Origin of the sequence: Streptomyces sp. NPDC001410 (assembly GCF_042895235.1) — a bacterium.
In the GTDB taxonomy this organism is placed as follows: Bacteria; Actinomycetota; Actinomycetes; order Streptomycetales; family Streptomycetaceae; genus Streptomyces.
Window position 1 is genome coordinate 103635 of sequence record NZ_JBIAWE010000023.1, and the last position, 89186, is coordinate 192820.

General features: G+C 72.1%; 66 protein-coding genes and 5 pseudogenes. 40 read left to right on the forward strand and 31 right to left on the reverse strand.

Going from position 1 to position 89186, the window contains the following annotated elements; all coding sequences use genetic code 11:
• Window positions 1-573 precede the first annotated feature (573 nt).
• The 3 genes from ACFY3C_RS38635 to ACFY3C_RS38645 are packed head-to-tail and all read right to left on the reverse strand — an operon-like array spanning window position 574 to window position 3754.
• Complete coding sequence (locus ACFY3C_RS38635) at window positions 574-1302, reverse strand: hypothetical protein (protein WP_390774164.1); 729 nt, start codon at window positions 1300-1302, stop codon at window positions 574-576.
• A gap of 33 nt (window positions 1303-1335) precedes the next feature.
• Complete coding sequence (locus ACFY3C_RS38640; protein WP_004003113.1) at window positions 1336-1860, reverse strand: phage tail protein; 525 nt, start codon at window positions 1858-1860, stop codon at window positions 1336-1338.
• A 34-nt stretch (window positions 1861-1894) separates the two neighbouring features.
• Complete coding sequence (locus tag ACFY3C_RS38645; RefSeq protein WP_390774165.1) at window positions 1895-3754, reverse strand: phage tail sheath family protein; 1860 nt, start codon at window positions 3752-3754, stop codon at window positions 1895-1897.
• Between the two features lie 586 nt (window positions 3755-4340).
• On the opposite strand from ACFY3C_RS38645, the gene ACFY3C_RS38650 reads away from it, so the two are divergent.
• The 7 genes from ACFY3C_RS38650 to ACFY3C_RS38680 all read left to right on the forward strand — a co-directional run bounded on the left by ACFY3C_RS38650 (window position 4341) and on the right by ACFY3C_RS38680 (window position 19701).
• Window positions 4341-5195, forward strand: coding sequence for a DUF4132 domain-containing protein (locus ACFY3C_RS38650; protein WP_389178182.1), 855 nt, complete (start codon window positions 4341-4343; stop codon window positions 5193-5195).
• A complete protein-coding gene (locus ACFY3C_RS38655) occupies window positions 5192-10192 on the forward strand; it encodes a hypothetical protein (protein WP_390774166.1) in 5001 nt (1666 codons plus the stop codon). The genes ACFY3C_RS38650 and ACFY3C_RS38655 overlap by 4 nt, the downstream gene beginning before the upstream one ends.
• Before the next feature lie 49 nt (window positions 10193-10241).
• On the forward strand, window positions 10242-11411 hold the full coding sequence (locus ACFY3C_RS38660; protein ID WP_390774167.1) for an AAA family ATPase: 1170 nt from the start codon (window positions 10242-10244) through the stop codon (window positions 11409-11411).
• A 5-nt stretch (window positions 11412-11416) separates the two neighbouring features.
• On the forward strand, window positions 11417-14932 hold the full coding sequence (locus ACFY3C_RS38665; RefSeq protein ID WP_390774168.1) for a DUF5682 family protein: 3516 nt from the start codon (window positions 11417-11419) through the stop codon (window positions 14930-14932).
• Window positions 14929-16770 carry a hypothetical protein gene (locus ACFY3C_RS38670; protein WP_390774169.1) on the forward strand — a complete coding sequence of 614 codons (1842 nt, stop codon included), beginning with the start codon at window positions 14929-14931 and terminating at the stop codon, window positions 16768-16770. Before ACFY3C_RS38665 ends, ACFY3C_RS38670 begins: the two co-directional genes overlap by 4 nt.
• Before the next feature lie 241 nt (window positions 16771-17011).
• Window positions 17012-17794 carry a response regulator transcription factor gene (locus ACFY3C_RS38675; RefSeq protein ID WP_390774210.1) on the forward strand — a complete coding sequence of 261 codons (783 nt, stop codon included), beginning with the start codon at window positions 17012-17014 and terminating at the stop codon, window positions 17792-17794.
• Window positions 17795-17982: 188 nt separating this feature from the next.
• Window positions 17983-19701, forward strand: a complete 1719-nt coding sequence (locus tag ACFY3C_RS38680; protein WP_390774170.1) for a hypothetical protein — start codon at window positions 17983-17985, stop codon at window positions 19699-19701.
• Here ACFY3C_RS38680 and ACFY3C_RS38685 read toward each other — a convergent pair.
• On the reverse strand, window positions 19694-22111 hold the full coding sequence (locus tag ACFY3C_RS38685; protein ID WP_390774171.1) for an ATP-binding protein: 2418 nt from the start codon (window positions 22109-22111) through the stop codon (window positions 19694-19696). The genes ACFY3C_RS38680 and ACFY3C_RS38685 overlap by 8 nt on opposite strands.
• A 212-nt stretch (window positions 22112-22323) precedes the next feature.
• Complete coding sequence (locus tag ACFY3C_RS38690; RefSeq protein ID WP_390774172.1) at window positions 22324-24699, reverse strand: hypothetical protein; 2376 nt, start codon at window positions 24697-24699, stop codon at window positions 22324-22326.
• 231 nt (window positions 24700-24930) lie between these two features.
• Between ACFY3C_RS38690 and ACFY3C_RS38695 the strand changes: the two genes are divergently transcribed.
• From ACFY3C_RS38695 to ACFY3C_RS38710, 4 genes and pseudogenes are all read left to right on the forward strand, one after another.
• Window positions 24931-25491 carry a hypothetical protein gene (locus tag ACFY3C_RS38695; protein WP_390774173.1) on the forward strand — a complete coding sequence of 187 codons (561 nt, stop codon included), beginning with the start codon at window positions 24931-24933 and terminating at the stop codon, window positions 25489-25491.
• Window positions 25492-25717: 226 nt separating this feature from the next.
• Window positions 25718-26875, forward strand: a complete 1158-nt coding sequence (locus ACFY3C_RS38700; RefSeq protein ID WP_390774174.1) for a hypothetical protein — start codon at window positions 25718-25720, stop codon at window positions 26873-26875.
• Window positions 26848-27059, forward strand: a pseudogene (locus tag ACFY3C_RS38705) (hypothetical protein); the annotation flags it as partial. The gene ACFY3C_RS38700 and the pseudogene ACFY3C_RS38705, both read left to right, overlap by 28 nt.
• A gap of 275 nt (window positions 27060-27334) precedes the next feature.
• Window positions 27335-27571 (forward strand): protein-L-isoaspartate O-methyltransferase, encoded by a 237-nt coding sequence (locus tag ACFY3C_RS38710; protein WP_390774175.1) that lies wholly within the window; start codon window positions 27335-27337, stop codon window positions 27569-27571.
• A gap of 5 nt (window positions 27572-27576) precedes the next feature.
• Here ACFY3C_RS38710 and ACFY3C_RS38715 read toward each other — a convergent pair whose 3' ends face one another.
• Window positions 27577-28029 (reverse strand): YbhB/YbcL family Raf kinase inhibitor-like protein, encoded by a 453-nt coding sequence (locus ACFY3C_RS38715; RefSeq protein ID WP_386575030.1) that lies wholly within the window; start codon window positions 28027-28029, stop codon window positions 27577-27579.
• 110 nt (window positions 28030-28139) lie between these two features.
• On the opposite strand from ACFY3C_RS38715, the gene ACFY3C_RS38720 reads away from it, so the two are divergent.
• Complete coding sequence (locus ACFY3C_RS38720) at window positions 28140-28700, forward strand: nucleoside-triphosphatase (protein WP_390774176.1); 561 nt, start codon at window positions 28140-28142, stop codon at window positions 28698-28700.
• A 323-nt stretch (window positions 28701-29023) separates the two neighbouring features.
• On the opposite strand, the gene ACFY3C_RS38725 is transcribed toward ACFY3C_RS38720, so the two are convergent.
• Entirely contained in the window at window positions 29024-29446 is a 423-nt protein-coding gene (locus ACFY3C_RS38725) for a secondary thiamine-phosphate synthase enzyme YjbQ (protein ID WP_390774177.1), read from the reverse strand.
• Window positions 29447-29784: 338 nt separating this feature from the next.
• Between ACFY3C_RS38725 and ACFY3C_RS38730 the strand changes: the two are divergent.
• Window positions 29785-29931: pseudogene (locus tag ACFY3C_RS38730) on the forward strand (ABC transporter permease); the annotation flags it as partial.
• A 2-nt stretch (window positions 29932-29933) separates the two neighbouring features.
• Window positions 29934-30400: pseudogene (locus tag ACFY3C_RS38735) on the forward strand (ATP-binding cassette domain-containing protein); the annotation flags it as partial.
• A gap of 124 nt (window positions 30401-30524) precedes the next feature.
• On the opposite strand, the pseudogene ACFY3C_RS38740 reads toward ACFY3C_RS38735, so the two are convergent.
• Window positions 30525-31223 (reverse strand): annotated as a pseudogene (locus tag ACFY3C_RS38740) (protein kinase); the annotation flags it as partial.
• Here ACFY3C_RS38740 and ACFY3C_RS38745 point away from each other — a divergent pair.
• Window positions 31152-32255, forward strand: a complete 1104-nt coding sequence (locus tag ACFY3C_RS38745; protein WP_390774178.1) for an NAD(P)-binding domain-containing protein — start codon at window positions 31152-31154, stop codon at window positions 32253-32255. The pseudogene ACFY3C_RS38740 and the gene ACFY3C_RS38745 sit on opposite strands and share 72 nt — an antisense overlap.
• 12 nt (window positions 32256-32267) lie before the next feature.
• On the opposite strand, the gene mltG is transcribed toward ACFY3C_RS38745, so the two are convergent.
• Both mltG and ACFY3C_RS38755 read right to left on the reverse strand, forming a co-directional pair.
• Window positions 32268-33170 (reverse strand): endolytic transglycosylase MltG, encoded by a 903-nt coding sequence (gene mltG / locus ACFY3C_RS38750; protein WP_386581372.1) that lies wholly within the window; start codon window positions 33168-33170, stop codon window positions 32268-32270.
• 68 nt (window positions 33171-33238) lie between these two features.
• Entirely contained in the window at window positions 33239-35041 is a 1803-nt protein-coding gene (locus tag ACFY3C_RS38755; protein ID WP_390774179.1) for an ABC transporter ATP-binding protein, read from the reverse strand.
• 115 nt (window positions 35042-35156) lie between these two features.
• Here ACFY3C_RS38755 and ACFY3C_RS38760 point away from each other — a divergent pair, with 115 nt between their 5' ends.
• On the forward strand, window positions 35157-35606 hold the full coding sequence (locus tag ACFY3C_RS38760) for a MarR family winged helix-turn-helix transcriptional regulator (RefSeq protein ID WP_386581369.1): 450 nt from the start codon (window positions 35157-35159) through the stop codon (window positions 35604-35606).
• A gap of 176 nt (window positions 35607-35782) precedes the next feature.
• Here ACFY3C_RS38760 and ACFY3C_RS38765 read toward each other — a convergent pair whose 3' ends face one another.
• On the reverse strand, window positions 35783-37408 hold the full coding sequence (locus tag ACFY3C_RS38765) for a peptide-N4-asparagine amidase (RefSeq protein WP_390774180.1): 1626 nt from the start codon (window positions 37406-37408) through the stop codon (window positions 35783-35785).
• Window positions 37409-37466: 58 nt separating this feature from the next.
• Entirely contained in the window at window positions 37467-38201 is a 735-nt protein-coding gene (locus ACFY3C_RS38770) for a L,D-transpeptidase family protein (protein WP_390774181.1), read from the reverse strand.
• Between the two features lie 232 nt (window positions 38202-38433).
• Here ACFY3C_RS38770 and ACFY3C_RS38775 point away from each other — a divergent pair, with 232 nt between their 5' ends.
• The 4 genes from ACFY3C_RS38775 (at window position 38434) to ACFY3C_RS38790 (ending at window position 43193) form a co-directional block, all read left to right on the forward strand.
• Window positions 38434-40260, forward strand: a complete 1827-nt coding sequence (locus ACFY3C_RS38775; RefSeq protein ID WP_390774182.1) for an ABC transporter transmembrane domain-containing protein — start codon at window positions 38434-38436, stop codon at window positions 40258-40260.
• Window positions 40257-42074, forward strand: a complete 1818-nt coding sequence (locus tag ACFY3C_RS38780) for an ABC transporter ATP-binding protein (protein ID WP_386581364.1) — start codon at window positions 40257-40259, stop codon at window positions 42072-42074. The genes ACFY3C_RS38775 and ACFY3C_RS38780 overlap by 4 nt, the downstream gene beginning before the upstream one ends.
• Before the next feature lie 345 nt (window positions 42075-42419).
• Window positions 42420-42887 (forward strand): DUF5709 domain-containing protein, encoded by a 468-nt coding sequence (locus ACFY3C_RS38785; RefSeq protein WP_386581363.1) that lies wholly within the window; start codon window positions 42420-42422, stop codon window positions 42885-42887.
• A gap of 42 nt (window positions 42888-42929) precedes the next feature.
• Window positions 42930-43193, forward strand: coding sequence for a type B 50S ribosomal protein L31 (locus ACFY3C_RS38790; protein WP_390774183.1), 264 nt, complete (start codon window positions 42930-42932; stop codon window positions 43191-43193).
• A 14-nt stretch (window positions 43194-43207) separates the two neighbouring features.
• Here the strand turns inward: ACFY3C_RS38790 and ACFY3C_RS38795 are convergent, their stop codons facing one another.
• Window positions 43208-44002, reverse strand: coding sequence for a metal-dependent hydrolase (locus ACFY3C_RS38795; protein WP_390774184.1), 795 nt, complete (start codon window positions 44000-44002; stop codon window positions 43208-43210).
• A 145-nt stretch (window positions 44003-44147) separates the two neighbouring features.
• Between ACFY3C_RS38795 and ACFY3C_RS38800 the strand changes: the two genes are divergently transcribed.
• Complete coding sequence (locus tag ACFY3C_RS38800) at window positions 44148-46661, forward strand: DEAD/DEAH box helicase (protein WP_390774185.1); 2514 nt, start codon at window positions 44148-44150, stop codon at window positions 46659-46661.
• 19 nt (window positions 46662-46680) lie between these two features.
• Window positions 46681-47547, forward strand: a complete 867-nt coding sequence (locus ACFY3C_RS38805; RefSeq protein ID WP_386581356.1) for an acyl-CoA thioesterase — start codon at window positions 46681-46683, stop codon at window positions 47545-47547.
• Window positions 47548-47555: 8 nt separating this feature from the next.
• On the opposite strand, the gene ACFY3C_RS38810 is transcribed toward ACFY3C_RS38805, so the two are convergent.
• Complete coding sequence (locus tag ACFY3C_RS38810; RefSeq protein ID WP_390774186.1) at window positions 47556-48485, reverse strand: DUF6397 family protein; 930 nt, start codon at window positions 48483-48485, stop codon at window positions 47556-47558.
• A gap of 126 nt (window positions 48486-48611) precedes the next feature.
• Entirely contained in the window at window positions 48612-49025 is a 414-nt protein-coding gene (locus ACFY3C_RS38815; protein WP_386581352.1) for a roadblock/LC7 domain-containing protein, read from the reverse strand.
• A 92-nt stretch (window positions 49026-49117) separates the two neighbouring features.
• Between ACFY3C_RS38815 and ACFY3C_RS38820 the strand changes: the two genes are divergently transcribed.
• Window positions 49118-49546: a PPOX class F420-dependent oxidoreductase gene (locus ACFY3C_RS38820; RefSeq protein ID WP_386581351.1), complete on the forward strand. Its 429-nt coding sequence runs from the start codon at window positions 49118-49120 to the stop codon at window positions 49544-49546.
• A gap of 3 nt (window positions 49547-49549) precedes the next feature.
• Here ACFY3C_RS38820 and ACFY3C_RS38825 read toward each other — a convergent pair whose 3' ends face one another.
• The 5 genes from ACFY3C_RS38825 to ACFY3C_RS38845 form a co-directional block, all read right to left on the reverse strand.
• Window positions 49550-50152 carry an ATP/GTP-binding protein gene (locus tag ACFY3C_RS38825; RefSeq protein WP_386581350.1) on the reverse strand — a complete coding sequence of 201 codons (603 nt, stop codon included), beginning with the start codon at window positions 50150-50152 and terminating at the stop codon, window positions 49550-49552.
• A 197-nt stretch (window positions 50153-50349) separates the two neighbouring features.
• Window positions 50350-50763 (reverse strand): DUF742 domain-containing protein, encoded by a 414-nt coding sequence (locus tag ACFY3C_RS38830; protein ID WP_386581348.1) that lies wholly within the window; start codon window positions 50761-50763, stop codon window positions 50350-50352.
• 15 nt (window positions 50764-50778) lie between these two features.
• Window positions 50779-51216: a roadblock/LC7 domain-containing protein gene (locus tag ACFY3C_RS38835; RefSeq protein ID WP_386581346.1), complete on the reverse strand. Its 438-nt coding sequence runs from the start codon at window positions 51214-51216 to the stop codon at window positions 50779-50781.
• Entirely contained in the window at window positions 51213-53735 is a 2523-nt protein-coding gene (locus ACFY3C_RS38840; protein WP_390774187.1) for a nitrate- and nitrite sensing domain-containing protein, read from the reverse strand. The genes ACFY3C_RS38835 and ACFY3C_RS38840 overlap by 4 nt, the downstream gene beginning before the upstream one ends.
• Window positions 53736-53783: 48 nt before the next feature.
• On the reverse strand, window positions 53784-54557 hold the full coding sequence (locus ACFY3C_RS38845; protein ID WP_386581342.1) for an MHYT domain-containing protein: 774 nt from the start codon (window positions 54555-54557) through the stop codon (window positions 53784-53786).
• 152 nt (window positions 54558-54709) lie between these two features.
• Between ACFY3C_RS38845 and ACFY3C_RS38850 the strand changes: the two genes are divergently transcribed.
• Window positions 54710-55309 (forward strand): class I SAM-dependent methyltransferase, encoded by a 600-nt coding sequence (locus tag ACFY3C_RS38850; protein WP_390774188.1) that lies wholly within the window; start codon window positions 54710-54712, stop codon window positions 55307-55309.
• A gap of 13 nt (window positions 55310-55322) precedes the next feature.
• Here the strand turns inward: ACFY3C_RS38850 and ACFY3C_RS38855 are convergent, their stop codons facing one another.
• Window positions 55323-56078 (reverse strand): alpha/beta fold hydrolase, encoded by a 756-nt coding sequence (locus ACFY3C_RS38855; protein ID WP_390774189.1) that lies wholly within the window; start codon window positions 56076-56078, stop codon window positions 55323-55325.
• Window positions 56079-56192: 114 nt separating this feature from the next.
• Here ACFY3C_RS38855 and ACFY3C_RS38860 point away from each other — a divergent pair, with 114 nt between their 5' ends.
• On the forward strand, window positions 56193-56726 hold the full coding sequence (locus ACFY3C_RS38860; RefSeq protein WP_390774190.1) for a PadR family transcriptional regulator: 534 nt from the start codon (window positions 56193-56195) through the stop codon (window positions 56724-56726).
• Here ACFY3C_RS38860 and ACFY3C_RS38865 read toward each other — a convergent pair.
• Window positions 56703-57608 (reverse strand): oxygenase MpaB family protein, encoded by a 906-nt coding sequence (locus ACFY3C_RS38865; RefSeq protein WP_386581335.1) that lies wholly within the window; start codon window positions 57606-57608, stop codon window positions 56703-56705. The two genes, ACFY3C_RS38860 and ACFY3C_RS38865, sit on opposite strands and share 24 nt — an antisense overlap.
• Before the next feature lie 98 nt (window positions 57609-57706).
• Between ACFY3C_RS38865 and ACFY3C_RS38870 the strand changes: the two genes are divergently transcribed.
• Window positions 57707-58003, forward strand: coding sequence for a hypothetical protein (locus tag ACFY3C_RS38870; protein WP_390774191.1), 297 nt, complete (start codon window positions 57707-57709; stop codon window positions 58001-58003).
• Window positions 58004-58141: 138 nt separating this feature from the next.
• Window positions 58142-58984 carry a hypothetical protein gene (locus tag ACFY3C_RS38875; protein WP_390774192.1) on the forward strand — a complete coding sequence of 281 codons (843 nt, stop codon included), beginning with the start codon at window positions 58142-58144 and terminating at the stop codon, window positions 58982-58984.
• A gap of 100 nt (window positions 58985-59084) precedes the next feature.
• On the opposite strand, the gene ACFY3C_RS38880 is transcribed toward ACFY3C_RS38875, so the two are convergent.
• A complete protein-coding gene (locus tag ACFY3C_RS38880) occupies window positions 59085-59267 on the reverse strand; it encodes a hypothetical protein (protein WP_381662715.1) in 183 nt (60 codons plus the stop codon).
• A gap of 209 nt (window positions 59268-59476) precedes the next feature.
• Between ACFY3C_RS38880 and ACFY3C_RS38885 the strand changes: the two genes are divergently transcribed.
• The 3 genes from ACFY3C_RS38885 to ACFY3C_RS38895 all read left to right on the forward strand — a co-directional run bounded on the left by ACFY3C_RS38885 (window position 59477) and on the right by ACFY3C_RS38895 (window position 65080).
• Complete coding sequence (locus tag ACFY3C_RS38885) at window positions 59477-62329, forward strand: DEAD/DEAH box helicase (RefSeq protein ID WP_390774193.1); 2853 nt, start codon at window positions 59477-59479, stop codon at window positions 62327-62329.
• The gene (locus tag ACFY3C_RS38890; RefSeq protein WP_390774194.1) at window positions 62326-63609 is read left to right on the forward strand and encodes an SWF or SNF family helicase; all 1284 of its coding nucleotides are present in this window, start codon (window positions 62326-62328) and stop codon (window positions 63607-63609) included. Before ACFY3C_RS38885 ends, ACFY3C_RS38890 begins: the two co-directional genes overlap by 4 nt.
• Before the next feature lie 130 nt (window positions 63610-63739).
• Window positions 63740-65080, forward strand: coding sequence for an esterase-like activity of phytase family protein (locus tag ACFY3C_RS38895; protein WP_390774195.1), 1341 nt, complete (start codon window positions 63740-63742; stop codon window positions 65078-65080).
• A gap of 9 nt (window positions 65081-65089) precedes the next feature.
• Here ACFY3C_RS38895 and ACFY3C_RS38900 read toward each other — a convergent pair whose 3' ends face one another.
• Both ACFY3C_RS38900 and xylA read right to left on the reverse strand, forming a co-directional pair.
• Window positions 65090-65362, reverse strand: a complete 273-nt coding sequence (locus tag ACFY3C_RS38900; RefSeq protein WP_390774196.1) for a hypothetical protein — start codon at window positions 65360-65362, stop codon at window positions 65090-65092.
• 319 nt (window positions 65363-65681) lie between these two features.
• Entirely contained in the window at window positions 65682-66848 is a 1167-nt protein-coding gene (xylA, locus tag ACFY3C_RS38905; protein WP_390774197.1) for a xylose isomerase, read from the reverse strand.
• A gap of 207 nt (window positions 66849-67055) precedes the next feature.
• Here xylA and xylB point away from each other — a divergent pair, with 207 nt between their 5' ends.
• The 8 genes from xylB (at window position 67056) to ACFY3C_RS38945 (ending at window position 75560) form a co-directional block, all read left to right on the forward strand.
• Window positions 67056-68501: a xylulokinase gene (gene xylB, locus ACFY3C_RS38910; RefSeq protein ID WP_390774198.1), complete on the forward strand. Its 1446-nt coding sequence runs from the start codon at window positions 67056-67058 to the stop codon at window positions 68499-68501.
• A 57-nt stretch (window positions 68502-68558) separates the two neighbouring features.
• Window positions 68559-69767, forward strand: coding sequence for an ROK family protein (locus ACFY3C_RS38915; RefSeq protein ID WP_390774199.1), 1209 nt, complete (start codon window positions 68559-68561; stop codon window positions 69765-69767).
• A gap of 245 nt (window positions 69768-70012) precedes the next feature.
• The gene (locus ACFY3C_RS38920; protein ID WP_390774200.1) at window positions 70013-70240 is read left to right on the forward strand and encodes a hypothetical protein; all 228 of its coding nucleotides are present in this window, start codon (window positions 70013-70015) and stop codon (window positions 70238-70240) included.
• Window positions 70241-70325: 85 nt separating this feature from the next.
• On the forward strand, window positions 70326-71339 hold the full coding sequence (locus ACFY3C_RS38925; RefSeq protein WP_390774201.1) for an acetamidase/formamidase family protein: 1014 nt from the start codon (window positions 70326-70328) through the stop codon (window positions 71337-71339).
• Between the two features lie 59 nt (window positions 71340-71398).
• Window positions 71399-72001, forward strand: coding sequence for an N-acetylmuramoyl-L-alanine amidase (locus tag ACFY3C_RS38930; protein ID WP_386581312.1), 603 nt, complete (start codon window positions 71399-71401; stop codon window positions 71999-72001).
• Window positions 72002-72080: 79 nt separating this feature from the next.
• A complete protein-coding gene (locus ACFY3C_RS38935; protein WP_390774202.1) occupies window positions 72081-73388 on the forward strand; it encodes a GAF domain-containing protein in 1308 nt (435 codons plus the stop codon).
• Between the two features lie 56 nt (window positions 73389-73444).
• Window positions 73445-74968 (forward strand): aldehyde dehydrogenase, encoded by a 1524-nt coding sequence (gene adh, locus ACFY3C_RS38940; RefSeq protein ID WP_390774203.1) that lies wholly within the window; start codon window positions 73445-73447, stop codon window positions 74966-74968.
• A gap of 298 nt (window positions 74969-75266) precedes the next feature.
• Window positions 75267-75560, forward strand: coding sequence for a hypothetical protein (locus ACFY3C_RS38945; RefSeq protein WP_390774204.1), 294 nt, complete (start codon window positions 75267-75269; stop codon window positions 75558-75560).
• 84 nt (window positions 75561-75644) lie between these two features.
• Here ACFY3C_RS38945 and ACFY3C_RS38950 read toward each other — a convergent pair whose 3' ends face one another.
• The 4 genes and pseudogenes from ACFY3C_RS38950 to ACFY3C_RS38965 form a co-directional block, all read right to left on the reverse strand.
• Entirely contained in the window at window positions 75645-75995 is a 351-nt protein-coding gene (locus ACFY3C_RS38950; protein ID WP_386580673.1) for a hypothetical protein, read from the reverse strand.
• 10 nt (window positions 75996-76005) lie between these two features.
• Window positions 76006-77721 carry a cytochrome c oxidase subunit I gene (gene ctaD / locus ACFY3C_RS38955; RefSeq protein WP_390774205.1) on the reverse strand — a complete coding sequence of 572 codons (1716 nt, stop codon included), beginning with the start codon at window positions 77719-77721 and terminating at the stop codon, window positions 76006-76008.
• Window positions 77722-78018: 297 nt separating this feature from the next.
• Complete coding sequence (locus tag ACFY3C_RS38960) at window positions 78019-78675, reverse strand: vitamin K epoxide reductase family protein (protein ID WP_386580670.1); 657 nt, start codon at window positions 78673-78675, stop codon at window positions 78019-78021.
• Between the two features lie 107 nt (window positions 78676-78782).
• Window positions 78783-79262, reverse strand: a pseudogene (locus ACFY3C_RS38965) (hypothetical protein); the annotation flags it as partial.
• A 294-nt stretch (window positions 79263-79556) separates the two neighbouring features.
• Here ACFY3C_RS38965 and ACFY3C_RS38970 point away from each other — a divergent pair.
• Window positions 79557-79991: a pyridoxamine 5'-phosphate oxidase family protein gene (locus ACFY3C_RS38970; RefSeq protein ID WP_386580668.1), complete on the forward strand. Its 435-nt coding sequence runs from the start codon at window positions 79557-79559 to the stop codon at window positions 79989-79991.
• Window positions 79992-80356: 365 nt separating this feature from the next.
• Complete coding sequence (locus tag ACFY3C_RS38975) at window positions 80357-82036, forward strand: FAD-dependent oxidoreductase (protein ID WP_390774206.1); 1680 nt, start codon at window positions 80357-80359, stop codon at window positions 82034-82036.
• A 42-nt stretch (window positions 82037-82078) separates the two neighbouring features.
• On the opposite strand, the gene ACFY3C_RS38980 is transcribed toward ACFY3C_RS38975, so the two are convergent.
• Entirely contained in the window at window positions 82079-83071 is a 993-nt protein-coding gene (locus tag ACFY3C_RS38980) for a class I SAM-dependent methyltransferase (RefSeq protein WP_386580665.1), read from the reverse strand.
• A 64-nt stretch (window positions 83072-83135) separates the two neighbouring features.
• On the reverse strand, window positions 83136-89135 hold the full coding sequence (locus ACFY3C_RS38985) for an amino acid adenylation domain-containing protein (RefSeq protein ID WP_390774207.1): 6000 nt from the start codon (window positions 89133-89135) through the stop codon (window positions 83136-83138).
• Between the last annotated feature and the right edge of the window lie 51 nt (window positions 89136-89186).

Here is an 89186-nt window from a genome sequence, read left to right on the forward strand (position 1 = left end):
GGCCGGGGGGCGGGGTTGGGTGGGGGGGCGGGGGGGGGGGGGGGGGGGCGGGGGGGGGGGGGGGGGGGGGCCGCGCCCCGGGGGGGGGGGGGGGCGCCCCCCCCCCGGGGGGGGGGGGGGGGGGCCCCCGCGACCTGGTCCGCGCCCTGTTCCGGGCCTCCCCGCCCGGAGGTGCGCGGACCGGTCCTGGGCACCGGCAGCAGCCCGGGCGCCAGGGGCGCGGCGGGGCGCAGCAGTGGTGCTTCGGGCAGGGCGGTCGGTGCGGGGCGTGATGTCTGCTCCGCGGGGGCCCGTTGGGTGCGTACGACCGTCTGCTCCCGTTCCGTGTGGAGCCGGAGCTGCGCGGCGGGTCGTGGCACGTCCCGGTCCGGTGCGGGTGTGGGCGTGGCGGAGAGCCACGGCACGGAGTCCGTGGCGTCCGGGTCCGGGGTGCGGGCCCGTACCGCCTCGACGCGTTCGAAAGGGCCGGGCAGCCGCGGCCGTACCCGGACGGTGTCCGGCCCGGGGGCTGCGTGCCGGGCGATCAGCCGGTCGAGGAAGTCGGGCTCCGCCTCGGGCGCCCGGGAGGAGGTGTCAGACATCCGCACACAGCTCCAGGTAGTAGCGGCGCCGCAGCGGGCTGAGCGCCAGGATCTCCGGCTCGCTCCAGCCGTAGGCGGTGGCGAGCAGATGGACGTCGAGGAGCAGGTCCCTGGCCCAGGCGTCCAGTTCGGTCCACAGGTAGGAGGCGATGTCGAGGTCGGCCCGGCCGGCCGCACCGCACTCGGGGCAGCCGATGCTGAGCGTGACGTCGGCGCCCGGGTCGGCGGCCTCGACGGCCTCGGCGATCCGCCGCTGCACCGGCGCCGGAAGGGCGTCGGCGGTCCTGGGCGTCCCGTCGTGCTCCGCCGAGACCAGGCAGCGGGCGAGCAGCGCGGCGCGCGGGTCGGCGGCCCGGGCCGCGGTCGTCAGGTCGGCGGCGGAGGGCAGCCGGAACATGATGTCCCAGCCGCCCTCCGTCAGCCGTACGACCGTGTCCTCGGGCGCGCCGAGGGAACGGGCGAACTCCCCGGCGTCCAGCTCGAACTCCATGTCCGCGCCGCACGCCCGGCACTCCAGCCGCACCTGCATCCGCTCCCCGAACAGGGCGCGGCGCAGGGCGAACAGGTCGGACTCGCGTTCGCCGACCGGCACCGCGGGCAGCGTCGCGGCGTCGAGGTCCGGGCGCGCCGTGCCGTGCAGCAGCAGGGCGCGTCCGGTGGCCGTCTCGGCGAGCCCCGCCTCCCAGGTGGCCAGCAGCCCGGCCGCCCCGGTGATCGCCATGTGTTCCCCCCGGCTTCCTCACCTCGCTTCTGATCAGGCCGGGTTGAGGAAGGAGGGCTCCTCGGGTTCGGGCACCTCGTAGTCCCGCTCCCAGCCCTCGCACTCGAGCTTCAGCGACTGGATGGCCACCGCGTTGGCGTTGGCGTCCAGTTCGCCGAGGACCTGGTACTCGCTGGGCCAGGTCCGGTAGAGCTTGTGCGAGACGGCGACCTGGCCGGCCTCGTTCAAGACCTGTATGACGATGTCCTTGCGGAAGTCGGCGAGGGACACCTCGGAGCCGAGGCCCGCGCCGACCTGCCAGACCTTGTTGGCCCAGCGGTCGAACTCGGGGTCGTGGGTGACGCCGCGCTCCAGCGTGATGCCCTCGAACTCGGAGCGGCCCGGCGACTTGCGCGGGGAGGACGGGTCGCCGCCGTGGCGGTGCTTGACGACCTCGGTGGTGCGCTTCAGCGGACTGATCTTGCTGATGCCGGCGACCGTACGACCGTCCCACAGGACCAGGAACTTGAAGTTCTTGTAGGGGTCGAAGCGATGGGCGTTGACGGTGAACTCTGCCATCGGATTCCTTCAGCTCTCCAAGATTCCCGTGGGCCTACAGCTCGAACTGCCCGGACGTCTGCTGGATTTTGACGATCACGAACTCCGCCGGGCGGACCGGTGCGATGCCGACCAGGACGTTCACGATCCCGTTCGCGATGTCCTCGTCGGTGGTGGTGTCGCCGTCGCACTTGACGAAGTAGGCCTCGCGCGGGGTGCCGCCCTTGAAGGCGCCCTGCCGGAAGAGCGTGTGCAGGTACGAGGAGGCGGCGAGGCGGATCTGCTGCCACAGGTTCTCGTCGTTGGGTTCGAACACCACCCACTGCAGGCCGCGCTGGAGGCTCTCCTCGACATGCAGGGCGAGGCGCCGTACGGGCACGTACTTCCACTCGCTGTCGAGCGCGTCGGTGCCCTCCAGGGTGCGGGCGCCCCAGACCGTCGGGCCGGTCAGCGGGAAGCTGCGCAGGCAGTTGACGCCGAGCGGGTTGAGCAGTCCGGTCTCGCGGTCGGTCAGGTTGACGGTGAGCGAGTGGACGCCCGCGAGCCGCGCCTCGGTGCCTGCCGGTGCCTTCCAGACGCCGCGCTCGGAGTCGGTGCGCGCGATGACTCCCGCGATCGCGCCGGAGGGCGGGAAGGAGCGCAGCCGCCCGGTGAGCGGGTCGGTGAGCTGCAGGTGCGGGAAGTACAGGGCCGCGTGGTTGCCGCGTACGGCGTCGAAGGCGGCGACGCCGGCCCGGGCGGAGTCCACGCCGACCCAGGTGCCGGGCGCGTCGACGAGCAGGAAGATCCGCCGCTCCTGGCACAGGCGCTGGGCGGCCGATACGACCGTGATGGCGTCCTCGGTCTTCTCGTACGCGGCCAGCTCGGGCAGGACGAGCAGGTTGACGTCGGCCACGCCGCGCAGCGCCTGGATGCCGGTCTTGTCGGCCTCCGAGCCGATGAGGTCGCGCGGGCCCGGGGCTTCCCCGTCCTCGCCGCCGGCCAGCGGGAAGACGGGCGGGTTGACGGAGGCCTCCAGGCCGAGGTCGTTGGCGCACTCGCCGAGGAAGCGGACGACGTCCTCGGGGTCGGTGGAGCCCGCGACCACCTGGATGCGGCGGCCGAAGGCGGTCACCTCGGCGCCCGCGAAGGCGTGCTTGCCCGGGGCGTCGGGCAGCGCGCGCAGCTTGCGTTCGAGCAGCAGGGCCAGTTCGGCCACGTTGCACGGGGCCTCGCCGTCGCATTCGGGGTCGTAGAGCGTGAACTCGCGCTCCACGTCGCCGATCTTGACGGTGAGGTCGACGGCCAGGCCGGGCAGCTCGTGCCCGAAGGGCTTGGAGACGGTGCCGGACGGGTCGGGGCGGCCCTCGCCGAGCACCTCGACGCGGATCAGCCGGGAGCCGGCGTTGATCACGGTCTGTGCGTAGCGGCCGCCGGCCGGGTCCATGGACAGGCCGGTGAAGCTCTCGCGGGCCTCGCCCCTGGCGTCGTGGACACGCAGGTTGAAGGTTTCGTCGGGGCAGGGCGTGTCCTGGTCGACGGCCACGCGCAGGCCGTTGCCCCACACGCCGGGCTCCTTGGCGTGCACCTGAAGGACCGGGCTGTCGCTGTGGCCCTCGGTGGACTTGAGGGTGACGCAGGCGGCCTTGCCGCTGCCGGCCTTGGTGACGCGGACGACGACGGCGACGGTGCCGCCGTTGCCGAAGAACTGGTGGACCGCGTAGCCGACGGCGCTGCGCGCGCTCAGGCCGCCGAAGCGGCGCTCGAACTCCGCGAAGCTGGTGACGCGTACCGGCTCGTTGAGCGGACCCCGCCGGGTGTGACCCACGAAAGCGGTCACCGACGTGGTCAGGGTCGAGATGGTGCGGGTGCTGCTGGGAAGCTCTTCGACGTAGACGCCGGGATACGTCGGCCTGGCGGCGTTCACCGCGCTCATCGGCTTTCCCCCTCCTGTCCCTGTCTCTCGGGCACCGGACGAAGGCACCAAGAGAGTGACAGCGGAGGGACACGTTCCGGATCGGTGCGGCAGTCGGCCCCGCGCGACTGGACGACGGTGGCCGAGCGCACACCGCATCAGTTCCCCCGTCGACGCCCGGACGGTCGGTGCCCGGGTCAAGCAGTGTGCTTGCGACTCCTGATGCTCAAGTGCTCAACCCACCTTGTTGTGTTGCGAGTTGAGCCAGCAAGGCGTCTTCCGGCCAGGCGGGGAGAAGGTTTCGTGAAGGCCGACTCCCCGCCTTCGCACATCCTGTGCGCGCGCCCCCGACAGATGGTGCACAGCTTCCCCACAGGGTGTGACGGGCCGTCGGACGGGCCGGGCCCGGGCGACCGCGGTCACCTGGGAGGCAGCGCTCCGCCCGGCCCGCGCGCGGATCCGGGGTCCCCGAGTCCTCCTCGACTCGTACACAATCCACGGTGGCCGGTTCCGCCGGGGTGCGTGTCTCCCGGGAGGCGGACGGCGTTGTCAGTGGCCTCCCCTAGAGTTCCCGTCACTTGATCACTGCGCATGCGGGGAGGCATGTATGGGGTGGGTTGCGGCCGGTGACTACGAGGTCGCCCTCGACGGCGGGAAGGTGGTGTGCCGCAATGCGGCCGGGCGCCGGCTGAAGTCCGTGCCCGCCAAGCTCGGTGACGATCCGGCGGTCGTGGGGCTGAGGCAGCTCGCCGAGTGGCTGGAGCGGCACGAGCGGCAGTGCCTGGCCGACGTGGAGCGGTGGATGGTCCGCTCGCTTCCGGTGCCGTTCGCCGTCGTCGCCCGGGTGTGGCCGGACCCCGCCTGGCAGGCCGCGCTGCGCGACGTCGTCGTGACCGGCGACGACGGACAGGTCGCCGGCTTCCTGCGGGACGCCGGCCCCGAGCGCGGCCTGGGTCTCGTCGACCTGGACGGCGACACCGTCCGTATCTCCCCCGACCTCGTCCGCATCCCGCACCCGGTCCTCCTGGACGACCTGGAGGAACTGCGCGAGTTCGCCGTCGAGCTGGGCGTCGAGCAGCGGGCCCAGCAGCTGTTCCGCGAGGTCTGGCACCGCCCGGCCGGCCTCGACACCGAAGGCACCCAGGTGGCGGAGTACGCGGGCGGCTCGTACAAGGAACTGCGCTTCCTGCACGGCAGGGCCACCCAGCTCGGCTACCGGGTGCGCGGCGGACACGCCGTGTGCTCCGTCCTGGAGGACGGCCGCGGCATCGAGGCCCGCGTCTGGGTCGGCGACTACGACGGCTACGAGGAGACCGAGACCGGGCCGCTGGTGTGGTCCGACCCGGCCGGACGCGTACTGAAGCTCGGTCAGGTCGGGCCGGTCGCCTGGTCGGAGGGCATGCGCATGGCGGCGGCGCTGTACGCCGGGCGGGACATCCAGGACGAGGAGCAGGCGGCATGACGGTCATCACCGGGTACGACGAGACCACCGCGGCCACGCTGCTGGACGCCGGCGCCGTACTGCCCCCGGGCAGCACCGCGCGCGAGGACGCCGACAGCCTCACCGTCCGCACCTACACGCACCCCGCCCTGGACGGCCGTCAGGTGGTCCGCCTGGTGCCGGGCACCCTCGGCGAGGCCGAGGACCTGGCGCTGGAGTTCCTGGGCCTCGCCCGCGAGCCGGAGGTGCCCGAGGTCGGGCAGGTGCGCAAGGAGACGCTGGGCTTCCCGGCCTGGGCGCTGGTGAACGACCCGGCCAACGGGCACCATGCGCTGGCCCTGGTCAAGGACGTCGAGCGGCTCGCCCGGCAGGCCAAGTCCCGCCCCGGCACCGCCAAGGAGGGCTTCGAGGCGCTCGGCGAACGGCTCGGCCGGGCCGTGCCGCACTTCCTGCCGACCTTCTACGAGCAGGCCGCACGGGTCTTCCTGCAGCACGAGAACACCACGTACGCGGCCGCCTTCTTCGGCAAGGCCCGCGAGGCCGAGCGCGTGCACGCGCTCGCCGTGGACGAGGAGCGGCAGCGGGCGGTCTTCCTGGAGTTCGCCTTCGCCGGAGCGCTGACCGTCAAGGCCCTCAAGGAACACGTGAAGGACCTCGCCCGGCGGCTCGACCCGGCCGCCGCGTGGGCGCAGTTCCGGCAGCTGACGGTCGAGCGCTGCGCGGCCGGCATGCCGCCGTACGCCTCGCTGCCGCAGGACGCGCGCGGGCTGATCAAGGCGTCGGGCCTGGACCGGGACACCGAGGAGTGCGCCCTGGTCGCGGACCTGCTCGCCTCCCCCGCCGCCCTCCGGGCGCCCGCGTCCTTCTGGAACTCCTACCGCGCGGTCCTGCCGGTCCTCGCGGAGCGGCAGCCGGCCGTGCGGACGCGTCTGCTGGAGATCATGCCGGCGGGGCTGGGCCGGGAGGTCCAGGACGACGAGTTCTGGCTGGCGCTGCTCGCCGAGTGCGGAGCCGAGCAGCTGCTGACCGAGCAGGCGGCGGCCGAGGAGTACGAGGTCGATCCCGCGGACTGGCTGAGCCGCTGGGCCCTCTTCCGCAAGCACGGCGGGTCCTGGTCGCGCCGCTCGCCGGGCACGCTGGCGCTCGTCGAGCGGATGGCTCCGGGGCTGCGCGCCGCCGGGCGGGCGGTCGACCTGTTCACCGGCCGCTGGCACGCGGGCGCCGACCTCGACCTGCTCGACCTGTGCGTGGCCGAGGACGTCCCGCTGGCCGTGCCCGGCGCCGACGTGAACGTGTACGTGCCGCTCGCCGACTGGCTGAAGGACACCCGGGCCGGCCGCCGGGACCTGGTGGCCGTCGCGGCCGACCCGCGGTTCCGGCGCCTGCTGCACCAGGCCGTCGAGCCGGTGGGCAACGACTCCCACAGTTCCGCCCTGCTGAAGACGGTCGCCGCCCATCCCGTGCTCTCCGTGGTGCTGCGCGAGTGGCTGGACGAGGCCGCCGGGGAGTTCACGCGCGCGGTGGGCCTGCCCCGCGCCCGTGCCGCGCTCGACCGGCTCCGCCCCTTCCGCACGGTCGCCTCCGAGGCCGGTCCCGACGCCGTCGCCCGCGTCGCCGGACACGAGGTGGCGCCGCTGCTCGGCCGCACCCTGCGGGCCGGGATCCTGGACGAACTGGGCTGGGCCGCCCTGGACGAGGCGCTGGAGCTGCTCGACGCCGAGACCAGGAAGGGCGAGGACAACACGCTGACGCTGCACGAGGCGTGGCCCGCGCTGATCCTGGTGCGCCGGCACAAGGCGGTCGTGGTCGGCCCGGACGGGATCCTCCTCGAACACGACCTGCGCCTGCCCCAGGAGCTGGACCGCTGGCAGCGCCCCCGGTTCCGCTTCGTGGACGGTGAGCTGCTGGTGATGTGGCGGCAGGGCAGCAAGCAGCACGGCTACTGGTCGGCCCGCCCCACCGAGGTGGTGGAGCTGGGCGGTGAGCAGCTCTCGTCCTGGTGGTCCGGCAACGAGACGGACACCGCCTCCGTCCCGCTGCCGGGCGGCGGCCGCGCGACCGGCGGCCGCACCCTGCACGCGGGCGACACGGTCCTGCCCCCGAGCCGCGCCGTCATCGGCGACGGCACCACGTACTGGCGGCAGGGCAGGCAGGGCCTGGAGACGGTCTGGCTCGAGTACGACCCGGCCACCGGCACCCACGGCCGTGCCTCCCTGCCCGCACTGCTGCGGGCAGGGATCCGGGAGGAGACGTCCCTGCTGTCCGGTTTCTGTGAGGTGCTGCCGCTCCAACCGGGTCTGGAGGGCAGCCCGTTCGGCACCGACGGGACGGTGCTCGGCCGGTGGGTGCGCGTGGAGGGCGAGGGCGCCGAGGCCCGCAGGGCCGCCGGTACGCCCGACGGGCGCACGGTCTCCATGCCCACGTCCTACGGCGGCCGGGCCGGCTCGGCGCCGCTCGGTGCCCTGCGGCTGCCCGGCGGGGCCGAGCCCGTGGCCGCGCAGATGATCCGCCAGGTCGGCCTCTTCGCCTCCGACGACACCTCCGCGGACGGCGAACTGGGCCGGGTGACGCCGAACGAGCGCGGCAGCGAGTTCGCCGCCGGAACCCGGCTGGTGCCGCCGCTGCCCTTCTGGCATGCGCTGCGCCCCCGCGACGAGCAGGGCTCGGCCGTGCTGCGCGCCCTGACCGACGACCAGGCGGCCGAGCTGCTGCGGGTCACGGCGCTGGCGCTGGACGGGCGGCGGCAGGCGCTGGAGCGGGCCGGCTCGGACGAGGCCGCCAAGGCCGCCGTACCGTCCGCGGACCACGTCGCACTCGGAGCCGTCGCCCTCGCCCTGCCCCGCTGCACCGACGGCCGCCTGCTCACGGGTGTCACCTCCCTGGTCCGGGTGACGCTGCGCCTCGCCGAGTCGGCCACCACGTTCGCGAATCCGCCCCAGGAGCGGCCGCGGAAGGCCGCCGAGGACGAGGAGATGTTCGCCGACTACCGGCCCCGGCACGGCGACGACCGCACCCTGCACGACGCGCTGTCCGGGGTGGTCGGCCTGCACGGCTGGTCGTACGGGGAGCGGTGGACTGTGCTGCGCCAGATCCGGGCGGTGAACCACGTGCTGTCCGGCGAGCCCGCCGAGGGCAAACGACTGCCCGACCGGGAGCAGCTCGCCGCGCTGGGCGACGGCTGGCTCAGCGACGAGCGCACGATCCCCGGGATCGGCATGGTGTGGCCGTCCGCGCTGGGCGTCCTGCGGGCGCTCGCCCACCGGGCCGCCTCGCCCGCCCTGTCCGACGCCCGACGGGAGCCGCTGCTCCTGCTGTTGGAGGCGGTCGCCGAAGGGCCGCTGGCGGCGGCCGGCGGCGACCTGCGCGAGATCGTTCTGTACGAGCCGCACGACAAGCAGCAGCGGGCCGGCCAGGTGCTGCGCCGTGACGGCCGTACCGTCGTGATCCTCGGCTGCCAGAGCATCGACAGCGAGCGGGACCGCGTGCGCTGGCTGGCCCTGGACCACGACCCGTCCGGGTCGTTCGGCGCGATCGCCCACTTCGTGCTGGAGAGCGAGGTCCGGCACGATGCGGCGATCTCCGCCGAAGACCTCGCCACCGTCACCCGGCTGATCCGGGACAAGGGTGCCGCTCACTGGCGGTCCGAGGCGCCCGAGGCGCTGGCGGCGGCGACGGACGGCGGGCTCGGTCCGCTGCAGGCGGCCGTGCTGCTGGCCGGCCTGCCGCAGTCGCCCGGAGCGGAGGGACTGGCCGTGCTCGGACTCAAGCCCCGGCAGTGCGAGTTCGCCGTCTCCCGGGTCAACGCCCTCAAGCCGGAGGAGCGCAACGCCCTCCTCGGCGCCCTGCTGCCCGCGGACCCCGCCGACCTGTGGACCACCGGACCGGACACGGCGGCCGCCGGCCGGGTCTGGGCCGAACGTCTCGGCTCGCTCGTCCGCGTACCGGAGGAACTCGCCGCCGACCTGGCCGGGACGGGCGCCGGATATGCCGAGGAGGTGCTCAACCCGTCCCGCACCGCCTGGCTCGCCCGCACCACGGTCCTGCGGCCGGACAGGGACGGCAACCTCGCCTGGGCGGACCCCGGCGCGATCCCCGGCCGGCACGAGCTGGCGGCCGCCGTGAACGCCCTGGCCGCGCTGGCCTACGTCCTGCCGTACGGCCACCCGCTGCGCGCGTCCCTGCCCGAGGGGCTCGCCGCCCTGCGCCGCCGGATGACCGATCCGGAGCTGATGCTCGACCTGGACGTCGAGTGGACGGAGAAGGGCGGCTCGACCGCCGTCGAACTGCGCAAGGCGCACGGCCTCCCGGCGACGGGGGGCGCCGACGCGCACGGCCTCACCCGGGTCGGCGAGGCGATCGTGCTGCGCCCCTGGTACCGCGACACGGAGACGGTCCTGGTGCGCCCGGCGGCGCTCACCGGCCCCGACGACACCGTGTTCGGGCTGCTGGAAGGCCTGGTCGGCGGCGCACGCGGGCACGGGCTGCGCATGCTGCGCACGCTCCTGGGCGACGACCTGACCCGGGCGGTCGAGGCCGGCGTGGGCACCGAGGCTCCCTCGGGGTACGCGCAGGACCCGACCGTCACCGCGCCGACGCTCGTCGCCGACGCCGCCGCGGCACACGGCCTGGGCGAGGACGCGGCCGCGCTCTACCTCATGCTGCTGGCCCTGCCCGACCCGACGGACCGCAACTGCGCACGCTGGACCGGCTGGAAGCCCGCCCGCATGAAGAAGGCCCGTGCGGAGCTGGCCGCGACGGACCTGGTCGTGGAGGCCAAGCGGCCGCGCGCCGGACGGAGCCTGTTCCTGCCCTGCGGCTGGCGCGAGCTGAAGTCGCCCGCGCTGCCGGTGGAGATCTGGAAGGAGGGCCTGTATCCGGTCCTCGACCACCGGCGCGCCCTGCCCCTGCTGCCGGTGCCCGAACTGTTCGCCCGCGCCTGGGACCGCGTCCGCGCCGGGGACGCCCCGGCCTACGAGGAACTGACCACGCGGGCGACGCGCAGGGGGCGGCGCCGATGATCCTCTCCTCACCGACCACCACTCGTACCACCCTGAAGGGCACCTGCCGATGACCACCGTCCTCGTTCCCGACGCGACCCGTCAGATCGTCCCGCCCGAGGACCGGTACGCCACCGAACTGGCCTTCCTCGCCGCCCACGACGCCGGTCCGCGCCCGCCCGCGTGGCGGCTCACGCCCCGGGCCGTCGTCACCTTCGTGATGGGCAGCGGCGGGCAGGCGCTGCGCCTGCCCGAGGACGCCGAGGTGCCGGAAGGGGTGCCGCGGCGCCTGGTGGTGGAGGGCAAGTTCGTCGGCGACCGGGCGCTGGTGGAGCGATGTGTCGTCACGCTCGCCGGTGAGCGGGGCCTGCTGCTCGTCGGCGAGCCCGGCACCGCCAAGTCCATGCTGTCCGAGCTGCTCTCGGCGGCCGTCTGCGGAACCAGCGGTCTGGTGGTGCAGGGTACGGCGGGGACGACCGAGGACCAGATCAAGTACGGCTGGAACTACGCCCTGTTGCTCGCGCAGGGCCCCAGCCGGCAGGCGCTGGTGCCGTCGCCGGTGCTGACCGCTATGTCCCGGGGTGCGATCGCCCGGGTCGAGGAGGTCACCCGCTGTCTGCCCGAGGTGCAGGACTCCCTGGTGTCGCTGCTGTCGGAGCGGCGGATCGCCGTACCCGAACTGGCGGGTGGCGAGGACGCGCTGGCACACGCGGCGCCCGGGTTCAACCTCATCGCCACCGCCAACCTGCGGGACAGGGGCGTCTCGGAGATGTCCGCCGCGCTCAAGCGCCGCTTCAACTTCGAGACCGTGGGCCCCATTCCCGACCTCGACGCCGAGACGGCGCTGGTGCGCAGCCAGGCCAGGGCGTCGGTGGAGCGGGCCGGGGCGCCCTTCCAGGTCGACGACGCCGTGCTGGAGGCTCTGGTCACCGCGTTCCGGGACCTGCGGGAGGGTCGGTCGACGGAGGGCTGGGAGGTGGAGCGGCCCTCCACCGTGATGAGCACCGCGGAGGCCGTGTCCGTCGCCGGGGCGCTGGGGCTGGCCGCGGCGTACTTCCCCGGTGACCGCGACGTCCTCGACCTGCTCCCGGGCCATCTCCTCGGTGTCGTACGCAAGGACGACCCGGCCGACGCGGCGCGGCTGCGCGGCTACTGGGACGGTCCCGTCCGGCGCCGTGCCGAGCAGGGTTCCGCCACCTGGCGGACCCTGTGGGACCTGCGCACGGTCCTGGAGGGCTGACGGCCGTGCTCCACCCTTCTCCCGAGGCCGCCGTCCTGGCCCTCACCGACCCGGCGGCGCCGTACCTCATCGGCGTACGGCACCACGCGCCGTCCCTGGCCGCGGCCGTACCGGCGCTGCTGGACGCGGCGAAGCCGGACGTCCTGCTCGTCGAACTCCCCGCCGAACTGCAGGACTGGCTGCCGTGGCTCGCCCACGAGGAGACCCGGGCACCGGTCGCCCTCGCCGCCGCACCCCGCGACGGAGGAGGGGGCCCGGCGTTCTATCCCTTCGCCGACTTCTCACCGGAACTGGTGGCGGTGCGGTGGGCGGCACGGCACGGCGTACCGGTCGTCGCCTGCGACCTGCCGCTCGCGGACCGGGCGTGGTGCGGGGAGGGCCGCGAGGAGCCCGCCGGCCCCGGGAACCCGACGGCGCAGGGTTCCCTCGCCGGGCTCGGTACCGCCCTGCGCTCCCGCCTCACCGGACGACCCGGTGACGACCTCTGGGACCGTCTGGTCGAGGCCACCGCCCCGGGTTCGTCGCCGGAGGCCCTGCGGCGGGCCGCGCTGCTCACGGGGTGGGCGCTGCGCGAGGATGCGGCGGGCGCGGGCGGGGTGCCAGCGCTGGATCTGCGGCGCGAGCGGTGGATGCGGTCGTGTCTCGCGCAGGCCACCGCGAACGGGGAGCGGGCCGCCGTGGTGGTGGGCGCCTTCCACACGCCGGCGCTGCTGGCACCGGCCGACAGCGACACGTCCGAGCGGCCCGCCGCCGCGGCCTCGCCCTGGACGACCTCCCTCATCCCGTACGCCTACGCCCTCCTCGATGAGCGCTCCGGCTATCCCGCCGGTATCCGCGACCCCGAGTGGCAGCACCGGGTGCTCGGCGCCGCCGGTGATCCGGCCGCGCTGGAGGAGGTGTTGACCGGTGCGGCCGTGCGGGTGTGCGTCGAGCTGCGGGCGCTCGGGCATCCTTCCGGGCCGGCCGACGCGCGGGAGATCGTGCGGCTCGCCGGTGATCTGGCCCGGCTGCGGGGGCTGCCCGCGGCGGGCCGGGGCGAGTTGGTGGAGGCCGTGCAGACGGTGCTCGCGCAGGGCGAGCCGTACGGGCGGGGGCGGGCCGTCGCCCGGGCGACGGAGAAGGTGCTCGTCGGCACGCGCGCGGGCCGGCCGGCGCCGGACGCGCCGCGCAGCGGGCTCGCTCCGGCGGTCGAGGCGGAGCTGGCCGCGCTGGGCCTGCCCGGTCCGGCGGACTCCGGCCCCGGCACCGCCCGCGATCTGCGCCTCGACCCGCTCCGTTCCGAGCTGGACCGCGGCCGCGAACTCCTGCTGCGCCGACTGACGGTGTGTGCGGTGCCGTACGCGGAGCCGAAGGAGGTCGCCGGCGCGGGCGGCGCCGAGGCGCTGACGTCCCGCTGGGAGGTGCGCTGGACGCCCGCGACGGCGGCCATGCTGACCGCGGCGGGCGTCCGTGGCGTCACCCCGGCCCAGGCCGCCGAGGGTCTGCTGCGGGAACGGCGGCGCACGGAGCAGGACGAGGGCGGGCCCACCGCGGCGCAGGCCCTGCGCGGCCTGGAGCAGGCGGCGGAGTGCGGACTGCCGGGCCTGGTGGACGAACGGCTCGACGACACGGCCGAGGTGCTGCCGGACTCCGGCACACTGCCCGAACTCCTCGCCGGACTGGCCCTGTTGGACCGGTTGCGGTCCGGTCACATCGCGGGGCTGCCGGCCGACGAGGACCGTACGGCACGGGCGGCGGCCGTGGCCGAGCTGCTCACCGCCGCCGCCGTGCGCCAGGTGGACGGCCTCACCGGTTCCGAGGACCCCGCCGACGCGCACGCCCTGCTGGAACTCGCCCACCGGGCCGACCTGTTGGGCGGTATCCGGCTCACGGACGCGCTGGCCCGGCTGGCCGCCGACGGTTCCCCGCTGATGCGCGGCGCCGCGGGTGCCGTACGCGTGCTGCTCGGGCACGAGGATCCGCGGGGCTTCGGCGACCGGGTGGCGTCCTGGGTGGACGGCGCCTGCGATCCCGGGTCCCGGTCCGCGCTGACCGCGCGGCTCGCGGGACTGCTGACCGCGGCGGGCCAGTTGCTGGAGTCGGCGGCGCCCGCGCTGGAGCCGTTGCTGGGGCGGGTGTCGGAGCTGTCCGACCGGGACTTCCTGGACCGGCTGCCCGCGCTGCGGGGCGGTTTCGACACGCTCAGCCCCGCCGCCCGCGACCGGCTCCTGTCCGCCGTCGAGGAGCGCCTGGACGAGCGCCATCTGGCCGACACCGGCGCCGTCGACCCCGGCGCGCTGGCCGCCTGGACCCGTGCCGACCTCGCGGCCCACGAGGCCCTCGGCGCCTGGGGGCTCCTGCCACCGCCCCGGAAGCCGGAGGCCGCCCCGGCCGCGGCCGACGGACCGGCCGACACCGCCTCCGGCGCGGACCACCGGCTCTCGCCGGCCGACCGCTGGCGCCTCGTGCTGGGCCGCCGTACCGACCAACTGGCCGACTCTGCCTGCCCGTTGGCGACCGCGCTCGACGAGCTGTACGGCAGCGGACGCGGGGAGGGCAGCCGGGGCGACCTCACCGGTGCGGGGCGCGGCGGCGGCCGGGAGGCGTCCTATCCCGGGGTGCGGGAGTGGTCCGAGGAGCTGGTGGCGCTCTTCGGCCCGGGCATCCGGGAGGAGGTGCTGGCGGCCGCCGCCGCGACGGGCCGGCCGGACGTGTTCACGGAACTCGACCCCGACGCCGTACGGCCCTCGGTCGACCTGCTCCGCTCGGTGCTCCGGCACGCGGGCGGGCTGCCGGAGGCCCGGCTGGCGACGCTGCGTCCACTCGTCCGCCGCCTGGTCGACGCGCTGACCCGGCAACTGGCCACGAGGCTGCGCCCGGCGCTGCACGGGACCGCGCTGCCGCGCCCCAGCCGCCGTCCGGGCGGCGGACTCGACCTGCCCCGCACCCTGCGGGCCAACCTGGCCACCGCGCGCCGCACTCCGGACGGCACGGTCCAGGTCATCCCCGAGCGTCCCGTCTTCCGCGCCCGGGCCCGAAAGGCCGCCGACTGGCGGCTGGTCCTCGTCACCGACGTGTCGGGGTCCATGGAGGCGTCCACGATCTGGGCGGCGCTCACCGCCTCCGTGCTGGCCGGGGTGCCCACCCTGTCCACGCACTTCCTGGCCTTCTCCACCGAGGTCATCGACCTGACCGACCATGTCGAGGACCCGCTGTCGCTGCTGCTGGAGGTCAGCGTGGGCGGCGGCACCCACATCGCGGCCGGGCTGCGGCACGCCCGCGAACTGGTCACCGTGCCCTCACGGACACTCGTCGTGGTCGTCAGCGACTTCGAGGAGGGCTACCCCGTCGGCGGGCTGCTCGCCGAGGTCCGCGCCCTGGTCGGCGCAGGCTGCCACGCCCTCGGGTGCGCGAGCCTGGACGACGCCGGCCGGCCTCGGTACTCCACCGGGGTCGCGAGCCAGTTGGTCGCCGCGGGGATGCCGGTGGCCGCCCTCAGTCCGCTCGAACTCGCCCGCTGGGTAGGGGAGGAGATCGCATGAGCCAGGATCTCGGGAGCGAGCAGCGGGAGCGCACGGCTCTGCCTCCGGTCGCCCCGGCCGTGACCGCCCAGCTCGTCGCGGCGCTCTCGCCCCGGCTGCGCAAGCGGCTCGACACGGGCATCGCCAAGCTGGCGGCGCGCCCAATCGCCCGGGAGGGCGACACCGTGCGGATCGCCGTCGACGACAGCACCGACGTCGAACTCCACGCCCCCGGCGGCGCGGTGACCAGCGCGGAGGCCATCCGCTGCGGCTGTCTGCTGGCCCCTGACTGTCTGCACCGCGCCGCCGCGGCGTCGGCGGCACCGATCGCGGATCCGGAAGCCGAACCGGTCGCAGCCCCACCGGCCGCACCGGAACCGGCGACAACTCCGAACGGGGAACCGGCAGCAGAACCGGGCGCGGCCGCCGACTCCGGTGCGGCACAGACCGGTGCGGCGCAGACCGGTTCGGAGGAACCGGCGAACAGAACGGAACCCGAACCCGACCGGGCCACGCCCGAGCAGTGCGCCGCCGCCCGTGCCGTCCACGCCGCCGCGACCGCCGTACTCGAAGCCGGTACGGACGGTTCCGGGGCGGTGCTCCAGGCGGAGCTGCTGCGCGCCGCGCACACGGCACGTCTCGCGGGTCTCCCGAGGGCCGCCGCCACGGCAGTCTCCGTGGTCACCGCGCTGCGCGCCGCCCGCTCCGGCGACCCGGCCTACCGCCTCGCCGACCTCGTCACCGCGCTGCGTGACGCCCTGTCGGCGGCCCACCGCATCCCGCACGCCGCCGGCCCGGAACTGACCGAGCTGCGCGGCACGGTGCGGCAGCCGTACCGCCCGGACGGCTCGCTGCGGCTGTACGGCCTGTTCTCCGAGCCGGTGCTCACGGCGAGCGGGTACGCGGGCGCCGTCACCTGGACCGCCGACGCCGAGGGCCGCCTGTACCAGGTGTCGGACGTGGCACCGGGCGGCGCCGCTCGGGCGGTGGGCGCGGCCGACCGGGCCGTACGCGTCGGTGACACGGCTCTGACCCACCGGGAACTGTCCCGGGCCGGGCTCGCGGTGTCGGGGGCGACGGTCTCCCCGAGGGGCCGGCTCGGCGCGGGCGCGGGGGTACGGGCGGTCCGCGCGTCCGGTGCCGACTGGCGCGCGCAGCCCCTGGACCGGCTCTGGGCGGTGCCGGTCGCCGACCAGGTGTCCCGTGCCCTGAGCGGTGGCCACGACCTGCTCTTCCTGGAGGTCACCCTCACGGGCACGGTCCGGGAGGCGGCGGGCGACAGTCTGCTCGCCGACTGCGGGGGCGTCCCGCTGCGGCTGACCGCCGCGCACGACCACCCGGCGCTCCCCCACCGCGACAACCTCCGCCTGCTGGCCGCCGCCCGCGGCAGCCGGCTCCGGGTCGTGGCCCGGCTCGTCCCGGCCCCGCATCCCAGGGCCCAGCTGCTGGCGACCGAGCACCCCACCATCCCCGGCACCCGCGTCGACGCCGGCCTGGACCGGCTGCTCCGAGCCGACCTGCCCGCCTCCCCGGCACCTGCGGCCGCGGCGCCCACGCCCGACGAGGCTCCGGTGCATCTGCTGCGCCGGCGCGTGCACCAGGCGGCCTCGGGCGGCCGGCTCGTGCTGTCCTTCCCCGGGAACACGGCGGCCGACGTCCGGCGGCTGAGCCGGCACGGTCTGGCGACGGCGGGAGACCTCGTGGACGAACTCCATGCGGCCGCGGCGGAGCGGTCCCGCGATGTCTTCGGCCGGCTGCTCCCGGCGGACACCGACCGGTTCGCCCGGGCCTGGCTTGCCGCGGCCCGCTACACCGACGAGGTCGACCGCGCGCTGTGCGCGGCGGCCTGGGGTGCCTGAGGCGGGCGGACGGTGCGGGGAGGCGGCCACGCCGGACGGGCCGCCGCTCCCCCGCGCCGTCCGCCCATCCGGCGTGCGTCCGAGCAGGTCGTCGCCGCCGGGTTGAAGTCTGCGCCGATTGGGGACGGCTGGGGTATGCGTACAAGTACGTACGCGGCGCCGGGCGGGAGGACGGCGAGCGGGAGACTCACGCGGAGAGAAGCACGTGGTACAGGGGCTGAACAAGGCCTACGAACGCCTGATGGCGGTCGCCGTGACGGCGCTGCACGAACGGGAGCCCGGGCGTCTGTGGCCACTGCTCGGCACCGCGCTCACGGACCTGTGCGGCGGCGAGGCGGTCGTCCACAAGCTGGACCACTGGAGCGAGAACGAGGGCACCGTCGGGGTGGCCCCCGACGCCGCCGCCACCGAACTGGGCCGGCTCCGGGACTCGGACCTGGCTCTGCTGCGCACGGGCTACCCGCTCGCCGCCCACTACACGGCCCGGCCCGACCGGACCCCGGTCACCGCGTACCGGGCGGCCGGGTCCGACTGGCCGGGCAGTCCGACGGCCCGCCTGCTCGGTGACGTCCTCGACGTCGACCACGTGCTCGGCGTACCGCTCCCCGGGAGCAGCGCCCCGATCACCGGCTGTCTCGTCTACCGCTCCGGGACGGACTTCACCGACGACCACCTCGCCATGGCCGAGCGCGCGCAGCCGTTGCTGGCCGGCGTGGAGCGGCAGCGGCAGCTGCTGGAGGAGTGGCGGCGGTCGCTGGCCCCGGTCGGAGCGCCGGACGAGCGGGCGGCGGACTGTGCGCTGACGCCCCGCGAGACGACCGTGCTGCTCCTGCTCGCCGACGCGCTGACGGCAGACGCCATCGGCCGCCGCCTCGGCATCTCGGCCCGCACGGTGCACAAGCACGTGGAGAACATCTATCGCAAGCTGGGCACCCGCGACCGGGTCGGCACGGTTCTGCACGCTCAGCGGCTCGGTCTGCTCCCGTCCCCGGGCGCCCAGGGGCCCTGTGCCGGCCCTTCCTGATTGGTTACCGTGGAGCGGTCCGCCGGGAGCGAGCAGATCTGAAGGGTTGTCAGCCAACTTGTCATCTGATAGGCCGACTGTGCCGCGAGCCGCGAGCCGCGAGCCGCGAGCCGCGAGCCGCGAGCCGCGAGCCGCTGGTCCGGTGCGATGCAGTGCGGTGCGGTGCGGGAGTCGGGGGTGCGGACGTGGTGTCCGGTAGCCCCTTCCTGCGGGTTCCGGTAGGCCCCGACGCCCCTCGCTGGCGCACCTTCCCCACCGAGCGGACCCTGGTCGTCGCCGCCCGCACCGTCACCTCCACGGTGCGCGTCCTCGAGTCGCTTCCCGCCCTGCTGCGTGACGACCCTCGGGTGAGCGTCGTCTTCGCCCACGATCCCACCTCAGCGTTCGGCTCAGGGGTGCTCGAGCTGTTGCACACGTCCGGCTGCCGGGTCATGCCCTGGGAGCAGCTGCGCCACATCAGGGCCGACCTCGTGCTCACGGCGAGCGAGAACGTGGACGTACCGGAGGGCGACTGCCCGGTCCTGGTGCTGCCCCACGGCGTGGGCTTCCAGAAACGGGTCCCGGACGCGCGCGGGCCGCACGACCGGCTGTCCGGCCTCGTACCGGACGCGCTCCTGGAGTCCGGCCGGGCCTGGCTCGCCGTCTCACACCCCGACCAGGAGCGGCAACTCCTCGCCGCCCACCCGAAGACCGCCGGCCGCACCCTTCTGCTGGGCGATCCCTGCTACGACGAACTGCTGGCCGGCCGGCGGCGCAGACACGCGTACCGGGAGGCCCTCGGTGTCGGGGAGGACCAGCTGCTCGTCGTCGTCAGCTCCACCTGGGGGACCACTTCTCTCCTGGGCCGGCACCCCGACCTGCCCGTCCGCGTCCTCGGCGCGCTCCCGCAGGACGAGTACCGGGTCGCCGCCGTCGTCCATCCCAACGTCTGGTCGGCCCACGGCGCCTGGCAGATCAGGTCCCTGCAGTCCGCGGCACTGGACGCGGGGCTGATCCTGCTGCCTCCCGTCCACGCCTGGCGCTCCGCCCTGGTCGCGGCGGACGTCGTGATCGGCGACCACGGCTCGGTGACGCTGTACGGTGCCGCGCTCGGAACTCCGGTGCTGCTCGGGGCGTTCGGCGCCGACGCGGTGCCGGGGACCGCCGTCCATGACCTGGCCGCGGCCGCCCCGCACCTCGACCCGGGCGCGGAGCTGAGGGCGCAGGTCGAGAGCGTCGTACGGGACCACACCCCTGAACGCTACGCCGAAGTGGCACGCCGGGCCTTCGCCGATCCGGGAAACGCCCTCGCACGGCTCCGCGCCGCCGTCTATGAGCTGTTGAACCTGCCGGAGCCGGCCTCCGCGCCCCCGCCGGACCTGCTGCTGCCCGCCCCGGAACCGGCCGCCCGGCCGGCCACCTCGTCGCTGGTGGTCACCGAGGTGAGCGAGGAGGGGGGCGGTCCGGTCGTCACGGTACGGCGGTTCCCTGCGGCGGCTCGTGCGCACGTCCAAGGCGACCTGGAGAGCACACAGCCTCTCTCCTTCACGCACCTCGCCTGCTCGGACGGCGAACGGGACCGACGGCTGCTGGAGAGCGCCTCCATCGTCGAGCGGACGGACCGTGCCGACAGCGCGGCCGAAGCCCTGCGGTGGATCCGTGCCACGACGGCAGAGCTGCCCGGCAGTCTGCTGGCCGCCTGTGCGGTGCGGGGCGGCAGTCATCTGGTGGGGCTGCGCGACGGCCGCGTGGTGGAGGTGGCCGTCACCGGTCCGCCGATCGTGCCCGGGCTCGCAGCGGCCGTCGTCTACGCGTGCCTGCGCCAGGGCCGTTCCCTGGCCGACGCGTTGCTGACGCTGCGGATCGGTCGGGTGCGGGACGAGGACGTGGTGCTGCGGCTGCGGCCCGTGCCACCCGTCGTCAGGTGAGGTCCCGCAGCCGTCGGCGTACCTCCTCCGCGCCCGGGTTGCCGCTCGCCTCGTAGATCTCGAGCGCCCGGGTCAGCCAGGCCCGCACGTCCTCCTGGTGGCGGCCGGTCCGCTCGACGATGCCGAGGAGTGCGAGCAGGGCTTCGGCTTCGTAGTGGGTCGCGTTCTGGTCCCGCAGGGTGCCGGCCGCCGAGCGCAACGCGTGGACGGCTTCCTCGGTGTGGCCGAGGTGGTCCTGGGCGAGGCCGATGGCCAGGTGGACGCGGGCCGCCATGCGGTGGTCGGGCTCGGGGAGGTGCAGCAGGTCCTGTCGGGCCTCGGTGAGCGTCACCAGAGCCGTCGCATGGTCCCCGCGGGCGTCCAGCGCGCAGCCGAGGAAGAAGGCGGCCAGGGCTTCGCCACGCCGGTCCCCGGCACGCCGGTTGAGGTCGAGGGAGTACCGGTACGTCTCCACCGCGCGGGGCGGGTCGAAGCGGTCCAGGTAGCGGCCGAGGAACTCCTGGACGGAGGCGCGCAGCAGCAGCCGGTCGGTCGACTCGGCGAGGGTGACCGAGCGCTCCAGCTCCGTGCGGGCGCGCTCGTACTCGCCCAGGTCCGTCAACGGGCGGGACAGCAGGCTGCGCAGGCGGGCCTCGCCCGCCACGGCCTCGGCGGCGGTATCGCCCGGGGTGTCCTGGTCCGCGGCGAGTGCGCCGGCGGCTTCAGCACCCAGTTCCAGGGACTCCTTCCAGGCACCCAGGTAGCGGTGGTGGAGGAAGAGGGCCGTGAACGCCTCGGCCAGCGGCCAGGCGACGGCATGCAGACCGTGGCGTACGGCGGCCCGAAGGACGGCCAGGATCGCGGCGCACTCGGCGTCGAGCCAGGTCAGCGGGGAGGGGCCGGCCTCAGCGGAGAAGGGGTCGCGGGCGCCCGCCAGGTGCGCGGACAGGTCGGCGATCCGCAGCCGGTCCCTGCGCAGGGCGCGGTCGGCGAGCGCGACGAGGACGAGGTAGTGGGTGGCCACCCGTTCGAGCAGCGCGGTCTCCTCGGTGGCCGGCTCCTCCTCGACCGCGCGGTCACGGGCGTACAGGCGGACGAGGTCGTGCATGCGGTAGCGGCCGTCGCGTTCGGTCTCCAGCAGGCTCGCGGCGGCGAGTTCGCGCAGCAGCCGCCTGGCGGTACGGGTGTCGACCCCGGCCGCCGCCGCGGCGACCCCGGCGTCGAAGAGCCCGGCCGGCACCCAGCCGAGCAGGCGGAACATGCGGGCAGGTCCGGGCGGCAGCAGCCGGTAGGAGGGCCCGAGGACGGCGGACACCGAGTAGGTGCTGCCGGGCAGGGACATCCCGTCCAGCCGGTCGGCCTCGTCCTCGAGTTCGTCGGCGAGGTCCGCCGGGGTCAGGGCGTCGTCGGTGAGCAGCCGGGTCGCCACGATGCGCAGGGCGACGGGCAGGCCGCCGCACAGGTCGACGAGGCGTGCGGCCGCCGCCGGGTCGGCCTCGACGGTCTCCCGTCCCGAGTGGTCGGCCAGCAGGGTCAGGCCGCTCTCCGTGTCGAGGGGTTTCAGCGCGATGAGGTCGGCTCCGTCGACCGCCACCAGTTCGGTGAGCCTGCTGTGGCTGGTGACGACGACCGTGCTGCCGAGCCCGCTGGGGATCAGGGGCCGTACCTGGGCGGGCAGGGTGACGTTGTCGATGAGGACGAGGATGCGCCGGTCGCGCGAGCAGGAGGCGTACTGCCGGGTCAGCTCGGCGAGCGTGGCCGGGACGTGCTCGTCGCTGCGCATGAGCGCCTTGAGGATCGCGGCGAGGGCCTGGGAGACGTCGGCGCCCATGGCGGCGCCGACGGCGGACTCGTCGCGCAGGGCGGCGTAGTCGATGTAGAACAGGCCGTCCGGGAACCGGTCACGCTCCTTGTCGGCCCAGCGGCAGGCGAAGGCGGTCTTGCCGACCCCGGGCAGCCCGGCCAGCACCGCGAGACCGACCCGGCCGGGCTCGCCGCACAGGGCGTCCATACGGGCCAGTTCGGCGACCCGGTTGCTGAACGTGCCGGTCAGGGCCGGGATGTGGTCGGGAGGCGCGTCGCCGGCGGCCGGTCGCGCGTCGAAGGTGATGTCGTACGACGTTCCCGGCATGAGTTCGGACAGGAGGTGCCGCAGTTCCTCGGCCGCCTCGGGGTCGCTCCGCAGGATGTCGAGCAGGCGCCGTTCCCATGCGGCGGCTACCCGGTTCGCCGCCCGTTCCTCCTCGCCCCGCTCCCGGGCCGCGTCCAACTCCTCGCGGGAGGCCTCCAGTTCCTCGTCCGCTCCGCGCCCCGAGAGCCGGCCGGTCAGCAGCCGGGCCAAGTGCTTGGTCTTTCCCCAGGAGTCCGCGACCATGAGTCCGATCAGGGCCGTGGCCCCCTGCGCGGCGAGCGTCCCCAACTCGGCGTCCACCAAGCCCCCTTCACTTCGTCCACCAGCACCGGGACAGGCGCAGCCCACGGTAGAAGGATCTCCGCCGGATTCCCAGTCGGCCGCGCCGTGCCCCCGGGGAGGTCGGCCACGCCCTGGGGGCGCCCGTGCACGAATTCGGCCCTCGTTCCCTTCCTTGCCGGAAGGGAACGAGGGCCGAATTCGTGTGCTGCCGTGGTGCGGGGGGGGATCGGTCAGTCCCGCGTGCCGCGGCGCCGCTTCACGCGGGCCAGGACGAAGCCGACGGCCACGAGGACCGCGGCGATCCCGGCGACGAGTCCGACCTGGGCGCCGGTGTCGGCGAGGCCGCCCCCGTGGTCGTCGTCGTTCTTTCCGGGCGGGGTGGTGGGCGTCGGCGTGGGGCCGCCGGAGTGGCTGCCGGACGGTTCGGGAGCCGGGCTGCCGGGCTTGTGCGTGGGCCTGCCGGTCGGGCTCGGGTCCGGTTCCGGGGTGCGGCCGTTGTCGGTGTTCCCGGAGCTGCTGCCGCCGAGGTAGGCGGTGTAGGTGTCGCGGTAACCGGTCTCCGTGCGGACGGAGTTCTTGGTGGTGACGTCCAGGCGGGGGTGTTCGGCCCGGAACCGGGCCCGGCTGATCTTCTTCTCGGGCTGCTTGGAGAAGTCGACACCGCCCATCACGCAGGTCTTGTTCTCCCCGTTGTACTCACACGGGTAGCTGTAGTCGCCCTTGGTGAAGGACGTGACGTACTCGTCGTACGTCTTCTTGGGCGTCCAGCCGGTGTTGGGGGCGCGCAGGGGCCACCGCCTGACGTCGCCGCTGCCGATGATGGCGTGGAAGTCGGTGGGGTGGTCCTTGTCCTGCCGGCGGATGTACTCGGCCGCGACACGCGACTTGTAGACGCGGCGCAGGTCGGCGTACTTCGGGTCTTCGTTGATCTTCTTCTCGATGCCCGGGAGGATGTACTGGTCGACCAGCCGCTGCGACGTCTGGACCTGCTCCTTGGTCAGGGAGCAGTCGCCGTTCGGGCTGGGGGTGGTGAAGTCGATCGGCGCGGACTTCACCTCGAGCGGCGCGTCCAGGATGTAGATGCCGTTCTCGTCCACGCGGACCTTGGCGGCCTTGGGCACGATCCAGTTGCGCAGAGAGTGCGAGCACGGGAGGCTGGCGTCGCTCATGGCGTCCCAGTACGCCTTTCCGGGCTCGACACGCGGGTCCATGGCGCGGGCGTAGTCGTGCTTCATGTCCAGGTCGGCGACCAGGAGGACGCGTCCGGCGTCGGTCTTCCCGAACGTCGGGTCCATGATCTTGTCCGGCTGGTCCGGGTTCAGGTTCACCCAGAACGAGCGCGGGTCGAGGGCGAGCCACGTGAACATGGCGTCGGAGGCGAGCTGGAGCTTGGCCTGCCCGCCGTAGCCGGGGTTGGTGTCCTCGTCGTCGACGTAGTCGGCCTTGAAGGAGTAGTCGAGGCCCTTGCCCTTGACGGGGTTGCCGACGTACTGGATCTCCAGGGTGGTGAAGTCGACACCGCCCGGGCCGCGGCCGAGCGCGCTGCGGGTGTTGGCCTGGTTGAACTCGCGCTGGATCCGCTTGGCGTCGTTCAGGTTCTTGCCCGAGCCGAACGCGATGTCGTTCATCGGTCCGGCGGTGCCCTTGGCCGGGTTGGGGTTCATCACCGGGTAGTACTTGGAGTACTTCGTGGTGGGGTAGACGCCCATGCCGGTCGCGCGGCGCTCGTAGATGCGTACCGGGTTGCCGGTGGTGCCGCGTTCACCGCGGAGCGCCTGGTTGAGCTTGCCGTACTGGTTGACGGTGCCCTTGGCGGCCTTCTCGCCGCCGTAGATGACCAGGTTCTTCTTGGTGAAGTCGTAGGTGGCGTCCTTGTGCCGCAGGACGATCCGGTCTGCGGCGTACTGCTTGGGGCGGTACTTGGACGTGGACTTGAACTCGGCGAACTGGTCCTTCTTCGCGTTGTACGCGTCGTACTTGCGGCGCGCGATCACCTTCCCGTTCTGGTCACGGACCTCGACGGTGACCTCGCACAGCCAGTCCGGACCGACCAGGTTGAAGTCACGGACCGTCTTCCGCTCGAACGCCGCGCCCTTGCGGTTGTTCTGCTGATTCTGGGTCAGGAACCGCTTCTGCCACCGCTTGAAGGGCAGGCGTGCGCCGGTTCCGCCCTTGAGGTAGCGGTTGTAGCGGGTGTAGATGCCCTGCTTCATGTCGTCGGGGTCTTTGGACCGGGCGTACTTCTTGTCCCAGGCGTCGACGTCCTCTTGTGTGCTGCCGAGCTGGGCCAGTTCCTGCGCGGTGGGGGTGGGAACGTCCTCGAACCCCTTGAACAGGTGGTCGTAGAAGTACTTCTCTTCCAGGCCGGGCCAGGACTCCTCGAACTGGGCGCCGCCGGGGGCGCCGGAGTTCGCCGGCGTTCGCGGGTACTTCTTCCCGAGGTGCATCTCGTCGCACCGCTTGCCGGTGGTGATCTGCGCGGTGTCGCCGGGCGCGGCCTGGGCCGGGGCAGCGGGCAGGCCCACCAGCATCATCCCGGCTGCCGAGATGACCGCGAGGCAGGAGGCCAGGCGGGCACGCAGGCGGGTTCGTATCGGTGTATTCAACTGCTTTTGTCCCTGGTAGGGGCACATGGGACTGGAGGCGGACGGTGCGGGCCCCCGTGACATGTCACCGTCCACCGGGGCACCCTAGGGGCTGACGCCACGTAAGTCGCAATGAATGGTTGCGTGCGGCGTGTCGCAACTCAGGCCCTGAGCAGGCTGGTTCGAGGACCTCGACCACGCCGCCTCGACCGGTCGCCTGCCGGGTTCTCCCGGGTTCTCTACAGTGCCCGCATGAGGGAGCACACTGACGACGCGCACGATCCGCAGCGGCACCCGGAGTTGCTGGTGTGGCTGGCCGAACGACAGGCCGCCTTCGAACACTGGGCCCGGACCAACGACAGTGCGGAACGGTGGGACTTCGGCCCCGCCTCGCTGGAGCCGCTGGAAGAGCTGGTCCGTGAGCGGTTCGGCACCCTGGAGGACGTGTTCGGCGCCCGGCGCGACGAGTTCGTCCAGGGCGCCGTCTGGTACCTCGGCGAGACCGTTCGCCGGGCTCGCGGGCTGGTGTGGAAGTACGAGCCCATGATCCTGGACGAGACAGCGCCGGCGCCCCGCCTGTTCGCGCCGGTGCACCAGAACGGCACCGTCGACACGCCGTGCGTCAGTCCTGCCGGCGCCGATGAGTCGGCAGGGCAGTACCCGCTGAACATGCTGTGCCGTCTGCTGATGAAACACGACGAGATCGGCACTCCAATCGAGTACCACCTGGTGGAGGCGCTGGAAGAGCCTGACGATGACTTCGAGGACATCGAAGGCGATGAGGACCACGATGACGATGAGGACTTCGTCTAGGTGGCATGCAGTCGTGGCCGCGCCGGGGCTACGGGGTTATGCCAGGAAGGACCTGCCGTCCCGGCCCGCGGCTTGGCGGTGCTGAGCGGCCTGGTCGCCGCCACCATGCTCACGACGGGCCGGCGCCTGACCGCCCCGCGTTCCGCACCGCTTTGCGCTCGTCGAACTCCATCGCCCCCAGGGCGCGCATCATCTTAGGAGGGGAGACCATCGACGAGGAGTGGCGATGAGGTTGTCGTTCCTTGAACCCCTCTACGCGGAGCCGGGTCCGTTCGCCTCCGTGTACCTGGACACCTCCCGAAACGTCGAGCATCCCGACCGGGCGATCGCGCTGCGCTGGCAACGGCTGCGCGAAAGCCTGTCCCGTCAGGGCTCGGACCGGGCGCTGCTGAACGTACTGGAGGAGGTGGTCGGCTCCGACACAGAGGTGCCGGGGGCGCACGGTCAGGCCATCTTCGCCGCCCACGGCACGCTCGTCCTGGACGGGGAGCTGCCCAGGCCGCCCGAGCACGACTCCGCGCGCTACAGCACCCTGCCGGACGCGATGCCCCTGGTCACCCAGCACCTTCCGGAGATCCCCTACATGGCCGTAGTCGTCCGCTACGGCGGCCTTCCGACCGCCGAGACCCACGGCTGGGTAACTCTGGAGGCGGAGACCGGCACCTGGCCCGCATCCACCGTCACCCCGGGTGAGCGGCTGCACCACAGGGTCGCCGTGGCGGCCTGGCACCGCACCTCCCTCCGGCTCGGTCACCGGCTGGACGAACGGGCGCGGCGCGCCCATGCCGACGCCGTCGTCGTGGGCGGGGACGAGTGGGCGTGCAACGTACTGATCCGCCGCCTGCCGCACACCCTGCGGGACAAAGTCGTACGCGTGGGCGGCCGGACCCCCACCGACACAGGTCGCGCCCTGTTGGAGCCGCAGCTCGACGGCGTCTTCCGCGGCCGCATGGCCGCGCACGACCGGGAACTCGTGGACATTTTCATCGGCCGGCGTGCCCTGGACGGACCCATGGCGGAGGGGCTTGCCGCCACCGTCGCCGCCCTCCAGCGCGGCCAGGTCGCGGCACTGCTGCTGAACCGACCGCCTGGGTCTTCGCTGCGGCTCTGGGTGGGCTCCCAGCCCACCCAGCTCGCCCTGACCGAGGCGGAGCTGATGTCCTTCGGCGTGCGGGCCCCGCGCGAGGAACGCGCCGACGAGGCCCTCGTCCGGGCCCTCGTCAGCACCGGTGCCGAGCTGGTCGTCGTACCGGAGAGCGAGCTGAGGCTGTACGAGGGCGTGGGCGCTCTGCTGCGGTACACCGACCCGGGGACCCCGTCCGGAGCAACAGCGGCGCGGAGGAGACAGACGTTTCGATCACCCCGCCCAAGACCTGGGCGGTAGGCGTGCCGGCGGTGGCCAACCCACTGCGGTACTCCCTGGAGCAGACGACGGTCCGCCGTCCGGCGCCGGCGCTGCTCAACCTCAACCGGACCTAGGGCTTCGACTGCCCGGGTTGCGCCTGGCCGGAACCGGACTCGCTCACCGGCACCGCAACGAGTACTGCGAGAACGGCACCGAGCACGTGAGAACGAGGCGACGCCGAGCGGCGAGCACGATGACGCCGTGCGGCCTGTGGAACGCACCACGAGCGGGGCCACCGGCGCCACCGCCACGGCCCCGCGCTCCGATGGCCCATGAAGGCACCCCGAGGACCTGGTCCGCGCGGCCCCCGCCGTGGGCGTGACCGACGCCCGTCTCCTGGAGGCCGTACGGAGCATCCCCCGGACGAGGCCCGCCTGCGGCTGGCCGGGCACGGCGTCGGCAATGCCGAGGTCGTACTCGACGACGGGGACCCTCGGGATGCCGACCCGTGCCCCGTACGACGCCGTCATCGTCTGTGCGGCCTTCCCGCGAGTGCCTGAGCCGCTCGTGGATCAGCTCCGCACCGGTGGCCGGCTCGTCCAGCCGATCGGGCAGGGCGGGCAGGAGCGCGTCGAGCTGTACGGGCGGCGGGCCCACAACCTGGTGCACCGCAGGACGGTCACCGCGGCCCGGTTCGTCCGGCTGTACGGCGCCCATGGCTACGGCCGGCGGTGATGCGCTCAGCGCTGATAGGTCCCGACCAGGGTGCCGGAGGCCAGCTCCCTGCCCTTCAGGGCACGGTGCACGTCCTCGACGCCCGGGTGGCCGTGCAGCGGCAGCGGCTCGGACAGGGCGTACAGGCGGAAGAAGTAGCGGTGCGGCCCGTGCCCCGGTGGAGGCATCGGCCCTCCCCAGCCCGCGCGGCCGAAGCCGTTGGGCCACGGCAGGCCACCCTGGGGCTTCTGGCCCTCCGCCGCCCCGGTGGTCCCCGGATCGATGCCGGTCACCAGCCAGTGCAGGAAGGTCGCCCCTGGCGCGTCCGGGTCCTCGCACACGAGCACCAGCTCCGTGGCCTCGTGGGGCACCCCCGACCAGGTCAGGGGCGGTGAGATGTTCTCACCCTCCCCGCTGTACCGACGAGGGATCACCGTTTTGTCGTCGAACGCGGTGCTGCTGAGTTCAATTCCGCTCATGCGCGCCGCCATACCCGCAACGGCGGCACCGGCACCGGTCCGCACCCCAAAACCCCCACTCGGCCGAGCCCACCCGGGCCACCTCAGGAAGCGGGGGTGAAGATGGCAGTGTGCCGGTAAGGATCCTGCTCGAGGGCCGCCCTGGCGCGGGCAAGACGACCGCCCTGCGTCGGCTCGCCGCGCTGCTGCCCGCCCACGCGGCCACCGGCTTCACCACGGAGGAGATCCGGCAATCCGGCGCCCGCGTCGGATTCGCCCTGGAGACCCTGGCAGGCCGACGGGAAGTGCTCGCCCATGTCGACCTGCCCGGTCCGCCACGGGTAGGGAAATACGGCGTCGACCCGGGCGTCATGGAACGACTGGCGCTGCCGTCGCTTCGCCCGGCAGCAACCGAGGAGGCAACAGGGCGGCTGGTGCTCATCGACGAGCTGGGGCGGATGGAACTGGCGTGCGCGGCGTTCCGGCACGCGGTCGACGCGCTGTTCGTCGCCGAGGTCGACATCGTCGCCACGGTCCACACGCGCCCCGATCCGTTCACCGACGCCCTCAAGCGGCGCGCCGACATCGAGGTCGTCCGGCTCACCCCGGCAAACCGGGACGTCCTGCCGGGGGAGCTCGCGGCCCGGCTGCAGCAGCCCCGGACACAGGGAAGGCCTCCCTCTCACGGATGAGAGACCGGCCTCATCGGCTCGGCGACCTCCTGGACGCGGCGGCCGAGGGGACCGCGTGGCCGGCGCCGCCGCCGGGACGATGACAGCAGCCATGTCGATCAGTCCCAGCCTCGTGGACATGAACCTAGAGCGCCTCGCTGGCCAGGGGAAGCTCCGACACTGCTGGCAAGATCGCCGCCCGCCCTCATTCGGGACGAAGAGGTCGTGGTCCAATCGCCGCTGCCCCGACCGCGCTCACACTCATGACACTCAGCGAGATGATCACGTATGGGCCAACTCATTCGGTGCGGCCTGAATTCGACGCTACAGTCCCGCCACAGACGTCAGCCGAGGAAGCTCAGCCGCACCTTGCGGTCGGGATTGTCCTTGTTGGTGTCCACGAGGCACACCGACTGCCAGGTGCCCAGCTCCAGTTGGCCGCCGATGACCGGAAGGGTCGCGTGCGGCGGGACGATCGCGGGCAGGACGTGGTCGCGGCCGTGGCCCGGGCTGCCGTGCCGGTGCTGCCAGCGGTCGTCGGCGGGGAGCAGGGTGTGCAGGGCGGTCAGGAGGTCGTTGTCGCTGCCGGCGCCCGTCTCGATGACGGCGATGCCGGCAGTTGCATGGGGCACAAAAATATTGAGCAGGCCGTCGCGGCCGGCCGCCGCCTCGCGCAGGAACTCCTCACAGTCGGAGGTCAGGTCCACGACCCGCTCCCTGGAACCGGTGGCGACGTGCAGCATCCGAGTGGTGAAGGCATCTGACATGCCCCCATCCTGGCCCATACGCCGGGGCCCCATGGCATGGCGCGACCGTTTCCTGGTACGTGAGGTCACGGGGCGAGAAACCGTTGACCATGGAGCGCGCCTGGCTACGTTCGGCCGCATGTTGCGTTCAGCCCTGCTCACCACGCGCGGTCACACCGTCCTGCTGCGGGTGGCCTCCGCCACGCGTCGCCGCGGCCGCTGACGCCCTTCTCCTCCTTCCCCGCTCCAGCGCGGTCTGCCGCCGTACCTGCACGTCACCCCTGATCCGCCGTTGACTCGGGCGTGACCAGCGGCACCAAGCCGCATCCCCCGCCCTCTGCCTCCCTCCCCCGCCGGCTGCCCCGAAGATCGCCATCATCACGCTGGGCGTGACCTTCCCGCTCTACCTCAACGTGTACGCCGACATCCGCGGTGTCGACACCCAACTCATCGAGGGGGTTGAGCCGTTGGGGTTGTCCCGCTGGGGTCTCGTACGCCATGTGGTGCAATGGCGACCGACGTTCACCGGCCGGTGAGCCCCGCGACGACGACCCGTCCCGCCAAGGCAGTGCACGTCGAGGGGCTGACCCGCTCCTTCGACCGCCGTGCTGTCATCGACGTTCTCCAACTCGACATCGATCCCGGCGAGTTCGTCGCCCTGCTCGGTCGCAGTGGCTGCGGAAGGTCCAGGCGCTGCGCCTTCTGGCCGGCCTCGACCGGGACATTGAGGGCACCGCCCTCGTCTCCCGCCGCAGGGCCGTCGCCTTCCAGGCTTCCCGGCTGATGCCCTGGAAGAAGGTGTGGTGCAGCGTGCTGCTCAGCCTGTCCGGCAAGCCCGAACGCGTAGACGTCGAACGGGCGTTGGACGAAATCGGCCTCGGCCGTCGCAGCGAGGCCCGGCCGAGGACCCTCTCAGGCGGCGAAGCACAGCGCGCCTCCCTCGCCCGTGCCCTGGTGCGCGAGCCCGATCTGCTGCAAGCCGCCCGGGAGACCGCGGGATCTCGACCGGGGTCGGCCGCTGGAGCGCGGTGAGGTCGGGTTCGGTGTGTACGACGTTGTACAGCGTCTGCGGCGTGGACGTACCGGCGAACGGGCTCCGTCCGGTGCACGCCTGGAACAGCACCGCTCCGACCGAGAACACGTCGCTGGCCGGGGTGAGTTCACGCCCTTCGGCCTGTTCCGGAGACATGAAGGCGGGAGAGCCGACCAGCCGGCCCGCGTGGGTGATCTCGGTGCCGCCCTCGCTGTCGGTGGCCCGTGCGATCCCGAAGTCGATGACCTGGGGCCCGTCGGCGGCGAGGAGCACATCGGACGGCTTGAGATCGCGGTGGATCAGCCCGACCCGGTGGATCTCGGGCAGGGCAGCAGCGAGACCTGCGGCCAGGCGCACAGCTGTCTTCGACGGCAGCGGACCGACGACACGTACGACTTGACTCAGAGGCGGGCCGGGTACTGACACCGACGCCAGCCACGGCAACGGCGCGTCCGCCGTCCGCGTCGACCACCGCAGCCGTGTACGCGCCCGACCCCCTGCGGGACGCCTCCACCTCACGGCGGGAACATGTCCGGAATCCGTCGTCCTCCACGAACTGCGAGCGCACCACCTTGACCGCGGCCAAGCGCCCGTCCGGCATGACTCCGAGAGGATCGTTGCCGAGAGTTCGCACCCGTTTCTCCGAAATGAGCGCTCGGGAAGATCCCCGACCGCCGCACTGTTAGTGGAACCGTGAACGAATTGCGCGAGGTCGAGGTAGTGGTCATAGGCGCTGGACAGGCCGGTCTGTCCAGCGCCTATCACCTGCGGCGCACCCGCTTCGAGCCGGACCGCGACTTCGTGGTCGTGGACCACTCCCCCGGCCCTGGCGGCGCCTGGCAGTTCCGCTGGCCGTCGCTGACGTACGGCAAGGCGCACGGGATGCACTCCCTGCCGGGCATGGAGCTGACGGACGCCGATCCGGCCCGCCCCTCGGCGGAGGTGATCCGCGAGTACTTCGACCGGTACGAGCGCACCTTCGACCTGCGGGTACGGCGCCCCGTCGACGTCCGTGCCGTGCGCGAGGGGGACGCCGGGCGACTGCTCGTGGAGACCTCGGACGGCAACTGGTCCACGCGGGCGCTGATCAACGCGACCGGTACATGGGACCGGCCGTTCTGGCCGCGCTACCCCGGTCAGGAGACCTTCCGCGGACGGCAGTTGCACACCGCGCGGTACGCCGGGCCGGAGGAGTTCACCGGGAAGCGGGTCGTGGTCGTCGGCGGTGGGGCGTCCGGCACCCAGCACCTGCTGGAGCTGGCCCCGTACGCGGCCGCCACCACCTGGGTCACCCGGCGGCCCCCGGTCTTCCGCGAGGGCCCGTTCGACCAGGAGGCGGGCCGCTCGGCGGTGGCCCTGGTGGAGGAGCGGGTACGGCAGGGCCTGCCGCCGAGGAGTGTGGTCTCCGTCACCGGACTTCCGCTCAACGACGCCATCCGGCAGGGACTGGCCGACGGGGTCCTGGACCGCCGGCCGATGTTCGACCGGATCACCCCGGAGGGGGTGGAGTGGAACGACGGTCGGCACGTGGACGCCGACGTCATCCTGTGGGCCACCGGCTTCCGAGCCGCACTCGATCACCTCACGCCGCTGCGGCTGCGCGAACCCGGTGGCGGGATCCGGATCGAGGGGACCCGTGCGGTCGCCGATCCGCGCATCCACCTCGTCGGCTATGGCCCCTCGGCCAGCACCATCGGCGCCAACCGGGCCGGACGCGCGGCCGTACGGGACATCACGCGACTACTGGCCGAAAAGCCGGACGAGCAGGTCGAACCGGTCGAGCCGGCCGCCGCGTGATGTCCTGCCGGCTCAGCGGGGCGGCTGCGTGGCCGGCAGCCGCTGCGGGCTTGCGCTGGGCTGCTGGGACTGCTGGGGCTGCCCCGATGCCTGGTGCGCGGCGTTGAACTCGGCCACGTTGCGCAGGTGCTCGGAGTAGTCGGCGGTGAAGCGGGTGTCGCCCGACCTGATCGTGACGAAGTACAGCCAGTCACCGGGCGGTGGGTTGATCGCGGCACGCATCGCGTCCTCGCCGGGGTTGTCGATCGGGGTGGGCGGCAGACCCATGCGCTGGTAGGAGTTGTACACACTCTCCATGCGGGTGTCGTCCAGGCTGGTGTGCACGGTGTTGCGGTTCAGTGCGTAGTTGATGGTGGAGTCCATCTGCAGCGGCATGCCCCGCTGCAGCCGGTTGAAGATGACCCGGGCCACCCTGCCCATGTCGGCCTTGGTGGCGGCCTCGGCCTGGACGATGCTGGCGATGGTGACGGCCTGGTAGACGTTCACCGCGTTGAGCTGGGCTCCGGCAGCGACCGGCGCGCCGTTGAACTTCTTGTTGGCGGTGTCGACCATGAACCGCAGCAGCGACTCGGGGGTGGCACCCTTCTCGACGGGATAGGTCGCCGGGAAGAGGTAGCCCTCCGGGTTGCCCGCGGCCTCCTTCGGCAGCTTGAGGGCGGCCTTGCCGAGCGACTTCCGGGTGCTGCCCGGGGGCAGCGCGAGGGCCCTGTCGACGGCGTCGTAGATCTGGTTCGCGCGCCAGCCCTCCGGGATGACCAGCGTGGGGGGCTTCGCCTCCACATGACCGCTCTCCCGAGTCAGCAGCGGCACCGCCACGGCGGCGGTGCCGGCCAGGGCGGCGCCGGACATGACGAGGAGGAACCTGCCCCGGCGCGTCAGTCGCATCGTGCTCCGTCGCGGAGTGTTCATCTGCATGCAGGCACGTTAATACGCATATCGCTTCAAATCCGACATATCGTCAGCTTGTCGGCTACGGTTCCGTGTCAGCCCGTCGGCTCCAGCTGGGCGTCCCGGCGCACCAGGGCCGCGTAGCGCCCGTCCAGATCCAGCAGTTCCTCGTGTGTGCCCCGCTCGGCGACCTTGCCGGAGTCCAGGACGACGATCTGGTCGGCGCCGCGGACGGTGGACAGGCGGTGGGCGATGGTGAGGGTTGTCCGGTCGGCCGACAGGGCGTCGATGGCGTCCTGCACCGCGGCTTCGGTGCGGTTGTCCAGGGCGCTGGTGGCCTCGTCGAGGATGAGGACCGGCGGGTCGCGCAGGATGGTGCGGGCTATCGCCAGGCGCTGCTTCTCGCCGCCGGAGAAGCGGTGCCCGCGTTCACCGACGACCGTGTCGTAGCCGTCGGGCAGCGCGGCTATGTGGTCGTGGATCTGGGCGGCCCGGGCCGCCGCGTGCAGTTCCTCGTCGGTGGCGTCCGGCTTGGCGAAGCGGAGGTTGTCGGCGACCGAGGCGTGGAAGAGGTACGTCTCCTGCGAGACGACGCCGACCGCGCGGGCGAGGGTGTCGAAGTCGAGGTCGCGCACATCGACGCCGTCGATCGTGACGCGGCCGCCGGTGACGTCGTAGAGCCGGGGCACCAGATAGCCGAGCGTGGACTTGCCGGCGCCGGTCGGGCCGACCACCGCCAGGCTGCCGCCGGCCGGCACGGTGACGTCGATGCCGTCGAGGACCGGGCCGCCCTTGCCGTCGTAGCGGAACTCGACCTCCTCGAAGCGGACCTCGCCCTTGATCGCGTCGAGGTGGATCGGCTCCTCGCGTTCGGTGATGTCGATGGGCAGGTCCAGGTACTCGAAGATGCGCTGGAAGAGCGCGAGGGAGGTCTGGATCTGAACACCGGTCGCCAGCAGGCTCACGGCCGGGCGGAACAGGCCCTGCTGCAGGGAGACGAAGGCGACGATGGTGCCGAGCGAGACCTGCGGGCCGCCGAGCTGGAGGGCCAGGCCCGCGGTCCAGTAGATGACGGCGGGCATCGCGGCCATGACGATCGTGATCACGGCCATGCGCCAGCGCCCGGCCATGTTCGACTTCACCTCGAGGTCGACCAGGCGCTCGGACTCCTCGGCGAAGGACGCGGTGAGGGAGTCGGAGCGGCCCATCGTGCGGCCGAGGAGGATGCCGCTGACGGAGAGCGACTCGGTGACCGTGGCGGCCATCGCGGCCATCTGCTTCTGGCGCTGGGTGGTGATCTTCTTGCGTTCGTTGCCGACGCGGCGGCTGATCCACACGAACACCGGCAGCAGGAGCAGCGAGACGACCGTCAGGCGCCAGTCGAGTGCGACCATCGCGAGGATCGTGGCGACCACGCTGGTGGCGTTGGAGACGAGGGAGGTGGCCGTGGAGGTGACGGTGGCCTGCATGCCGCCGATGTCGTTGGCGATGCGGGACTGCACCTCGCCGGTGCGGGTGCGGGTGAAGAAGGCGAGCGACATGCGCTGCAGGCGGCCGTAGACGGCGGTGCGCAGGTCGTGCATGACGCGCTGGCCGACGGTGGTCGAGATCAGCGTCTGGAGTACGCCGAAGACGCTGGACAGGACGGCGCTGAGGATCATGCCGAGCGCGAGCAGGCTCAGCAGGCCGGTGCGGCCGTCGGGGATCGCGACGTCGAGGGTCTCCTTGAGGAGGAACGGCGTGGCCACCGAGACCAGCGACGATGCGCCGACGAGCAGGCCGACGATCGCGAGCCGCCCGCGGTAGGGACGGAAGAGCTTCAGGATGCGGCGCACCTGCCGGGGCTGTTCCTTGGCGTCGGCAGGCGGGGTCCAGAAGGGTTCACGGTCGGGGTGCATGGGCTCCTACGGAGGTGAGCGGGCGCCGGCCCAGGGTGCGGCCGACGATGGCGAACGGATCGTAGCTCATTGTTACCTATACTCACAATGAACGGCATCCTGATATTGTTCCCGCATGACCACCCCCGATCCCGAGGGCCTGCTCGCCGAGCAGTTGCTGCGGCTCACCCGCCGGGTGCACCGCATCCAGAAGCGCCACCTTGAGCGGCGCGACCTGGGCGTCACGCCGGCCCAGTCCCGGCTGCTGCGCACCCTCGCGCACTACGGCTCGCCCCCGCGCATGGCCGACCTGGCCGAGCGCCTGGAGGTGGTGCCGCGTGCGGTGACGACCCTCGTCGACGGGCTGGAGACGAGCGGCAAGGTGCGGCGGGTGCCGGACCCGACGAACCGGCGGGTGACCCGCATCGAGCTGACGGACGAGGGCCGGGCGACCCTGCGCGAGCTGCGCGGCGCGCGCCGGTCGGCCGCCGCGGAGATCCTCGCTCCGCTGACGGAGAAGGAGCGCGAGGTGCTGGGCGTGCTGCTGGACACCCTGATCGACGGAGAGGCGTCCAAGCCCTGCTGAACGGCCGTGGCCCCCGCTCCACGAGGTCGGAGCGGGGGCCACGTGCATGTGCGGACGCGGGTCAGCCGGCCTCGGGGGCGGGCTCCTTGAGCAGCAGCTCCTCGCGGGTGCAGCGCACGAACTTTCACCGGCTCAGCCCGCTGACCAGCCGCAGCACGCAGCCCGCACCGCCGCCCTCAGCAACGGCTGCGGTCCTCCGTCAGCACCCCTTGGACCGTGGTCAGCGAACGGTCGTAGCAGCCGTCCGAGCCGGTGAGGCGGTAGCGCTCGCTCGACGTGCCGACCGCATGGCGCTGGTCGCGCGGGACGTTGACCGTGTACGCCGCGTCGCCGCTGTAGGTGTCGTCGAGCCGCGACCACGCGGTGCGCCGGCCGCCCTGCCGCTCCACGACCGTCGCCCGGTCGCCGAGGTCCAGCACGGTGCGCAGCCGGTCGTTCGCGCCCACGGTCGTGGCGCCGTTCATGGTGTACGTCCGGTGCGTGTGCGTCGTTCGCGCGGGCCCCTGCCCGCGCACGTTCACCGTCTCGTCGTCCGTCCAGGTCGCGTCGAGCCCGTCCGTGTTCTCGCCGTCGGTCCAGCGGTGAGCGGAGGTGTTCGCGAGCGTGCGAGTAACGGTGGTGGTCACGCGGCCGTGCGAGGTGTTCAGGTATCCGGAGACGGTGAGCCGGTGTGCGGCCTCGGTGTCGACGTGGTTCTCCGAACCGGGTGTGTAGGTCGAGGAGTTGGCGATGTCGCTCGCCCGGTCCGTGGTGACGGCACCGGTGACGTGGGCGCGGTGGGCATCCTGCCAGACCAGGACGTTCACGGGGGTGCTCCAGCCGGACTGCCCCGCAGGCACACCGACGACGGAGACCTCGACTCGGTGCGGGCGGCCGTCGTTCAGGAGTCCGGCGACGGGTGTCAGGTCGTACTCGACGGGCCTGACGTCGAAGGCACGCGGACCCGGGATGACGTACCAGAGAAAGGGGTTGGACCAGCCACCGGTCCACACGTTCGGGAACGGCGCGGCGATGCCGGCGAGTTGCCCGTCGACCTTGATCTGCACCTCGCGGTACGGCCCGTGATCCGCCTTGCAGGAGTACGACGCCGGGTCGGCCACGGTCAGGTACCAGAACTCCTCGCAGCCGCCGCCGGATCCGGTGGCGTACACCTCGGCGACGATGCGCTCGCTGTTGCGCGGGGTGGTGAGGGTCGTGCCGTCGGGCGTGTCGGCCAGGGTGAGGACACGGTCGGGCGCGGGCGTCTCGGCGCGGCCCGCGTAGAAGGTGAGCGTCACCTTGACGTCGATGACGCCGGTGTAGGTGTCGTCCACGACGTTTCCGATGAGCATCTCGACGTCCTGCGGGCCGCGGAAGGTGTCGCTGTAACGGGTGACGTCCTTCTCCACATGCCACTCGATGCCGTCCGGTGACGGCTCGGGTGTCGAGGTGCGCAGGATCTCGACCCCGCCGACGTGCAGATAGCCGAGGCGGTCGTACTGACGTCCCTTCACCTTGCCGTCGAGGCGCAGGACGACCTTGCTCCAGCGGTCGCCGCAGCCCTGGGGCGGTGTGTAGGCGCCCCGGTAGGGGGTGAAGTCACGGAACTGGGCCTCGGCCAGGGTGACCTGGCAGGACTTGGTGTGCGGACGGTCGACGGGCGGGGCGGCGGTCACCGGGTCGTGCCAGTCGGTGCCGAACTCGGCCGGAGCGTCGGTGGCGGCCTGGGGTGCGGCTTGCGCGGCAGTGACCCCGGTGCCGAAGAACGTGCCCGCCAGGAGGGTCGCTCCGGCGAGCATGGACATGACTATCCGTCTTCTCATGGCCGGTGTTCTACGGGGAGTCGGGGCCGCCCCGCAATGAGGCGTCCCGCCATCCGTACTAGCTCATCAGGTCAGCCTTGTCCCCCATGACCACCACGGGATGCTGATCCGGGTCGAGCGTGCGCAGCAGGTACTGCATGGCCGACTTGGACATGCTGACGCAGCCCGACGTACCGCTGCCGTGGTCCATGTGCAGCCAGATGCTCCCGCCCTTCTCCTCGCCCTGGGGGCGCGTCGGATCGTTCGGCGGGGTGCCCTTGACCCGGTTGTAGTCGATGGCGATGACGTAGTCGAAGTCGTGCCAGTGCGACTTGGCCCACCAGCGCGGGGCGGTGAAGGAAGCGTCCTGCGTGTAGGGCAGTTCGGCACCCGGATCCTCGAGCACGCCACCGGCGTCGGTGAGGGTGAACACGCCGACGGGGCTGCGCCGGTCACCGGAGTGATGGTCGGTGGTCCAGCCCTTCTTGCCGTTGTGTGCCGACCAACTGCGGATCCGCTGCCACGCCTCGCCTCGCTTGGCGTAGAGCACGACCGTGGAGTCCGCCGAGTCCTTGCCCTCGCCGTAGACGGCCACCACCTGCCGGGAGTCGGCCGGAATCCGCCGCTGGAGGCCGGCGCCGACGCCCGGGATGCTGCGCGGGTCACGGCCGGCCGTGCCCGACTGCCGGGCCTGGCCGCCGGGTTCCGGGTCGGCGTGGCCGCGTCCCTCCGCCCCGCACGCGGACAGGGCCGCGAGGAGGGTTCCGAAAGCCGCCACCGCCATGGTCACTCGCCGCACACCGTCTATCCGCACGCGACCATGATGACATCACGTATCGGCCGGTCGAGCGACCCTCCGGGCATGCGCCGCACCGGACCACCGGGCTCCCGGACGTGGGCCGCTCGGGGCGACGGCACCTGGCCGGAACCCGGTGGATTTCGCGGGCCGCCGGGGAAAACCGGTTGAAATTCATCACTCTGCGACGCGACCCTTTCACGGTTTGTTCCCGCCTCCCGTCCTCCCTGACACGAGCCACTGGGACGTCATGCAGATTCAAGACCTTCCGTATTCCGACCCCGGCGTGCCGGACGCACGTTCGGGTCCTCGCCTCCTGTGGTGGCTCTGGCGCAACCAGATGGGCGGCCAGCTCAAGTCGCTCGCCTGGGGCCTGCTGCACTTCGTCGCCGTCTCCGCCCTGCCCTTCTGCGTCGGTCTCGCCGTCGAGGCCGTCATCGACCACTCAGGCACCCGGCTCGCCCTGACGGGTGTTCTGATGCTGCTGTGCGGCACGGCCGTCGCCGTCGGCGACACCTTCCTGCACCGGACCGCCGTCACCAACTGGATCACCGCCGCCGCCCGGGTCCAGCAGTTGCTGGCCCGCAAGGCGGCCCAGCTCGGCTCCGCGCTGACCCGGCGGGTCGCCGCCGGCGAGGTGGTGGCCGTCTCCACCGGCGACGTGGAGAAGATCGGCTGGTTCGTCGAGGCCGTCTCCCGCTTCACCGCCGCCGCACTGACCGTCGTCGCGGTCTGTGTGGGTCTGGTCGTCTACCAACCCGCCCTCGGTGTGGTCGTCGCCGTGGGCCTGCCGATCGTCGCGCTCGCCGTGCTGCCACTGCTTCCCAGGGCCACCCGTCGCGCCGACATCCAGCGCGAGAAGGCCGGCAGGGCCACCGAACTGGCCTCGGACACCGTCGCCGGGCTGCGCGTCCTGCGCGGGATCGGCGGCGAGGAACTGTTCCTCGACCGCTACCGCCGCGCCTCGCAGGAGGTACGGCACGCGGCCGTGCGCAGCGCCCGGATGTGGTCGCTGATCTCCGCCATCCAGGTGTTGCTGCCCGGACTGCTGCTGGTCGTGGTCGTCTGGCACGGCATCCACCTGGCCCGCCAGGACCGGATCACGGTCGGCGAACTCGTCACCGTCTACAGCGCGGTCATGGTCCTCAACTACCCGCTGCGGCACTTCGAGGAGATCGCCATGGCGTACTCCTTCTCACGGCCCTCGGCCAAACGGGCAGCGCGCGTGCTCTCGCTGGAGCGGTCCACGGACGCCGACGGCTCCCGCGCGGCCGCGGTGCCGGGCGGCGACCTGTACGACCCGGCCACCGGTCTGCTCGCGGCCTCCGGCCGGTTCACCGCGGTGGTGTGCGGCGACCCGGACGCGGCCGGCCGACTCGCGGAGCGGCTGGGCGGCCACCCCGCCGAGCCCGGCCCGGCAGTGCTGCTCGGCGGGGTGCCGCTCGACGACCTCCCGCTCGACAGCGCCCGCACCGCCGTCCTCGTCCAGGACAAGGACCCGGTGCTGCTGTCCGGCTCGCTGCGCGAACTGCTCGACGTGCCCTCCTCCGGTGCGGTACGCGCCGAGGACGCGCTGGCGGCGGCGCAGTGCGAGGACGTCCTGGACGCGCTGGTCCAGGGGTCGCTGGACGCCGCCGACCCGATGGACGCCCGCATCACCGAGCGCGGCCGCTCCCTGTCGGGCGGCCAGCGGCAGCGGCTCGCGCTGGCCCGGTCCCTGATCACCGACCCCGAGGTGCTGGTCCTTGACGAGCCGACCTCCGCGGTCGACTCGCACACCGAGGCCCGGATCGGGGACGGGCTGCGACGGCTGCGCTCGGGCCGGACGACGGTGGTGTTCACCTCCTCGCCGCTGCTGCTGGACCGCGCGGACCGGGTCACCCTCGTCCACCAGGACGAGGTGGTCGCGGTCGGCCTGCACCGCGAACTGATCGACACCGAACCGCGGTACCGAGCCGTGGTGACGCGCGAGACCGACGAGGAGTTGGCCGCGGCCGACGCGGATACGGCCCTGGTCGACGGGGGCACCCTCCTGGGTGCCTTCGACGAGCTGGAAGAGATCGAGGAGAGCGCATGATCGGCGTTGCGCCACCGGCGTACGACCCGGCGGCCCCGACGACCGCCACCACCCTGCCCGTCGGCGCGGCCTCGACCGTGCGCGCGTACGTGTCCGAGCTGTTCCGCCGGCACCGCCGGGCCTTCCTGCTCCTGATCGCCGTCAACACCGTGGCCGTCGTCGCCTCCATGGTGGGCCCGTACCTGCTCGGCGACCTCGTCGAGCGCGTGTCGGACGGAGCACGGGAACTTCATCTGGGCCTGACCGCAGCGCTGTTCGTGTGCGCCCTCCTCGTGCAGGCCCTGTTCGTCCGGCAGGTGCGGCTGCGCGGTGCGGTGCTCGGCGAACGGATGCTGGCCGACCTGCGCGAGGACTTCCTCGTCCGCTCGGTGGGGCTGCCGCCGGGCGTGCTGGAGCGGGCGGGCACGGGTGACCTGCTCTCCCGCATCACCACCGACATCGACCGCCTCGCCAACGCCATGCGGGAGGCCGTACCGCAGCTGGCGATCGGTGTCGTGTGGGCGCTGCTGCTGCTCGGCGGGCTCGTCGTGACGGCCCCGCCGCTGGCGGCCGCCGTACTGCTCGCGGTACCGGTGCTGTTCGCGGGGTGCCGCTGGTACTTCAAGCGGGCGCCCTCCGGCTACCGCTCCGAGTCCGCCGGCTACGCCGCCGTCGCCGCCGCGCTCGCCGAGACCGTGGACGCAGGCCACACCATCGAGGCGCACCGCCTGGGCGAGAGGCGCATCGCCCTGTCGGAGCGGCGGATCAAGGAGTGGACCGCCTGGGAGCGGTACACCCTCTGGCTGCGGTCCGTGCTCTTCCCGGTGATCAACGCCGTCCACGTCATCGTTCTCGGCTCGGTGCTCATGGTCGGCGGTGCGTTCGTGCTGCAGGGCTGGATCGGGGTGGGCCAGCTGACGACGGGCGCGCTCATCGCGCAGATGCTCGTCGACCCGGTGAACCTGATCCTGCGCTGGTACGACGAGGTGCAGGTGGCCCAGGTGTCGCTCGCCCGGCTGGTCGGTGTCAGGGACATCGAGCCGGACGCCGGGGACGCCTCGCTGGCCCCCGGTGGACGGGACGTGCAAGCCGACCGTGTGCACTTCGGCTACCGCGAGGGCGTCGACGTGCTGCGCAAGGTCTCCCTGCAGGTCGCCCCGGGCACCCGGCTGGCCCTGGTCGGACCCTCCGGTGCGGGCAAGTCCACGCTGGGCAGGCTGCTCGCCGGCATCTACGCGCCCCGGGACGGCCGCATCACCCTCGGTGGCGCGGAACTGTCCCGGATGCCGGCCGAACGCGTCCGCTCGCACGTCGCCCTGGTCAACCAGGAGCACCACGTCTTCGTCGGCTCTCTGCGCGACAACCTCCTGCTGGCCCTCCCCCACTCTCGACTTCGCTCGAGCGGGGGGACCCCCATCGCCAGCCACGACGCCGAGCTGTGGGCGGCGCTGGGCGCGGTCGACGCGGACGGCTGGGCGCGGGCGCTGGACGACGGGCTGGACACCGAGGTCGGCTCCGGCGGACTGGCGCTCACCCCGGCGCAGGCCCAGCAGATCGCGCTGGCCCGGCTGGTGCTGGCCGACCCGCACACCCTGGTCCTGGACGAGGCGACCTCGCTGCTCGACCCCCGCGCGGCCCGACACCTGGAACGCTCCCTGGCCGGCGTCCTCGACGGCCGCACGGTGGTCGCCATCGCCCACCGCCTGCACACCGCCCACGACGCCGATGTGATCGCCGTCGTGGAGAACGGCCGCATCAGCGAACTGGGCAGCCACGAGGAGCTGGTCGCGGCGGACGGGGCGTACGCGGCGCTGTGGCGGTCGTGGCACGGCTGAGCGCTCGCGGTCAGGAGCCGAGGATCGTGTCGCCGCATTCGTGGCGACACGGACGGTGACCGCACACACGGTGTCACGGACAGTGATCGTGTGGGCCGGACGGGGGTGGGTGGGTGACCCCGGGAAGAAGCGGAGAGAAGGGGCCTGGCGGGGGTGCGCGGCCGCAGACCTCCGCCCGTGCCGTTGCGCAGTGCCGATCAGGGGTGGAAGGCTGGATAGCGGCACCGGTTCGGGGAACGGCTGGGACCCCTTACGTTCCGGCCGCGTGAAACCCGTGCCGAGCGTGCCGGCGGCGCCCTGCCCCTCGCCGGGGCACGAGGCCGTCCTCACCACCTGGAGGTACCCGTGGACAGCGCCGACGGATGGGGGGACGACGTCTACCAGCCCGATGCCTCGGAGATCCGGGACGACTCGGGCGTGCTCGACGTCGAGGACACACTGGACTTCGACGGCGTCGACGACCCGCTGGACCGCGGCTGGTCCCCTCCGGAGCGGCCGTGGGCGGTGGAGCACAGCGGAGTGACGGCGAGCGAACGCTTGTCCGGGGAGACGCTGGACCAGCGGCTCGCCGAGGAACTGCCGGACACGGCCGCACCCGACAGCGACGGCATCGGCGACTGCGAGGCCGACGGTGAACTCCTCGACAACGAGGTCGGTGCGCGCCGCTCCGGCCGCCTGGTCGCCCCCGACGAAGGCGCCCACGAGGACGAGGAGAGCGCCCTCATCGCCACCGACGTCGGCATCGACGGAGCCGCCGCCTCCGCCGAGGAGGCAGCGATGCACATCGTCGACGAGGACTCCCTCTCCGGCTGACCAGGACGCCCTCTGGCCGACCGCCCCGCGCGAGGAGCCGCCATGCAGCAGGACAAGCACCCCGAGTACCACGCCGTGGTCTTCCGCGACCGCACCGCCGGCTACGCCTTCCTCACCCGGTCCACGGCGAGCAGCGAGCAGACCATCGAGTGGGACGACGGCGAGACCTACCCGGTGATCGACGTGGAGATCTCCTCCGAGAGCCACCCCTTCTACACGGGCAAGGCCCGCACGGTGGACACCGAGGGCCGTATCGCCCGGTTCGAGCGCCGGTACGGCGGGGCGGAGCCGGGCGAGGCGGGCTGACGCGGCCGCGAGCGTCAGATCACGTTGAGGGCAGCGGCGCAGCCCACTCCCCCGAGCAGCATGAACACCGGCATCAGCACCTTCAGCTCGACCCAGCTGCCGGCCCGGAACCGCATCGCCTTCGGCGGCCCCAGCGGGTACCAGCGCTTGCGGCCCACCGGAATAGGCCACAGGATCGGGCAGCCGGACACCGTCAGCGCGTCCCCGATGTCGTGCACCAGCGCACCCAGCACGATCGGCAGCCCCAGCCACAGGTACTCCTGCCCCGGCGCGGTGAACAGCCAGTCGGAGCCGTTGCCCGGCTGGTCCAGGATCCCCGCGAGGATCCAGGCGCTCGTCGCCGCGAGCAGCCAGACCAGGACATCGCTGCTGGAGCCCCGGGCCGCCCGCCACAGCAGACCTTCGATCGCCAGGACCATGTGCACGAAGAGGATGGCCAGCACCGCCCACCGGCCACCGGCGATCGCCACCGCGGAGCTGCCGGCGCCGATGAGGACCGCCCACAGCCAGGTGTGCGTGAGCGTGCGGTGGCCGCCCGAGCGCCGCGCGTCGCCCTTCTTCCTGGTCGACTTGTAGACGGCGTACGACAGCTTGTCCACGATCTCGCAGAGCCATCGCGAGACCGGCCCGAAAGCCCGCGAGATGGTGGCGGCCTTGTGGTCGAGGTCCGGGGCGAGCGCCGCACCGGCACAGATCAGCGCACCGACGAGCAGGACCGGCCAGGGCATCGGGTGCCCGGCCGCGGCGGCCGCCGCTCCTACGCCGAGCCAGGCCGCGGCCCCCGACAGTGAGTGTGCTGGTCCCATCATGGCCGCTTCCCGCCCCATTCCTCGTGTGCCGCTGTCCAGTTGACCCGGTGCACTGACGCGCCGTCGGCGACACAGCGTAGCGGCCATGATCTTCGCACTCGCAGCCGATTCCCCTCTCGGGGAGAAGGCCAGGCAAGATGGGTGCGTGACCCTCATCGATCAGCTGCCGCCGACCGCCGACCCCGACGCCCTGTACGAAGCCTTCGAGTCGTGGGCGCAGGAGCGCGGTCTCACGCTCTACCCCCACCAGGAGGAGGCGCTGATCGAGGCGGTCTCCGGGGCGAACGTGATCGTCTCGACGCCCACCGGCTCGGGCAAGAGCATGATCGCGGCGGGCGCGCACTTCGCCGCGCTGGCCCGGGACGAGGTCACCTTCTACACGGCTCCGATCAAGGCGCTGGTGTCGGAGAAGTTCTTCGAGCTGTGCAAGCTCTTCGGCACCGAGAACGTCGGCATGCTCACCGGCGACGCCTCCGTGAACGCCGACGCGCCCGTGATCTGCTGCACCGCCGAGGTGCTGGCGTCGATCGCGCTGCGCGACGGCAAGAACGCGGACGTCGGCCAGGTCGTGATGGACGAGTTCCACTTCTACGCGGAGGGCGACCGCGGCTGGGCCTGGCAGATCCCACTGCTGGAACTCCCACAGGCACAGTTCATCCTGATGTCGGCCACTTTGGGCGATGTGTCGTTCTTCGAGAAGGACCTCGCCCGCCGCACCGGCCGCCCCACCGCTGTGGTCCGCTCGGCCACCCGCCCGGTGCCCCTTTCCTACGAGTACCAGCTCACCCCGCTCACCGAGACGCTCACCGATCTGCTGGAGAGCAAGCAGGCCCCCGTGTACATCGTCCACTTCACCCAGGCGCAGGCCGTGGAGCGGGCGCAGGCGCTGATGAGCATCAACATGTGCTCGCGCGAGGAGAAGGACCAGATCGCCGAGCTGATCGGCAACTTCCGCTTCACCACCAAGTTCGGCCGCAACCTCTCCCGTTACGTCCGGCACGGCATCGGCGTCCACCACGCCGGCATGCTGCCCAAGTACCGGCGTCTGGTGGAGAAGCTCGCCCAGGCCGGTCTGCTCAAGGTCATCTGCGGCACGGACACGCTCGGCGTGGGTGTCAACGTGCCCATCCGGACGGTGCTGTTCACCGCGCTGACCAAGTACGACGGCAGCCGGGTGCGCACGCTGCGGGCCCGAGAGTTCCACCAGATCGCGGGCCGGGCCGGCCGGGCCGGTTTCGACACGGCGGGACTGGTCGTGGCGCAGGCACCCGAGCACGTCATCGAGAACGAGAAGGCCCTCGCCAAGGCCGGCGACGATCCGAAGAAGCGCCGCAAGGTGGTGCGCAAAAAGGCACCGGAGGGCTTCGTCGGCTGGACGGAGAACACCTTCGAGAAGCTGATCGCGTCCGAACCCGAGCCGCTCACCTCGCGGTTCCGGGTGACCCACACGATGCTGCTGTCGGTGATCGCCCGTCCCGGCAACGCCTTCGAGGCGATGCGCCACCTCCTGGAGGACAACCACGAGCCGCGCAGGCAGCAACTGCGGCACATCCGGCGGGCGATCGCGATCTACCGCTCGCTGCTGGACGGCGGGATCGTGGAGAAGCTCGACAAGCCGGACGCCGAGGGCCGCATCGTGCGGCTCACGGTCGACCTCCAGCAGGACTTCGCCCTCAACCAGCCGCTGTCCACGTTCGCGCTCGCCGCTTTCGAACTGCTCGACCCCGACTCGCCGTCCTACGCCCTCGACATGGTGTCCGTGGTCGAGTCCACGCTGGACGACCCGCGGCAGATCCTCGCCGCCCAGCAGAACAAGGCGCGCGGCGAGGCCGTGGCCGCGATGAAGGCCGATGGTGTCGAGTACGAGGAGCGCATGGAGCGCCTCCAGGACATCTCGTACCCGAAGCCCCTGGAAGAGCTGCTCTTCCACGCGTACAACACCTACCGCAAGAGCCACCCGTGGGTCGGCGACCACCCGCTGTCGCCCAAGTCCGTCATCCGGGACATGTACGAACGGGCGCTGTCCTTCACCGAGCTGGTGTCCTTCTACGAGCTGGCCCGCACCGAGGGCATCGTGCTGCGCTACCTCGCCAGCGCCTACAAGACCCTCGACCACACCATCCCGGACGACCTGAAGTCCGAGGATCTCCAGGACCTGATCGAGTGGCTCGGCGAGATGGTGCGCCAGGTGGACTCCAGCCTGCTCGACGAGTGGGAGCAGCTCGCCAACCCGGAGGAGATGACCGCCGAGGAGGCCCAGGAGAAGGCCGACGAGGTCAAGCCGGTCACGGCCAATGCCCGCGCCTTCCGGGTCCTGGTCCGCAACGCCATGTTCCGCCGCGTGGAGCTGGCCGCCCTCGACCAGGTCGAGGACCTGGGCGAGATGGACGCCGAGGCCGGCTGGGACGCGGAGGCGTGGGGCGAGGCGATGGACAAGTACTGGGACGAGTACGAGGACCTCGGCACCGGCCCCGACGCACGCGGCCCCAAGCTGCTGGTCATCAAGGAGGAGCCGGAGAACGGTCTCTGGCGCGTCCGCCAGATCCTCGACGACCCGAACGGCGACCACGACTGGGGCATCAGTGCGGAGATCGACCTGGCGGCCTCCGACGCCGAGGGCCGTGCCGTCGTGCGCGTCACCGATGTCGGCCAGCTCTGACCACAGGAGAACCCCACCGATGACGAACCCGGCCGAGAGACTGGTCGACCTGCTCGACCTGGAGCAGATCGAGGTCAACATCTTCCGTGGCCGAAGCCCGCAAGAGTCCCTGCAGCGGGTCTTCGGCGGCCAGGTGGCGGGCCAGGCACTGGTCGCCGCCGGGCGCACCACGGACGGCGAACGCCCGGTGCACTCGCTGCACGCGTACTTCCTGCGCCCGGGCCGGCCGGGCGTGCCCATCGTGTACCAGGTGGAACGGGTCCGCGACGGCCGGTCGTTCACGACACGCCGGGTCACGGCCGTGCAGCAGGGCCGCACGATCTTCAATCTGACCGCCTCCTTTCACAAGCCTGAGGAAGGACCGTTCGAGCACCAACTGCCGCCGGCCCGTGAGGTGCCGGACCCGGAGTCCCTGCCGACGGTGACCGAGGAGATCCGCAAGCATCTGGGCGCGCTGCCGGAGCAGCTGGAACGGATGGCGCGCCGCCAGCCCTTCGACATCCGTTACGTCGACCGGCTGCGCTGGCACGCCGAGGAGATCGAGGGGAGCGAGCCACGCAGCGCCGTGTGGATGCGCGCGGTCGGTCCGCTCGGTGACGACCCGCTGGTGCACACGTGCGCGCTGACCTACGCCAGCGACATGACCCTCCTGGACGCGGTCCGCATCCCGGTCGAACCCCTGTGGGCCGGGCGGAACTTCGACATGGCCTCGCTGGACCACGCCATGTGGTTCCACCGGCCGTTCCGCGCGGACGAGTGGTTCCTGTACGACCAGGAGTCCCCGATCGCCACCGGCGGGCGCGGTCTGGCCCGCGGGCGCATCTACGACCTGCAGGGGCGGCTGCTCGTGTCGGTCGTCCAGGAGGGTCTGTTCCGGGCCCTGTAGCGCGGGGCTCAGAGCCCGGCGGGCCGGGGGTTTCTGCTGCGGAGCCACGCCCGCAGTCCGCGGGTCGGTCGCGGTGTCTTAGGCCGGGTGTCGTGGACCCCGGGTGTGGTCGGCGGGGCCGATCGTGGCGTGGGCACGGTGGTGTGCCGTGCGGCCGGGCGCGGGGCCGGTGCGTGGGCGCGTGCCTCCTCCACCGCGTGCGCCAGGTCGCTGCGCAGCCAGCCGATCTCGTCCGGGTCCTGCGCCGTCATCAGCTGCTCGGCAAGATGCGCGGACGGTGATCCCGGCGCTCCGTGGTCGAACGGAGCGGGCCGGAAGCGGTTCAGCTGGGCGCGCTCGTAGGGGTCCTTGACCACATCCGCGACGTCGATGGGCGGGAGGAAGGCGGCCACTACCCCGGCACGCGCCCAGGAGGCCTCGGACTGCCTTGTCAGAAATCCGAGTTGCCGTCCCCGCCAGTTGCGGGCCCGAAGGTCGACCCCGGCCGCCAGCTGGCTCCTGAGGCTCTCGGGCGTACGCCCCCTGAGCAGGTGTGCGTTCTCCGCACCGGCCGTGAACTGCCGTAGTTCCTCTGCCCGATAGAGCCAGACCACGGCTCGGTAACGGTTCAGGTAGAAACGGACCGGCACCAGCAGACCCAGTCGGGCGAGCCTGGTGAACCTGCCCGCGGGGATCTCCATGAGCGCAGCACCCTCCGCCGTACCCACGACGCGCAAGCGCTCACGGAGCATGTCGGGGAAGCCGTCCTGGGTGCGCAGCCGGTCGATCTCGGTCCGTTCGACCCGGCGGCCCCCGCCTCCGCCCTCGTCGGGCACGGTCCGGATGCGGCCGAGATGGACGGCGAGGTCGAACTCGCGGCGCTTGAGCCCCAGTTCCCGAGCCGCGCGGCTCGGGGTGCAGGTGACGGTGCGGGCGGGGACGAAGGTGCTTCCCGACATGGTCGTACTCCCCCGTGGAGTCGATGGCTCACGCCCTGCGCGTTCGCCGTGCACACACCGTAGCCGGATCGGCGCACATCGTGGCGAGCCTGTGGATAACTCCACGGCGCGAGACAAAGACGCAGGTCAGAGATCTGACAGCGGAGCGCGATCGGGCTGCCGGGCATCCACGCCGAGATGTTCGCCGACCCGGTTGACGAGCAGGGTCATCTCGTAGGCGATCTGGCCGATGTCGGCCTCCGCACCGCTGAGCACGCACAGGCAGCTGCCGGTGCCGGCGGCGGTCACGAACAGCACGGCGTCGTCGTACTCGATCATCGTCTGCCGCACCCTGCCCGCGCCGAAGTGGCGCCCCGATCCCTTCGCGAGGCTGTGCAGCCCGGACGCGACCGCGGCCAGATGCTCGGCGTCCTCGCGGCGAAGGCCGGTGCTCGCTCCCGTGACCAGGCCGTCGTTGGACAGGACCAGCGCGTGCCGCACATGGTCCACCCGCCCGGTCAGATCGTCCAGGAGCCAGCCGAGTCCCTGGTTCTGCGCCATGTTCCGTCTCCCCGTGTGACGTCTCCCCCTGGCTGGAGGAACTGTCCGCCAGCCTTCCCCACGACCGGCCTGCGGGCAAGCAGGATGGGCGTATGGCACAGAAGATGACCGATGAGGAATGGCGGGCGTTCGTCTCGTACGGCACCCGAACCGGCAAGTTGTCCACCGTCAGCGCCGATGGGAGCCCACATGTGGCCCCGGTCTGGTTCGTACTGGACGGGGACGACGTGGTCTTCAACACCGGTAAGGAAACCGTGAAAGGGCGCAATCTCGCCCGTGACGGACGGATCGCCCTGTGCGTGGACGACGACCGGCCGCCGTTCCACTTCGTCGTGCTGCACGGGCGCGCCCGACTGTCGGAGGAGCTGGACGAGTTGCGCCTTTGGGCCACCCGCATCGCCGCTCGGTACATGGGCGAGGAGCGCGCGGACGAGTTCGGCGCCCGCAACGGCGTCCCGGGCGAGCTGCTGGTCCGGGTCGCCGTGGAAAAGGTGGTGGCGCTGAAGGATCTGACCGGCTGACGTTCAGCTCACCGAGTCGAGGAGTCGGGCGGTGTGCATCCGCCCGGCGTACTCGACGAGGCGGATCAGCACCTCCTTGCCGGAGTCCCGGTCGCGCGCGTCGCACAGGACCACGGGTGTGCCCCGGTCCAGGTCGAGGGCCCGGGAGACGTCGTGGGCGCCGTAGCTGCGTGCTCCGGGGAAGCAGTTGACAGCCACCACGAACGGGATGCGCCGGTGCTCGAAGTAGTCGACGGCCGGGAAGCAGTCCTCCAGACGGCGGGTGTCGGCGAGGACCACGGCACCGAGGGCCCCCTGCGCCAGTTCGTCCCACAGGAACCAGAAGCGGTCCTGGCCGGGTGTGCCGAAGAGGTACAGGGAGAGGCCGGAGCGGATGGTGATGCGCCCGAAGTCCATGGCGACGGTCGTGGTGACCTTCTGGTCCACGCCGTCGGTGTCGTCCACGAGCTGACCGGCTTCGCTGAGCAGTTCCTCGGTGCGCAGCGGGCGGATCTCGCTGACGGCCCCGACGAGGGTCGTCTTGCCGACGCCGAAGCCGCCGGCGACCAGTATCTTCAGTGCCAGGGCGGACATGTCGCCGGCGGCGTCGGAGTGCTCGGAGACCATGATCACTTCTCTCGGGAGGGCCGGCTGTGGTCGGGGTCGGACTGCTCGGGACGGGAAGTCAGCATCATGACAACTCCGGCATCCCTCCGGGGGATCGGACCGGAACACGCCTGATGTGACCGTTTCGCGCCCGGTCGGTTCCGGAACGCGCACGGAACGGGATGCCGGGAGGCGCCCGTCGGATTCTGAACGTTCATCTACAGCGCCCGCAGCCCCTCGATGACCTCACGGAGAATGCGTTCGTCCGGCAGCTGGGCCGGGGGTACCGGGCGGCTGACGGTGACGCAGCCCAGTTCCAGGAGGTCACCGAGAAGCACCCTGACCACGCCCACCGGGAGATCCGCGTCGGCCGCGAGTTCGGCGACGGACTGTGTCTCGGTGCGGCACAGGTCGACCAGGGCGCGGTGTTCGGGGCCGAGCAAGGTGTCCTCGTCCACCGCGGGTGCGGCGGGGTCGAGGGTGACGAGGGCGATCAGGTCGAAGCGCACCCCGGTGGGGCCGGGTTGGGTGCGTCCGCCGGTCATGGCGTAGGGGCGGACGAGGGGCCCGGCCTCGCCGTCGTACCACTGGCTGCCCTGCTCGCGCAGGCCGTCGCTCGGGTTCTCGGTCATGTGCCGCCCTCCGGCTCATCCCGCGGCAGGCGGCCGGGCGGCGACGCGGGGCGCTGTGTAGAGATGCTCGCCCACGCGCTTGACCAGTCGTGCCATCTCGTAGGCGACCAGGCCGATGTCGGCGGTGACGGCGGTGAGCACCGCGAGGCAGGAGCCTTCGCCGGCCGCGGCCACGAAAAGGAAGGCGTCGTCCATCTCCACCATGGTCTGGCGCACGCCGCCCGCCCCGAAATGTCGTCCCGCGCCCTTGGCAAGGCTGTTGAAGCCGGAGGCCACGGCCGCGAGATGCTCCGCGTCCTCCCGCGCGAGGGCGGTGGAGGCGCCGACGGCCAGGCCGTCGTTGGACAGCACGACGGCGTGCCGTACTTCCCTCACCCGCATCACCAGGTCGTCCAGCAGCCAGTCCAGTTCACCGGATCGCTGGGCGGTACTCATGCTCGGGTCCTGGATCATGCCGGGTCTCCTTCAGTGCTGTCACTGCCCGTTTCGGGTGCCGGGGCCGCGCCGCGGCCGGGTTGCCTGCCGCCGCCGCGGGCCCAGCCCGCGCGGTAGGCCGCCATGCGGTCCCGTACGAGTTCGGGGGTGCGCCGGTCGTCGCCGCGCGGGTCGGGTTCCGGCGCCGTCTCTTCGGAGCGCTGATGGCGGAGTTGGGGCGCGAGGCTCGCCTGGCGCACGCGGCGTGGAAGGTTGTCGGAGGATTCGGAGTCGTTCGGAGGGCGGTGCAGCCTCAAGGTGGTGACTCCGGGGGGCGGGGGTTCGTGCGCGGGGGTCGAGGGGGCCGGGGCACTGGCTGCGAGGGCGGGCCGGTCGGTCTGCGCGGTGACCTCGGAGGGCGGCGGGGGCGCGTCGGGCACGGGCACGTACTCGCGCGGCTGTTCCGGCCGTGCCGGTGCCTCCTCCTGGGCGGGGCGTTCGGCGGCGCGGGTGTGCAGCAGGGCGGTTGGCACCAGGACGACCGCGGTGGTGCCTCCGTAGGGGGAGGTGCGCAGGTGCACCTTGATGCCGTGCCGGGCGGCCAGCCTGCTGACCACGAACAGTCCGAGGCGGTCGCTGTCGAACAGGTCCAGGGCCTCGGACTGTTCGATCCGCCGGTTGGCCTCCGCGAGGGTGTCGGCGCCCATGCCGAGGCCGCGGTCCTCGACTTCGAGGGCGTAGCCGTTGCCGACGGGTTCTCCGGTGACGCGCACGCGCGTGTGGGGCGGCGAGAACTGGGCGGCGTTCTCGACGAGTTCGGCGAGCAGGTGGGTGACGTCGGCGACCGCCGCGCCGATGACGGACGCCTCGGGGAGCTGGCGCACCTCCACGCGCGCGTAGTCCTCGATCTCGGAGACGGCGGCGCGTACGACGTTGGTGAGGGACACCGGCATGCGCCAGGCCCGGCCGGGTGCGGCTCCGGAGAGAATGATCAGGCTCTCGGCGTGGCGCCGCATCCGGGTGGTGAGGTGGTCGAGGCGGAAGAGGTCGCTCAGCTCGTCGGGGTCGTCGGAGCGCCGCTCCATGCTGTCGAGGAGGCTGAGCTGGCGGTGGACGAGCACCTGGCTGCGGCGGGCCAGGTTGACGAAGACTCCGGAGATGCCGCTGGCGAGTTCGGCGCGTTCGACCGCTGCGTGCAGGGCGGCGCGGTGCACGGTGGTCAGGGCCTCGGCGACCTGGCCGGTCTCGTCCTCGGCGGGTGGTCCGGCGGGCGCCTCGGCCTGGATGTCGATCTCCTCGCCGGTGCGCAGTTTCCGCATCGCCGCGGGGAGTTTGCGGCGGGCGATCTCCAGAGCGTCGTTGCGCAGGCTTACCAGCTCGACCACGAGGGCCCGCCCGATGCGGACGGAGATGACGAGCGAGGCGACGACGGCGGCGAGGCCGAAGAGCACCGCGGCGCCGGCGGGGCTCAGGAAGCCGCGCGTGAACGGGTCGGCGCGGCCCGCGACGGCGCGGCCGGTGTCCGTCGCGATGGTCCGCATCGCGTCCTGCACGCGCGCGTGGGCGGTGTTCCAGGCGCTCGCCGGTGCTGTGTCCACCGCCTTGGCACCGGCGCCGGAGGCGATGATCTTGTCTTCCGTGGCGGTGAGGCCGGTATAGGCGCTGCTGCCGGCCAGCTCGCGCCAGGCTGCGCGCTGGGTGCCGGGCAGGTCGGCCACGGCCGCCTCGGAGAGGGTGCGGCGCGTGGCGACGGCCGCGCCGAACAGCCGCAGCCGTTCGCCCTGCAGGCCGGCGGCCGGGCGCGCGCTGCCGAGGATCGCGTCCTCCTGGGCCAGCGCCTCGGCGGCGCGGGAGAATTCGAGCAGCACGCGCGCGTCGGAGCCGACGTCGGCCTGCTGGACACCGGTGAGAGCGCCGTCCACCGTGAAGGCCGTACCGATGGTGCTCGTGTACTGCGCGTACACCTGGCTCCAGCCGGCCTTGTGGTCGAGTACGGCGGTCCGCAGCGCGCGCAGGTGCTCGGCGCCGGCGACGAAGTCCTCCAGGCGTCCGCCGACTCCGGCGGGCAGTTCCTGGCTGTCGGCGACGGTGTGGCCGTGGCCGAGCCGCAGTTTGGCCACCGCGCGATCGGTCCGGGCGGCGAGGCCTTCGAGGTCGTCGCCGCGTCCCGCGCCCGGGTCGGCGGCATAGCGCACGGCCGCGGCCCGCTCGGTCTGCAGTGCGGCGACGGCTGCGGCCACGGGGGTGCGCAGTTCGGCGTCGACCCGCTGGGACTGCCGCAGCCGGGCGACGTCCTGGACGGTGCTGACGGTGGCGTACGCCCACAGGGCGAGCAGGGAGATGACGGGCACCATCAGCAGGCAGACCACCTTGGCACGCACCGTGCGGGCGCGCATGCGCCAACGGCCCGCGCGCGGGGGCGCGTACTCCGGCAGCGTGTCGAGGGGCCCGCCCGGCACCTCGTCGGCCGGTGGTCCGGCGTGCGCGCGTCGGCCGCGGGGCGGGGGCGTGGACTGCGCAGGGGTGCCGACTCTGGGGGTGTTACGGGGTGGGCGCATGGCCTCCTCGCTCGGGACGTGGGTCGGGGCTCCGGGGCCGGGCTCCCGCTAGCGGGCGACGCTCTGGACGGGCCGCTGGGCCGAGGCGGACGCCTCGCGCTCGTCGGCCGTGGGCGAGAGGGCGACGAAGGCCGAGGTGAGGAACAGATAGGACCCGAGGCCGACGGCGAGGGGGAAGATGAACTGCATCGCCGTGGCCCCGGGCAGAACCTCGCCGGAGGGGGTGACGCGCACACTCACCGCGAACATCCCGGTGTAGTGCATGCTGCTGACGGCCGCCCCCATGACGAGGGAGGCGAGGGTGACCGCGAGGGGTGACTTGATGTTGAGCCCCGCCCACAGGGCCGCGGTCGCCGCCACGACGGCGATCAGGACCGAGAGTCCGACGAGGACGGGGTCGTAGTGCACTTGACCGTGCAGCCGTACCGCGGCCATGCCCAGGTAGTGCATGCTCGCGACGCCCAGCCCGGTGGTGAGCCCTCCCAGGAGGAGCGCCCGGTTGCGGTCCTTGCTGTATCCGACGGCGAAGACGCCGGCACAGACGACGACCATGGCGACGACGAGGCTCAGGATGGTCAGCGGCACGTCGTACCGGATGTCGGTGCCGCTGACGCGGAAGCCGAGCATGGCCACGAAGTGCATGGTCCAGATGCCCGTCCCGATCGCGGAGGCGGCGGTGACGAGCCAGTTGCGGCGCGACCGGCCGGTGGTGGCGAGCGCGCGCACGGTGCAGCGCAGTCCCAGTGCGGCGCCTATGCAGGCCATCACGTACGACAGCGCGGGGGTCAGCCAGCCGAAGGCGGCGTGGTCCAGGTGTCCCATGGCCCCGGGACGCTAGTCGGGGCAGGGGCGCACGAAGGGGGCGCATTTCGAAAGGTGTTGGAATATGACACAGTCAGGCGATGGAACGATCGCGTCCAGCTCGAACATGCGCGCAGGTACGTCCCCCGTGTCGGTGAGGGATCATGCGGAGCATGAGCGACGACCACACACACGTCCAGGAGTTCTTCACCGCCCGCGCCGCCGACTGGGACAGCAGGTTCCCCGACGACGGTCCCGCCTACACGGCCGCCGTCGCGAACCTCGGCCTGCGCCAGGGTGACCGCGTGCTCGACGCCGGTTGCGGCACCGGACGCGCCCTTGCGCCCTTGCGTGCCGCCGTGGGGCCGTCCGGAGTGGTGGCCGGGGTCGATCTGACTCCGGCGATGCTCCAGGCCGCCGTGCGGGCCGGGCGACACCAGGTCGGGCGGCTGCTGCTCGCGGACGTGGCCGCCCTGCCGCTGCGGTCGGGTTCGATGGACGCCGTGTTCGCGGCGGGCCTGATCGCACACCTGCCCAAGCCCTCCGAGAACCTGCGGGAGCTGGTCCGCGTGGTGCGGCCGGGCGGCGTGCTCGCACTGTTCCATCCCATCGGCCGGGCGGCCCTGGCGGCGCGTCAGGGGCGGCGGATCACCCCCGACGACCTGCGGGCCGAGGTAAATCTCGGCCCTCTCCTGGCCCGCTCGGGATGGCGCATGACGTCGTACGTCGACGAGGACGCCCGTTTCCTCGCCCTGGCGGTGCCCGAGGCCTGACGGCCGGGGCGGATCAGTTCCGCCCCGCCACGGCGGCCACGAAGGCGTCGGGATTGTCGAACATGACGTTGTGCCCGGCGCCGGGCACCGTCACCACGCGGACCCCGGCGGCTTCCAGGTCCTCCCTGCCCGGGAGTTCGCCGCTGCGCTCGCCCTGAAGGTAGACGCGGTCGATCGCCAGGCCTTCCAGCAGGGTGCGCATCACGGGGTCCGAGCCGTGCCGCAGACCGACCGCACTGCGGTGCACTGCACGCGGATCGGCCAGCCGCATCGTGGCCGCCCACAGCGGGCCCACCGCCTCCAGCACGCGCGCGTACTGCTCCTCGACGAACTCGTCCTCCCCGTAGGCGGCGATGCCGCTGCTCGCCGCCGTCTGCGGCGGGAAGGCGTCCAGATTGGCCTCCGTCAGGACCAGCCGGGAGACGAGGTCGGGCCGCCGGTGGGCGAGGACGATGGCGACGGCCCCACCCATGCTGTGCGCGATCAGCTCGGCACCGGTGACGCCGGCCTGGTCCAGTGCGGCAGCCACGGCGTCGGCGTTCTCCTCCAGCGTGTAGCCGAAGTGCTCGGGCCGGTCGCTGATGCCGTGCCCGGGAAGGTCCACGAACAGGCTGCGCCTGCCCGTGAGTTCGGGGCGGGCCGCGATGTGCGCGTGGTACACGGAGGAAACCGATCCGAGTCCGTGCAGGTACACGCGCGCGGGCCCCTCACCGGGCACCTCCGTCCACCGGATCCGGCTTCCCTTGCTGTCGAATTCGGCCTGCTTCACGGTGCCCCTCCCTGATGCCTGCGATGACGCGCACAAGATACCTCGACATCGATGTATTGCGGAAGCAGAATATCGAGGTCTCGCTGTACAGCGGGCATACGAGAGAATGCGGGCATGCTGGAACTCGCCATCCTCGGTTTCCTGTACGACGCCCCGCTGCACGGCTACGTCCTGCGCAGGCACATCGCCGCGCTCACCGGGCACGTGCGGCCCGTCGCCGAGAGCACGCTGTACCCGGCGATCAAACGGCTGGAGAAGGCAGGCCTGCTGGCGCGGGCCACCGAGCCCGGTGCCGTGGCCGCGCCGCGTCACGTGCTGACGCTCACCGAGGAGGGCAGGCAGGAGCTGCGGCGCCGTCTCGCCGACCCCGGGCAGCGCGAGATCACCGACGAGAACCACTGGTTCACGCTGCTCGCGTTCCTGCGCCACCTGGACGACCCGGCGGCCCAGGCGGCCGTGCTACGGCGCCGGTTGGCCTTTCTCGAGGAACCGGCGAGCTTCTTCTACGAGGGCGACCGGCCGCTGGCCGCCGAGGAACTGGACGACCCGTTCCGGCGCGGGGTGCTCAAAATCGCGCGCGCCACGAGCCGCGCCGAACTCACCTGGCTGCGCGAGACCCTCGCCTCACTCGAGGCCGTCGGCCGCTGAGGTGTCCAGGTGGCGTACCGGGCAGCCGCCCGCCCCCGGGACCGGACGGGTGCCCAGGTCGGCCAGCCGGTAGCCGTTCGGATAGCCCTTGATCTCCCAGTTCTGCCGTGCGAAGTGCGGTGTGCGGCGCGGCGGAAGCAGCCGGACCAACCGGCCACGCGTACGCACCGCGCGGCGCACGAGCGAGGACGTGGCCTGGCTCGGCGGCTCGTAGTGGAAGGCGCGCAGCAGCGGCTCGTCGAGCAGAGCGAGGGTGGCCGTGCGCAGCAGCGGCGCCAGCGGGCGCGGGTACCAGGACGCCATCAGGTCGAGTGTGGCGTCGGAGACCCGCCGGGCCTGGGCGTCCCAGTCGAAGTGCGCCTCTTCGTAGGCGTCGAGGAGCGCTTCGAACCCCTCGTAGGTCTCGGGGATGTCGGGGATGCCCATGTGCCGGCCGAGGGTGCGGTAGTACTCGGTGGTGGCGACGACCTCGTGCCGGGACAGGCGACGCCAGCCGTAGGTGTCGATCCAGCGCCTGGGCACCACCACGAAGGTGGAGAGCACGTAGCGCATGTCGTCGTCGCTGATGTCGTAGCTGCGGTGCATCTGGTTGATGCGGCGGATTGCGGTACGGCCCTCGTCGGCGGTGAAGCCGTGCTCCACGACGGCGTCGAGGAGCAGCGCGGTGTCGTCGTAACGCTTCTGCGTGCGCTCGGTCAGCTCCGCAGTCTGCGCCAGCAGCCGCCCGATGCTGGGCACGGCGTAGGTGCGGTACAGGGCCAGCTCCAGGGCGCGCGTGTAGTCCCAGGGGAATTCGAACGCCACGCTGAGCCGGTAGATCTCCAGAGCGTCCGCCACCGGATCCATCCGACGGATCTGCTCAAGCCGCTCGAAGCGCTTCACCGCGCCGTCCCCCTTCTGTCGCCGAAGCTCCAACTCTACGTTGAACAGGAGCAAATGAGCGATCAGTGACGACCCCGTTCAGGGATAAGGTGGGGCACGTGTTCGACATGATGCGCAAGTACGCCGCCAGGTTCCGTACCTCCTCGCACGCGGAGGCGGTGGACACTCGGGACCGACGTGCACACAACTTGTTCGAAGCAGCGGCCGCCTATGTGGCGGCCTGCGCGGAGGACGATCAGGACCGGATCGACGAGGCGGCGGGATGGGTGTCTCCCGAGGCACTGTCGTTCGGGGTGAACGAGCTGGCGTGCCGGGCCGTCATCGCGCTCGCCCGGGAGCGTGACGAGTCGCCCGGGGCGGTGGCCCGCGACCTCCTCGGGCTGCCGGCGGCCTGAGAGGCGGACCCCGACGGGGGTCATTTCGCCCCCGTCCAGGTGGAAACCTGCAGCTCCGGGTGGTGTGCGGAGTCGTGACAAGCGGCTTCCGCTCGCACTAGGGTGCGCGCCGATGGACGAACCACTGGGGAGGCAGGGATGGCCGGGACGGACGATGAGGCCGTCGCCGCCGCGGACGAGGCGCTGTACGTGCTCACGGCGGTGCTGCTGACGCCGGCGCAGTTTCCGAGCGTGCTGGGCGACGACTACCCGGAGGCCTGCGCGGCGCTCGACCTCGCGCCGCTCGCCGACGGGTACGGCCTGGTACTCGGGCAGGACGGCGAGGGCGCCCGCTGGACGGTCGTCATCGACGACGTCTCGCTGGTCGCCGTGGCGATCGCGTCCTGGGACTGCGGCATGGAGTACGAGCTGTCGCCGGACGAGCGCACGGTCGTGACGGCCCTGCCGGGCTGGCCGCTGGCGGTCGCCGTCGCCGCGCCCGGTGTGCCCGCGCCGCACGACCCCGACCCCGAGGTCGGGGAGGGGCCCGCCCTGACCCCGCCGGACACCAGCTCCTGGGGTCCGGCCCAGCGACGTCTGGGCGCCGACGAGATCGCGCTGCAGTGGGCGGTCTGGCGGGAGCAGATCGGCGATGACTACCTCCCCTCGTCCGGTGAGGGGACCGAGACGGCGGAGGCCGCGGCGGACGACGAGGAGAACGCACCGAAGAGCGGCCACCAGGGCATCCGGCGGGTGCTCTCGGAGGCGCGCGCCTACGTCGACTCTCCGCCGCCGCTGGGCCGGGTGCGCTCGTCGTTCGCCCCGGGCGACGCCCGGACGCTGCGCGCCGACGGCCCCGGATGGTCGATGGTGGCGCGCACCGACGACATCGCGTTCGTCCTGCTCGATGAGGAGCCCGGGGAGGTCCTGCCGGTGGGCCGGGGTCCCGAACTGCCCGGTCTCCTGGAAGCCCTCGACAAGATGGCCGTACGGCCCAGCTGACTCCGTGGGGGCCGCTCCCTCCGCGGAGGCGCGGTCCCCGACGGTCCGGGGATCGTCCGCGGCCGCCCCGGCGAACGGACCTGGTCCGTTCGCCGGCCTCTCAGCGGCCGAGTTCCTTGCGTCCGACCCGGCGGAGCCTGCGCCGCTGCGAGGGGTCCAGCGCCAGGTACGCGGCGGCCGGAACCCCCACCACGATGAGGAACGCCACCCACCAGGGCAGCCATATCAGCAGGATGAGACCGACCGCCACACCCCCTGCGGCGATCTTCGCGTTCTTGGACATGAGCGTCGCCTCCTTCGCGGCCACTGCCGCTCTCTGCTCTGAAAACGGCCCCGCGCTCCCGGCGGTTCCGAAGCTCGACCCTGAGACATCCCTGAGACGCGCCCCTTAGTGGTACAGGTCACAGCGTAAGCCTTCGAGGTGGGCTCGCAGCGTGCTGTAGCCTCGGTCACTCCAAGCAAGTAGTCAAATTTGAGGAGTGCGGCGGAACTGTGCAGAGGACTCCCACGGAAACATCCTCCGGCCTGTCCGAACTGGCCCGCTGCCGCACGGTGTTCGTACCGTCCGACCCCGCTCGCGCCGGCCTGATGGCCTTCTGGCGACCGGGCGGCGAGCCTCTCCCCGATCTCGCCCAGGGGTCCGTCTCGGAGCTGGACCTGGTGCTGCCCGCGCCCGACCGGGACGTCGAGCGAGTACGGGTGCCCGCTCTGCTGCTGCCGGTGCGCGCCGCCCTGCCGGTGCTCACGCACGCGCGTGCAGAGGCGGGCGCCCATCGGGCCACCGCATTCTGGGGCACGGCCGGCCTGCTGGCCCTGCACTTCCTGGCACGCGGCCTGCTCCTGCCGGGTCTCTCCTCCGGCGATCACGACGCCTGGCGGGTGGGGCCGCTGTCCGCGGGCGATGCGGAGCTGGTCCGCGAACTCGCCGCGGCCATGCCTCCGGAGGCACACGCCGTGCCACTCACCGCCGGCGAGCACCCTCGGCTCCCCGATCCCGAGCGGCTGCTGCGCGCCTTCCTGGACGCGGTCGCCGACACGCTCCCCCGCTCCCCGGCCGCACCGCTCGTGACGGGCGGTGCCGCGTTCGCGGCACCGGAGCCGCAGCATCTGCCCGGCCTGCGCGCGTGGGCCGACGACATCGCCGCCGGCCACGACGCGGGCGTCCGCCTGTCGCTGCGCGTGGAGGCGCCCGGTCTGCAGGACGCCGTCCGCGAGGACGACTCCACCGTGCGGTTCCGTGCGGTGCTCCAAGTGCACGGCGCGAGCGGGGCTGCGGACGTCGCGGACGCCGCCGACCTGTGGGCCGGCTCGGGACCCGCGCGCGACGTGTTCGGCCCCCGCGCGCGGACCGACACGCTGCTGGCACTGCGCCGGGCGGCCCGGGCATGGCCGCCGCTGACGCCACTGCTCTCCGCCGCCGCGCCGGACGTGGTGGACCTCGCGGACGACGAGATCGCCGAACTTCTGGGCGAGGGCGCCCGGGCACTGGCCGCCGCGGGAGTCGACGTGCACTGGCCGAAGGAGCTGTCGCGCGAGCTGACCGCACACGCGGCCGTCGGCCCGCGGGACGGGGAGGCTTCGGGGCTGCCGTCGTTCCTCTCGGCAGACGCCCTGCTCTCCTTCCGCTGGTGGTTCGCGCTGGGCGGGCGTGAGTTGTCGCGCGAGGAACTGGACCGGCTCGCCGAGGCCAAGCGCCCCCTGGTGCGACTGCGCGACCGATGGGTCCTGGTCGACCCGCGAGAGGCGGACCGCGCCCGTAACCGGCAGGACCGCTCCATCGCCCCGGTCGAGGCGCTGGCCGCCGCTCTGACGGGCTCGGCCGAGGTCGACGGCCACCGGGTCGACGTACGGCCCACGGGATGGCTGGCGCAGCTGCGGGAGCGGCTCACGGACCCCGAGGCGGGGCAGCCCCTCGTCCCGCCCACGGCCCTTGCCGCCACCCTGCGGGACTACCAGCTCCGCGGCCTCGGCTGGCTGGCCCGGACGACGGCGCTCGGGCTGGGTTGCTGTCTCGCCGACGACATGGGGCTCGGCAAAACGGTCACGCTGATCGCGCTGCACCTGCACCGGCAGACGGACGCCTCGTCGGCCGGCCCCACGCTCGTGGTCTGCCCGGCGTCCCTGCTCGGCAACTGGCAGCGCGAGATCGAGAAGTTCGCGCCCGGTATCCCCGTGCGCCGGTTCCACGGACCCGGGCGCGGTCTCGGCTCCCTGGCGGACGGGGAGTTCGTCCTCACGACCTACGGCACCATGCGCCTGGACGCCGAGCGGCTCGCCGAGGTGCACTGGGGCATGGTCGTCGCCGACGAGGCGCAGCACGTGAAGAACCCGTATGCGGCGACCGCGCGTGCCCTGCGGTCCATCGGCGCACGCGCGCGTGTGGCGCTCACGGGCACGCCGGTGGAGAACAACCTCACGGAACTGTGGGCGATCCTCGACTGGACCACACCGGGACTGCTCGGCCGCCTCGGCGCCTTCCGCACGCGGTACGCCCTGCCGGTCGAGGGCGGCCGGCATCCCGCTGCCGCGGAGCATCTCGCCCGGCTCGTGCGGCCGTTCCTGCTGCGGCGCCGGAAGTCCGACCCCGGCATCGCCCCGGAACTGCCGCCGAAGACCGAGACCGATCACCCGGTGGCACTGACGCAGGAACAGGCGGGCCTGTACGAGGCGTTGGTCCGCGAGACCCTCGAGCGGATCGCGGACGCCGACGACATGGCCCGCCGGGGTCTGATCGTGAAGCTGCTGACCGGGCTGAAGCAGATCTGCAACCACCCGGCGCAGTTCCTCAAGGAGGACGACCCGAGGCTCACGGGACGCTCGGGGAAGCTGGAGCTGCTGGACGAACTGCTCGACACCATCCTGGCGGAGGACTCGGGCGTCCTGGTCTTCACGCAGTACGTGCAGATGGCCCGTCTGCTCGAACGGCACCTGGCGGCCCGTGGGGTGCCCTCGCAGCTCCTGCACGGCGGCACTCCGGTCGCCGAGCGCGAGGCACTGGTGCGGCGCTTCCAGGCGGGCGAGGCGCCGGTGTTCCTGCTCTCGCTGAAGGCCGCGGGAACGGGCCTGAACCTCACGCGGGCCGAGCATGTCGTGCACTACGACCGCTGGTGGAACCCGGCGGTCGAGGCGCAGGCCACCGACCGCGCGTACCGCATCGGGCAGACCCGCCCGGTGCAGGTGCACCGGCTGATCGCCGAGGGGACGGTCGAGGACCGCATCGCCGAAATGCTGGGGCGCAAGCGGGAACTGGCGGATGCCGTGCTCGGCGCGGGCGAGGCCGCACTGACGGAGCTGACGGACGCGGAACTGGCCGCACTGGTGGAACTGCGCGGGGAGGCACGATGAACCACTACACCGATGAGCACGACCGTGGCCTGGAGCGCACGTTCGCCGCGCTGCCGCCCGCGCGCGGGCGCGGGTTCGCACAGACCTGGTGGGGCCGCGCCTGGCTGGGGGCGTTGGAGGACGGGGCACTGGACTCCGCCGCTGTGAAGGCGGGGCGCCGACTCGCGCGTGGGGGCGGCGTCGGCGCCGTGACGGTACGGCCGGGCCGGGTCACCGCGGTCGTCCGCGATCCGAAGGGCGTGGCGCACCGGGCCGACGTCCTGGTGCCGGAGCTCTCCGAAGAACAGTGGGTCGGTTTTCTGGACCTGGCCGTGGAGCAGGCGGGACACCTGGCCGCGCTCCTCGACGGGGAACTGCCCTCGCATCTGATCGAGGACGCGGCGGTCAGGGGCATCGAACTCCTGCCGGGGCTCGGCGATCTGGAACCCGAGTGCGACTGTGACGCGTGGGACCATTGCGGGCACACCGCCGCCCTGTCCCATCAGGTGGCGCGTCTCCTGGACGAGGATCCGTTCGTGCTCCTGCTCCTGCGGGGCCGGGCGCGGAGCGCGTTCCTGGATCAGCTGCATCTGCGGAGCGCCGCCTGCCCGGACGAGTCCGCCGAGGCGGAGGGTGTGGACGCGGCGGAGGCCTGGGCGGCCGCCGACATCCTGCCCCCGCTGCCCGCTCTGCCCAGCCTTCCGGAGGCCCCCGGCGAACCGCCGTCCTTCGAGACCGAGTCGGCTCAGGCGTCGCCCGGGATCGACCCCGTGGCGCTGGAGTTCCTGGCCGCGCGAACGGCCGTCGAGGCCCATCGAATGCTCAGGCAGAGCCTCGGCGCCGACGGGGAGCCGGACATGGGGCTGACGGCCACTCAGGACGCCGTACGGCTCGCCGAAGGCGCCGCTCCCGGTGCTGTCGCCGACCGGCTCGCCGAAGGGTCGGGGCGGGGCGGCGACGGGCTGGCGTCGGCCGTTCGTGCCTGGCGTGTCGGAGGTGCGGCGGCCCTGGCCGTGCTCGACGAGGAGTGGCAGGTGCAGGGCGCGGCGCTCGCACGCGCGCGTGCGGCCCTGGAGGCGGCCTGGGAGGAGGACGAGCGGCCATCGTTCCGGCCGGCCGGAAACCGCTGGACCGTCCCGGCCGAAGGGATCCAGCTGCGCCTCGGCCAGGAGGGCAGCTGGTGGCCTTACCGCGAGGAGGGCGGGCGGTGGGTTCCGGCGGGCGGCGCGGACCGGGATCCGGCGACGGCACTGGCCGCGGCGCGGCTCGGGCCGGAGGACTGGTCGCACGCGGGTACTTGACGGGCTGTCAGTCCACGGCGAGGGCGATCCGACGAGTGGTGGACGCCGCTTGTTCACCCCGGGGTCGTGCGATGTTCCTTCTGGGGTCCAAATCTGGCCGCAGTCAACGAACTTGCCCTCAGGAGGCCCGATGTCCCCGCACGCCACCGGCCGGCGCCGTGTCCACCGATCCGTCGCCACGGGCCTTCCCCTGGCCCTGGCCGCCGCCCTCGTGGCCGCGGGGACGGCCACGGCGGCGCCGTCCGGGGATGCCCGTGTCATCCGCACGGCCACCCTCGGGGAGATCCCGCTCGGCGAGTTCAGCAACGCGCTGCTGCCCGGCAGCGTGGACGACGACCACGGAGTGGACCTCGGGGGCATCGGCAGCGACATCTACCCGGCCGGCCGCAAGGGCGAGTACTGGACCGTGACCGACCGCGGCCCCAACGGTCAGATCAAGGTGGACGGCAAGAAGCGCCGGACGTTCCCGGTGCCGGGATTCGACCCCGCGATCGTGAAGATCCGGGTCTCCGGGGACGAGATCGAGGTGATCGACGCGATCCCGATCACCACTGCCTCGGGGAAGGCCGTCACCGGGCTGCCGAACCAAAAAAGCCGCGACGAGGCGCCGTACACCTACGACGCCACGACCCCGCTGTCGTACGACCCGAACGGTCTGGACACCGAGGGCATCGTGCGCGCCGGGGACGGGTCCTTCTGGCTCGTGGACGAGTACGGCCCCTCGCTCGTCCACGTCTCCGCGCGCGGGCAGGTGCTCACTCGTTACGTGCCCAAGGGGCTGAACCTCACCGGCGCCGACTACCCGGTGGTGGAGGCGCTGCCGTCCGTCCTGCTTCACCGGAAGATCAACCGCGGCTTCGAGGGGCTTGCGCAGCTTCCCTGCGGCGACCTGGTGATAGCCCTGCAGAGCCCGCTCTCGCTGCCCGACACGGCCGCCGGGGAGGCCTCGCGCACGACGCGTCTGCTGCGCTTCTCACCGCGGAAGCAGGCCGTCACCGCTGAGTACGCCTACCGCTTCGACCCGGTGAACGTCGTCGACCCGAGCGAGGACGACACCTCCGAGCTGAAGATCTCCTCGGTGGTGGCCGTCGGCGGCGACCGTCTGCTGGTGGAGGAGCGCACCGACAAGGCGGCCCGGCTGCAGCTGGTCAGGCTGGGGCAGAAGGCCGACATCCTCGGCGGCCCCTGGGACGACGACACGACCTCTCCGTCGCTGGAGCAGCTGGACGACCCGGCCGCGGCAGGCGTGCCGGTGCTGAGCAAGCGGCTCGTCGTCGACCTGGGCAAGGTGACCGGTGTCCCGGGGAAGATCGAGGGCATCGCCCGCGTGGACCACGACACTCTCGCGCTCATCAACGACAACGACTTCGGGATGACCGACGGAGCGGGCGCGTTCGACGCCCAGGGCCGCCTCGTCGACAGCGGGATCAAGACGACCCTGACGTACGTCCGGCTGCCCGAAGGCCTGTGAGAGGCGTTTTCACGGCAGCTCGTCGGAGAGCGAGGGCAGGATCGGCTCCAGGTCGCTCGGCAGCCGGCTCGGGAAACCCGAGGGCAGCTCGGTCGGCAGCCGCGAAGGCAGCCGGCTGGGCAGCTCGGTGGGAAGGCTGAAGGAGGGCCGGGGAGAGCGGCTTGTGCTCGTGCCGCTCTCCTTCGGCGCCTTCTCGTCCCCCGAGCCGTGCTTCCCGGAGGCCGTCAGCACCACGACGAGGACGGCCGCGGCGGCCACGAGGAGGGTCAGGACGGCGAACAACGGGCCGCGGCTCCGCCGCGAAGGCACCGGAGGCCATGACCGGTCCGGCTCGCCGGGAGGGGGCGGGCCGAAGCCGCCCTGCGGCGGCCCGAAACCGCCGGGCGGAGGCGGGGTGCCGCCCGGCGGTCCGGGCGGGACGGGAGGTACAGGCGGCAGGGACATACCGTCCAGAGTCGCCACCGCCCGGTCATGAGGCCACCCGCGCACGGAAGCTGATACCGGCTCATGCCGCGGACCGCACGATTCCGCCGCATCCCGCGCGGGGGCGGTCAGCCCTCACCGGAGCCGCGGAATTCGGCAGGCACGCGCGCGTGCGCACTCAGCCCCGTGCGCCCAGCAGGTGGTCCATCGCCAGCTGGTCGAGCTGTTCGAAGGCCATACCGCGCGCGGCGGCCGCCTCCACGTCGAAGTCCTCGAAGGCCGTACGGTCGGCGAGCAGGGCCTGCAGGCCGTCCGCGGCGGTCGGCTGGGCCAGCTGGTCCAGGCGGGAGGCACGCAGCGCTTCCTGGACCTCCGGGTCGGCGCGGAAGGCGGCCGAACGCTCCTTCAGGATGAGGTAGTTGCGCATGCAGCCGGCCGCCGACGCCCACACGCCGTCGAGGTCCTCGGTCCGCGGCGGCTTGAAGTCGAAGTGGCGGGGTCCTTCGTAACCGGCGCTCTCCAGGAGGTCCACGAGCCAGAAGGCGGCACGCAGGTCGCCGGCGCCGAACCGCAGGTCCTGGTCGTACTTGATGCCGGACTGCCCGTTGAGGTCGATGTGGAAGAGCTTCCCAGCCCACAGCGCCTGCGCGATGCCGTGCGGGAAGTTGAGCCCGGCCATCTGCTCGTGACCCACCTCGGGGTTGACGCCGTACAGCTCGGGGCGCTCCAGACGCTCGATGAAGGCCAGCGCGTGACCGACCGTGGGCAGCAGGATGTCGCCGCGCGGCTCGTTCGGCTTGGGCTCGATGGCGAAGCGGATGTCGTAGCCCTGGGAGGTGACGTACTCGCCCAGGAGGTCGAACGCCTCCTTCATCCGGTCGAGGGCCGCGCGCACGTCCTTGGCGGCTCCGGACTCGGCGCCCTCACGGCCACCCCAGGCGACGTACGTCCTGGCGCCCAGCTCGACGGCGAGATCGATGTTCCGGATCGTCTTGCGCAGCGCGTAGCGGCGGACGTCGCGGTCGTTGGCGGTGAACGCGCCGTCCTTGAAGACGGGGTGCGTGAAGAGGTTCGTGGTGGCCATCGGGACGGTCATGCCGGTCGCGTCCAGGGCCTGACGGAAGCGCTTGATGTGCGACTCGCGCTCGGTGTCCGTGGACCCGAAGGGGATCAGGTCGTCGTCGTGGAAGGTCACCCCGTGGGCGCCTAGCTCGGCGAGCCGCTGCACCGTCTCGACCGGGTCGAGGACGCGGCGGGTGGCGTCGCCGAACGGGTCCCTTCCCTGCCAGCCGACGGTCCACAGGCCGAAGGTGAACCTGTCCTCGGGGGTGGGCTGGTAGCTCATGCCGCGACTCCTTGCTGCGTACGACTATTTCGTCATGGCCGTTTACAAATTAGTATGCGGACGCACCTCTGGGAAGAGACAAGGTGTGTCTTCGACGACAAGGAGTCTTCGGCGGATGTCGTCGGCCTCTGTCGTCGACCGATGTCGTTGACAGAAGTCTTGCCAGCTCACAGCACATCCCGCGCAGCCGCGGAAGAGGAGAACCCGATGTCAGCAGCCGAGGGTCCGCTCGTCGTCGGCGTGGACACATCCACCCAGTCCACAAAGGCGCTGGTCGTCGACGCAGCCACCGGGGAGGTCGTGGCGAGCGGCCAGGCGCCGCACACCGTGTCCTCCGGTGCGGGCCGGGAGAGTGATCCGCGCCAGTGGTGGGACGCCCTGTGCGAGGCACTGCGCCAGTGCGGTGAGCCCGCGCACGAGGCTGCCGCGGTGTCCGTCGGCGGCCAGCAGCACGGCCTGGTCACACTGGACGAGCAGGGTGAACCGGTACGTCCGGCGCTGCTCTGGAACGACGTCCGCTCGGCGCCGCAGGCCCGCCGGCTCGTCGAGGAGCTGGGCGGCCCGAAGGGCTGGGCGGAGCGCACCGGCAGCGTGCCCGGAGCGTCGTTCACGGTCACGAAGTGGGCGTGGCTGGCCGAGCACGAACCGGAGGCGGTCCGCGCCACCAGGGCGGTGCGGCTCCCCCACGACTACCTCACCGAACGCATGACCGGACAGGGCACGACGGACCGCGGCGATGCCTCCGGCACCGGGTGGTGGGCGTCCGGGACAGAGGCCTACGACGAGGAGACGCTGGCGCACGTGGGCCTCGATCCGGCGCTGCTGCCCCGGGTGGTACGGCCCGGCGAGGTGGCCGGCACCGTGCGCGAGCACCACGACCTGCCGTTCTCCAAGGGCACCCTGGTGGCGCCGGGCACCGGTGACAACGCGGCCGCGGCGCTGGGCCTCGGCCTGCGGCCGGGCACGCCGGTGCTGAGCCTCGGCACGTCGGGCACCGTGTACGCCGTCTCCAAGCACCGCCCCGCCGATCCGACGGGTACGGTGGCGGGCTTCGCGGACGCGCACGGCGACTGGCTGCCCCTGGCCTGCACCCTGAACTGCACCCTCGCCGTGGACCGCGTCGCGGCACTGCTGGGCCTGGACCGGGAGGCCGTCGAGCCCGGCACCTCCGTCACCCTGCTGCCGTACCTGGACGGCGAGCGCACTCCGAACCTGCCGAACGCCTCCGGCCTGCTGCACGGGCTGCGGCACGACACCACCGCCGGCCAGCTGCTGCAGGCGGCCTACGACGGCGCGGTGCACGCACTGCTCGGCGCGCTCGATCTGGTCCTCGACCAGGACGCGGACCGCACCACCCCGCTGCTGCTGATCGGCGGCGGAGCCCGGGGCACGGCCTGGCAGCAGACGGTGCGGCGGCTGTCGGGGCGGCCGGTCCAGGTCCCGGAGGCCAGGGAGCTGGTCGCCCTCGGGGCCGCGGCGCAGGCCGCGGGCCTGCTGACCGGCGAGGACCCGGGCGCAGTGGCCCGTCGCTGGAACACGGCCGCGGGCCCGGTGTTGGACGCGGTGGAGCGGGACGAGGCGACGCTGGCCCGGATCAGCGGGGTACTCTCCGACGCGGCCCCGCTGCTGGAGCGGGGGCCGGAAGCCCGCTGAGCCCAGCCGCCGCACCCGAGCTGAGCCCGGCCGCAGACACCGAGGATTGACCAGAGCATGACCGCATCGCCGCACGAGGGCCGCCCGACCGGCGCCGGACGCTCTCTGCCGGACACCCAGCAGGGCATGCGCCGGCGCAACCTCGCCCGGGTGATGCACGCCGTCAGCGCGGAGGGCCCACTGTCGCGGGCCGCGGTCGCCTCGCACATCGGCCTGACACGGGCGGCGGTGTCGACCCTCGTGGACGAGCTGATCCGCTGGGAGCTGCTGGAGGAGCTGGGCCCGGAACGGCCGGGCCGGGTGGGCCGCCCCGGATCCGCGCTCGCGGTGAGCGGGCACGGTCCCGCCGGCATCGGGGCGGAGATCGGCGTCTATCACCTCGCGGTGTGCGCGGTCGACCTGCGCGGCGCGGTCCGCGCCCGGGCCGTGCGGCACGGCGCGAACCGGGGCCGCGCCTCGGGACCGGTGATCGAGGAGCTGACGGCGCTGGTCCGCCGGGTCGTGGCCGAGGCGGAACGGGAGGGGCTGTGGCCCGCCGGTCTCGCGGTCGCCGTACCGGGGCTTGTGGCGCGGGACGGCCGCACGGTCGTGCGCGCCCCGAACCTCGACTGGAACGACACGGACCTCGGCCCCCTGCTGCCCGGCGGCCTGCCCGTGACCGTGGACAACGAGGCCAACTTCGGTGCTCTGGCCGAGTTGTGGCTCGGTGCCGGCACACCGCGCGACTTCCTGCACGTGTCGGCCGAGATCGGCATCGGCGCCGCGGTCGTCGTGGACGGGCAACTGCTGCGCGGCACGCGGGGGTTCGCGGGCGAGCTGGGTCATGTGCCCGTCCACCCGGACGGACCCGCCTGCCCGTGCGGCGGGCGTGGGTGCCTGGAGCAGTACGCCGGTGAGGAGGCGGTGCTGCGTGCGGCCGGGCTGGAGCCGGAGGAGGACCTGGTCGGCCTGCTCGCGGGACGGGCCGAGGAGGGCGACGAGGCGGTACGGCGGGCTCTGCGGGACGCCGGTACGGCGCTCGGCATCGCACTGACCGGGGCGGTCAATCTGCTCGACCCCGAGACGGTCGTCCTCGGCGGGGCCCTCGCCGGCCTCTCCCCCTGGCTGCTGCCGTCACTGGAGGCCGAGTTGACGGGCCGTACGGCGGGACCCGCCTGCCCGGTGTCGGTGTCCGGACTGGGTCCCGAGGGCCCCCTCCTCGGCGCGGCCCACTCGGTCGTCCGGGCCGTTCTCGACGATCCGGCGGCGGTGGCCGAGCGGCTCTGACGGCTCGCCGCCGGGTGGGCTCGCACGGCCGGATGACGGCCTGGTCTCACTCGATCGAGTGGCGGAGTTGTCCACAGTCCGCCGGTTGTCCACGGAACCGTGGCGCACCCTTCTGCCCAACTCCCTCGCGCCGTACCGTGATTCACGCGAGGCGCAGCCACCCTGCCTGTCCGGCGGAGCGCTCGCGGGACGAGGGGATGTACACGCGTCGAGTGACAGTCGGCTGACACGGATCGGGGGACGACATGCACGCGGAGACGACCGGGACGCTGCGGCGGGACGCCATCGGGCTGCGCAAGGTCCTGTTCCAGAGCATCACGGCGATGGCGCCGGCCGCCGCCGTGGCCGCCGGCGCGGTGGTCCTGCTGGTGCTGATGCGGCGTCACCCCGAGCGAATGGCCGAGACCGCACGGGTGCACGCCGAGGAACCCGACACGGCCGGCCACCGGCAGGACGGAACAGTGCCTCGCTGACCGTACCGGCGAGCCGCCCCTCCGGAAGGCCGACGGGGACCGATTCTCTCCTCATGACCGCCGCACCGAAAGGACCGACGCCGCGATGACCGATCCCCGCATCCTGACCGTGCGCCCGGAACCGGACGAGTACGCCTGGACGTTCGGCGGTGCTCCCCCGGTGGCCCGGATCGAGCCCGGAACGGTTCTCGACCTCTACACCGAGGACTGCTTCGCCGGCCAGGTGCGGTCCGAGAAGGACCTCGTCTCCGAGGTCTGCGCGTTTCCCTTCCTGAATCCGCAGACCGGCCCCTTCCACATCGAGGGCGCCGAGCCCGGCGACACCGTGGCCGTGCACTTCGTGTCCCTCGAACCGGCCCGGGACTGGGCCGCTTCGACCACGGTCCCCCTCTTCGGCGCGCTCACCTCGACGCACACCACGGCCACGCTGCAGCCACCCCTGCGGGAGCGGGTCTGGATCTGGCAGCTCGACCGCACCCGGCGCACCGCTCTCTTCCGAGCGCAGGACAGTGACCTGGAGCTGGAGCTGCCCCTCGACCCCATGCACGGCACCGTGGGGGTGGCCCCCGCCAACCTGGAGGTGCGCTCGGCCCTGGTCCCGGACGCGCACGGCGGGAACATGGACACGCCCGAGATGCGGGCCGGTGTCACCTGCTATCTGGGGGTCAACGTCGAGGGCGCCCTGCTCAGTCTCGGTGACGGGCACGCGCGGCAGGGCGAGGGCGAGACCTGCGGGGTTGCGGTGGAGTGCGCGATGAACACCGTGGTGATCGTCGACCTCCTCAAGGACGTCGCCACGCCCTGGCCCCGGCTGGAATCGGACACGCATCTCATCTCGACCGGCTCGGCGCGCCCGCTGGAGGACGCGTTCCGGATATCGCAGCTTGACCTGGTGCAGTGGCTGGTGCGCGACTACGGATTCAGTGAGCTGGACGCGTATCAGTACGCAACCCAGGCGGTCGAATCGCCGTTGGCCAACGTGTGCGACACCAACTACACGTGCGTGGCCAAGCTCCGCAAGGAGTGGTTGCCCACGCGGGAGACTCACCGCGGCATGCACGCGCGGCTGCGGGAGACGGCGCGGACGCTCGGCCGCTGACACCGCATCAGTCGCGCAGGCTTGTGCCCCCCACACCCGTTCCTGAAAGGCAGCCGACGATGGACACCAACCGGCCCGGACCACAGCTCAGCAGGCGACGGATCCTGAAGGGCGCGGCTCTCGCCGCCGTCCCCTACTCGCTGCTCCCCGACGCCCGCGCCGGTGCGCAGGGAGCCGTCGACTACCCTCCGGCCGAGTGGCAGCCGGCGACCACCGGCAACTACACCTCGTCCGACCGCCCCGCCGACTACACCGTCGACCGTGTGATCATCCATGTCACGCAGGAGACGTACACGGACACCCTGGCCATCTTCCAGAACCCGCAGAAGCAGGTGTCCGCGCACTATGTGGTCCGCTCGGCCGACGGGCACGTCGCCCAGTGCGTGCACGAGGCCGACATCGCCTGGCACGCGGGCAACTGGAACTACAACACCCGCAGCATCGGCATCGAGCACGAGGGCTGGGTGAACGAGCCCGCCTTCTTCACCGACGCCCTCTACGAGCAGTCCGCGCAGCTGACGGCGGCCATCTGTGCCAGGTATGGCATCCCCAGGGACAGGGAGCACATCATCGGCCACTATCAGGTGCCGGGCACCGACCACACCGATCCGGGACCGTTCTGGGACTGGGTCCGCTACATCAGACTGGTCAATTTCGCATAGGCGGACGTCGAACCGGTTGTCTGGGCGAACACGGCGCGTGACGATGGTTCCAGCCGTTTCACCGTCCGGGGAGGGCGAGTTGACCGATCCGTGGGTGGCCCTGGAGCCGGGGGCCGACCCCGCCGAGCGAGTCCGGGTGCTGCGCCGGGCGCACGAGACGTTCACCACGGCCGGCACGGTGCCGCGCCCGGTGCGGGGCGTGGTGGCCGAGTCGTGGCGGCGCAGCGCGCGAGCCGGTGTGGGGCCGGACGGTACCGCGAGCGTGGAGCTGACCGACGGCGACCTCGGTACCTATCGGGCCGAGCACCCGCTGGCCCGGGTGATGCCGCTGTTCAGGGAGCTGATGGGCACGTTCGCCGCCGACGGCGAGCATCTGCTGGCGGTGTGCGACGCACACGGAAGACTGCTGTGGGTCGAAGGGCATCCGGCGACCCGGCGCCTGGCGGACCGGATGAACTTCGTGCCCGGGGCTCGCTGGTCGGAGACGGCCGTCGGCACCAATGCGCCGGGTACCGCGGTCGCCCTGGACCGGCCGGTGCAGGTGTTCGCTGCGGAGCACTTCATACGGCGGGTGCAGCCGTGGACGTGTGCGGCGGCGCCGGTGCACGATCCGCACACCGGCCGGGTCCTCGGGGCCGTCGACATCACCGGTGGCGACGGGCTGGCGCATCCGCACAGTCTGGGCTTCGTGCAGGCGGTGGCGCGGGCCGCCGAGTCCCAGCTCGCACTGCTCGCCCCGCCTCGGCCTGCCGAGGACACCGCGATGCTGAGCGTCCTGGGCCGCGACGAGGCCGAGCTCCGCCTGGACGGCCACCGGATCAGGCTCAGCCGCCGGCACAGCGAGATCCTGGTTCTCCTCGGCCGCCGTCCCGAGGGGCTGACCGGCGACGAACTGCTGTGCGCGCTGTACGCGGACGAGTCGGTGACCCCGGTGACGCTGCGTGCCGAACTGGCCCGGCTGAGGCGGCTGTTGGGGCCGGGGCTGCTCGCCTCCCGGCCGTACCGGCTCACGGCGGCCGTCGAGTCCGACGCCGGCGTAGTGGAGCGGCGGCTGGAGACGGGTGCGCTGACGTCCGCGGTGGAGGCGTACGCAGGCCCGCTGCTGCCGGGTTCGCAGGCCCCGGCGGTGGTGCGGCTCAGGCGCCGCCTCGCCGACGGTCTGCGGGCGGCCCTGATCACCCACAGCGATCCCGATCTGCTCGCGGACTGGGCACGTGCGCCGTGGGGTGAGGACGACCTGGAGGTGTGGCGGGCGCTCGCGGCGGTGCGGCCGTCGGCGCCGGTGCGGGCCCGGCTGGCGGCGTTGGAGGCCGAGCTGGCCGTACCGGCTCACCGGCCACCGGCACCGGCCGGCGGCGCAACGTACTTGCAACGTCCGCCCGCCTAGCCTCGCGCCGCGAGCTGCCCAACGGCGGGCAGCGCTTCACCGGGAGGCAGACCAGCATGACCCGTTACGCGGCGCCCGGCACCGAGGGCGCGATCGTCTCCTACCAGGCGCGCTACGACCACTTCATCGGCGGAGCGTACGTGCCGCCGATGCGCGGGCAGTACTTCGAGAATCCGTCGCCGGTCAACGGGCAGCCGTTCACCGAGATCGCGCGCGGTACCGCGGAGGACGTCGAGCGGGCGCTGGACGCGGCGCACGAGGCCGCGCCCGGGTGGGGTCGTACGTCGGTGGCGGAGCGCGCCGACATACTGCTGAAGATCGCCGACCGTATGGAGGCCTACCTCGAACCCCTCGCGGTGGCCGAGAGCTGGGAGAACGGCAAGCCGGTGCGCGAGACGCTGGCGGCCGACATCCCGCTCGCCATCGACCACTTCCGCTACTTCGCGGGCGCCATCCGGGCGCAGGAGGGCTCGCTGGGCGAGATCGACGACGACACGGTGGCGTACCACTTCCACGAGCCGCTCGGTGTGGTCGCGCAGATCATCCCGTGGAACTTCCCGATCCTGATGGCGACCTGGAAGCTCGCGCCGGCGCTGGCCGCGGGCAACGCGGTCGTCCTCAAGCCCGCCGAGCAGACCCCGGCGTCCATCCACTACTGGATGAGCCTGATCGCCGACCTGCTGCCGCCGGGCGTGGTCAACATCGTCAACGGCTTCGGCGTGGAGGCGGGCAAGCCGCTGGCGTCCAGCCCGCGGGTGGCGAAGGTGGCGTTCACCGGGGAGACCACGACCGGGCGGCTGATCATGCAGTACGCCTCGGAGAACATCAAGCCGGTCACGCTGGAGCTCGGCGGCAAGTCCCCGAACATCTTCTTCGACGACGTGTGGGCCCACGACGACGACTTCCGGGACAAGGCGCTCGAAGGCTTCACCATGTTCGCGCTCAACCAGGGCGAGGTGTGCACCTGCCCCTCGCGGGCGCTCGTCCAGCGCGGCAACTACGGGGAGTTCCTGGAGGCTGCTGTGGCCCGCACCCGGCAGATCAAGCCGGGGCACCCTCTGGACACCGACACGATGATCGGCGCCCAGGCCTCGAACGACCAGCTGGAGAAGGTCCTCTCCTACCTGGACATCGGCCGGCAGGAGGGCGCCAAGGTCCTCACCGGCGGCGAACGCGTGGAGTACGACGGTGAGTTGAAGGGAGGCTACTACGTCCAGCCGACCATCTTCGAGGGCGACAACCGCATGCGGATCTTCCAGGAGGAGATCTTCGGGCCGGTCGTCTCGGTGGCCTCGTTCGACGACTTCGACGACGCCATCAAGATCGCGAACGACACGCTCTACGGTCTCGGCGCGGGCGTGTGGACCCGGGACACCAACACCGCGTACCGCGCGGGCCGCGCGATCCAGGCGGGCCGGGTCTGGACGAACTGCTACCACGCCTACCCCGCGCACGCGGCGTTCGGCGGTTACAAGCAGTCCGGTATCGGCCGCGAGACGCACAAGATGATGCTGGAGCACTACCAGCAGACGAAGAACCTCCTGGTGTCGTACTCGCCGAAGAAGCTGGGCTTCTTCTAGCCACAAGGGCGTCGAAGCGGTCGGTAGCGCGTACCGAATGCGCCGGTCAGTCTCCCTCCCGGACGGGGGAACGGGGAGCCGCAGTGGCCGGCGCACTCGGCCGCTGTGCCAGGCAATCACCATGCACGGCGGGCGTACAGGGCCGAACGGCCCCTGTGCGCCAGGGCCGGACGGCGGCCGCACCCTGATGCGATAGTTGCGCGTCTCCCGGCCGTCGGCCCGACCGCGGCAGTCGCGCTGCCGCGGGAGGGTGAGCGGTGGGTGTGCCCGTACCCGCCCCATGAAGAGGAGCCGCCGGATGCCCCGTCTCGCATACTACGCCGCCGTCGTCTGTGGACTGACCGCCACCGCCGCCGCAGTGTCCTTTGCCCGAGGCGCGTGGGTGGTGGCCATCGCCTGGATCCTGCTGACCGGGCTCACCTCCAACATGGCCTGGTACGTCCACCGGCGTCCGACCGGGGGCAGGATTCTCCGCGCGGCCGGTTCCGGCGGCCTGCGGGCTTCCGACGGGCCGGGCCTCGTGCCGGATGCGGCACGTGCGGGGTGCACGGGCACCGGGGCGTGCGGTGTCTGCGTGAAGAGGATCTGCTGACGGTCGCCGGTGCCTCTCCCGCTCCGGGGCACCGCGGCCGACCCATCGTTTCCCCGGTGCGGCTTCCTCGGGCGTCGTGACTCGTCAACGCATCAGCAGCAACGAATCGACGAAGACAGCAGCCGCTCCCAGGGCCAGGGCAGCGGCGAAGCCCCGGCGTTTGAGGCAGTCATAGCGCTGCTGGTATTCCTGGCGGAGCTGCAGTGCACGTTGGGCCGTGCGGGTGATGGCCATCCGGGAGAGGTCGAGCTGCCGACGGGTGAAGAGGTCGACCACCTTTTCCCGCTGAGCGGTTGTCAGCCAGTCGAGTTCATCGGCAAAGGATTCGGCTTCCGCGCGGGCTCGCTCGATCTCACCCTGCCACAGCAGGTAACCCTCCATCCGTGCGATACCGGCCTGGACCGAATCGTCGTCCGCCGCCATCTCGGCAGTCACGGCAGGCACCTCACCTCTGCGGCCCCGCCGGGAACTGGTGCTCCTGCTCCTGCATCGCGATGTCGGGGTGGTGCAGGTCGAACGCCGGGGATTCGCTGCGGATCCGCGGCAGGGTGAGGAAGTTGTGCCGCGGTGGCGGGCAGGACGTCGCCCACTCGAGGGAACGACCGTAACCCCATGGATCGTCGACGCCGACCGGCTTGCCGTACTTGGACGTCTTCCACACGTTGTAGAAGAACGGCAGCATCGACAGACCGAGCAGGAACGAGCCGATCGTCGAGACCGTGTTGAGGGTGGTGAATCCGTCGGACGCCAGATAGTCGGCGTAGCGGCGCGGCATGCCCTCGACGCCCAGCCAGTGCTGGACGAGGAAAGTGGTGTGGAAGCCGACGAACAGCGTCCAGAAGGTCATCTTGCCGAGCCGCTCGTCCAGCATCTTGCCGGTGAACTTCGGCCACCAGAAGTGGAATCCGGCGAACATCGCGAAGACCACCGTGCCGAAGATGACGTAGTGGAAGTGCGCGACCACGAAGTACGAGTCGGAGACGTGGAAGTCCATCGGCGGCGAGGCCAGGATCACACCGGTCAGACCGCCGAAGAGGAAGGTGACCAGGAAGCCGGTCGTCCAGAGCATGGGTGTTTCGAAGGACAGACTGCCCTTCCACATGGTGCCGATCCAGTTGAAGAACTTCACACCGGTCGGCACGGCGATCAGGAAGGTCATGAAGGAGAAGAAGGGGAGCAGCACACCGCCGGTGACGTACATGTGGTGGGCCCACACCGTCGCGGAAAGACCGGCGATCGCGATGGTGGCCGCGATCAGACCCATGTAGCCGAACATCGGTTTACGGGAAAAGACCGGGATGATCTCGGAAACGATGCCGAAGAACGGCAGCGCGATGATGTACACCTCTGGATGGCCGAAGAACCAGAAGAGATGCTGCCACAGCAGGGCTCCGCCGTTCGCGGCGTCGAAGACGTGGGCGCCGAACTTTCGGTCCGCCTCCAGGGCGAAGAGAGCGGCCGCGAGAACCGGGAAGACCAAAAGGACCAGCACGGCCGTCAGCAGCACGTTCCAGCAGAAGATCGGCATACGGAACATGGTCATGCCGGGAGCACGCATGACGATGATCGTGGTGATGAAGTTGACCGAGCCCAGGATGGTGCCGAAGCCGGAGAACGCCAGCCCCATGATGCCCATGTCGGCGCCGACGCCGGGCGAGTGGACCGCGTCCGACAGGGGTACGTACATGAACCAGCCGAAGTCGGGGGCGCCCTGCGGGGTGAGGAAGCTGGCCGCCGCGATCAGCGAGCCGAAGAGGTACAGCCAGTAGGCGAACATGTTCAGCCGCGGGAACGCCACGTCGGGCGCGCCGATCTGCAGCGGCATGATCCAGTTCGTGAAGCCGGCGAACAGCGGCGTCGCAAACATCAGCAGCATGATCAGGCCATGCATCGTGAAGGCCTGGTTGTACTGCTCGTTCGAAATGATCTGCAGACCCGGGCGGGCCAGCTCGGCACGCATGAGCAGCGCCATCACGCCACCGATCACGAAGAACGCGAACGATGTGATCAGATACAGCGTTCCGATCGTCTTGTGGTCGGTGGTGGTCAACCACTTCACGGCCACATTGCCCGGCTGGCTGCGCCGTAGCGGCAACTCGTTCTCGTACACCTCCTCCGCTGCTGCAGCGGCGGCGTCCTGAGATCCGTTGGAGATGCTCACAGTTTTGTTCGTCTCCGAGATTCCGAAAAACACTGGCCGACATCGCAGCTGCGCGAGCGGCGTCGTTCCGACGCGACGCTACTGGCACTCGGGCCGGTAACAACCAGGCTCACCGACCATCGCCATTCGTCACAACTGGAACTCATCCTTTCGGTGGCCAAAGGCCCCGCCTGCCGCCCGGATGATATGGCGATATCAGCCGACGCGGCGGCGGACTTTGTACCAGGGGAGACCGCACGCCCTCGCCCAACTCGCTGCCGACCATGCCTCAGTACCCGGAACGGGTCGGCGATGCGCTCAGAGCAGTGTCTGCCAGTAGTCCCACCAGCGGGTGGCGATCAGCATCACGATGGCCAGGTACCAGGTGACCGGTACCACCCAGTGGAACTCCAGTGCCCCGGCCACCACCACGCGCGGCGCGCGCAGGATGCCGTGCCTCAGGTTGTGCGCTGTGGTGTACCAGAACATCGCGATCGTGGCCGCCCAGGCCAGACAGCACCACAGGCACAGCGCGCCGATCTCGTACAGCGCCTGGCTCATCAGCCACATGCAGAATCCCGCGCCGAACAGCGTTCCGGCGTTCAGCCCGAGCCAGAACCAGCGCCGGAAGCGAGCCCCGGCCAGCAGCGCGAATCCGACGGCCACCACCACCGGGTAGGTGAGCAGGCCCAGCAGCGGGTTGGGGAATCCGAACACGGACGCCTGGGCGCTGCGCATGACGTTCGTGCAGGACAGCACCGGGCTGAGGTTGCAGGAGGGCGAGAAGTGCGGGTCCTGCAACAGCTCGAACTTGTCGATGGTGATCACGAAGGAGGCGAGGATGCCGAGCGCTCCGGACACGATCAGCAGCCAGGCGAAGGCACGCGAGGCACTGGTCGCGCCCTCCGGTGTGATCTCTCCTCGTCGTCCGTCCTTCCTGGTGAGGTGGTGTGCGGTAGCGGTGGTGCCGGTCATCGTGGTTGGTCCGCCTTGCCAGTGGTCCGAGTGGGCGCCGGGCCCGTGGTGGTCGACAGAGGGCTGATGCCGCGTAGGCGGCGACCGGCGGCGGGCGCCGGTCCACCGGGTATCGCCTCGCGGGCAGCTCTCTCCGGCCACACGACCTCGACCGGAACGCCACGGGCGCGGGCGTACGCCACGAGATGCGCGGTGGCGTCACGGCCGTTGGAGGGCGAGCCGTCCCACACGGCCAGCAGCTGCCGGCATTCCGCGATCGTCCGCTCGTCCGCGCCGACACACGCGTCCCGGTCGTCCGGCTCGTACGCCAGCAGACGCATCCACCGGGCGAGGGACACCAGCTCCGCGACCGCCACCCGGTCTCGCTCCGGCAGCAACGCGGGCACCATCCCCTGTGTGGGCGTCACCACGACCAGCTCCCGCCCCGTCGCCTGGACCGCCCGCCCGAACGCCACCGGCGCACCGGCCCCTGCCCGCACCAGAGCCGACCTCTGCGCGGGCAGCCGCTCCAGCGCCGCCCGCAGCTCGGCCTCCACCAGCTCCAGTGTGTCCGGGGTCAGATCGGCGTGCCCGATCGCCGCGATCATGTCCGCACTCGCCTCTCCGCCATACGGCGCTCTCCCATCCGTCCTCGTGCTACGCGGTCCCACCCGGGCCTCGCCCGTGAGCGGGACCGCCTCGCCGAGCGCACGGGCGAGGCCGAAGCCCGCGGGCGGGACCGCTGGATCAGTGAAGTCAGTACGTGCAGCGGTTAACAAGGGCCGAACGGCCCTGGCACACCATGTTCGAGACGCTTTCCATGGAGGCCATCAGACCTGCTGGCCCCGGCCCCCGGCCCCGTGCGGCGGACAGGTACCGCCGTACACGAAGGACAGCCCTCGATGGCATCCCAGCGCCGCAGCCTCGAACTGTCCCCCGACGAGGCCCTGCGCCTGCTCGGCAGCGTGCCAGTGGGGCGGATCATCTTCACCCGGCACGCGCTGCCCACCGCCCGCCCGGTCAACCATGTCCTCGACGACGGCGCCATCATCATCCGCACCCACGAGGGCGCCGCACTGGTCTCGCACGCCCGGCAGAACGGCGACCGCGGAGTGGTCGTCGCCTACGAGGCCGACGACATCGACCCGGCCGGCCGTACCGGCTGGAGCGTCGTCGCCACCGGCTACTGCCGACTTGTCACCGACCCCGGCCAAGTGGCCCGCTACCGGGGGATGCTGCACCCTTGGTCGGACCAGCACATGGACCACGTCGTACGCATCCGCCCCGACCTGATCACCGGCATCCGGCTGGTCGCGGCAGACGGCGGGGAGCCGTGAAGGCCGGCGCGCGCTGCGAGGCGACCGCCGAGGGCTCGGGCGGAGGAGAAGACGTACTCCGCCCGAGCCGTTTGCTGCGCCCGGAACCGCGAACCGGCCACAGCGGACCACCCTCGGGTGGTCCGCATCCGGGCCCAGTCAAGCCGTCCCCACCCCACCCGCGAAAGGGCCGTTCGGCCCCTGGAACCTTCGTGGGCGCTTCCAGAAACCCGCCACTGTGCCACCCGGCGCGCGAGAGCACGCGGAGGCAGTGCGGTTCTGCGCCTATGCGGCCAGGCCCCTCACCCGAACGGCGGAGTCACCAAGAGTGACGGCATTCTAGCCTGCAGTGATCGCTGGTCGCCGCCTGCCGTGGAGGTACTGCCATGCCCGCCGAGTCCCTTCGTCCCCGGCCCGTCGGACCGACCGAGGTAGGTCCGGGCGACCCCCGCTATGAGGCGCTCCGCCGGGGATTCAACCAGCGTTGGGTCGCCGGCCCCGACTATGTCGTGGTGGCCGCAAGCACTGCCGACGTGGTCGCCGCTCTCAACACCCATCTCGCCGGGACGGTGGGACTCGCCTCGCCGCCGCGCCGGATCACGGTCCGCTCCGGCGGGCACTGCTACGAGAACTTCGTCTGCGGCGACGACGTCGCCGTCATCATCGACGTCAGCACCATGGACGGTGTCTACTACGACACCGAGATGGAGGCGTACTGCGTCGAGGCAGGCGCGACCAACTGGCACACCGTCACCCAGCTGTACCGCCGGCACGGCCTCACCGTGCCCGGAGGCTCGTGCTACTCCGTGGGAGCGGGCGGCCACATCTCGGGCGGAGGATTCGGCCTGCTCTCCCGGTTGCACGGCCTCACGGTCGACTACCTGTACGCCGTGGAGGTGGTCACGGTGCGCGACCGGTCGCACGCCGAGGTCACCGTGGCGCGGAAGGACTCACCGGAGCGCGCGGTCCAGGACCTGTGGTGGGCGCACACCGGTGGTGGCGGCGGCAACTTCGGCGTGGTCACCCGCTACTGGTTCCGCGGCCTGCCCGAACCGCCGGCCCAGGTGCTGACCAGGGCGCTGGCCTGGGAGTGGGACCTCTTCAAGGCGTACCCCGACAAGTTCAAGTCCCTGGTGGGCCGTTACGGCGAGTTCTACCTGGCCGAGCAGACGGGCGAGGGCGGCCCCGACTTCCTCCGCGACTTCGACTACCGCGATCTGTTCACGCTGCTCAAGCTGAACAACCACGCCAAGGGCAAGGTCGGCCTGGTCATCCAGCTCGACGGCACCCGCCGCGACTCGATCGAGCGGCTCAACCGCTTCCTGAACTGGCTCGCGCCCGAGGAGGACTACCCACAGACCCTCTTCGACCTGGCGATGGGTGAACACCGGCCGCTCAACGACCAGTTCATCCCCACCCGGCTGCCGTGGCTCACGGCGACCCAGAACTTCAACGACTCCGGCCCGAGCCGGTGCGGGAAGTACAAGTCCGCCTACCACACGGGGAACTTCAGCGAGCGCCAGCTCGACGTACTCTTCGACCACCTCACCTCGGAGTACAAGAACGAGGACGCCCTGCTCCAGGTCGACTCCTACGGCGGCCGGATCAACGACGTCGACCCCTTCGCCACCGCCGTGCCCCAGCGCTCGTCCGTGCTGAAACTCCAGTACCAGGCCTACTGGACCTGGGGTGACGACGCCAACCACGACGGCGTCTGGGACTACCAGGACGCCCTGGTCGATCCGTCCATCGCCGCGCCGCACCTGAAGTGGATCCGCGACTTCTACCAGGACATGTACGCCGAGACCGGTGGCGTGCCCGTGATGCCCACCCCGGAGGTGCCCGGGATCACCAACACCGACGGCTGCTACATCAACTATCCCGACGTCGACCTCAACGACCCGGAGTTCAATGACCCGGTCGAGGGCCAGCCCTGGTACCTCCTCTACTACGGGGCCAACTACGAGCGGCTGCAGCGGACCAAGGCGTACTGGGATCCGAGGAACGTCTTCCGGCACGAGCAGTCGGTCCGGCTCCCGGGCAAGGACGGATCCGTGGATCGTTGAGGTCAGTGCTTCTCCGCGATGATCAAGGCTTCTTGGCGATGATCAGTGCTTCTTCGCGATGAACAGCCGACCCGTGGGGAACCGGTGCGGCAGGCACCGGACGTCCGAGAAGCCCGCCGCCAGCAGCTTGTCGGTCCACTCCTGCTCGTTGAGCAGTCGCCGGCGCATGAACTGCTGGTGGTAGTACGTCACGATCGCGCTGAACCGGCGCTCCCTCGGGTCGGGCACGTACGGCACGGCCTCGGTGAGCGCCATCATGCCGCCCGGCCGAAGCGCGTCCCGGCAGGCAGCCAGGGTCCGGTCGGCGATGTCCTCCTCCTCGGGCATCATGTCGTGGAAGACGAACCCGGCGTGCACCACGTCGGCGTCCTTCACCGGCGTCGGGTCGGTGGCCACCGACTGGATCGACCGCTCGTACACGGTGATCCGGTCGGCCACGCCCGCTCGCTCGGCCGCCAGTTGTGCCTCCCGGCACGCCTCGGCGTCCAGGTCGAGCGCCACGGCCGTGGTGTCCTTCAGGGTCAGCATGATCTCGATGAGCAGCCGGGCGGTGCCCGCGCCGAGGTCGACCACGTGCGAGGGACGGGCGTCGAGGATGGTCTGCAGCGCCACGGGATAGAAGCCGAACGAACCCATCCACTGCGAGCTGACCGCGACCTGCCGGCCGTCGCGGCTGTGCCGCTGGCCGGCGGCCATGTTGTCGGTGAGGAACTCCACCGCGTTCTCCACGAACGGCCGGTTCGCGTTGAGCGCCCAGGACAGGTAGCCGGACTCGTACAGGATCTGGTCGAAGTCCGCCGCCACCTGGAACGTCCCGTCCGACTCGACGACCAGCGCCGCCGAGGTCAGGGCCTCCAGGTAGTTCGCCACACCCTGCCTCGGCAGCCCGGTGGCCGACACCAGCTGCTCGACGTCGACCCGCTGGCCCTTGTCGATGTGGGGCAGCACCCCGATCCGGTCGCCGATCTCCAACAGCGCTGCCGCTCCCGCCGCGTCCGCTGCCGTCTCGCGGGCCGGGTTCTGATTCGCAGTCATCTACTGTGTTCCTTTCAGTAATTCAGTAATTGCCGGATCACTGTCGGAATTCGTCCCGTTCGGGCTATCCGTTGATGGCCTCCCGGAGCACGCGGTTGATGACACGGCTGATCTCGGCCGCGTTACGTGGCCAGTACATCTCGTTGTGGGCGCAGGCGATGTCGTAGCGCTGCACGTGACCGTCGACGTACTCGTGCCACAGCACGTCCATCTCCGCGTCCAGATGGCGTTTGTCGTGGGTCTCCGGGTCGAGGAGCGCGTTGAAGAAGACGACGTCGCCGCGGTACCGGGGCGAGGTGTAGCGCCGCATCTGCTCCAGGTGCTCGATGAAGATCTCCGAAGCGGTGCTGACCAGGAACTCGTACTCCTCCATTCCCTTGAGGTGGCCCATGTAGTTGACGAGGAACATGCGCACCATGTCCTCATCCAGGAGTTCGAGGTCGGCGAAGTGGCTGGCGGGTGCCGAGTCCAGCAGCGCGAGCAGCGCCACCTCCTCTCCGCGGCGCTGCAGTTCCGCGGCCATCGCATGGGCCAGGGTGCCGCCGAAGGACCAGCCGAGCAGGTAGTACGGGCCGCTGGGCTGGACGTCCTGCACCTGGTTCACGTAGTCGTCGACCATGTCCTCGATGGAGGTCGCCCGGGGCGTGACCCCGTCGAAGCCGCGCGCCTGGATGCCGTAGAGCGGCCAGGACCGGTCGATGTGCCGGCCGAAGCTCAGGTAGGGCCAGCTCAGGCCGCCACCGGGGTGCAGCCACCACAGCGGGGGCCTCTCCCCCTCGGTGCGGATCGGCAGGAGGGCGGCGAACGGGTCCTCGAAGGTCACCTCCGCGTCCGCGGACAGCTGTTCCGCCAGTTCGGCCACCGTGGGGTACTGGAACACCGTCCGGATCGGGACCTCCATGCCCAGCTTCTCGTGGATCTGCCAGACCAGGCGGGTCAGCCGCAGCGAGTGGCCGCCGCAGGCGAAGAAGTCGTCGTCGATGCCGATCCGGTCCAGCCCGAGCACCTCGGCGAAGAGTGCGGCCAGTGCCTCCTCGCGCGGTGTGCGCGGGGCGCGGTACTCACCGCCGGTCGGGTCGGGGTCGGGCAGTGCGGCGCGGTCCACCTTCCCGTTCTCGGTGAGCGGCAGCCGGTCGAGGAGCATGATCTCGCTCGGCACCATGAACGCGGGCAGTTCGCGGGTCAGTTCGTCGCGCAGCTGCGACGGCAGCCGGGACGCGCGGCCGGAGACCGCGGGCGTGTTGACGAGCCGCCCGGACGGCGTCGGCGCCGGCCGGTACACGCCGTCGCAGACGGGGGCGTCGACGTCGGGCAGCAGGACCGCCTCGAAGTGCTCCGCCGACTCCGGCGACCAGGTGCAGTACACCGCGAGGTCCTGTGCGCTGCCCCACGCCTCCAACTCGGCCGGGTCGAGCGTGCCCCGCTCGTCGATCGGGCCGCCCCACTCGCCGGCCTCGGTGGCCAGCCTGGCGTTCGGCACGCGGGTCAGGCGGACCCGGCCGTGCCGCGCGAGCGCGGTGGCCACGTCGGACAGCTGGTGGACGTCGCTTCCCCAGGCCGCCACCGGCAGGTCCGCAAGATCCAGGGCCCGGTTCGGTCCCTTGTGCAGCACGATCTCGTAGCGGTGGCGGGTCAGCTCGTTGTGGTGGCTGCCCTGCTTGAGGCGGATGTCGGTGGCGACGACGTCCGGATGCGCGGCGGCCCACTGTGTGAAGTACTCCGGATCGATGACCAGTTCCTTCTCGTCCACGAGCGCGCGGGACACCGCGGCCTGCACGGCGGCGGCCCGGTCGTCCGGGTGCCGCGAGCGGTGGACGGCCGCGGTGAACCCCTTCTGGGTGCGCTGGTTGCGGACGTCACCGACGACGATCCGCCCGCCCGGGGCCAGCCTGGCCAGCGCGAGGTCGAGCACCCGGGTGAGGTAGCCGGCGTCCGGGAAGTACGACACGATCGAGTTGAGGATCACCGTGTCGAAGTGCGCCGTCGGAAGGTCACCGGCCTCGTCGGCGGGCCGGCAGCGCAGGGTCACCTTGTCCGCCAGCCGCCGGTCGGCGCGGACCTGGGCGCGCAGCCGCTCGATGACGGGGGCGGAGAAGTCGATGCCCCAGTACTCCGTCACCTCCGGTGCGAGCGGTCCCAGCAGCAGGCCCGAGCCGACGCCGATCTCCAGCACTCGCTGCGGGCGCAGGGCGCGCACCCGCCCCACCATGGCATCGCGCCAGGCCCGCATCTCGGGCAGCGGGATGGGCTGTCCGGTGTAGGAGCTGTTCCACCCGGTGAAGTCGTCGCCGACTCCGCCCAGGTCCACCTCGGTGTCGCCGTACACGGAGTCGTAGATCTCGCGCCACTCCCCGACCTGCTGGTCGGCCTCGGCGTCGGAGGACCCCGACGCGTCGGGCACCACATAGGCGACGAGGTGCCGCTCGCCGAGCCGGTCCTCGCGGCTGACCACGACGGCCTGGGCCACGCCCTCGCGCCTGCGCAGTGCCGCCTCGACCTCGCCCGGCTCCACGCGGAAACCCTGGATCTTGATCTGGTCGTCCACCCGGCCGACGTATTCCAGATGCCCGGCGCAGCTCCAGCGCACCAGGTCACCCGTGCGGTACATACGTGCCCCGGGCGACCCGAACGGGTCGGCGACGAACCGGCCACCGGTCAGACCAGGCCGGCCCGCGTACCCACGAGCGACGCCGGCGCCCGCGATGTACAGTTCCCCGACCACGCCGGGCGGCACGGGCTGGAGGCGCTCGTCCAGGACATGCAGCACGGTGCCCTGCATGGGGCCACCGATCGGCACCGGGTCGGTGCAGTCGTCGACCGAGGCCAGCCGGTACCGGGCGGCGAAGGCCGTGGTCTCCGTCGGGCCGTACCCGTTCACCACGGTGAGGGCGGGGCAGGCATCGAGAACCTGGCGGACCGCGGAGGGCGGCATGACCTCACCGCCCGCCCACACCTCGGACACGCCCGCGAAGCACTCAGGGTGCTGCTCCACCATCACGGCGAACAGGCCCGTGGTCAGGCACACGTCGGTGATTCCGCGTTCCGCGATCACGGCGGCCAGCACCGCGGTGTCCAGCTGCCCGGCGGCCGCCACCACGGCGGTGCCACCGTTGAGCAGCGGCACCCACAGCTCATAGGTGGCCGCGTCGAACGTGTGCGCAGAGTGGATCAGGACACGGCGGTACGTCCCGTCCGCCCAGCAGTCGTCGAGCGCGAGGTCGACCACGTTCCGGTGGGTCACCTCGACGCCCTTGGGCTGGCCGGTGGACCCGGAGGTGTACATCACGTACGCGGTGCTGTGCTCCCCTACGCCGATGTCCAGCGGCGAGTCCGGACACCCGTCGAGGTCCAGGTCGGCGAGGCCTTCGTCCACGGTGACGGTGGGGGTGAGGTCGGCGAGCATGAACTCGATGCGCTCGGGCGGGTAGGCGGGGTCGACCGGCACATAGGCGGCGCCGGTCTTCAGCACCCCGAGGATGGCCGCGACCAGCAGCGGTGAGCGGTCGAGCACCAGCGCCACGCGGCTGTGCCTCTGGGCGCCGCGGGCCCGGAGGTGGTGGGCGATGCGGTTGGACCAGCGGTCCAGTTCGGCGTAGGTCCAGCTGTGCGTGCCGTCCGCGGAGACCAGCGCGATCGCGTCCGGCGTCGCGGCGGCCATGGTGGCGAACCGCTCGTGAACGGTGCCGGCCTCGAACCCGGCGTCCCGGCCCTGACCGCCCCACCGGGTCAGCGCCGCGCGCTCGCCGTCGGCCAGGATGTCCACGGCCCCGATGGACGTCTCCGGCGCGGCCACCACCTGGCGCAGGAAGTGGACCCAGCGGTCGAGCATCGTGGTGATCGTGCCGGCGTCGAACAGCTCGGTCGCGTACTCGGCGAAGCCCTCGATCCGGGCCCGCGCTCCGTCATCGTCCTGCTCGCCGAGGTTGATGGACAGGTCGAAATGCGCGACACCCGGGCTGAACAGCTCCTCGGTCACACTCAGGCCCGGCAGCGTGAACTCCGCTGCCGCGTTGTTCTGCAGCACCAGGAGCACCTGGAAGAGCGAGTGGTGCGCGGTCGAGCGCACCGGGTTCAGGACCTCGACCAGGTGCTCGAACGGAATGTCCTGGTGGTCGTAGGCGGCGAGGCTCATCTCCCGTACCCGGCCGACGAGTTCGGCGAAGCCGGGGTCGCCGGAGGTGTCCGCCCGGAGCACCCAGGTGTTGACGAAGAAGCCGACCAGCCCGTTGAGCGCTTCGTCGGTACGGCCTGCGATCGGCGAACCGATGGGCACGTCCGTACCCACGCCCAGCCTGGTGAGCAGCGCGGCCAGGCCCGCCTGCAGCACCATCGACACGGTGGCACCGGTCTCCCGGGCCACCCTCCGGATACCCTCGGTCAACTCCTCGTCGAGTTCGATCGGCACCAGGTCGCCCGCGAAGGACGCCACCGCGGGCCGTGACCGGTCGGCAGGCAGCTCGATGGCCTCCGGCAGGCCGGCCAGGTGGTTCGTCCAGTAGTCCAGCTGACTCCGGTAGAGGCTGTCCGGGGTGTCACCGTCCCCCAGCAGGTTCCGCTGCCACAGGGTGTAGTCCGCGTACTGCACCGGAAGCGGCACCCATTCCGGCGTCCGGCCGTCCCGGCGGGCCTCGTAGGCGGTGATGAGGTCCTTCGCCAACGGGCGGGCCGACCAGCCGTCCGCGGCGATGTGGTGCGCGCCGATCAGGAACACCGACTCCAGCTCGCTGATCCGGAACAGCCAGGACCGGATCGGGATCTCGGTCGCCAGGTCGAAGGGCAGGCGCGCCGCCTCCCTTAGGGCGTCGGGGAGTTCGGCCTCGGTGACCTCGCGTTCCTCCCAGGGCACCTGGATCGCGGTCGGCGGGAGAACCTGCTGGTACGGCTGCCCGGCATCCTCGCCGAAGACGGTACGCAACGACTCGTGCCGTACCACGACGTCGTGCACGGCCTGGCGGAGCGCGGCCGTGTCGAGGTCACCTTGCATCCGCAGCGCCAGCGAGACGTTGTACGTCGCCGACGGCCCCTCGAACCGGTGGATGAACCACAGCCGCTGCTGCGCGAAGGAGACCGGCAGCCGCTCCGGCCTGACCTGGGGGACCAGTGGCGGTCGGCCGGTGCTCGCGGTCGTCAGATGTGCCGCCAGCTCGGCGACCGTGGGCGCCTGGAAGACGACCCGGATCGGGATCTCCACACCGTGCACGGCACGGATACGGCTGACCAGCTTGGTCGCCAGCAGCGAATGCCCGCCGATGGTGAAGAAGTTGTCGTCCACACCGACCCGGTCGAGTCCGAGCACGGCGGCGAAGAGCGCACACAGCGACTCCTCCTGCGGCGTCGACGGGGCCCGGCCGCTGCTGCCGGCCGAGTAGTCCGGTGTGGGCAGCGCGCGCCGGTCCGGCTTGCCGTTGTCGGTCAGCGGCACGCTGCCGATGGGCACGATCGCGGCCGGCACCATGTACTCGGGCAGGGCCTCCCGCAGGTACGCGCGCAAGGTGGGCAGCAGCGCGGTGACGGCACCGGCGGCCACGGGGTCGTTGACCAGGGTGCGTTCGCCGGCCGCCGGCAGGTACGTGCCGGAGAGGATCCGGCCCGCCACCGGGCTGTCCCGGAAGACGAGCACGTCGACCTGATCGACCGCGTCCGCCGACAGCGTGACGAGCGCGTCCCACCCGCGCCGCTCGGCCCAGGCGGGGATCGCGGACGGATCGAGCGGCGGCACCGCCGTCGTGCCGGGCTCCCCCAAGCCCAGTCCACGTGCCGCCGCAACCTCCTCGGTCAGGCGCGCGTTCGGGACGCCCGTGATGCGTACGACTGCTTCGTCCCGGCTGCCCACCTGTTCGGCGAGGCGGTCGAGGTCGCCGTTCCAGGCCACGGCGTGAACGGCTTCCAGGGACAGCGGATCGGCGGAGCCCGGCTTGTGCAGTACGACCTCGTAGCGGTGCCGGGTCAACTCGTTGTGCGCGCTGCCGTCCTTGACCCGGACGTCGACTGCGACGCCCCCGGTCCGCTCCGACCAACGGAGGAACCAGTCGGGATCGACGACGAGTTCCTTCTCCAGAAGCACGGCCTGCTCCACCGCACTGCGCAGCACGGCCGGTGTCGCATCCGGGTGCTT

Coding starts and splice junctions, on each gene's coding strand:
- ACFY3C_RS38635 (WP_390774164.1), bottom strand. CDS start 1,302: ATGGCGATCACCGGGGCGGCCGGGCTGCTGGCCACCTGGGAGGCGGGG.
- ACFY3C_RS38640 (WP_004003113.1), bottom strand. CDS start 1,860: ATGGCAGAGTTCACCGTCAACGCCCATCGCTTCGACCCCTACAAGAAC.
- ACFY3C_RS38645 (WP_390774165.1), bottom strand. CDS start 3,754: ATGAGCGCGGTGAACGCCGCCAGGCCGACGTATCCCGGCGTCTACGTC.
- ACFY3C_RS38650 (WP_389178182.1), top strand. CDS start 4,341: ATGGGGTGGGTTGCGGCCGGTGACTACGAGGTCGCCCTCGACGGCGGG.
- ACFY3C_RS38655 (WP_390774166.1), top strand. CDS start 5,192: ATGACGGTCATCACCGGGTACGACGAGACCACCGCGGCCACGCTGCTG.
- ACFY3C_RS38660 (WP_390774167.1), top strand. CDS start 10,242: ATGACCACCGTCCTCGTTCCCGACGCGACCCGTCAGATCGTCCCGCCC.
- ACFY3C_RS38670 (WP_390774169.1), top strand. CDS start 14,929: ATGAGCCAGGATCTCGGGAGCGAGCAGCGGGAGCGCACGGCTCTGCCT.
- ACFY3C_RS38675 (WP_390774210.1), top strand. CDS start 17,012: ATGGCGGTCGCCGTGACGGCGCTGCACGAACGGGAGCCCGGGCGTCTG.
- ACFY3C_RS38695 (WP_390774173.1), top strand. CDS start 24,931: ATGAGGGAGCACACTGACGACGCGCACGATCCGCAGCGGCACCCGGAG.
- ACFY3C_RS38700 (WP_390774174.1), top strand. CDS start 25,718: ATGAGGTTGTCGTTCCTTGAACCCCTCTACGCGGAGCCGGGTCCGTTC.
- ACFY3C_RS38710 (WP_390774175.1), top strand. CDS start 27,335: ATGCCGACCCGTGCCCCGTACGACGCCGTCATCGTCTGTGCGGCCTTC.
- ACFY3C_RS38715 (WP_386575030.1), bottom strand. CDS start 28,029: ATGAGCGGAATTGAACTCAGCAGCACCGCGTTCGACGACAAAACGGTG.
- ACFY3C_RS38725 (WP_390774177.1), bottom strand. CDS start 29,446: ATGTCAGATGCCTTCACCACTCGGATGCTGCACGTCGCCACCGGTTCC.
- mltG (WP_386581372.1), bottom strand. CDS start 33,170: ATGCAGATGAACACTCCGCGACGGAGCACGATGCGACTGACGCGCCGG.
- ACFY3C_RS38755 (WP_390774179.1), bottom strand. CDS start 35,041: ATGCACCCCGACCGTGAACCCTTCTGGACCCCGCCTGCCGACGCCAAG.
- ACFY3C_RS38760 (WP_386581369.1), top strand. CDS start 35,157: ATGACCACCCCCGATCCCGAGGGCCTGCTCGCCGAGCAGTTGCTGCGG.
- ACFY3C_RS38765 (WP_390774180.1), bottom strand. CDS start 37,408: ATGAGAAGACGGATAGTCATGTCCATGCTCGCCGGAGCGACCCTCCTG.
- ACFY3C_RS38775 (WP_390774182.1), top strand. CDS start 38,434: ATGCAGATTCAAGACCTTCCGTATTCCGACCCCGGCGTGCCGGACGCA.
- ACFY3C_RS38780 (WP_386581364.1), top strand. CDS start 40,257: ATGATCGGCGTTGCGCCACCGGCGTACGACCCGGCGGCCCCGACGACC.
- ACFY3C_RS38790 (WP_390774183.1), top strand. CDS start 42,930: ATGCAGCAGGACAAGCACCCCGAGTACCACGCCGTGGTCTTCCGCGAC.
- ACFY3C_RS38795 (WP_390774184.1), bottom strand. CDS start 44,002: ATGATGGGACCAGCACACTCACTGTCGGGGGCCGCGGCCTGGCTCGGC.
- ACFY3C_RS38805 (WP_386581356.1), top strand. CDS start 46,681: ATGACGAACCCGGCCGAGAGACTGGTCGACCTGCTCGACCTGGAGCAG.
- ACFY3C_RS38810 (WP_390774186.1), bottom strand. CDS start 48,485: ATGTCGGGAAGCACCTTCGTCCCCGCCCGCACCGTCACCTGCACCCCG.
- ACFY3C_RS38815 (WP_386581352.1), bottom strand. CDS start 49,025: ATGGCGCAGAACCAGGGACTCGGCTGGCTCCTGGACGATCTGACCGGG.
- ACFY3C_RS38820 (WP_386581351.1), top strand. CDS start 49,118: ATGGCACAGAAGATGACCGATGAGGAATGGCGGGCGTTCGTCTCGTAC.
- ACFY3C_RS38825 (WP_386581350.1), bottom strand. CDS start 50,152: ATGGTCTCCGAGCACTCCGACGCCGCCGGCGACATGTCCGCCCTGGCA.
- ACFY3C_RS38830 (WP_386581348.1), bottom strand. CDS start 50,763: ATGACCGAGAACCCGAGCGACGGCCTGCGCGAGCAGGGCAGCCAGTGG.
- ACFY3C_RS38835 (WP_386581346.1), bottom strand. CDS start 51,216: ATGATCCAGGACCCGAGCATGAGTACCGCCCAGCGATCCGGTGAACTG.
- ACFY3C_RS38840 (WP_390774187.1), bottom strand. CDS start 53,735: ATGCGCCCACCCCGTAACACCCCCAGAGTCGGCACCCCTGCGCAGTCC.
- ACFY3C_RS38845 (WP_386581342.1), bottom strand. CDS start 54,557: ATGGGACACCTGGACCACGCCGCCTTCGGCTGGCTGACCCCCGCGCTG.
- ACFY3C_RS38850 (WP_390774188.1), top strand. CDS start 54,710: ATGAGCGACGACCACACACACGTCCAGGAGTTCTTCACCGCCCGCGCC.
- ACFY3C_RS38860 (WP_390774190.1), top strand. CDS start 56,193: ATGCTGGAACTCGCCATCCTCGGTTTCCTGTACGACGCCCCGCTGCAC.
- ACFY3C_RS38875 (WP_390774192.1), top strand. CDS start 58,142: ATGGCCGGGACGGACGATGAGGCCGTCGCCGCCGCGGACGAGGCGCTG.
- ACFY3C_RS38880 (WP_381662715.1), bottom strand. CDS start 59,267: ATGTCCAAGAACGCGAAGATCGCCGCAGGGGGTGTGGCGGTCGGTCTC.
- ACFY3C_RS38890 (WP_390774194.1), top strand. CDS start 62,326: ATGAACCACTACACCGATGAGCACGACCGTGGCCTGGAGCGCACGTTC.
- ACFY3C_RS38895 (WP_390774195.1), top strand. CDS start 63,740: ATGTCCCCGCACGCCACCGGCCGGCGCCGTGTCCACCGATCCGTCGCC.
- xylA (WP_390774197.1), bottom strand. CDS start 66,848: ATGAGCTACCAGCCCACCCCCGAGGACAGGTTCACCTTCGGCCTGTGG.
- xylB (WP_390774198.1), top strand. CDS start 67,056: ATGTCAGCAGCCGAGGGTCCGCTCGTCGTCGGCGTGGACACATCCACC.
- ACFY3C_RS38915 (WP_390774199.1), top strand. CDS start 68,559: ATGACCGCATCGCCGCACGAGGGCCGCCCGACCGGCGCCGGACGCTCT.
- ACFY3C_RS38920 (WP_390774200.1), top strand. CDS start 70,013: ATGCACGCGGAGACGACCGGGACGCTGCGGCGGGACGCCATCGGGCTG.
- ACFY3C_RS38925 (WP_390774201.1), top strand. CDS start 70,326: ATGACCGATCCCCGCATCCTGACCGTGCGCCCGGAACCGGACGAGTAC.
- ACFY3C_RS38930 (WP_386581312.1), top strand. CDS start 71,399: ATGGACACCAACCGGCCCGGACCACAGCTCAGCAGGCGACGGATCCTG.
- adh (WP_390774203.1), top strand. CDS start 73,445: ATGACCCGTTACGCGGCGCCCGGCACCGAGGGCGCGATCGTCTCCTAC.
- ACFY3C_RS38945 (WP_390774204.1), top strand. CDS start 75,267: ATGCCCCGTCTCGCATACTACGCCGCCGTCGTCTGTGGACTGACCGCC.
- ACFY3C_RS38960 (WP_386580670.1), bottom strand. CDS start 78,675: ATGACCGGCACCACCGCTACCGCACACCACCTCACCAGGAAGGACGGA.
- ACFY3C_RS38970 (WP_386580668.1), top strand. CDS start 79,557: ATGGCATCCCAGCGCCGCAGCCTCGAACTGTCCCCCGACGAGGCCCTG.
- ACFY3C_RS38975 (WP_390774206.1), top strand. CDS start 80,357: ATGCCCGCCGAGTCCCTTCGTCCCCGGCCCGTCGGACCGACCGAGGTA.
- ACFY3C_RS38980 (WP_386580665.1), bottom strand. CDS start 83,071: ATGACTGCGAATCAGAACCCGGCCCGCGAGACGGCAGCGGACGCGGCG.